We start from the raw sequence: 115,343 nt of genomic DNA on the forward strand, positions 1-115,343 counted from the left end.
GCCAAGGGCTGGCGCTGGCCATAGAGCGGGTTTGAGCAGCTCTGGCCTCATCGCGGGACAAGCCCGCTCCCACGGGAACCACGACTATCCCGTGGGAGCGGGCTTGCCCCGCGATGGGGCTTGTTTGAGCAGTACAAAACCCGACCATGGCCGGGTAGCGGAACGAGAGTGTAACTGGGTATGTCTAGACTCTCAGTGACCCTCCAGGAGTAAAACCACCATGACCTCAACCTATTACACCGGCGAAGAACGCTCCAAGCGCATCTTCGCTATCGTCGGTGCCTCCTCAGGCAACCTGGTGGAATGGTTCGACTTCTACGTCTACGCCTTCTGCGCCATCTATTTCGCCCCGGCGTTCTTTCCCTCCGACAACCCGACCGTGCAATTGCTCAATACCGCAGGCGTATTCGCCGCGGGCTTCTTGATGCGCCCCATCGGTGGCTGGATCTTCGGTCGCCTGGCTGACCGTCATGGGCGCAAGAATTCGCTGATGGTCTCGGTGCTGATGATGTGCTTCGGCTCGCTGATCATCGCCTGCCTGCCGACCTACTCCAGCATCGGTGCCTGGGCGCCGGCGCTGCTGCTGTTGGCGCGCCTGATCCAGGGCCTGTCGGTGGGTGGCGAATACGGCACCACCGCTACCTACATGAGTGAAGTCGCCTTGCGCGGCCAGCGCGGTTTCTTCGCCTCGTTCCAGTACGTCACCCTGATCGGCGGCCAGTTGCTGGCGGTGTTGGTGGTGGTGATCCTGCAGCAGTTGCTCAGCGAAGAAGAACTGCGTGCCTGGGGCTGGCGCATTCCGTTCGTGGTGGGTGCCGTCGCTGCCCTGATCTCGCTGATGCTGCGCCGTTCGCTGAAAGAAACCAGCAGCGCCGAAACCCGCCAGGACAAAGACGCCGGCAGTGTCAGCGGCTTGTTCCGCAACCACGCTGCGGCGTTCATCACCGTCCTGGGCTACACCGCTGGCGGATCGCTGATCTTCTACACCTTCACCACCTACATGCAGAAGTACCTGGTCAACACCGCCGGGATGCCCGCCAAGGACGCCAGTTTCGTCATGACCGGCGCGCTGTTCCTGTTCATGATCCTGCAGCCGTTGTTCGGCATGCTCTCCGACCGCATCGGCCGGCGTAACTCGATGCTCCTGTTCGGCGCTTTGGGCACTGTCTTCACCGTGCCGCTGCTGATGGCGCTGAAGACGGTAACCAGTCCATTCATGGCCTTCGTGCTGATTACCCTGGCGTTGTGTATCGTCAGTTTCTACACCTCCATCAGCGGCCTGGTGAAGGCCGAGATGTTCCCGCCGCAAGTGCGCGCCCTGGGCGTGGGCCTGGCCTATGCCGTGGCTAACGCGGTGTTCGGCGGTTCGGCCGAATATGTCGCATTGGGCTTGAAAACCCTGGGGATGGAGAACACCTTCTACTGGTACGTGACCGCCATGATGGCGGTGGCCTTCCTGTTCAGCCTGCGCCTGCCCAAGCAAGCGGCGTACCTGCACCATGATCACTAAGGACTCGCGATGACCCACCGAGCGGACAACCAGCTGTTCGACGCCTACTTCACTGCACCGGCCATGCGCGAGATTTTCTCCGACCGTGGCCGCCTGCAAGGCATGCTCGACTTCGAAGCCGCCCTGGCGCGGGCTGAAGCGGCTGCCGGGCTGGTGCCGCACACTGCGGTGCCGGCGATCGAGGCGGCGTGCAAGGCCGAGCGCTATGACGCCCGCGCCCTGGCCGATGCCATCGCCACGGCAGGTAACTCGGCGATTCCCCTGGTCAAGGCGCTGGGCAAGGTGGTCGCCAGCGGCGTACCGGACGCCGAGCGCTACGTGCACCTAGGCGCGACCAGCCAGGACGCCATGGACAGCGGGCTGGTGCTGCAACTGCGCGATGCGCTCGAGCTGATCGAAGCCGATCTGGCCAAGTTGGCCGATACCCTGGCCCGCCAGGCCCTGCAACACGCTGACACGCCACTGGTGGGGCGCACCTGGTTGCAGCACGCAACGCCGGTGACCCTGGGGATGAAATTGGCCGGCGTACTCGGCGCCTTGACCCGCCACCGCCAGCGCCTCAAAGAGCTGCGCCCGCGCTTGCTCTGCCTGCAATTCGGCGGTGCCTCCGGCAGCCTCGCGGCGCTTGGCAGCAAGGCGCTGCCAGTGGCCGAGGCGCTGGCCGAGCAGCTCAAGCTGAGCCTGCCTGAGCAACCCTGGCATACCCACCGCGATCGCCTGGTGGAGTTCGCCTCGGTGTTGGGGCTGGTGGCAGGCAGCCTGGGCAAGTTCGGCCGTGACATCAGCTTGCTGATGCAGACCGAAGCGGGGGAGGTGTTCGAGCCTTCTGCGCCGGGCAAGGGCGGCTCTTCGACCATGCCGCACAAGCGCAATCCGGTTGGCGCGGCCGTGTTGATCGGCGCCGCCACGCGGGTGCCGGGCCTGTTGTCGACGCTGTTCGCCGCCATGCCCCAAGAGCACGAGCGCAGCCTCGGCCTGTGGCACGCCGAATGGGAAACCTTGCCGGACATCTGCTGCCTGGTGTCTGGCGCGTTGCGTCAGGCCCAGGTGATCGCCGAGGGGATGCAGGTGGATGCCGAACGCATGCGTCGCAACCTCGACCTGACTCAGGGCCTGGTGTTGGCCGAAGCGGTCAGCATCGTCCTGGCCCAGCGCCTGGGCCGCGACCGCGCCCACCATTTGCTGGAGCAGTGCTGCCAGCGCGCCGTCGCTGAGCAGCGCCACCTGCGCGCTGTGCTCGGTGACGAGGCGCAGGTCACTGCCGAGTTGTCCGCGCAGGAGCTCGACCGCCTGCTCGACCCTGCTCATTACCTCGGCCAGGCCCGCGTCTGGGTGGCGCGCGCCGTGGCTGAACATCAACGTTTGACTGCCTGAAGGAGACCGCTGTGGCGCATTTGCAACTGGCCGATGGCGTACTGAATTACCAACTCGATGGTCCGCAGGATGCCCCGGTGCTGGTCCTGTCCAACTCGCTGGGGACTGACCTTGGCATGTGGGACACGCAGGTAGCGGCCTGGTCCAAGCACTTTCGCGTGCTGCGTTACGACACCCGTGGCCATGGCGGCTCGCTGGTCACCGCCGGCCCGTACAGCATTGCCCAGCTGGGCGCAGACGTGCTGGCGCTGCTGGACGCACTGGACATCGCCAAGGTGCACTTCGTCGGCCTGTCGATGGGCGGCCTGATCGGCCAGTGGCTGGGTATCAACGCGGGGGCACGCCTGCTCAGCCTGACCCTGTGCAACACCGCCGCCAAGATCGGCAGCGATGAGGTGTGGAATACCCGCATCGACACAGTGCTCAAAGGTGGCCGCCAGGCCATGCTCGATTTGCGCGATGCCTCCATTGCCCGCTGGTTCACCCCTGCATTCGCCGAGGCCCATGCCGCCCAGGCCCAGCGCATCACCCAGATGCTGGCGCAAACCTCGCCCGAAGGCTATGCCGCCAACTGTGCGGCGGTGCGCGATGCCGACTACCGCGAGCAACTGAAAGCTATCCAGGTGCCGACCCTGATCGTCGCCGGTACTGCCGATGTGGTCACCACCCCGGAGCATGGACGCTTCATGCAGAACGCGATCGAGGGCGCGCACTACGTAGAATTCCACGCCGCGCACTTGTCCAATGTCGAGATCGGTGAGCCGTTCACGGCGCGGGTCGTCGATTTTTTGCAGGCTCGCTGAGGAGAACAGCATGGACGAAAAACAACGCTACGACGCTGGCATGCAGGTGCGTCGCGCCGTGCTCGGTGACGCCCACGTGGACCGCAGCCTGGAAAAACTCAATGAGTTCAACGGCGAGTTCCAGGAAATGATCACTCGCCACGCCTGGGGGGATATCTGGACCCGCCCTGGGTTGCCACGCCATACCCGCAGCCTGATCACCATTGCCATGCTGATCGGCATGAACCGCAATGACGAGCTCAAGCTGCACCTGCGCGCGGCGGCCAACAATGGCGTGACACGCGAAGAGATCAAGGAAGTGCTGATGCAGAGCGCGATCTATTGCGGGATTCCTGCGGCCAATGCCACTTTTCACCTGGCAGAATCGGTGTGGGATGAGTTGGGGGTCGAGTCGCGTCAGTTACAAGAATAGTTGTTGAGGGTGCTGGCTTCATCGCGGGGCAAGCCCGCTCCCACGCAGTCATCTCAGTGAGGCTGAGGACGTGGGAGCGGGCTTGCCCCGCGATGAGGGCGGAACTTAAACCGCGGCGTTCTTGTGCCTGATCGCCACCGGCCCAGCATTGGCTTCCACGGCTTTTTTCAACTGCGGGCACAACCCGAGCATGAACGCTGCCTCCGCCACCACGAACAACGGCCCGATGATCAACCCGCTCAGGTCATCGACGAACGCAGGTTTACGCCCCTCGTAATAATGCCCGACAAACTGGATGATCCAGCCCAGCACAAAGGCGCCCAGCCCGGTGCTCAGCCATAGGCCGGTGCTCTGCAGCGCCAGCATCTGCCCCAGCCACAGGCACAACCCCAGCAACAGCCCCATCACCAAGCCAAAGCGCAGATCCAGCCGCAGGTAGAACCACACTGAGGCCGCCGCTGCGATCAAGGCCGGTGACAGCCACATCCCGCCGACGTCCCAACCCGGGCGCGACAGCAGAATGGTCACGGCCACAACGATCAGCGGAATGCCGACGAAATGGGTGGCGATGTTGCGTGGGTCACGGTGGTAGGCGGCGTACTGACTCAGGTGTTCGACGAGGCTTTTCATTGTTGTTCCTCCATGGCTGCACCGCTGACAGTGGATCACTGTGTGCAAGCATAGCCCCCCGGTCACAACGCCGGAACCGCGCACGGCTGATGTTTCGTCATCAGCGTGGCGAATGCCCTGCACGCGGCGCGGTGCGTGGCGGCTGCTCGCGCGGCGAAGTGCGCTGATCGAGGCCAATCAAGGTCTCGATCATCGCCCGCGCGGCCGGTGACAGCCGATAGCCACTGCGGCTGACCACGCCACAGCGCACGCTCAGCACTTCCAGGCCCGGTGGCAAATTACGCCAATGCAGGCGCACCAGGCGGCCGCTGCTCAAGTCGTCGGCCACCGATTCTTCGCTGGCGGTGCCGATCGCATCACTGGCCAGCACCACGCTGCGCAGCACGGCCAGGTGCTCGGTCTGCAAGTGGGGGGTGAAGTCACTGCGCCCACTGAGGTTGGCCAGGCGCTTGCGCACGCCAGGGGCGAGCAGGGCGCTGGCCAGCGGGTAGGCGAACAAATCATTGGTCGACAGGCTGTCCTTGGCCAGCAACGGATGGCCCGGCCGGCAGAAGAACAGGCCCGGGCGCGGGTTGAGTGGCTCGGTGTGGAAATTGGGGTCGGCTTCGAACGGGCGGATGTCGTCGACGAAAAATTCGATTTGTTCACGGCGTAGGGCTTGGCCGAGGCGTTCGGCGTTGTCGACCAGCAGCGAGGTGCGGATACCGGGGTGGGCCTCGATGAAGTGCTGCAGGGCATCGGGGACCAGGCGGACGGCCAGCGCCGGGCCGCTGCCAAAATGCAGCTCGCCGGCATCGAGCTTGGTCATCTGCAATACCTCGGTGCTCAATTGCGCAGCACCCTGCACCAGGCGCCGCGCGTGTTGCAGCACCACCAGGCCTTCAGGGGTGGGGTGCAGGGCCTTGCTGGCGCGGTCTATCAGTGAACAACCGAAGGTTTGCTCCAAGCCCTGGATGGCCCGGCTGAAGGCCGGTTGGGTGATGCCCATGGCCTCGGCGGCGCGGACGAAACTGCGGTATTCGGTGAGGGCGATGAAGTAGCGCAGTTGGCGAAGGTCCATGTCGAGCTCTGCGGCGGGCGGAAGTACCGTTTTTAGCTTTTGTTACATATTCCGTCAATGATGGTTTTGTTTTGTTTTTATATGCTTAATTTATAAGCATAGTCTTTGCTGAATTGGCCGGCCTCATCGCAGGGCGAGTCGCAGCGATGAGGCCGCAACCGACTACAGCAGGTTCAGCGGATAGCTGACGATCACCCGGTTTTCATCGAACGAGTTGGTGCTGTAATCCCGGCGCATGGTCGAGTTGCGCCATTTCAGCGACAAGTCCTTGAAGGTGCCCGACTGCACGACATACGCCAGCTCGGTTTCACGCGCCCATTCCTTGCCGTCGTCGACAGTGCTGGTGTGCACGTTGTCACCCTTGATATAGCGGTTCATCAGGGTCAGGCCGGGTACGCCCACCGAGACGAAGTTGAAGTCATGGCGCACCTGCCAGGAGCGCTCCTTGGCGTTGTCGAAGCTTGAGTTGTAGCTGTCGTTGGCCAGGGTTCCGCCGCTGGTGCCGTTGACCCGCATCCAGGCGTCATCGCCGCTGACTTTCTGCAAGCCGACGTAAAAGGTGTGGCCTTTGTAGCGTGCCGAGAGCATGGCTGAGGCGGTGCGGTTATCCAACTCACCTGCGCGTTCGGCGCCGTCTTCCTTGCCGATGAAGTAGCCCAGGTTGGCACCCAGAGTCCATTCGCCGAGCGGCTGGCTGTGGCTGAGGTTCAGATACTGCTGGCGGTAGATGTCCTTGAGGCGGGCATCCCACAGGCCGATCAGGGTGCGTTTGTCGTTGAAGGTGTATTCGCCTCCGGCGAAATTGAAGCGGTCGGAGGTGAACGCACTGCGACCGTTGAGCGACATGTCTTCCATGCTCGCGTCATTACGCGGGCTGTTGGCGCGGAACTGGCCGCCGTACAGGGTCAGGCCGTCAATCTCTTTCGAGGTGATCTGGCCGCCACGGAAGGTTTGCGGCAGCGAGCGGCCGTCGTCCGAGCGCAGGATCGGCAGCACGGGCATCCACTCACCGACTTTCAGTTCGGTCTGCGACAGCTTGGCCTTGAAGGCCACGCCCAGGCGGCCGAAATCATCGGCCGGACGACCGTCATCGTGCACCGGCAGCAGATGGGTGCCGGCGGTACCTTTGCCGCCGTCGAGCTTCACCGAATACAAACCCAGGATGTCCACGCCAAAGCCAACGGTGCCTTGGGTAAACCCGGAGCGCGCGTCGAGGATGAAACTCTGGGTCCATTCTTCGGCCTTGCCCTGGGGGTTGGCCGGGTCGACGAAATTGCGGTTGATGTAGAAGTTGCGCAGGTTGAGAGTGGCCTTGGCGTCCTCCAGGAACCCACCGTCGGCGGCGAAGGCGGGCAGGGCGCAGGACATGGCCAACAGGCCGGGCAGCAGCTGGCGTGCGGGTTGCGAAGTGCTCATCTGTCGTGAATCTCTTGTTTTTATTGGGCGAACCGGTGCACTGCGGGGTGCGGGCCTGCAGTGGCGACAGGGTCTTGTTGGATGAACTTGTGCAACGTTGCGGGGAGGATGGTGCGCGGCATAGCAGGGGCGGGGCAATTCGTCGCAGGCGGTACTGGGCGATAATCGAACAGAATGTTCCAGTCAGTTACTTTTCATTGTTCAGGGTGGCCTCTTCGCGGGGCAAGCCCGCTCCCACGTTGGTCAGACTGAATCCTTCGGGTAGCGTGGGAGCGGGCTTGCTCATGCTTGCCAAGGGATTCTGCTCAGACCAACGTGGGAGCGGGCTTGCCCCGCGATGACGGGGTAACTGACCTCACAAACAAAAAGCCCACCGTGAAGGTGGGCTTGATGCATTACCGATCAATCAGCCTTTGGGCGTTTGCAGCGATGCCTGCTGGTTGGCCTGGCCGGTACGCTCATACCAGCCGCCACCCAGGGCCTTGTACAGATTGACCTCGCTGGTCAGCTGCGACAGGCGATCACTGATCAATGCCTGTTGCGCGCTGAACAGGTTGCGCTGTGCGTCGAGGAAGGTCAGGTTGCTGTCGATACCGATCCGGTAGCGACGCTCAGCCAGGCGGTAGTAGTCCTGGTTGGCCGCGACCAGATCACGCTGCGCCTGCAACTGCTCTTCGAAGGTCTTGCGCGCCGCCAGGCCATCGGAGACTTCCTGGAAGGCGGTCTGGATGGTTTTTTCGTACTTGGCGACGTTGATGTCCTTCTGGATTTTCGAGTAATCCAAGCTCGCGCGCAGGCTGCCGGCGTTGAAGATCGGCAGGTTGATCTGCGGCTGGAACAGCCAGGTCCCCGACCCTCCTTTGAACAGCCCGTCCATGTCCGGGCTCAAGGTGCCGGCATTGGCGGTCAGGCTGATGCTGGGGAAGAACGCTGCGCGGGCCGCGCCGATGTTGGCGTTGGCGGCTTTGAGCAGGTGCTCGGCTTCCTGGATATCCGGGCGACGCGTGAGCAGGTCCGACGGCAGGCCGGCGGGCACTTCGGCCAGTTGGTCGGCATCGAGCTTGAGCGGTGCTGGCAGGTTGGCCGGCACGCCAGTGCCGAGCAGCACGGTCAGGCTGTTGAGGTCCTGGGCGACCAGGCGTTGGTACTGCGACAGCTTGACCCGCGCGCCTTCGACAGCGGTGCGTGCCTGGCTCAGGTCGAGTGCCGAGGCGACCCCCACTTCGTTGCTACGACGGGTCAGGTTGTAGCTTTCCTCGTAGGTCTTGAGGGTGTCTTCGGTCAGCTTGAGCAGGGCTTGGTCAGCCTGCCAGGTGTAGTAGGCGTTGGCCACGCTGGCGACCAGGGCGATCTGCGTGGAGCGACGCGCCTGTTCGCTGGACAGGTAAGTTTCCAGCGCTTGCTCGCTCAGGCTACGCACACGGCCGAACAGATCCAGCTCGTAGGCGCTGACGCCGAGGGTCGCCGAGTACTGGCTGGTGATACCCGATTCGCCCGTCTGCGACATGTTCGCCGGGGTGCGCTGACGGCTGCCGCTACCGGTGGCCGAGACCGCCGGGAACAGGTCAGCGCGCTGGATGCGGTACTGGGCGCGGTAGGCGTCGATGTTCAACGCCGCGACACGCAGGTCGCGGTTGTTGACCAGCGAGGTCTGGATCAGCTGCTGCAGCGCCGGGTCCTGGAAGAACTGGCGCCAGCCTTGTTCAGCGGCGGCGACATCGGCCGATTCGGTTGGCGAATACGCAGGGCCTTGCGGCCACTGCGTTGCCACCGGTGCGTCCGGGGTCTGGTAATCAGGGATCAGCGAGCAGCCGCTGAGGATCAGGGCGGTTACCGCCAGGGACAACAAAGACTTGGTCATTGCCCAGCCTCATAACGTGGAGTTTCAGGGGTGGCGTCGGTTTCTGGCTTTTTGCTGCCGAACAACGACGACACTGCTACGAAGAACAACGGTACCCAGAAGATGGCCAGCACGGTCGCACTGATCATGCCGCCGATCACCCCAGTACCAATGGCATGCTGGCTACCCGAGCCTGCGCCGCTGGCGATGGTCAACGGTACCACGCCGAGGATGAACGCCAGCGAGGTCATGATGATCGGGCGCAGACGCATACGGCACGCTTCGATGGTTGCGTCGTACAGGCTCTTGCCTTGTTCATGCAGCTCCTTGGCGAACTCGACGATCAAGATCGCGTTCTTCGCCGCCAGACCGATGGTGGTCAACAGGCCAACCAGGAAGTACACGTCGTTGGACAGCCCGCGCATGCTGGTGGCAACCAGTGCACCGATGATCCCCAGCGGCACGACCAACACCACCGCGATCGGGATCGACCAGCTTTCGTACAGCGCTGCCAGGCAGAGGAACACGAACAGCAGCGACAGGGCGAACAGTGCCGGCATCTGCGAGCCAGAGAGTTTTTCCTCGTACGACATACCGGTCCACGACATACCGATGCCGGTTGGCAGCTCGCTGGCGATGCGCTCGACCTCGGCCATGGCTTCACCGGTACTGTAGCCCGGCGCCGGAGCACCCAGCACTTCGACCGCTTCTACACCGTTGTAGCGCGACAGCTTCGGCGAGCCGTACGACCATTCGCCGGTGGCGAAGGAGGAGAACGGCACCATCTCACCCTTGGCGTTGCGTACGTACCACTTTTGCAGGTCTTCAGGGTTCATCCGGGCATTGGCATCGCCCTGGATGTAGACCTTCTTGACCCGACCGCGGTCGATGAAGTCGTTGACGTAGCTACCACCCAGGGCAATCGACAGGGTGTTGTTGATGTCGGCGATGGTCACGCCCAAGGCGCTGGCGCGTTCGTCGTCGACGATCAGCTGGTACTGCGGCTCGTCGTTCAGGCCGTTGGGGCGCACTGCAGAGAGAATCTTGCTCTGTGCGGCTTTGGCCAGGAACTGGTTGCGCGCTTCCATCAGTTTCTCGTGACCGAGGCCTGCGCGGTCCTGCAGGAACACGTCGAAACCGGTGGCGTTACCCAACTCCAGTACCGCAGGCGGGGCAAAGGCGAACACCATCGCGTCACGGAAGCCGAAGAAGTGCTGCTGGGCACGGGTCGCCAGGTTGAACACGCTGTTTTCCGCCGAACGCTCATCCCAGGGCTTGAGCATGATGAACGCCATACCCGAGCTCTGGCCGCGACCGGCGAAGTTGAAGCCGTTGACGGTGAACACCGACGACACGGTGTCGGCTTCGTCCTTGAGCAGGTACTCACGCATCTGGTCGACTACCGCCTGGGTGCGCTCGGCACTGGAACCGGCCGGGGTCTGCACCTGGGCGAACAGGACGCCCTGGTCTTCTTCGGGCAGGAACGCAGTAGGGATGCGCATGAACAGCCAGATCATGCCGACCACGATCAGGGCATAGGCCAGCAGGAACGGCAGCTTGTTGCGCAGGATGCCACCGACACTGCGCTCGTAGCCTTGTACGCTGCGGTCGAAGTTGCGGTTGAACCAGCCGAAGAAACCGCCTTTGGCGACGTGGTGCTCACCCTTTTTCAGTGGCTTGAGCATGGTCGCGCACAGGGCCGGGGTGAAGATCAACGCGACCAGCACCGACAGGCCCATGGCCGACACGATGGTGATCGAGAACTGCCGGTAGATTACACCGGTGGAGCCGCCGAAGAACGCCATCGGCAGCAGTACCGCCGACAACACCAGGGCAATACCGACCAGCGCACCCTGGATCTGCTCCATCGAGCGCTTGGTGGCTTCTTTGGGCGGCAGGCCCTCTTCGGACATCACCCGCTCGACGTTCTCCACCACAACGATGGCGTCGTCCACCAACAGACCGATGGCCAGGACCATGGCGAACATGGTCAGGGTGTTGATGCTGAACCCTGCGGCGGCGAGGATACCGAAGGTACCCAGCAACACCACCGGCACCGTCATGGTGGTAATCACCGTGGCGCGGAAGTTCTGCAGGAACAGGTACATCACCAGGAACACCAGCACTACCGCTTCGATCAGGGTGTGGATTACCCCGCTGATCGATTCGGTGACCACGGGCGTGGTGTCATACGGGAACACCGCTTTCATCCCAGGCGGGAAGAACGGCTCCAGGTCGCTGATGGTCTTGCGCAGCGCCGTGGCAGTGTCCAGGGCGTTGGCGCCGGTGGCGAGCTTGACCGCCAGGCCCGAGGCCGGCTTGCCGTTGAACTGCGCGCTGACCGCGTAGTTCTCACCGCCAAGGCCGACCTTGGCAACGTCACCCAGGCGCACCTGCGAGCCATCGCTGTTGACCTTGAGCAGGATCTTCTCGAACTGCTCGGCGGTTTGCAGGCGGGTCTTGCCGATGATGGTGGCGTTGAGCTGGGTACCCGGCAGGGCTGGCAGGCCGCCGAGCTGGCCGCTGGACACCTGGACGTTCTGCGCGGTAACAGCGGTGCGCACGTCAACCGGGGTCAGCTGGAACTTGTTCAGCTTGGCTGGATCGAGCCAGATGCGCATGGCGTACTGGGCGCCGAACACCTGGAAGTCACCGACACCTGCGGTACGCGAGATCGGGTCCTGCATGTTCGAGACGATGTAGTTGGCCAAGTCATCCTTGGTCATGCTGCCGTCTTCGGACACCAGGCCGATCACCATCAGGAAGTTTTTCACTGCCTTGGTGACGCGGATACCCTGCTGCTGCACTTCTTGTGGCAGCAGTGGGGTGGCCAGGTTCAGCTTGTTCTGTACCTGGACCTGCGCCGTATCAGGGTTGGTGCCCTGCTCGAAGGTGGCGGTAATGGTCATGCTGCCGTCGGAGTTACTTTCCGACTGCACATACCGCAGGTTGTCGATGCCGTTGAGCTGTTGCTCGATGACCTGCACCACGGTGTCCTGCACGGTCTGCGCCGAGGCGCCCGGGTAGGTCACGGCGATGGCGATGGCCGGCGGCGCGATGCTTGGGTACTGGTTGATCGGCAGCTTCAGGATCGACAAGGCGCCGACCAGCATGATCACCAGGGCGATCACCCAGGCGAAGATCGGGCGATCGATAAAGAACTTCGACATGGTTTACTCCGCTTTGCCGTCTGCTTTCGCCGCATTGGCCTGAGGATTGCCCGGCTTCTTGACGTTGGTGGCTTCGCCGACTTTGACCTCGACGCCAGGGCGTACGTATTGCAGGCCTTCGGTGATCAGGCGATCGCCTGGGTTGAGGCCTTCCTCGATCAGCCAGTCGCTGCCCAGGGTGCGGCTGGCCTTGAGTTGACGCAGCTCGACCTTGTTCTCCTGGTTGACCACCATCGCCGTTGGCGTGCCTTTCAGATCCCGGGTTACGCCTTGTTGCGGTGCCAGGATGGCGTTGGCGTTGACCCCGGCCTGCAGACGAGCGTGGACGAACATGCCCGGCAGCAGGGTGTGTTCTGGGTTAGGGAACACCGCGCGCAGGGTCACGGAACCGGTGGTCTCGTCGACCGACACTTCGGAGAACTCCAGGCGGCCTTCCTGGGCGAACTTGCTGCCATCTTCCAGGATCAGCTGAACCTTGGCGGCGTTTTCCCCGGCCTTCTGCAATTGGCCGCTTTCCAGGTCGCGGCGCAGCTTGAGCAGTTCGGCCGTGGACTGGGTGACGTCGACGTAGATCGGATCGAGCTGCTGGATAGTGGCCATGGCGTTGGTCTGGCCATTGCTCACCAGGGCGCCTTCGGTCACCGAGGAGCGGCCGATCCGGCCACTGATTGGCGCCAACACCTTGGTGTAGCGCAGGTCGATCTGGGCGCTCTTGAGCGACGCTTCGGCCTGCAATCGTTTGGCATTGGCGTCGTCGTATTCCTGTTTGGATACGGCCTGCTCGTCGATCAGCTGCTTGTAGCGCTCGGCCAACGAACGGGTAGCCTGCAAGTTGGCCTGGGCGTTGGCCAGGTTGGCTTCGTACACAGAGGGGTCGATCTGGTACAGCTGCTGACCTTCCTTGACCTCGCTGCCTTCTTTGAACAGGCGCTTGAGAATGATGCCGTTGACCTGGGGCCGAACTTCGGCAACGCGGAACGCAGTGGTGCGCCCCGGCAGTTCCGAGGTCAGGGTAAAGGCTTGTGGTTGCAGGGTGACGACGCCGACCAGAGGAGCCTGCGGCGCAGGTGCCGCCTCTTCTTTCTTACAGCCACTTAGCAGTGTTGCCAGGGCGACGGCGGAAACCAGGGCGGTGACGGCTGGCTTGAATTGCATGAGGATCCTCGGGTCGCTAGAGCTGGGAGACGCTCAAGAATAATGGAAGAGTCTTGTCAGAAAAATGCTATCGGCTGGATTAATAGCTTACTAACGAATATACTTACATTCATGGCTGTTTGTAAATACCATACGGTAGTGTTCAGTTGCCACACCGAGCCTTCAATTGCCCCGGGAGTCGCCCATGCAGAGGTGCCCCCGGCCTGATTCCCAGCTGCCGCGTGAGCGGCTGGGCCCTGATGAGGTTGTGCTGCCATGGTCCGTCGAACCAAAGAGGAAGCCCAGGAAACTCGCGCCCAGATCATCGAGGCCGCGGAAAAGGCCTTCTATAAGCGCGGGGTTGCGCGAACTACCCTGGCCGACATCGCAGAGCTTGCGGGGGTCACCCGTGGGGCGATCTACTGGCACTTCAACAACAAGGCGGAGTTGGTCCAGGCGCTGCTCGACAGCCTGCACGAAACCCACGACCACCTGGCTCGCGCGAGCGAGAGCGAAGATGAAGTAGACCCGCTCGGCTGCATGCGCAAGCTGTTGCTGCAGGTGTTTACCGAGTTGGTGCTGGACGCCCGAACCCGGCGTATCAATGAAATCCTGCATCACAAGTGCGAGTTCACCGATGAAATGTGTGAAATTCGTCAGCAGCGCCAGGGCGCGATCCTTGATTGCCATGAGGGCATCACCCTCGCGTTGGCCAATGCAGTACGCCGTGAACAGTTACCTGCGGATCTGGATGTGGAGCGTGCCGCCATCGCCCTGTTCGCTTATGTAGACGGGTTGATTGGCCGCTGGTTGTTGCTGCCGGACAGCTTCGACCTGCTGGCCAACGCCGAGCAATGGGTCGATACCGGGCTGGATATGCTGCGCTTGAGCCCTGGCATGCGCAAATGACACTTTGTTAAGGATTGTGAGGAAGTGTTGTCCGGTTGTATTAAGGGACAGTTAATGGATCGGTCGAACTGACGCTATCGCGGGGCAAGCCCGCTCCCACGCTGCTGGCCCCTGCTGGGAAGCGTGGGAGCGGGCTTGCCCCGCGATAGCGTCAGTCCAACCACCTCGTCCTGCAAGGCCAGCTCAATGCCCGCGCAATTGCCGATCCGGCAAACCGATCGCCGCAATCAAGCCCAACACGGCCACTGCGGCGCTGCCGGTCAACAACTGCTTGAACATCTCCAGCAGCCGCGCCTGGGTCGCTGGATCGGCATCGCCCGCCTGCAAACTGCCCAGCAGCGGATTATCCAGCACCGCAAACCCGCCATCGTGCAGCAGTGCCAGCATCAGGCTGGACATGCAGGCAACGCCCATCGCGCCGCCCAGCGAGCGGAACAGATTGGTGGTGCTGGTGGCAACGCCAATGTCCTTGATCTGCACCGAGCTTTGCGTACCCACCAGCGAGGTCGGAAACTGCAAACCGCAGGCAATGCCTACCAGCAGCATGAACACGGCGCTGAGTAACCCCGACTGCGGCGGGGTGAGGGCCATGGCGAAAATCGCCAGCGGCATCAATACCGCGCCGGCAAGAATCTGCGGCTTGTAGCGGCCAGTCAGGCTGGTCAGCCGGCCGCCGCAAAACGCCCCCATCGGCAGCCCCATGGCCAATGGCAGCAGGTGCAGGGCCGCGCTATCAGCGCCCGCGCCGGTAATGCCTTGGTAACGCAGCGGCATCAGCATGCTTAGGGAAATCGACTGGAAGCTGGCGAAGAAGATCACCACCCAGCACAGCACGGCGACCCGATTGCTGAACAGCGAGAGGGGCAGCAGCGGCTCAGGACAACGGCGCTCATGGCCAATGAACAGCAGCAACCCCAGCAGGGCGCAGCCGAACAGCGCCAACACTGGCGTGGACAGCCAGGCATGCCCCTGACCGACCAGGGTAATGCCAAGCAACAGACTGCCCAGGCCAACAATCAGCAGCACCGCTCCGAGGTAATCCACCTGTGCTTCACGGCGCTTGACTGGCATGCCGCGCAGGGCGCGATTGATCACCCAGAGCGCCGCCAGGCCCAGCGGCAGGTTGATCCAGAACACCCAGTGCCAGGACAGGTACTCGGTCAGCCAGCCACCGAACACCGGCCCGGCCACGCTGGCCAGCGCATACATGCTGCTGAAGTAGCCCTGATAGCGGCCACGCTCGCGCGGTGCCACGTAATCGCCGATGATCGCCTGGCTGACCGAGACCATGCCGCCCGCGCCGACCCCTTGCAGCACCCTGGCCAAGACCAGCTGCTCGATGTTCTGCGCCAACGCGCAAAACACCGAGGCCAGGGTGAACAGCGCGGTGCCGGTGAGGATCATCCGCCGACGGCCATAAAGATCGCCAAGTTTGCCGTAGATCGGCACGGCCACGGTCATCGCCACCATGTAGCCAGAAATCACCCAGGCCAGCAGCCCGACATCATTGAACTGCGCCGAGATCGCTGGCAGCGAGACGGCGACGATGGTCTGGTCCAGGGCACCGAGAAAGATCGCCAGCATCAGGGCGCTGAGGACACTGCGCAGGACGGCGGGGGGCAGGGCGGCGGTCACGGTCATACCTTGTAATTGAAAACAGCCGGGTCGCGGGCTGCTCACGCTGGGCAAGTGTAACCTGACTTAGGTAGCTTCCTATGTAGTATGTGCATTCCCTATGCAAGATCGGCATTAGCCCTTTCACCCGGATGTGCATGGCTGCGTGATATCGTGGCCGGGCCGCAGAGGCTGAAATCAGGGGTTTGCACCAGCTTGGTGCATCATTTTGCCGCAGATTTTTCGGTCGCTGTATCCCACGCCTTTTATTCCTCTGCCTGCATGTCGAGCATGACCGCCCAGATGGCGACGGTTGGAACAGGTCAGGTAGACCCAATTTCGGGGTCGGTTGTCAGCCAGTTCAATTTCAACGTTATTGCGGAGTGATCATGCCCAAGGCTTCCCACCAAGATCTGCGTTTTGCCTTCCGTAAACTGCTCGCCTCAGGCTCGTGCTATCACACCGCCTCGGTCTTTGACCCGATGTCCGCACGCATCGCCGCCGACCTCGGTTTTGAGGTGGGCATCCTTGGCGGTTCGGTCGCTTCGCTGCAGGTGCTGGCCGCGCCTGACTTCGCCCTGATCACCCTGAGCGAGTTCGTCGAACAGGCCACCCGCATCGGCCGTGTTGCCCAGTTGCCAGTGATGGCTGACGCCGACCATGGCTATGGCAATGCGCTGAACGTGATGCGCACGGTGATCGAGCTCGAGCGCGCCGGTGTGGCCGCGCTGACCATTGAAGACACCCTGTTGCCAGCACAGTTTGGCCGTAAGTCGACTGACCTGATTTCAGTGGAAGAGGGTGTTGGCAAGGTGCGCGCAGCCATCGAGGCACGGGTCGATTCGTCGCTGTCGATCATCGCCCGCACCAACGCCGGGGTGCTCACCACCGAAGAAATCATCGTGCGCACGCAGAGCTACCAGAAGGCCGGCGCCGATGCGATCTGCATGGTCGGGGTGAAGGACTTCGATCACCTGGAGCAGATTGCCGAGCACTTGAGCGTGCCGCTGATGCTGGTCAGCTACGGCAACCCGAACCTGCGTGACGACGAGCGCCTGGCGCGCCTGGGGGTGCGGATCGTGGTCGATGGGCACGCCGCCTACTTTGCCGCGATCAAGGCGACCTATGATTGCCTGCGCTTGCAGCGTGGCCAGCAGAACAAGTCCGAGAACCTCAGCGCTACCGAGCTTTCGCACACCTACACCCAGCCTGAGGACTACATCCGCTGGGCCAAGGAATACATGAGCGTCGAAGAGTAACGGCGGGCTGCCGTCGGCTTATCTGACGGCGCTCAGGGTCGCGGTGTGGGGAACGCAGTGCTCCTGGGCGCAACTGGCCGCCGAGTTGGGCTGGTTGCGTAGCAGTTCGACTCGCCAGCAGGCCGAGCCATAAAGGCCTGCGACCGCGACCAAGGCGAAGGCCACGGCGCATCTTCTTGTTCTTATGCTCATCGAGCTTACCTCCTTCAACAGCGACAGGTGGTAACTACAAGCATAGGTCAGTCTGATCACTCTGTAGGCAGTGGCGGCCTAAATGGCGCTATCCCACTGCGGCTCATCCTTGAAACGCTGAGCAAGAAAATCGAGCATGCTGCGCAAGGTCGCGGGCATGTGCTTGCGCGAGGTATAGACCGCATTCAGGTTCAGCTCCCGGGGCTTGGCCTGCGGCAGCAAGCGCAGCAGTTCGCCCTTTTTGAGGGCGCAAGCTGCCTGGTAAGTCGGCAGCATGGCGATGCCTGCGCCGGCCAGCGCGGCTTTCTGCAAGGTCATGGCTTCGTTGGCGCTGATATTGCCTTGCACCGGCACGGCGAGCTGGCGGCCATCCACTTCGAAATGCCACAGGCTGTGGCCGAAATACGCATGGGTCAGGCAATTGTGTTGGCTCAACTCCTCGACCCGTTGCGGTACGCCATGGGTTTGCAGGTAAGCGGGGGCGGCGCAGACCACAGAGCGGCAGACCGTCAGGCGCCGGGCGATCAGGTTGGGATCAAGGTCGTTGCTGGTACGAATCGCCAAATCGATGCGCTCATCGACCAGATTGACCGTGCGATCGAGCATCTGCAGCTCGACCTTAACCCCTGGAAACAAGCTCACATACTCCGCTACTGCATCGACCAGTTGCGCTTGGCCAAATGACGTACTGACGCTAATGCGCAGCTCCCCGCGTGGCGCATCGTCCGGCTGGCGCACGGCGCTTTGCAGGTCTCCCGCCAACTCCAGCATTTGCCGGCAGCGCGGCAGCGTCTCCTGGCCCGCGGCGGTCAGGCTGAGTTTGCGCGTAGTGCGCTGCATCAGGCGTGCGCCGACCCAGTCTTCCAGTTCTGCCAGATAGCGCGACACTACTGGCCTGGACATCTGCAGATGATCCGCAGCTGCCGACTGGCTACCCAGGTCGACGACGGTGACAAACACGCGCATGGCGTTGAGACGGTCCATGATCTGCTCGATTTTGGAAACAAACTATGTAGCAGGATCGCATTTTTTGTAATGGATCGGGCAACTAAGCTGTCCTGCATCGACCATTCACAGAATCAGCCAATGTCATTTCTTACCCCCTTGCGCAGCGTGTTGCTGGCGTGCGCAGCACTCGCAGGCCCCGTACTGGCTGCCGAGCCTTTGCAGCTAGAGGTCTATAACCCAGGTCATGAGGCGATCTTTCCCGTCAGTTCGGTGATCGTCAGTGGCGAGCATGAGGCGATTCTGGTCGACGCTCAGTTCGGTAAGGCCCAGGCCGAGCAAGTGGTACAACGCCTGCGGGCCAGCGACAAGCGCTTGACCATGATCTACATCAGTCATGGCGACCCGGACTATTACTTTGGCCTGCAGACCCTGACCGAAGCCTTTCCCAAGGCGCGGGTGGTGGCCTCTGCCGCCACCGTGGCGCATATCCGCAAGACCATGGATGCCAAGCTAGCCTATTGGGGGCCGCAGATGGGTGCTGATCAGCCCAAGCGTCTGCTCGTTCCGCAAGTGCTGCAAGGCGACCGCCTTGAGCTGGAAGGGCAGGCGCTGCAGATCATCGGCCTGGACGGCCCGCAGCCCGATCGCAGTTTCGTCTGGATCCCGTCGATCAAGGCGGTGGTCGGTGGCGTGGTGGTGGCCGAGCATATTCACGTGTGGATGGCCGATACCCAGACCGTGCAATCCCACGCCGACTGGCTGGCGACGCTGCAACGCATCGAGCAGTTGGCTCCGCGCACGGTGATCGCTGGTCACTATCTGGGCAAAAGCAGCCAATCGCTGGACGCGGTCCGCTTCACTGCCAACTACATTCGTGCCTTCGACAGCGAAACCGCGAAGGCCAAGGATGCCAACGCGCTGATCGCAGCCATGAAAGCGCGTTACCCAGACCTTGCCGACGAAAGCTCGTTGGAGCTCAGCGCCAAGGTCGCCAAGGGCGAGATGAAGTGGTAATCCCTTTCAACCTGATGGAGTGTTTCCCATGAGCAAGATCGCAATTATCGGTGCTACCGGACGGGCTGGCAGCCAGTTGCTGGAAGAGGCCCTGCGCCGTGGTCACAGTGTCGTGGCCATCGCCCGTAATCCGTCCACGTTGCAAGGGCGCGAGGGCGTTACCGTAAAGGCCCTGGATGCCAAGGACAGCGCAGCGTTGCAGCAGGCTGTGACCGGGGTTGACGCGGTGCTGAGCGCGGCGCACTTCTCCACCCTCGAACCGCGCGCGATCATCGAGCCGGTCAAGCGTGCCGGGGTCAAGCGCCTGTTGGTGGTGGGTGGGGCAGGTAGCCTGCTGTTGCCGTCGGGGCATCGGGTGATCGATAGCCCGGATTTCCCAGAGGCTTACAAGGCTGAGGCGTCGGCTGGGGTGCGTTTTCTTGAAACGCTGCGTCAGGAGCAGAACCTGGATTGGACGTTCCTGTCGCCGTCGGCGGAGTTTGTCGAAGGTCAGCGCAGTGGGCATTACCAATTGGGCAAGGATCATCTGCTGATCGGGGCGGATGGCAAGAGCTGGATCAGCTTTGCCGACTACGCCATTGCCATGCTTGATGAATTGGAGAAACCGGCGCATTCGCGGCAGCGGTTTACGGTTGGATACTGAGTGCTGGGGCCGCAAAGCGGCCCCATAACGGGCCATCCAGCAGCGCATCATTACCTGGCACGTTGTTCCAGCCAATCCAGCAACTCGATCAACCCCGCAGGGGGGCTCTTGGCTGGGCTTGCCAGGTAATACGCCTTCCCGGTCATCACCTTCAAGCCAAACGGCATGCACAACCTGCCGTTGCGCAAGTCATCTCCAATCAGCGCCCAGTCGCCAATCGCCACGCCAGTGCCCTGCGAGGCCATGGCCATCGCCATGTCCAAGGTCTCGAAGTGCTGGCGCGGGCCGTGCAGATCGAACTCTGCGCCCGCCGCCTGCAACCACAGTCGCCAGTCATGCTCGTCGCGCGAAGGGTGCAGGAGCATGTGCCCAGCCAGATCCTCAAGCCGCGCCAACGGCACTGAAGCATTGCGCAAGGACGGTGCACACACCGGGGTCAACTGCTCATCGAACAGCTTGCGCACCCGCAGCCCATGGTTGGGCGCACTGCCGTAGACCACCGCAGCATCGAATCCCTCATGACGAAAATCCACCCCATGCTGCACGGTAGTGGTCAGCTCCACCGGCACATCCGGACGCAGGGCCTGCCACTCCATCAGGCGCGGCAACAGCCAGCGCATCACACAGGTTGGCGCTTTGAGTTGCAGCGTAGCGCTGCGCCCGCCCACTTCACGCACACCCTGGTCGATCAAGGCAAACACCTGCTGCACTCGCGGCAGCCAGTCCTGGCCTTCGCGGGTCAGGCTCAGGCCGCGCGCCTGGCGTTGGAACAGCGCGTAGCCCAAGTGCTCTTCGAGGCCGGCAATCTGCCGACTGACCGCACCTTGAGTGATGTGCAAGTGCTGCGCCGCACGGGTGAAGTTGCAGTGCTGGGCAGTGACCAAAAACGTGTGCAGTGCGGGCAGGGGAGGGAGGCGTTTCATCGCAGTCAGCCATGATCTGAGGACATGGCTAGTATGTGTTTTTTTGCATTGTGGCGATACCGGCTGCTTGGTTCCAATGACCCCTGATTTCAACAAAAAAGCTGGGTATCGAACGATGGCAACCTGTGGCGAAGTATTGGTCAAACTGCTCGAAGGCTATGGCGTGGACCATGTCTTCGGCATCCCCGGCGTGCATACCGTGGAACTCTATCGCGGGCTTGCCGGCTCATCCATCCGCCATATCACCCCGCGCCACGAGCAGGGCGCAGGGTTCATGGCGGACGGCTATGCGCGCACCCGCGCCAAGCCTGGGGTGTGCTTCATCATCACCGGCCCTGGCATGACCAACATCACCACCGCCATGGGCCAGGCCTATGCCGATTCGATCCCGATGCTGGTGATCTCCAGCGTGCAGTCGCGCGACTCGCTCGGTGGTGGGCGTGGCAAGTTGCACGAGCTGCCTGATCAGTCTGCGCTGGTTGCCGGGGTGGCGGCGTTCTCTCATACCCTGATGTGTGCAGATGACCTGCCGCATGTGCTGGCGCGGGCCTTCGCGGTGTTCGAGGGGGGCCGGCCGCGTCCGGTGCATATCGAGATCCCGCTGGATGTGCTGGTCGAGCCAGCCGATCACTTGCTACCAGGGCGTCCGGTGCGTACCAGCCGCGCCGCTGCATCGCCTGCGACAGTAGCGCTGATGGCCGAACGCCTGGCCAAGGCCCGCCGGCCACTGATCCTCGCTGGCGGTGGCGCACTGGCCGCAGGGGTGGAACTGACCGCCCTCGCCGAACACTTGCAGGCGCCGGTGGCGCTGACCATCAATGCCAAGGGCCTGCTGCCAGCCGCTCACTCGCTGCAGATCGGCTCGACCCAATCGCTGCCTGCCACTCGCGCGTTGGTGGCCGAGGCCGATGTGGTGCTGGCAATCGGCACCGAGCTGGCCGAGACCGATTACGACGTGACCTTCAAGGGCGGCTTCGAGATCCCCGGCAGCCTGCTCCGGATCGACATCGACCCGGACCAGACCGTTCGCAATTACTTGCCTGAGCTGGCGCTGGTGGCCGACGCCCAACAAGCGACAGGGGCGTTGCTCGCTGCATTGCAGGCGCAGCCGCCAGCGGTGCTTGAGGCACAGTGGGGTGTGGCCCGGGTGGGTCAGTTGCGTCAGGCGTTGGCGGCTGGTTGGGATCAGCCGACCCTGAGTCAGACGCGCCTGTTGACGGCGATCCTGCAAACGTTGCCCCGTGCGATTCTGGTCGGCGACTCGACCCAACCGGTGTACACCGGCAATCTGACCCTGGACCTTGATCAGCCGCGCCGCTGGTTCAATGCCTCCACTGGCTACGGGACGCTTGGCTACGCCTTGCCAGCGGCCATGGGTGCTTGGCTCGGTAGCGCCGAGCAGGTCAGCCAGCGCTCGCCTGCCGTGTGCCTGATCGGCGATGGTGGCTTGCAATTCACCCTGCCAGAGCTGGCCAGCGCGGTGGAAGCGCAGGTGCCGCTGATCGTGCTGCTGTGGAATAACCAGGGCTATGAGGAAATCAAGAAGTACATGGTCAATCGGGCGATTGAGCCGGTGGGCGTGGATATTCATACGCCTGACTTTATCGGCGTGGCGCGGGCGTTGGGTGCGGCGGCTGAGGATGTGGCGGATGTGGCGCAATTGCAGGCGGCGTTGGCTAGCGCTGTCGAGCGTAAGGGGCCGACCTTGATCCAGGTGGATCAGGCGCAGTGGCAGCAGGCTGTGCAGGGCTGACGACCGCTGCGAGGGCTGCGCCCTCGTTCGCGGGCAAGCCCGCTCCCACAGGTACAGCGTTGGACCGCAGAGCAGCGTCTGCCTTGAGTGAGTATTTGGGGGAAACAGGTACAGCGCTGCGCCATAGAGCAGCGCGGTCCTTATGGGAGCGGGCTTGCCCGCGAAGAGGCCGCCACCGACGCAAGCAGGACAGTGCTACGCCACCGTTGTCAGTTGGCGCTGGCCCTCAGCCTGGCCACATCCCGGATCGGCGGGGCGCCATACAGGCGGCTGTACTCGCGGCTGAACTGCGACGGGCTCTCGTAGCCCACCCGATAGCCCGCCACCGCTGCTTCAATCCCATCATTGAGCATCAGCCGCCGTGCTTCTTGCAGGCGCAATTGCTTCTGATATTGCAACGGGCTCATTGAGGTCACGGCCTTGAAACGGTGATGCAGGGTCGAGGTGCTCAGGTTGACCTCACGCGCCAGGTCCTCGATGCGCAGCGGTTGCTGGTAATGCTGGTTGAGCCAGGCAATGGCCTGGCATACCCGGTGGGTCTGGCTGTTGGCCAAGGCTATTTCGTACAGGCGATGACCTTGGGGGCCACGTAACACTCGGTACAGCAGCTCGCGACGAACCAATGGCGCAAGCACTGCGATATCTCTCGGCGAGTCGAGTAGCCGCACCAGGCGCAGCAGCGCGTCGAGCAAGGGCACGTCGCTGCGTTCGACGAACAGGCCGCGGCCAGACGCCATGCTGGGCACCAGCATCGGGCCGCTTTGGGCGATGAGCTGGCTAATTTCGGCCGGGTCGATGTCCAGGCGCAGACCCAGGCAGGGGTTCTGTGGGGAGGCATCGAGCATCGCCCCGGTTATTGGCAAGGTCACCGAGACCACCATGTAGTGCAGGGGGTCGTAGGTGTAGCGTTCATCGCCGAGAAACAGCGTCTTGTTACCCTCGGCAAGGATGCACAGGGCTGGCTGCGCCAGGGCAGGCATACCGCGCACATTCTCCTCATAGCGACTCAGGAACAAGCCGTCGATCGCCGATTCAACCCCATTGGTCTCGGCGGTGTGGCGCAGGATCAGCCCGGAGAGCTCCTGGCGCAGGGTCTCCAAAGTCGGTTCGAGGGTCGCTGGCGTGGTCATGACGGGGATCCTGTGTGGTGACCAGCAGGATAGGTTTGGGCAAGCCGCGGCGCTAGTCGATTACTGCACGCCGATTGCCTGATCCTGCAACGTGGCAGGATCAGGCAATCGGCGTGCAGTAATGGCCTAACGGCGCGCGCGGGCCAGGCCCTACGCTGGCCAGCCTGGTGTTTCCGTCCGTCCCGCTTCAAGGAGATCGTTCATGACCCAACGCCAACCGGTCACTCACTTGGCTTTTATCCGTGCCAGCAACGGTCGTTCGGCGGAACTAGGCGTGCGCCTGCGTGACCTGCTCGAGCCGTCGCTGCGCATGCCCGGCTGCCTGAGTTTCAGCGTGCAGCGCTCGCAAGCGGATGACGACCTGTGGCTGCTCAGCGGCAGCTGGCGCGATCAGCAGGCGATGAGTGGCTATTTTGCCTCGCCTAATCTCGATCTGTTTGGTGAGCTGGTGCAGGCGCAGGTGGTCGCCAGCCTCGATCTGCATACCTTCAGTGACCAGGGCTCGGGTTAGAATGCGCACTTTTACCCAGACTGGATTGCACGATGGCACGTAGAGAGTTCCCCCACTTCGAAGCGGTTTCGGCGATGGTCCCCGTAGAAGGTGGTGGCTATAACGCGGCGATTGCCGTGAAAGCATTGAACGGCATGGGCACCCCGCGTTTTCACAAGGTGCTCGATGGCCAACTGTTCAAGGGCGCGATAGCGGCCGATGAGGCCGCCTGCGCCGAGCTCGAACGCCTGCAAGGGGTGAGCGAAGAGGGCGAGCTGATCTGGTGATCAGCCGTTGACCTGGGGCCGGCCCATCTTGAACAGGTTGCCCAGTTCGAAGTAGTCCTGCGGGCCGCCGCCGCGCAGGATCGGCTCGCCGGCAGCGGTGTCGTAGATGCCGTCTTTGAGCAGATGCTCGGCAATATGCACCGCCACTACTTCACCGAGGATCAGCCAACTGGGCACCAGCTCCTGGTCGGCGCGCTTGAGCTGGACGATCTGGCTGACCTTGCATTCGAAGGCGACTGGGCTTTCACCCACACGTGGCACGCCGACCAGCCGTGATGCCGTTGGCGTCAGACCACTCAAAACGAATTCATCGACATCCGCAGCAACTGCCGCGCAGCTTTGGTTCATCTGCTCGGCCAGTGGCCGGGTGGCCAGGTTCCAGACGAATTCGCCGGTCTGCTCGATATTGTTCAGGCTGTCTTTGCGCCCGACACTGCAGAAACCGATGATCGGTGGAATGTAATTGAAGGCGTTGAAGAAGCTGTAGGGCGCCAGGTTCAGCCGGCCTTCGCGATCTTGCGAAGAGATCCAGCCGATGGGCCGAGGGCCGACGATGGCGTTGAACGGGTCGTGGGGCAGGCCGTGGCCTTTGGCGGGTTCGTAGTAGTACATCTGCTCAGGGCCGGGGCCCTTCCTCTGGGATGGACGAGACGCCTAGTGTGCCAAGCCTGAGCCTTGCTGGAAATGATTAAGCCCGGCCAAAGCCGGGCTGGGTGTGAGCATCAGCAATCAGCTGATGCGATGGGCGTTGGTGCGATCGAAGCCATCTTCGGCGAAGCGTGCGCCGCCAGTGCGATCGAAGCCATCTTCGGCGAAGCGTGCGCCGCCGGTGCGATCGAAGCCATCTTCGGCGAAGCGTGCGCCGCCGGTGCGATCGAAGCCATCTTCTGCGTAGGTAGCCGACTGGGTTTGAGCAGTGGCGAAGTTGTGCGCATTGGTGCGATCAAAGCCGTCTTCGGCGAAGGCGCCAGTAGCCAGTACAGAGAAAGCCAGGGACAGGATCAGTTTGTTTTTCATGGTCGTTGCTCCGATGAGTCGTTGGGTTGTTTGTTTCTATGGGTTTAATGTTACGCCTATTAAATTGATTAAAAAGCGCAAATATTAACGGTTACTAATCGATTTATTAGATTGTTTTTGGGGCGTTCTATCCGCTAACACCGATTAGCTTTCAGTAATGAAGGGGTAACGGTTCAAGAGGATGTGTCGCCAGTCGTTCCAGGATGGCGGCTGTGAATTAATGAAAGGTTAAATGGATAGGAAGCGGCTGATGAGTGGCTTTGTCCTGCACCGGTTGTGGATTTATCTGATCCGGCGCTTCGTTTTGAGCGATACATCCGCGGGCTTGGGTGACCACAAAATAAAAAAGGGGCGCACCGTCTGGCGGTGCGCCCCTTGCTGGTTACAGCCCGAACAGGATCAGTCGGTGGTGATCCGCGAGTGGGTCTTGGTGTCTTTCATGGTCGCGTAGACCAGCAGCGAGCAAGCGATGCAGCCGGTGACGTACCAATAGAAACCACTCTCCATGCCGACGCTCTTGAACCACAGCGCCACGTACTCGGCGGTGCCGCCGAAGATCGACACGGTCAGTGCGTACGGCAGGCCCACGCCCAGGGCGCGGATTTCAGTAGGGAACAGTTCGGCTTTTACCACGGCGTTGATCGAGGTGTAGCCGCTGACGATGATCAGTGCCGCCATGATCAGGAAGAACGCGCCCCACCAGGTGGTGATGGTGTGCAGGGTGCTGAGGATCGGTACGGTGAACAGGGTGCCGAGCACGCCGAAGGCGATCAGGATCGGGCGCCGGCCAATCTTGTCGGACAGGCCGCCAATCACCGGTTGCAGGCACATGAACAGGAACAACGTAGCCGCCGAAATGGTGGTCGAGTCACTGATGCTCATGCCCACGGTGTTGACCAGGTACTTCTGCATGTAGGTGGTGTAGGTGTAGAAGGCCAGGGTACCGCCCATGGTCAAGCCGACCACGGTCAGCAGCTCCTTGGGATGGCGCATCAGGGTGCGCATCAGGCTTTCCTTGGACTTCTCTTTCTTGGTGAAGGAAGCAGTCTCTTCCATGCCACGACGCAGGTACAGCGCGACCACTGCGCACAGCGCGCCGATCACGAACGGTACACGCCAGCCCCAGGCGTACAGCTCTTCGGTGGTCAGGGTGTTCTGCAGAATGATCAGCACTGCCAGGGCGATGAGCTGGCCAGAGATCAGCGTCACGTACTGGAAGCTGGAGAAGAAGCCACGACGCTCCTTGCTGGCCATCTCGCTGAGGTAGGTGGCCGAGGTGCCGTATTCACCGCCCACCGACAGTCCTTGCAGCAAGCGCGCAAGTACCAGCAGGATCGGGGCAGCAACGCCGATGGTTTCATAGCCCGGGGTCAGGGCGATTACCAGCGAGCCTGCGCACATCAGCAGGACCGAGGCCATCAGTGCCGCTTTGCGGCCCTTGCGGTCGGCATAAAGGCCCATCAGCCAGCCGCCGATTGGGCGCATCAGGAAGCCCACGGCAAAGATTGCGGCGGTGTTGAGCAGTTGTGCGGTGGTGTCGCCAGCAGGGAAGAAAGCCTTGGCGAAGTACAGCGAGAATGCAGCGTAGACGTACCAGTCGTACCACTCGACCATGTTGCCGATCGAGCCGCTGAAAATCGACTTGAGACGGCTGGCGGTGGTTTTTTCCGCGGCAGGCGCTATGGCCGCCCCGGTTGGCAGGGAGGTGGCGTTATCCATCAGAGGTAACCTTCTCGTTGTTTTTGTGGAGCGCGCTGGGATGCGCTTGCACAGGTATTTGCAGAAGGTGTGCCAGATGGGTGCATGACGATCCATTTGGGGGCGCAGACTGGCGCTGTCTACGTCCCCCCAAAACCTCGGAACCGCGAAACATAGGCCTTGCGCGACGCGATTGTGACTGCGGCTTGTTGTCGCACAAAGCGGGAGCTGCAGCACCACTGCTCAGGTAAATCGGCTTAGGTGAGCGGATATCCGCTCATCCTAATTACGAAATAGGCAAAAATCCGCCTATTCGCGCTCGATAAAATCTTCTCTAACCAACCCATGGCGCTGCATCTTCTCGTTCAACGTCCGCCGTGGCAGTTGCAGGGTTTCCATCACGCCCTTGATCTCACCCTTATGCTGGCGCAGGGCGGCGCGCAGGCATTGCGCCTCGAAGGCTTCCATCTGTTCGACCAACGATGGCCCGCCGTTGCTCTGTTCGGCACTGGACGCCCCCAGCCCCAAGGCGTGGCGTTCTGCAGCATTGGCCAGTTCGCGCACATTGCCCGGCCAATCGTGGGCCAACAATTGCGCCAGCTGTGCGCCGGACAGTGGCGGTGCGCTGCGGTTCAGGCGCTCAGCGGTGATGCGGGCGAAAAACTCGAACAGCAGCGGGATGTCTTCTCGCCGCTCGCGCAGCGGTGCCAGGCGCAGTTCGGCGACGTTCAAGCGATACGCCAGGTCTTCCCGGAAGCGCCCGGCGCGGGCTTCTTCCAGCAGGTCCGGTTTGGTCGCGGCGATAATTCTCAGATCGACAGTGATGCTTTGGTTGGCGCCCAGGCGTTCGAGCTTCTGCTCCTGGATCACCCGCAGCAGCTTGGCCTGTTGGGCCAACGGCATGCTCTCGATTTCGTCGAGAAACACCGTGCCGCCGTGGGCATATTCCAGCTTGCCGATGCGTTTGCCCTGAGCACCGGTGAAGGCGCCGCTTTCATGGCCAAACAGTTCGGCTTCGAACAAAGCCTCCGGAATCGCTGCGCAATTGAGCGCCACGAACGGCTTGTCGGCGCGCGGACCGAAGTCGTGCAGGCAGCGCGCCACGCGCTCTTTGCCGCTGCCGGTTTCCCCCCGAATCAACACGTTGACCGGCAGGCTGGCCAAGTCCAGCACCTGTCGGCGCAGCTGCTGCAGGCCCTGTGACATCCCCAGCAGCGTGCCCTCCAAACGCGCCTTAAGGTCGGCCTGTTCGTGCAGGCGGCGGTTCTCCAGCACCAGCTGGCGCTTTTCCAGGGCGCGGCGCAGGCTGCCCAACAAGTGCTGGGGCGTGAAGGGCTTTTCCAAGAAGTCATAAGCACCGTTGCGCATGGCTTCCACCGCCATCGGTACATCACCGTGACCGGTGAGCAGTATCACTGGCAGGTCGGGGTCTTGGGCGTGCAACTGTTCAAGTAACTGCAAACCGCCCATCCCTGGCATGCGCACATCGCTGATGATCACCCCTGGGAAGTGCGCAGGCAGTTGCGCCAGACACTCCTCGGCACGGGCGAACAACTGCACGCTGAAGCCTGACAGGCTCAGCCACTGTTCGACCGCGGTGCGGATACTGGCTTCATCATCGACGACGATCACTGAATTCAACATACCGGCTCCAGATCGCGAGGCAGGGTCAGGCTAAAGCGTGCGCCGCCAGGCAAGTTCTCGACCTGCAACTGGCCGCCGGCATCATGGACGATGCCGTAGGAGATCGCCAGGCCCAGGCCGAGGCCTTCGCCCACCGGTTTGGTGGTGAAGAACGGATCGAAGACCTTGGCCAGGTCGGTTTCAGCGATACCGCCACCGGAGTCGAGCACGCTCAGGCGCCACTGGCCGTTGTCAATTTCGATGCGGATTTCCAGGCGTTTGTAGCGCTTGTCGGCCATGGCGTCGAGAGCATTGCGCAACAAGTTGATCAGCACCTGCTCCAGGCGGATCGCATCACCGCGCACCCAGGCCGGACGGGCCAGGTACAGCGCCACTTCAACTTCATCGCTGCGGATCCGGGCGTCCAATAGATGCAGCGCCTGGTCGACCACATCGGCCAGGTCCAGGCGTTCGCGCAGCCCGCCCGGGCTATTGCGGGCGAAGGTCTTCAAGTGGCCGGTGAGCGCTGCCATGCGCGCGAGCATTTGCTCCAGCGGCTCCAGGGCTTGGCGCGCTTCATCGAGGCGGCCATGGTCGAGCAGCAGGCGCAGGGTTTCCAGTTGCATGCGTTGGGTGGTCAGCGGCTGGTTGATCTCATGCGCCAGCGCTGCTGACATCTGCCCCAGCGCCGCCAGTTTGGCCGACTGCACCAGCCCCTCTTGGGCGGTGCGCAGTTCACGGGTGCGCTCTTCGACCTGGCGCTTGAGCTCTTCACGGCTACGCTGGCGCAAGCGCGCCAGGCGCAGGCGCTGGCTGACGAACAGCGCGGCGAACACCAGGGTCAGCCAGATCGCGGCGGCGGCCAGGGCGGCGTTGCGCCCGTCCTCGCTGACCTGGGGTTTGCGCAGCAGGTGCAAGGTCCAGCCTTCGCCTTCCAGTGGCAGGCTTTGCCACAGGTATTCAACTGGGCCATCCGGGCGTTGCACACGGCTCAGGTGGCTGTTGCCATCGAAGCGCATCAGCACCTGGTGCTGCAGCGGGACCAGTGGTTGCTTGTCGTACTGACGGGTTTCGGCCAGTTCTGCACGGTCGGCGCCCGTCAGCGGCGCCAGTTCGCGATATCGCCAGCCGTCCTGGTTGGCGATGAAGATGATCCCGCGGGCGTCGCTGACCAACAGAACATCGCTGCCCTGGCGCCATTCGCGCTCAAGTTCGGGGAACTCCAGCTTGACCACCATGGCGCCGAGAAAGCGCCCTTGCTCGTCGTTGACCGCGCTTGAGAGAAAATAACCTGGCACGCCACTGGTCACGCCGACCGCGTAGAAGCGGCCACTGCCCTGGGTGCGGGTCTGTTTGAAGTAGGGTCGAAAGCCATAGTTGGAGCCGACATAGGTGGTCGGCAGGCGCCAGTTGCTGGCGGCGACCGCCAGGCCGGTATGGTCGAGTAACTCCAGGGTAGAGGAATTGGCCGCACCGTTGATGCGTTCGAGCTTGCGGTTGAGTGCATCTTGCACCGGCTCGCTGACCGGGCCACGCAAGGCGGCGATCAGTTCCGGGTCCAGTGCCAGTACCGCCGGCAGGGCGCGGTAGCGTTCGATCAGGGTATGCAGAGAATTGGCGTACAAGCCCAATTGCTGGGCGGCACGGCGGGCGTCGGTTTCCATCGACTGGCGCTTGGCCTGATGCATGGCCCAACCGGCGCTCAGGGCGGTGCCGACCAGAATCAGTAACACGATCAGACCCAGGCGCAGTGCGCGAAACGAAGAAGGCATGGTGCGGGTCCTGGGGCTGTCTCGATCAGTTTAGAGGTGGGTTGAGCACGTCGGCCTCATCGCGGGTCTGCGTGGGAGCGGGCTTGCCCCGCGATGAGGCCGGTGAAGGCACCCCGTCGCAGGCGCCTTGCTCCGGCAGAGGCCTTACAGCAACTCGAAACTCTGCTGCTGCACCGCTTCGGAATCGAGCCCGACCTGCACATTGAACTGGCCCGGCTCAGCCACTCGCTGCAGTTGGCCATTGTAGAACTTCAGGTCTTCTTCACTGATGCTGAAGGTCAAGGTTCGCGACTCGCCGGCCTTGAGCATCAGTTTCTGGAAGTTCTTCAGTTCCTTGACCGGACGGCTCATCGAAGCGCTGACGTCTTGCAGATACAACTGCACCACGGTTTCGCCATCACGCTTGCCGGTGTTCTTCACGGTCACCGTGGCGTGCAAGGTGTCGCCGCGCTTGAGCTGATCGCTGGCAAGCTTCAACCCCGACAGCTCGAAGCTGCTGTAGCTCAGGCCATAACCGAACGGGTACAACGGGCCATTAGGCTCCTCGAAATACTGCGAGGTGTAGTTGCCAGGCTTTCCAGGGGTGAACGGACGGCCGATGCGCAGGTGGTTGTAGTACATCGGGATCTGCCCGACCGAACGCGGGAAAGTGATGGCCAGCTTGCCGGACGGGTTGTAGTCGCCAAACAGCACATCGGCGATGGCGTTGCCGCCTTCGGTGCCGCTGAACCAGGTTTCGAGCAGGGCATCGGCCTGGTCACGTTCCCAGGCGATCGACAGCGGGCGGCCGTTCATCAGCACCAGCACCAGTGGCTTGCCGGTGGCCTTCAGTGCCTTGATCAGCTCGCGTTGCACCGCGGGAATTTCCAGGGTGGTGCGGCTTGACGACTCGTGGGACATGCCGCGCGACTCACCCACCACGGCGACAACCACATCGGCTTGCTTGGCGGCCTTGACCGCCTCGTCGATCAGCACGGCGGCAGGGCGCAGGTCGTCGACGATTTCCGGGGCGTCGAAGTTGAGGAAGTTCAGGTAGTCGAACATAGCCTTGTCGCCCGTGACATTCGAGCCCTTGGCGTAGATCAACTTGGCCTTGTCACCGACTGCGCGGCGCAGCCCTTCGCGTACAGTGACGGAATGCTCGGGGCGGCCATCGGCGGCCCAGCTGCCCATCATGTCGATCGGTGCATCGGCCAGGGGGCCGACCAGGGCGATGGTGCCGGTTTTCTTTAGCGGCAAGGTCTGGTTACGGTTTTCCAGCAACACCAGGCTGCGCCGGGCGACATCGCGGGCGGCCTCGCGGTGCAGTCGGTCATTGGCGTAATAGTCCTTCAGGTCGGTCTCGGCCTTGCCGATGCGCACGTATGGGTTGTCGAACAGGCCCATTTCGTACTTGGCACCCAGAACCTCGCGCACCGCCTGGTCGAGTTCGGCCTGGGTCACTTCACCAGACTTGAGCAGGCCGGGCAGTTCTTCACCATACAGGGTGTCGTTCATGCTCATGTCGATGCCGGCCTTGATCGCCAGCTTGGCCGCTTCGCGCCCGTCCTTGGCCACGCCGTGACGGATCAGCTCCTGGATCGCGCCATGGTCGCTGATGGTCACGCCCTTGAAACCCCACTCCTTGCGCAGCAGGTCGTTCATCAGCCAGGTGTTGGAGGTGGCTGGCACGCCGTTGATCGAGTTGAGCGCGACCATCACGCCGCCGGCACCCGCATCGAGCGCGGCGCGGTAGGGCGGCAGGTAGTCGTTGTACATTTTCGGCAGGCTCATATCGACCGTGTTGTAGTCGCGCCCGCCTTCCACTGCGCCGTATAGGGCGAAGTGCTTGACGATGGCCATGATGCTGTCGGGATTCTTCGCACTCGATCCCTGGAAGCCCTTGACCATCTCCTGGCCGATGCGTGAAGTCAGGTAGGTGTCTTCGCCGAAGCCTTCACTGGTGCGGCCCCAGCGCGGGTCGCGGGCGATGTCGACCATGGGTGCGAAGGTCATGTCCAGGGCATCGGCGGAGGCCTCGATGGCTGAGGTGCGGCCGACCTTGGCAATCGCGTCCATGTCCCAGGTCGCGGCCAGGCCCAGGCTAATCGGGAAGATCGTACGTTCGCCATGGATAGTGTCGTAGGCGAAGAACATCGGGATCTTCAACCGGCTGCGCATGGCGGCGTCCTGCATCGGGCGGTTCTCCGGCGCGGTGCGTGAGTTGAAGGTGCCGCCAATGCGTCCGGCGGCGATTTCCTCGCGGATCTTTTCCTTTGGCATCTCTGGGCCGATGCTGATCAGGCGCAGCTGGCCGATCTTCTCATCGACGGTCATCTGCCCGATCAGGTGGTCGATGAACGCCTGCTTGTCTTGCAGGGGCGGGGCGGTGTTAGCGGCCAGGGCCGCCTGACTGGCAAGGGCCATGGCCAGGCCCAGCAAAGACAGTTTCATCATCAATTCCATTGTCGTGGCCTGGGCCGTATCCACAGGGATACGCGCGCGGCCTAAAGTTGTCGGGCGGCTGTTGTTCTTGGGTAATAGGGCGATCTTTCCGATCATTCCTACAGCAGGATGCAGCGGCAGCGGAGGATTATGCCTGATGTCACGCAGTTGTTGAGATACACTCGCGCCAGCCCCGTGCCGGGACAACAACTATAAGAACGTTAGAGACCGATGGCATGACCGTTTTCGACCAATACGAGCAACGCCAGATTGCCGAGGCCATTGCCCGCGCCGAGCGACGCACCGACGCCGAACTGGTGACGGTGCTGGCGCGCCGCGCCGACGACTATGCCTACCTGCCGCTGTTCTGGGCGGCGCTGCTGGCGCTGGCGATTCCTGCGGTGCTGCATCTACTGATCAATTGGCCGAGCTTGCGCGCGTTGCTGGTGGCCCAGGTGGTGCTGTTCATAGGCCTGTGTCTGCTGCTGCGCAATGCCCGCCTGGCCAGCCTGGTAACCCCGCGTCTGCTGCGTCATCGGCGTGCCTCGGGCCTGGCGCGCCAGCAGTTTCGCGAGTTGAACCTGCAACGCACCGCTGGCGCTACTGGTGTACTGATCTTCGTCAGCGAGGCCGAACACTATGTGGCGATCCTGGCTGACAAAGGCATCGAACAGCACCTCGATGCCCAGGCCCGGGCCGTGCTGGTCGCCCGTTTCACCGAGCAGGTGCGCCAGGGTCGGACCTTGCAGGGCTTCGTCGAATGCATCGATGCTTGCGGTGAGCTGCTCAGCCGCCAGCTGCCGGCCACCCATAGACGCAACGAATTGCCCAACCGCCTGGTGATCCTCGACTGAGCCACGCCCATCGAGAAAACCTTCGCGCAAGGCTGCCAGCGACGTAGAATGCCCGCCATTGCGCGCAGCGCTCCCGGCAATTCGAGGCACCCCGTTCCCATGTCCGCCAACCCTTCCGCTTCCACCGCGCCGGATGCGCGTAGCCAATTTCTGCGCCTGCTGGCCGATGCCCTGGAGCAAGGCAGCCTGAGCAAGCTAGTGCTCGCTCGTCACGTTGGCGCCGACCAGAGCCTGCAACGGATCATCGCCAAGCCGCTGTTGGTCAAGGGCCAGCCCAGCCTGTCGCTGGTCTATCGCCATCAAACCCGCGACATCACCCGCAACGTGCCAGTCGAGCAAGCACAAGCGCTGGTCGCCGAGCTGTTGCCGGACAGCTTTCGCAATGCCCACCTGTTCACTACTGAAGGCGAAGTGCAGCTGGGCTTCAGCAAAAAAGGCAAGCCGATGCTTCAGCGCCATGTGGCGCAGGCTCCGCGCGAAGCCGCGCCTGCGGCTGGGCATGATCGCGAGAAGAAACGCTACCTGGAACTTTCCAGGCCGTTCCTGCGCGATCTGGGTGTGACCGATGGCCAGGGCGCACTGATCCCGTCGATGTCGCGCAAGTGGAAGCAGATCAACAAGTTCATCGAAGTATTCGACCATGCCCTGGCCAGTGCCCCGCTGGCGGCGGCGCAGCCATTGCGGGTCGCCGACTTCGGTTCGGGCAAGGGCTACCTGACCTTCGCCATGCATGATTACCTGCGCAACTCCCTGGGTCGGGAGGCGCAGGTCACTGGCGTCGAATTGCGCCAAGACATGGTCGACTTGTGCAACACCGCCGCCGCGCGTCTTGAGCATCCAGGCCTGGTATTCGAGTGCGGCGATGTGCGCAGCGTGGTGCCTGAGGCCATCGAAGTGATGATCGCCCTGCACGCGTGTGACATCGCCACCGACTACGCCATCCACACCGGTATCCGTTGCAACGCGGCGATCATCATGTGCTCGCCGTGCTGTCACAAACAGGTACGCCCGCAGTTGCAGAGCCCAGGCTTGTTGCAGCCAATGTTGCAGTACGGCCTGCACCTGGGGCAACAGGCCGAAATGCTCACCGACAGCCTGCGCGCGCTGTACCTTGAGGCCTGTGGCTACGAAACCAAGGTGTTCGAGTTCATCTCGCTGGAGCACACCAACAAGAACAAGATGATTCTTGCGGTCAAGCGCAAGCAGCCGGTGGATGCGACTGCCCTTTTGCAGAAGATTGCCGAGCTCAAGGCGTTCTATGGCGTCAGTGAGCATTGTCTGGAGACGTTGTTACGGGCGGATGGCTTGATCGCTATCTGACTGCGCGTTGGCCTTTTCGCGGGCAAGCCCGCTCCCACAGGTAACGCGATACCTTCGAAAGCAGCGCTATCCCTGTGGGAGCGGGCTTGCCCGCGAAAAGGGCGCCGCGAAGTATCAGATGTTTCAGAAGAACCGGGTCACACTGACCTTGGCATTACGCCCGATGGTGTAGGCATTTTCCCCAGACAATTCCGGCCGCACCGACACATTGAACAGGTTGTCCACCGTCAGGTTGACCTCAGTACCTTTCAGGTAAGGCTGCTGCGGTTTCCAGTTGGCGAACAGGCCGTGGATCTGATAGCGCTCGTTGCCGAAGTTGTCGTAGTAGCGGTCGCCCAATGCGCTGGCCGGGCCTTCGAAGTACTTGTCGCTGGGCAGATGGTGAGTCTTGCTGACGAACTCGGCAGTCCAGCCGACGCGGGCATCCCAGGCCGGGATCTTCACGCCCAGGGTAGCGATCCACTTGGGCGCTGGCACGTCCTTGGCCCACACATTCGGCCCCCATGGGTTGGTGTAGGCGCCTTCGTGGCGGCCTTCCATCCAGGCGTACGACAGGGCACCGAACAAGTAGGTGGCGTCGTAGAAGGTCTCCACCTCATAGCCCTGATACACCGTGTCGCCAATGTTGCGGTAGTTGCTCATCAACCCGCCGCCGCACGTCTGGGCGATGGTGCCGCCGGTGACCATTTGCTGCTGGCAACCAATACCCGTGGCTTTGAAAATCTCGTCTTTGACATGGTTGCGGAACAGCGTAGTGCGAATCTGTGCGCTGTCGCCCTGCACGAGCACGTTCGAGAAATTGCTGATGCTGCCCAGGCGAATGCCGGTAATGCGCTCGGGGTCGAGGTTACGGCTGGTGGCCGTGCGGCTGCCCACGCCTTGCACTTCGTACTGCTCGTCCAGCACCGGGGCACGCCAGGTCTTGCTGTAGTTGGCGAACAGCGCGTGCTGGTCGTTGAGCTTGTAGAACAGTGCCAGGCGCGGCGACCAGCCGCTGTAGGTCTTGGCGCTGTAGTCGTGACCAGCTACAGGGTTGTTGTAGTAGGGCGCCTGGTTTGGCTCGCCCTCGTTGGTCACGTGGTCGTAACGCAGCGATGGGGTGATGGTCAGGTCACCAATGGTGATCGCATCCTGCAGGTAGTAGCCCTGGCTCTCGACCTTGCCACGCGGCATGAAGTACGGCTGGAAATGGCCGTAGTTGTACTTGGGCACATCGTACATCTTGCCCGGCATCCACATCTGCGTATCCCGCTCATGCTAGCGCACTTGCAGCCCTGCGGTCAGCGCATGTTCGAGCGGGCCGGTGGTGAACAGGCTGGTGTTCTTCACATCGAGCATGCGGTCCTTGTACTTGGTGTCCATCTTGCGCCCGCCCGTGGCGGCCTGGAAGAACGCCGTGGCATTGCGTTGGTCAGTCTGGTCGGTGTCTGACTCGGAGTATTTGATCTGCAAATCGACCCAAGGGTTTTCGATCGGCTGGTAGTTATAGGTGGCCGACCAGGTGGTGTCGACCGTGTTGCGCAGGGCAAGGAAGCGTTTGATTGCGTTCTCGTAGCCATAGCGATCGATGTTGGCCTGGGTCGGCGGCGTCGGGTAGGCGGTGGACGAGAAGGCCGTCCAGCGCTCGGTCTGCGGGCGCGACCAGGACAGGCCCAGGCTGTGCTCGTCGGTAAAGTGGATGTTGCTCTTGAGCAAAGCGCCTTCCAGGTCCAAGGCGCTGTTGGGCAGGCGCTTGGGGTTGATTGGGTAGCGGTTTTCCGGATCGGGCAGGCGGTCGGCCATCTTCATGTCGCCGCCGTCGCGCTTGGTCAGGTAGACCAAACCGTCGATGCGGCCATCGTCGCTGCGGCCGAACAGCGCCGAGCTGTAGATCTGCTGGTGGTTGTTGCTGGCGTAGCCGTACTTGACCATCGCGCCGCTGTTGCGGCCCTCTTGCAGCAGGTCGCTGGCGTCCTTGGTCTGCATGTTGACGCTGCCACCAAAGCCGCCGTTGCCGGTCTTGACCGAGTGCGGGCCTTTTTCCACCTCGATGAACTTGATCAGTTCTGGCTCGATGAAGATGGTGCCCTGCTGGTAGCGCTCGAAACCGCTCTTGGTGGCGCCGTCGACGGTCATCGGCACATCTTCGGCGTCGCCCATGCCCCAGATGTTGATGGTCTGCCCGCCAGGTTTGGCCGAACCGCCCATGTTCACCCCAGGCAGGGTGGCCAAGACGCTGGGGATGTTGCTGGGCTGGTAGCGGTCGATCTGCTCCTGGTCCAGGGTCGAGCGGCCGACGTTGTCGGGCGTGACCTGCTGGCCATCGCCGACGATGCTCAGGGCGCCGAGCTGGATGCTGTTGTCGGCGTTGGGTTCGTCCTCGCGCAGGCGCACGACGTAGGTTTCACCCATGCGCAGTACGCTGAAGCGGCTGCCGGCCAGCAGGCGGGAGATCGCCTCGTGCGCCTCGAAGGCGCCGTTGAGCGCGGGGGCCTGGGCATCGCGCAGCACCGCCTCATCGAACAGCAGCTGCACCTTGGCCTGCTGCGCCAGTTGGCTGAGCGAGCGGGCCAGCGCCTGGGCCGGCAGGTCGAGCTTTACAGGCGCGGCCTCGGCGGCCAGGCTCACAGCCAGGCACAGCGCCAGCAGGGATGGACGAAAAGGCAAGGATCGCAACGGACGCAACGCGGACAACATGAATTCCCCCAAACGGCAAAAGGCCGGAAAAAGCCTGCCAATTGCGCGACAGGCGGGGAGGAAGACGTGGCGTTGAGAAAAGTCCTCACCTGCGAATGATAAAAATTCTTAAAAAATCAGCGGCGGTCGATGCGCAGGCGTCCGTCGGCCAGCAAGGTGGTTTTCACCGGCAGCAGAGCGGGCAGGGCGTTGAGCAGGGCGTCCGGGTCGTGTACGTCGAGATTACCTGAGACTTTGTATTGCCCAAGCGACGGATCGGCGAGCAGCACCGGTTGCTCGCGGTACAGGCGGAGTTCGTCAATCAGGCTGGCCAGTTCGCGGTTGCGAAAGCTCACATGACCGTCGCGCCAGTCGGCTACCGGCTGGTCGTTCAATGCCTGTTGGGTGACGGTGCCTCGCGTGGTGTCGTAGGTGGCCCGTTGACCTGCGCCAAGCAACAGTGCCGGATTAGTTTCGCCCGGCGTGTCGAAGGCTACCTGGCCGTGGGCGACAGTGACCACCAGCTCCTTTTCACCGCGGCGCACATCCAAGCCTGTGCCCACCACCCGTACTTGTCCTCTGCCCGCGTCGATGAACAGTGGCCGCTCCTTGTCCGGTGCCACGTCGATGTACAGCTGGCCTTGCTCGAGGTGGATCAGCCGGCGCTCGGCGCTGAAGTCCAGGCGCAGCCGGGTCTGGGCGTTGACCACCAGCTGGCTGCCGTCGGGCAGGCGCAGGCTGCGCAGGTCGTGCTGGGCGCTCAGACGCTGTTGGTAGGCGCTGCTGCCAGCGCCGAGATTGCCGGCCAGCAGCGCACACAGCAGTGCAGCGGCGGCGGCCAAAGCCGGGCGCCAGCGCGGCGCCCGGCGTACTTCCAGCGGCACCGGGCGATTGGCTTGCTTGAGCGCTTCGAGGTCATCCCATAGTTGCTCGAACTGGCGATAGGCGCGAGCGTTCTGCGGGTCTTGCAACCACTGGACAAAGGCCTTGCGTGCCTCACGCGAGGGGGCATTGCGGTTGCGGCTGAACCAGCTGGCGGCCTGGGCGTCGATCGAGTGGGCGTCGAGATCGTCATGAGGGGTCATTCTGCGTGCTCCCTGCCGTTATCGCTGTCCAGGCGTTGCTTGCACTGCAGCAGGGCGGCGGCGATGTGCTTTTCGACCATGCTTACGGAAATATTCATGCGTTGTGCGATCTGCGCCTGGGTCAGTCCTTCGAAGCGATGCAGCATAAGGGCTTCGCGGCGCCGCGGCGAGAGTTGCGCGAGCACCTGGCGCAGATGTTCCAGGCGTTGCTGGCGCTGGGCGTGGTCGAGCGGGTCGTTGGCCGGCTCGCTGTGCAGCACTTCGGCCTGCTCTTCGCCCAGCGCGCTGTGGCGCACCTTCTGCCGGCGCCAATGGTCGCTAAGCAGGTTGCGCGCCATCTGGAACAGGAAGGCCCGCGGCTGCTCGACCTTGGCCCGGTCGCGATACCCCAGCCATTGGGTGAACACGTCCTGGGTCATGTCTGCCGCATCGCTGGCATTGTCCATGCGCTTGCGCAGGAAGTGCAGGATGTCGGCATAGAAACCCCGGCAGGATTCCTGGGCGGCGGGGTCGGGTTTGAGGCGCTGCATGCACGCTTTCCGGGCTGGCCTGGAGAAAGGGTGCGGATCTTATCGATAATTATTTACATTTGCCAATGTTTTACTGATTGCTCCTTCAGCGCCGCCGGGAAAAATCAGCCGGGACTTCGATGGCCAGTTCGGCGCCGCCTAAGGGGTGGGTGCTGGAATCGAAAAAATGCAGAGAACTACCTGCAATGTCGGCAAACCGCTGGATGAAATGCTGTTTTTGGTTGATAACCGAAGCCTCGCTCAGCGGCCTGATGGCGATCGCCAGGTGTGCCGGTCGCGCCTGGCGAATGGCGTCGAGCAGATGTTGATCGCTGCCATCCAGATGCTGTCCGAACAGGCACACCCCCTGGCTTTCACCGGCGAGTTGGCCCAGGCACCAGGACAGGTAATCGGAATTACGAATAGCCCGCAGTTTGTGTTCACTGCGGTCCTCGTTGATGAACAACGGCACTTCACCGGGAATGTTCACGGCAAAGCCATCGAGCAATTCGGCATTATTGGCGCTGCGCTGGCGGGTGCTGCCGTCGGGCAGCTTGAGCAAGTGCAGCCCGCCATGCAGGTGCATCACCCGCGTGCCTTCGCTGCGCGTGTTGCGCACATCGAAAAAGCCTTCGTCATCGAACAGCGAGGCAAACCCCTGCGGTGCATGGCGCATCGCCCAGGGCAAGAGCAGGTCGTAGTTGCTGGTATAGACACGGCGATAGCCGCGCAGGGCCTGGGCGATCGAGTCGAGGGTAGCGCTTGGCATCAGTGGCCAGGGCATATGCACCGCGCGCACGGCATGGATCAGCGCCTCTTTGAGCGAGTAGTAGCGGTTCAGCGGCGCGGTGGAATTGATCGCCAGTGCAGCGTTGGCCCGGACCGTGGTGTTCAAGGTACTCAGCACCGGCTCGAACAACTCTGTGCCCAACGCCTTGAACAACGCCTGGTCACTGACACCCAAGGCCTTGTGCCGCACGCGCTGGGCCTGTTCGAACAGCGAGAAATAGCCGAACGGTTTCCACAGCGCACGACTGGCACCATTGCCCAGCAGCAAGGCATCGCAGGGATGGCTGGCATTGAGCGTTGGCCAGGCGATCAGGTGGGCGTCTAGTGCAGGCATGCGAGGGTCCAGGGGTAGAGGCGGAAATCGCGGGGACTTTAGCATGTCATGCAAGCTGTGCGAGGCTGTCTGGCCATGGATCGATACGCAGGAGAGCCAAGATGCACACGCAGATCGTACGGGCACTGGGCCTTGCAACACTGTTGGCGGGCGCGGCGCAAGCCAGCGATGGGCGCAGCTTGGCGGCTGCCCAGGGTATTGCACATCCGGCAGTGATCGCCCATCGCGGCGCGTCTTTCGATGCGCCCGAGTCCACCCGGCCGGCTTACCTACTGGCCCGCGAACTGGGCGCCGACTATCTGGAGCTGGACCTGCAACGCACCCGCGATGGTGTGTTGGTGGTGGTGCACGACGATGTGCTGTCGCGTACCAGCGATGTCGCCGAGCGCTTCCCCACGCGCCGTGACAGCCCGGTCAGCGCTTTTACCCTGGCGGAGCTTAAATCGCTGGACGCTGGCAGTTGGTTCAACCAGGCGTATCCGGATCGCGCCCGGGCTTCGTTCAAGCAGCTACCGATCCTGACCCTGGATGAGGTGATCGACATCGCAGAAGACAGCCCGCAGCAGCGGCCTGGGTTGTATATCGAGACCAAGATGCCGGGGCAGTTTCCTGGCATCGAGCGTGATCTGGCCGAGCGGCTCAAGGCGCGGGGCTGGCTGGACAAGCCCGGGCGGGTGGTACTGCAGACCTTTGATCGCAACAGCCTGCGACTGCTGCATGAGGCCATGCCACAGGTGCCCAAGGTGCTGTTGCTGTGGGTGGGCAAGGGCAGTATCGAGCCGGCCTCGGGGCAGTCGTTTGCCGAATCGGGTGAGCGCGACAAGGCGGCGTTCTACGCCCGCCAGCAGCCTCGTGATCGGGCTGAGTTCGAGCGTTGGCTTGAGTTTGCCAAGGCGGGCGGCGCGATCGGCACAGGGCCGTCGGCGCGGCGCAGTCAGTTGGGCGAGCAGAGCTATGCCGATTTGATTGAGCCGTGGATGAACCAGCTCAGCCATCAACAGGGGCTGCTGGTGCACGTGTATACCCTTGATGAGCCGGTGGACTTCGACAAGGCGATGAAGGCCGGGGTGGATGGGATTTTTACCAATCGGACCGGGGCGCTGATGCGCTTTTATGGACGGGCGGATGCGCTGGAGGAGGGACAGGTATTGCGCAGGCTCGGGTACTGATCGAAGAGCAAGCCCTTAGTGGCCTCACGCAAAGCCTTAATCGTTCGTCGTCTCCTTACGCGCCCGATTGCGCCAAACCCGATAAGCCCGTATCCCCGCCCGCACCGAGCCGAACAGCAGCTTGTCTTCCATCTCTCGCGCCATCCCCGAGCGCACCAGCATGCGCAGGAAGGTGCCGCGGGCGCGGGCGATGGCGAAGTGAATCCCTTGTGCTGCGAGGGTGTCGCGCACCTCGCGCAGGGCGGCGATGCCGCTGACGTCGATGCTGGTCACCGCCTCGGCATCGAACAGCACTGCCTGGGGCTTGTCCTCGCCTTGCACGGCGTCGAGCAAGCGCATTTTGAAATAGTCGGCATTGAAGAACAGGATCGCATCATCGAAGCGGTACACCACCAAACCTGGCACCGTGCGCGCGTCGGGGTGATGGCGTACATCGACCTGGCCTTCGATGCCTGGCGCCCAGCCGAGCACCGCATCGGTAGGTTGGTAGATGCTGTAGAGCAGACGCAGGATGGCCAAGGTCACGGCGAACACGATCCCCGGTAATACGCCCAGGCCAAGCACGCCGACGGTGGTCAGCAGGCACAGCCAGAACTCGAAGCGGCTCAGGCGATAGATTTTGCCCAACGACTGCACATCGATCAGCCCCCAGCCAGCCATCAGCAGCACAGCTCCGAGCGCAGCCTGGGGAATCCAGGCCATCGGGGCGGTGAAGAACAGCAGGATCAAGGCAATCACCAGCGCGGCAATGATGCCCACCAGTTGGCTCCTGCCGCCGACCATGTCGTTGACTGCGGTACGTGAGTCGGCGCCACTGATGGCGAAACCTTGCGACAGCCCGGCAGCCAGGTTACTCACCCCCAAAGCGACGAACTCGTGGTTGGCGTTGATCGCATAGCCATGCCGGGCGGCGAAGCTGCGGGCGGTGAGCATGGCGCTGCAAAAACTGACCGTGGCGATACCCAGGGCATCGCGCAGCAGGCTCTTGGTCTCGGCCAGATTGCTTTGCGGCCAAGCCAGCTCGGGCATGCCGCCTGGTACTGGGCCGAGGATGGCGACGCCAAAATGGTCGAGCCCGAATAGTCCGACCAGCAAGGTGAACAGCACCACGGTGACCAACGCCGCTGGCAGGCGCGGATAACGCCGTGGCAGCCAGATCAGCAAGCCGAGCCCGGCAACGCCGATCAGCAGGGTCAGCCAGTGGATCTCGCCCAGGCGTTGAACAAAGTTGATCAGGCTGAGGATGAACCCGTCGCCCTCGATCTTGAAGCCCACCACCTTGCTCAATTGCCCGGCGATCAGGCTCAGGCCGATGCCGTTGAGGTAGCCAATCAGGATCGGTCGCGAGAAGAAGCTGGCAATGAATCCAGCTCGCGCCACACCGGCGGCAATCAGCATCACCCCCACCAGCACGGTGACGATCACCGACAGCTCGGCGATGCGCTGCGGATCACCCATCGCCAACGGCGCCACGGCTCCGGCGATCATCGCGCAGGTCGCCGCATCTGGCCCCACCATCAACTGCCGCGAACTGCCGATCAAGGCATAGACCATCATCGGCAGTACGCAGGCGTACAGCCCGTACTGCGGCGGTAGGCCGACGATCTGGGCGTAGGCGATGGCGATCGGGATCTGAATCGCTGCCACCGACAGGCCCGCCTGCAGGTCAGCGTGGAACCACTCGCGGCGGTAGTGCAGCAGGTTGGCCAGGCCCGGTAGCCAGCGTGAGAGAAACATGCGCAGTCCTTTCGAAATGTTTCACAGTGCAGGTGAGCATATGCGCTCACGGCGAGCTCCGTGCAAGCGGATTTTCGCGCTGGGCATTCAAGCGGATTGGGCAGGTACAGGCCATGGGCCAGATCAAGCAAAAGGCAGAAACGAAAAAAGGAAGCCTCGGCTTCCTTTTGACAGGCGATGACGTTATGGCAACGTCATGCGGAACTACTTGAATCGGTGCAGCAAGAAGTGGAGCGGGTAGAGGGAATCGAACCCTCGTCGGAAGCTTGGGAAGCTACTGTTCTACCATTAAACTATACCCGCTTGACGCCTTTACTAAGCGGCTTGCGCTTCGCAGCTCGACTTTGTACCAGAACCCTCCAGCGATGAAAAGCCCAGGCTTGAAAAAGAACAGTCGGCGGCCCGTAGCCTGCGGGTAGTCAAAGGGCTACAGGACGCCGATGCGCTCAGATGGCCAGTGCATGGTGCCCCTGTACATAGTGGTTGCGTTGACGGGGCTCACGCGTTGTCGGCTTGAGGAAGCCCAGCATGACGTTACGCAGCGCTTCGCTGGCGGTCTTGTGCTCCATATCGAGGAAGTGCCCGGCACCCTTGATCACGCTGAAGTGGCTCTGGTCCACATGCTTGCCGAACTGGCGGGCATCCTCGGCGGTGGTGTATTCGTCACGATCACCGTTGATGAACATCACCGGGATATTGATGTTCGCCGCGCCCTTGAGCGCCCGCTCCAGATCGTGCTGCAACACCTGATTGATGTGGAACAGCATCTGCGCGTACTCATGGCTGTCCAGGCTGCTGACATGCCGGTAGTTGAAGCGCTTGAACAGCGACGGCAGGTGCTTGCCAATGGTGTCGTTGACCAAGTTGCCGACCTGGTAGCGATCGCAAGCGGCCAGGTATTGGCAACCGCGCTCCAGGTAGTCGCGCATTGGTTCGTTGATCACTGGCGAGAACGAGCTGACGATGGCCTTTTTCACCAACCGTGGCTGGTGCGCCAGCGCCAGCAGGGTGCAGGCACCGCCCCAGGAGAACGACATCACGTGGTCGGCCTGGAAGTGCTCGATCAGCTCAAGGAGGATATGCGCCTCGGTCTCCTTGGTCAGCAGACGCTCCTGGCGGTTGTGGGGCTTGGACTTGCCGGCATACGGCTGGTCGTACAGCACCACGTTGAATTGCGGGTGCAGGCTGCGCACCGTCTGGGCAAACGAGGCAGTGGTCGCCAGCGATCCGTTGATCAGAATGATCGTCTTCTCGGCGCCGTGCGCGCGATGGAACTCCGTGTAAACCCGATACTGACCTTGGATATCAAGTACAGCGATTTCTGGCCTCATGTCATCGACTCCTGGCGCAAAAAGGGTATTCGCGTCACCTAGGGTGCACGTTGTTTATGACAGGTAGGCACATGCCTTGAAGAGTTTTACCGGGCCCTGTGTCGATCCTTGGCACATGTGTCGACGGTATTGTTTTTGGCGGGCAATTCACCGTGCCCCGGGGTATCGAGACCCTGGGTGGCCGGCAAAAAGGCGTCTTGGACTGCGGCCGTGACTGGCAAGTCACATGCAGACTGACGATTTCGATTCAAGCAGTAGGTTGGCGATCCCGCAAGTGCCGTTCGGGTAATCGTGTAGGAAAAACCGCTGGGCGGTTGTGGCTGCGCTGGTATGGGGCGTAACTCAGGTCAGGCCCTATCGCGGGGAATGACCGCAGGTCTCAGACCGCCGCGATCTCTTGCCGGGTCAGCGCGCGGAACTCACCTGGCGCCAGGGCAGGGTCCAGGACAATGCTGCCCATGCTTTCCCGGTGCAGCCCGATCACCTTGTTCTGAAAGTGGCCGAACATCCGCTTGACCTGGTGATAACGCCCTTCGACGATTTCCAGCCGGGCCTGATGCGTACCCAGGATCTGCAGCCGGGCGGGCAGGGTGGTCAGGTCCTCGAAAGCAAAATAGAACCCCTGGCGAAACTTGGCGGGGTAGTGCTCGCCAATCTCATCCTCGGTCTGCACCTGATAGACCTTCGGCAGTTTGGTGCTCGGTTGCGTCAAACGCCGCGACCACTGGCCATCGTTGGTCAGGATCAGCAACCCGGTGGTGTTGAAGTCCAGCCGCCCGGCAATGTGCAAATCCTCACGCAGTTCAGCCGGCAACAGCTCAAGCACAGTGCGATGTTGCCGATCGTGAGTAGCACTGACGCAGCCCGCAGGCTTGTGCAGCATCAGGTAGCGCGCAGGCCGGCCAGCCTGGTGCAGCTGCTCATCGACCTCGACGCGGCTGAACTCACGCACTTCATGCAGCGGATCGACAACTATCTCGCCATCCACGCGCACGCGCCGCTGCACCAACAGCAAGCGCACCTGCTGGCGGTTGTAGCAAGGGAGGTTGGCGAGGAAACGGTCGAGACGCATGATTGCAACTGAGGTCGGAATAAGGCGCGCAGTCTACCCAATTGCTGGCGGATTCGCTGCTTCCCCGCGATAGTATCAGCAGCCTCAATTAGGGGAGGGCTGATCTGACGCTATCGCGGGGCAAGCCCGCTTCCACGGGGCGGTATTTTGAGCTGCTCATCGACCGCCGCACAGCGTGGGCACAGGCAGGCTTGGTTACGCAGTTCGGCGGGCAGGGCTTGGAGCACCGCCGGGTCGATGGTCACGGCAAAGCACCAGCAACCCTGGGTAGCGCTGCGTGGGTCGGCCAGGCCGCATTGATTGAGGGCGCCGCAGGCGGGGCAACGCTGGCTGTCGGTCATGAGGCTGTCTCGCTACAGACGCGGTTGCGTCCGCCCTGTTTGGCACGATAGAGGGCATGGTCGGCGCGGGTCAGCAGCGTGTGCAGGGTGTCGTCACGTTGCAGGCTGCTCAGGCCGATGCTGGTGGTCAGGCGTAGCGGCTGGTCGTTGTAGCTGAAAGTCAGCTGCTCGGTGCGCCGGCGGATTTTTTCCGCCACATCGAACGCTTGTCGACCATCGGCTTCACGCAACAGCACGATGAACTCCTCACCACCCCAGCGGCAAAGTATATCCGACTGGCGCAAGCTGCCCTGCAGGACGTTGGCGAACTGGCGCAGCACTTCGTCGCCAGCCAGGTGGCCGTGGGTGTCGTTGAGCACCTTGAAGTGATCCAGATCGATCAGCAGCGCCACTAAGGACGTGTTGTCGCGTTGGGCTTCTTGCAACGCTTGCCCGGCCAGCAGATCGAAGCTGCGCCGGTTAGGCAGGCCGGTGAGGGTGTCGAGGGTGGCCAGCGCTTCCATGCTGTCTTGATGGCGCTTGACCATGGCATGCAGCAGTGAGAGCACCACGAGGGTGATCATCGCGCAGATCGCCAGATTCAAGTACAGCGACTGGCGCACCCGCTCTAGCGCGCCGGTCTCGCGTTTGTCTACCAGCAGGTACCAGTCAAGTTCGGGGATCTGCCGCACATTGAGGAAGTGGCTGTGGCCTTCGCTGTCGAGGTACTCATGGCTGCCAGCGCCGGGGATGGGCATGCGCGGCAGCAGTTGTTCGAACTCGCGGCTCTCGGCCAGTTGCTGGCCAACCCGCAGGCCGTGTGCAGCGCCCTCCGAGCCGGTCAGCAAGACCTTGCCGCTGGCATCGGTGAAAAACACCGAGCGCTGGTAGCGCCGCTGGTAGTCGTCGATCAGCTTGACGACCGACTCCACGCTCAGGCCCACCCCGGCAGCGCCAATGAACTGGCCCTGATAGTCGAGCACCCGGTAGTTGATGAACACCGTGAGCTTGTCCTGGTTGGCCATGTCCAGGTCGACGTTTATCTCGTAGGGCTCGTTCAGCTCGCGCAGGCGGTAATACCAGGCATCGCGCCAGGTGCCAGGCTTGATCTGCTTGAGCACGCCCTTGGCCTGGTAATAGGTGAGCGTGCGCTCGGAGACGAAGAAGGCGGTGCAGGTGTCCTGATTGCCCATCACCTCGCCCAGATAGCGGGTGATGCGCTCGGCGTCCTGTTCGCCGGCCAGCACCCAGTCACGCAGGAAGGTGTCCTGGGCCATCATCGAGGAGATCAGCACCGGGCGGATCAGGTCTTTCTGGATCTCCGAATAGACCGTGTCGGAGGTCAGGGGCAACTCGGTATTGACGATGCCATCGCGAATGGCGCTACGCGAGGCGAAATAGCCGAGCAGGGAAGTGGCCAGAAAACCACACGCCAGCAACAGCAGCAGGGTCAGGATGAGCGAGCGCTGTGAGAACAAGGCGGAACGTGACGGCATGATCTTCCCGTGATGTGTGCCAGTGGCGCCATTCTAGTGAGATGACCGGAAAATGACTGCATGTTTTTTGGGGGTATCCGACTTGTTTCAATTTGTTGCGCAAATGGCACTGGACCTTGGCGCAACTGTCTTAATCAGTGTCGATCAACGCATGCCGATCGACGCTCGCCAGCGCCGCTGTGCCGGGCACTCCAGCGGTCCAGGAGGCCGCCATGTCCCCACGAATCTTGCTGATCGCCCTGCTGGCGCTGCTGACCAGCGCCTGCGCCCCTTATTACGGAAACGGCGGCTACTATCGTACCGAGTACTACAGCGCCGATCGCTACTCCTATCCCGGCTATCAACGCTATGACCGCGGCTATTACGTTGCGCCGCAGCCGCGCTACTACTATCAAGCCGCACCGCGCTATTACCAACCGGCACCGCGTTACTATCGGCCTGCGCCGGTGCCGCATTACCGGCCTTATCCGCAGCCTGGGGTGAGGCAGTGGCACGGCAATCCGCGCAATGACTACGGCAACCGCCAGCGCTATGACTATGGTCGCGACCGTGATCGGCATGACTACCGCAACGACAACCGCCGCTACCAGGATGGTCGCTGGCATTCCAACGGCCGGGGTGATCGCAATCGCCGCCCGGATGGGCCGCGGGGTGAGCGCAACTGGCATCGCTAAGCGGTAGCGGCGTAGCTCGGCTCTCATACCACCCTACAGATCGGCCAAGGGGTGGCGCCCTTCCCAGACTTTGGCGAAATGCGCTGCCACCACCGCTGTGGGCACCTGTGCCACATCCGGCCAGTGCCAGCGCGATTGGTTGTCCTTGTCGATCAGTCGCGCGCGCACGCCTTCGCTGAACTCCGGGTGCCGGCAGCAGTTAAGGCTCATTGCATATTCCATCTGGAACACTTGCGCCAATGACAGGTGCCGGGCCCGCTGAATCTGCTCCCAGACCAGGTGCGCAGTGAGCGGGCAGCCTTCATGTAGGCGCTGTCCAGCTGCCGCCAGTAATGGATCGGTATGTTTTCGCAGGCCTGCCACGGCTTTCCAGGCTGCAACCGGGTCGGCGACATCGAGCAATTCGTCGATGACAGCCCGACGCGGTAGCCATTGGGCTTGCGGCAGTTCGGCGCAGGCGCGGTGCTGTTCACACTTGAGCAGGCTGCTCAGTTGCAGGCTGGTTTGCTCCTGCCAGTTCAACTGCAGCAATTCATTGATCAATGCTTCCTGTTGGTGCTCACCAAAGAAACGATCCGCCAAGCCCAGATCGAGCGCATCACGCGCGTTGATCGGCGCCCCGGTCAGCCCCAGAAACAACCCCAGCTTGCCGGGCAAGCGGCTGAGGAACCAGCTGGCGCCCACGTCGGGGTACAAGCCAATGCTGATTTCCGGCATCGCCAAGCGGCTGCTGGGAGTGACGATACGCACCCCGGCGCCTTGCAGCAGCCCCATGCCACCGCCGAGGACATGCCCATGGCCCCAGCACAATAGCGGTTTAGGGTAGGTGTGCAGGCGATAATCCAGGCGGTATTCAGCGGCAAAGAAGGTCGCCGCCAGCGGCGGTACGCTACCGGGATGCTCACGGCACGCATCGACCAGCGCGCGCACGTCGCCGCCGGCACAGAAGGCCTTGCTGCCATTGCCACGCAGCAGCACGCAGACGATCCCCGAGTCACTGGCCCAGCTACGCAGTTGCTCGTCGAGTATCTCGATCATCGGCAGGCTCAAGGCGTTGAGCGCCTCGGGTGCATCCAGGGTGGCAATACCGATTCGGGCGCCATCGGCGCCGGTGAGTACCTGGCATGTAATGGACATGGACTACCTCGCACAAATCATCCGCCAAGTATGGCCTGCTGAGCAGATCGCGCCGGTCGTCGGTCGGATCGATTGACAAGCCAGGGCAGCTTTCCTAGTGTCGCGCCACTTTGCTTTTGGATAGCCCCATGACCGACGACGACCGCATCAAGCTCGAACCCAGCTGGAAGGAGGCGCTACGCGCTGAATTCGACCAGCCCTACATGCACCAGCTGCGCGAATTCCTGCGTCAGGAGTATGCCGCTGGCAAGGAGATCTATCCGCCGGGTCCGCTGATTTTCAATGCGCTGAATTCGACGCCGCTGAACCAGGTCAAAGTGGTCATTCTCGGCCAGGACCCGTACCACGGCCCGGGCCAGGCCCATGGCTTGTGCTTCTCGGTGCAGCCAGGCATTGCTACGCCACCTTCGCTGGTCAATATCTACAAAGAGCTGCAGCGTGATTTGAACCTGCCCATTCCCAACCATGGCTATCTGCAGAGCTGGGCCGATCAGGGCGTGTTGTTGCTCAACACCACCATGACCGTAGAGCGCGCCAATGCCGCTTCGCATGCGAAAAAAGGCTGGGAGCTGTTTACTGATCGAATCATTCAGCTGGTCAGCGAGCAGTGCCCCAACGTGGTGTTTCTGCTGTGGGGCGCCCATGCCCAGAGCAAGCAAAAGCTGATCGACGGCACCAAGCACCTGGTGCTCAAGTCGGTGCATCCATCGCCGCTGTCGGCCTATCGTGGGTTTTTTGGCTGTGGCCATTTCAGTCGGGCCAATGGCTTTTTGCAGCAGCATGGCATGAGCCCGATCGATTGGGCGCTGCGGCCGCTTTGAAGGTAACTACCTAGTATTTTTGTCAGTTTCGCCCTGGCTGCGTTGCGCGCTAGATTTCACCCAGCAAATCCGCAAGCCGAACTTTGCAGGCCTGCACCAGAGGGGTGTTTCATGACGCAGCCGCTACCAAGTACCAGGGCCGGCACCACCGATCTTCCTGAACCGAACCTGCCCGCAGTGCTTGCATTACTTGCCGATGAAAACGGTGCCTTCACCGTACCGCTCACCGCGCAGGGCGCTGCGTTGGAGATGCAAGTGCTCGGTTGGGCAGATTACGAAGCTAGCTATGCACAGTTGGTGAGTGAGGGTTACACCGATCTGCAGATGATCTTTCGTTGCTTGTGGGAAGGCGCGGCAGTCGCAGAGTTTCCAGTAAAAATGGAGCCCCGCGCGGTAGATTTCTTTCCGGTGCAGTTGCAGATGCCCGCACACTTGCTCAACCGTGAAGGCGTGTGGTCGGTTGGCTACTCGGCCGAAGTGGAGGTCATCGGCAATCCGAGCACGTCTTCTTCCATACAGATTCGTATTGATCGTACAGCACCCAACTTCGGCAATCCTGCACCCTTGCGTAACGATAACGTGAGGCTGGTTGACCCTACCTATCTCGCCAACAATGCTCAGCAAGCGATCTTCTTCCTCGATCGCTGGGTCGATATACGCTTGGGCGACCGTGCCTTGTTATTTGTTATCCCTCAAGGGCAAGCGGCGACACCCGAAACGCCTACCGTGGAAGTCGAAGTCACGCCTGAGAACATCAATCTGCAGCCGTTTCCTATCGCTGTCCCGGCCGGGTTATTAGGTGATGGGCAGTTCCGAGTGGTCAGCAAGTTGCTTGACCGTTCGGGCAACGTCGGTCGTGAATCGACCTCGCGGGACGTCGAGATACGTTTGACTGTCGGCCCAGTGCTGCCTGCTCCAGTCGTACCGTTAGCTAGCGATGGTTTGATCGACCTGCAGGAGGCGCGTGGGTTGGTAACTGTTGAAGTCCCGCAAATCACCCAGGCGCTTGCCGGCGATAGCATTCAGGTCTATTGGAATGATCGCCCGCTGGCGCTATGGCCAGTACCTGCAACCCCGCAGTGGCCTGCCACTGTGATCGTGCCTTGGGCGACGATCACAGCCGATGGTTTCGTTGGCCCAGTGCTGCGGTCAGTGCGCTATGAGCTGGTGCAAAATGCGGGAAGGCAGGCTTCACCTGTCATCCAGGTGAACGTCGACTTGCGCGTGGCAGGGCCTGATCCGCAGGGGCCCGGAGAGGTCAACCCACAGCTTGCTCCCGTGGTGGTGAGGGGGCGCACGGCGGATAACGTCCTCGGGCTTGCGGATGTCGGTGTGGCGGTCATGGTCGATGTTGAGCTTTACCCAAGCCCCCGCGCCGGTGAGGTGCTTGAGCTGCATTGGGGGAACTTGCCACAGGTGGTTGCGACTTACCAGGTGACCGGTAATGAACCGCCGCGACAGAGGGTTACCTTTTCCCCGGTGCCTTACGAGGTGATCAGGCAAGGCGGTGATGGCCCTGCCGTGCAGGTGTTCTACCGAACGGCGATAGGCGGCAACCGACAACGAGCCAACCCGACGTCGGTCAGAGTCGACACGGCACAACTGACTCGATTGACGGTGACCAGACCACGACTGACGCCTTTCCAACCCATTCTCAACTGTGCCACGCAACCCTGGCTAGGCATAACGATGACCGTTGCGCAGCACGCGGACATTCAGGTGAATGACCGTCTGGAGCTGCGTTGGCAGTTGTTCCGCACGCAGAGCGATGGAGTGGCTTCCCAGCCGCTTATGCCAGCCCCCGAATATCTTGCGCCAATAGTGGTCACCCAGGCGGGTGCGCAGACCTTGCAGATGAACGAGTTCAATAGGCTGATCTTTGATGTGTTCGCCGCAGCCGGGAGGGTTTACACGGGCTACGCGAGGATCGGCTATCGGTTGACCAAGCCAGATGGCCGAACCGTTGAAGCGCCACTGTCCTGGGTGCCCATCGATCTCCAGCGAGCAAGCTTTGTGGTCTGTACCCCAACGGGTGATGTGAGGGTTTAACACTGCTTGGCAGTTAGCAATTTAGTGTTGATCTAAGTTACAGACGTTTCATGACATGCAGTAGCACCTATCGATATCTGCCCAGACCAGCAGAGAAGGGCGCATGGCCATGTCAGAAAGATAATTACAGTGTTCAAAGAAGATGAGTAGTTGTAGTAGAGCGTTCAGTGGTAGGGATAATTACACTCCGGCTAGCAGATTAGGGATAGAGACAATGACTATTCAAGAGAAAGACTCCACCGATAATGGCGCACTGGTGATCATTGAATCTGGCGATTTTGTTGCGCCGATCGGACAGGTGCAGAAGGATCTGTCGCTCAGTGTGAATGAGCGTACTCTGGAAGAGCAGCGACTAGAAGCTGAAGAAATGTCAGCGCTTCGAGGAGAAGCAAATGAAAAACTATTGAAGCCGGGTGCAAAACCTAAAGCGCGGACTCGGCTCGCAGCCAATATGGGTGCGCCAGAGGACGTTTCTATCCTTGCGGCGGCGAGTTTTACCATAAGTAATACCTTGCCAGATGTTGATGATGCGCGGCCCAATACCGTTCCCGCTGCGGCTTGGGAAGATGCTGATAGTAGCGGAAATAGTTTGATTTCTATTACCGTGCCGCGTTGGGCATCGACGGTGCCGGATACGGAAGCTGCGGATTATGCCGGCACTAATGACGTTATTATCTTCGGGCGGCAGGATCGAAATAATCCGGCCAACAATATTCTCTACGGCGATTTTTTGTTCAGCACGCCGTTTGAAACCACTACGGCTACCAGTCCTACCGAGTACACGTTCACGCTTACTCCAGAGTTCATCCGCTGGCTTGACCCGGATCGGACTAACAACATTTTCTACATCGTCACTAACGAAAGTGTTGACAACCAAGCGATGTCGCCCCTGCAGCCGTTGTTCGTAGATGCGACTCCGCCGTCCTTTCGCTCAACACCGGGTCCGCTAGGTATCCCGACCACACCTGCCGGTATCACCGCCCCGGTCGTGTTGACCAGGGCGCTGCTTGAGAGTAATCCGCTCATTGAGTTTCCGGTACCGCTGGCCACTGGCGCGTGGCCTGGTGATCGAATTGTGGTCAGGGCCGGTGGGGTTATCGTGCATGAGGCCGTGATGTGGCCAATTGATGACCAGGCTCAACCCCTGCCCCTTCCTGCCCTTGCTCCCAACGCTACTGTGGCCATTCCCTCCACTGCGCTTCTTGCGCTGGGAGAGGGGCCAAAGGAATTGGAATATGAGTTGATCGATCGTGCCGGTTGGGGATCGGGTCGCTCCCAGTCTCTTCAGGTCACCCTACGGCTGGATGCTGTACCAGGGGTATTGCCTGCGCCAGTCATTACCGCTGCGCGCGTGGATCGCGTGATTGCCCGCGCTGGGCTGCCTATCCGGGTGCCGGATATTACCAATGCACAGCCCGGCGACCTGATCGAAATGCGCCTGATCCGTCCCATTGCTGCCAACCCCCCAGGAGATACCGGTAATGTCGTGACGCTGCCGGCGTTCACATACGGTAGTAACCCTCGCACCGTCATCGCCAGTTGGGATGATCTGGCAGTGCCTAGATTTGGCGGTCAGTCCTTCTATGATCTGAATGTGGAATATACCTTGCGCCGAGGGACCGCCGATCTCGGTATCTCGCCTCGCGCCATCGTGCCTTTGGATCTGCGCACGGTGGGTCCAGTACCGATTGACGAAGGCCCTGTGAATACAGCGCTTACGCCGGTTGTCGTACGGGGTCCTGCTTCACAGACCGACAACTTGATCGATAGTCGTGATACAGGCCAGGATGGCGTCATCACGTTCACCTACTATCAAGGACTGGCTGCCGGTCATGTGGTCAGGTTCTTCTACGATGGTGGCACGGCAGCTGATCAAGTCGCTGAACTTGTACTGGTTGGCAACGAGACTGCAGGAACCACGGTTACCGTGCCGTTGCCGGAAGCTGTGATCACGGCGCGCGGCAATGGGCGCAAGCCTATCTACTATGAAGTGTATGCAGATGACACAGCGGCCAACGCGAATAACTTCCAGCGTTCGCCGACGACTGATGTCAGGGTTCAATTCGTTACCTTGGCGCTAACGTCGTTCGTTAGATATACCGCTGTGGCCGACACTCGCGTAGCTAACGGGCAGGTCATACAGCAGCAGAACCGTCGCCCAGGTGCACCCGTTAAGCAAACCGGTATCATCAACTGCGGGGCGCAGCCGTGGCTTGGTATCAATCTTGAAATTATCGAGCCCACTTTAGTTGTCGGTGACATCGTTACGATTACCCTGACCTACTCCAGTAATGCCCTGGGTACTGCCTTGGTCAATCAACACTACACCTTCGATCATGATGTCACTCAAGCTGACGTGAATAATCGCCGCCTGCTTCACAGCGTGCCGTATAGCCAGATCATGTTCTACAACGTCGGCAGTGGGCCAACGCCGGCACTTGCCAGCGGTAGTTTCGTCAGCAGTTTCACCGTGACGAAAGCTGACGGAGGCTTCGGTAGTACCGCTGACTGCCTTGTTCGGTACAGCAGGCTGCAGACCGATACAGTCTGTGGGCCTGCCCTGTAAGTGTTGAAACTGCCGCGGTGGTTGTGATAGCCACCGCGGCGCTAGTTTTCGTGATTAGAGACAATTCTTGTAGGAAAGAACTCATGCGGCTGTTGAGTTTTCCTACAGAAAAGGGCCATCCAAAAGAATAAATTGCCGGCGCTTATTCATTGGAGCGCGCGACAGTCGCGCCTTCTGTACATCTCATGCCCGAATTGGAGCTCGAAGATGCGAAACTGCCGAACTCGCCCGGAAAAACAAATTGCCTTGTCCCTCGCTGGTGTTATCAGTTTACTGACATTGGCTGCCAGCCCCCTGCATGCACGGGATCTAACTGGGCAGAGCCTGACTATTGATGCGACCACTCCTCTGGATACCTACAGCTTGAATGCCGCTTCGGTATTGACGGTCGATGGTGCGCAGACAGGGGCAATACAATCCTCTCAATCTACATTGAACATTCTTAGCGGCACGACGACGGCGCCGACTTCTAACGCTATCAGACTCGTGGACAGTCAAGCGACTATTGGCAACGCTAACATCACGTCGGCCACTCAGACGGGGCTTTTATTGGGGCGCTTGACCGTCGGCTCCATCGCCCGCATAAGCGACAGTCAAATCAGTGGCGGTTTTGCCGGCGCACAAGCGTCTAACCGCAGTCAGTTAATCATTCAGCGCTCACAGATCACGGCAACCAGACCCAACGGGGTGGGGCTGCGACTGCTCGCAGGCAGCGCCAATGTCACTGATAACAGTGTCATCACTGGCCAAACTGCAGGCATCCGCATGGCGCAAGAGAGTCCGACAGTCAACGTGCCAGCACTGACGCTGGATAATTCCCACGTGGTAGGCGTAAATGGCCCGGCAATCGCGGTGGGAGGGGGCACCGAGGCCACCCTGCAAGTGAGCAATGGCTCGACGTTGACCGGTAACAATGGCGTCGCACTTGACCTGGAGCGTACCAGTAACCTTGCCGCTGTAGTGGAAGACTCTCGGCTGGTAGGCGGCGTCACGGTTGCTGAGCAAGCCCTCGGCGACCTGCTTTTCGACAATTCACAGATCGATGGCCATCTTCAGATTGCGGGGACGCTCGATGCGTCACTCGATCAGTCGACGCTCAACGGCAATCTGAATGTCAGAGAACTGGGCGATGCCTCCGCTAGGTTCACTGACACCGCGGCCATGAACGGCAACATTGATTCTGCCGGTGCTGCAGTGGTGAGTTTCGAACAGTCGAACATGACCGGTAACGCTGTGGTTACCGATACCGGTACGCTGAATTTGTCATTCAGCGAAGGCAGTATGACCGGCAATATCGAGTCTGCTGGCAATGCCACGGCCACCTTCAATCAATCGACCCTGACCGGCGATGCCGTTGCTGCTACCGGTGGTACGCTCAACCTGACCATGACCGATGGGCGCATGGATGGCAACATCGACTCCGCTGGTAGCGCAACGGTTGACCTCGCGCGAACTGCGTTGATGGGCAACGCCACAGTCGCCAACGGCGGCACGCTTGGCATGACTGTGAGCGGTGGCAGCATGACTGGCGATATCGAGTCTGCCGGCACGGCCTCGGCTACGTTCAATCAAGCGACGCTGAGCGGCAATGCCCTTGCCGCTACCGGTGGTACGCTCAATATGACCATGACTGATGGGCGCATGGACGGCAACATCGACTCCGCTGGCAGTGCAACGGTCGACCTCACGCGAACGGCCTTGACCGGTAATGCCACGGTCGTCAACGGCGGCACGCTTGGCTTGAGCTTGAACGGCGGCAGCATGGCTGGCGATATCGAGTCTGCCGGCACTGCCACAGCTACCTTCAATCAAGCGACGCTTACCGGCGATGCCGTGGCCGCTACCGGCGGTACGCTCAACCTGAACATGACTGATGGACGCATGAACGGCAACATCGAGTCTGCCGGTACTGTCACAGCGAACCTCAGCCAATCAGCACTGACCGGCAACGCGATCGTCACTGACACCGGCACCCTTGATCTGACCCTCAATGGCGGCAGCATGGCCGGCGATATTCAGTCGGCAGGCGCTGCTACGAGCACCTTCAGTCAAGCGACGTTGACCGGTAATGCCGTGGTCGCCGATGCAGGCAAGCTCAATCTGTCCTTCAACGGCGGCGCCATGCAGGGCAACATCGATTCGGCCGGCACCACTACTGCGTCCTTCAACCAGGCGGCGTTGACGGGCAATGCCACGGTTACCAACACCGGCTCGCTCAGCCTTGCACTGGACCAGGGCCAGATGACCGGTAACGTCACCGCCGCCTCCGACGCAATTGCTGACGTCAGCTTGGTCAATAACTCGACCTTGCTGGGTACGCTGAACAACGTGCGCAACGCTAACGTTGCCAGCGGCTCGAACTGGACCCTGAACGGAAACAGCAGCGTCGGTGACCTGGCCTTGAACGGCGGCCAAGTGACGTTCGGCGATACCTCAAGTTTCCATGAACTGACGGTGAACAACCTGTCCGGCAACGGCACGTTCGTCATGGGCAGTGATTTTATCAGCGGTGAAACCGATCAACTGATCGTTACCGGCAGCTCCAGCGGCAATCATGGCTTGCTGGTCGCCAGCAGCGGCAATGAGGCCACTGTGGAGTCGATGCGCCTGGTGCAAACGCAAGATGGCACAGCTCAGTTCCACCTGCTCAACGACCGCGACCGAGTGGATGTAGGCGCCTACTCCTATGAAATGACCAAGGATGAAAACAACGACTGGGTACTCAACCGCGAGACCCGCACCATCTCGCCGATGACCCGTTCGGTGATGGCCCTGTTCAATACCCCGATCACGGTGGCCTATGGTGAACTGAGCTCGCTGCGCAGCCGCATGGGTGAGCTGCGCTACAGCGAAGGCCGCGATGCCGGCTTGTGGATGCGCGCCTATGGCAACAAGTACAACGTCAGCGGCGCGTCATCGGGTGCTGGCTATCAGCAAAACCAACATGGCCTGAGCCTGGGCGCCGACATGCAGGTGGCCGAGACCGACTGGCTGGTGGGTGTGCTGGGTGGTACCAGCCGCTCGGACCTGAACCTCGACTATGGCACCTCCGGCCGGGTCGACAGCTACTACCTGGGCGGTTACGCCACCTGGCTGGACCGTGAGACCGGTTACTACGTCGATACCGTGGTCAAGTACAACCGCTACCAGAACAACGCCAAGGTCGGCCTGAGCGACTCGACCCGGACCAAGGGCGACTATGACACCCACGGCCTGAGTGGCTCGGTTGAGGCCGGTAAGCACATCAAGCTCAACGATGGCTACTTCATCGAGCCGTTCGCCCAGGTGGCCACAGCCGTGGTAGCTGGCAAGGACTACAGCTTCGACAACGGTCTGCGCGCCGAAGGTGATACTGCCAGGTCGCTGCTGGGCAAGGTCGGCACCACTGTCGGCAAGACCATCCCGCTCGATGGCGGCGGCATGCTCCAGCCTTACGTCAAGGCCGCTTTCGCCCACGAGTTCGTCAAGCGCAACGAAGTACAGGTGAACAATAACGTGTTCAACAATGACTTGTCCGGTTCTCGTGCTGAGCTGGGGGCGGGGGTGTCGCTGGCGCTGTCCAAGCAGTTGCGTGTGCATGCGGATGTGGAGTACAGCAATGGTAAGCACATCGAGCAGCCTTACGGGGTGAACCTGGGTGTGCGCTACGATTTCTGATGAGCGCGGTTAGAGAAAAGGAAGCTTCGGCTTCCTTTTTTATGGGGTGTCAATTCTTGGGATTAGCTTGGGCTGAAGCACTACCTAGCAGTTCTGCCAGTTTCGCACTGGTGGCGATTCGCGCAAAATTCATCGATTGCGGTATTGCCGCTAGCAACCCAGTCGTCTCCCCTGAGGATGTCATTCACAGTTTGCCCCAGATGCACCAGCGCCCGTTGCGTAAAACAAGCGAGTACGCCAATGCCAAGGATATGTCGCAGCAAGGCCGCGTCTTCCATTGAGGTCATACCCCTTGCCTTAGGCGTACCGGTCGGCTTTGTAGAGCCGCTTGTCCTGACCCGCGCTGATCTGGAACGGCCACAAGATCCGCAGCCGGTTATCAGGTTTGCTGTACCCCTGGCCAGCAGCGCCTTGCCAGGCGATATCCTGGTGATCCTGGTCGGAGCAAACGTACTTTATTCGGTGGTGTTCTGGCCAATTGACAACCTAGGTCGGCCCGGGCCCCGGCCGAATGACGTGGGTATACCCGCAGAACGACTGCTCAGCTTGGGCACCGGCCTATGGGATCTGCAGTATCAGTTGGTGCGTAGAGGTGCCTGGCGATCAACGCTCTCCAGGCCACGTAGGGTCGAGCTGCGCTTGGCTCCTGGGGGAGGCTTGCTCGCGCCCATAATTGCTGTGGCTAGGGTGGACCGGGTAATAGCCCGTAATGGGCTGGAGATCCGAGTACCGGATATTGCAGGTGCACAGGCAACTGATCGTATAGAGGTGCGCCTGCTCCGTCTCATCGATCCCGCATCTGCCGGCGACATGGGCAATGTGGTAACCCTCACGGTGCTCTACGCAGCCGATCCACGTAGCGTAACGGCGCAGTGGGAAGATCTGGCGGTACCCCTGCTTTTCGGCCAGTCCGCATACACGCTGCATGTTGAATACGTATGGTATCGAGACGGTACGCCACGTGGGACTTCACCGCGTGCGGTCGTGCCACTGGATCTTCGCACAGTGGGCCCAGTACCCGTTGATCGAGGACCGGTCAACCCCAGCCTTACCCCAGTTTCAGTTCGAGGTCGTATTTCGCCAACGGTTAATGAAATTACCGAGCGCGATGTGGCTGGCGGTGCAAATGCTGATATTACTTTCACCTTCTACCAAGGGCTGGCGGCCGGTCACTTCGTAAGGTTCTTCTACGACGGGGTGGAGTTGCTCGCGGCACAAGTGCGTACACTGGTTGGCACTGAAACCCCAGGCGGCACTGCTGTCGTGACGCTGCCCAATGCAATTTTGCTTGCGCAAGGTAATGGGCAGAAGCAGATTTTTTATGAAATCTATCCTGATGCCACTGCGACCCATGCAGGCAACTTTCAACGCTCACCCCCCACCACGATCAGGGTCAACATCGCTGCGTTCGTCAGGTACGTTGCTATTCTCAACAATCAACTACAAAACCAACGACCGGGTACTGCTGTGGCACGAACGGGTGTCCTTAACTGCATTACCAGGCCTTGGGATGGCATTAGGCTCGAAATCATCGAGCCCAGGCTGGCCGAGAACGACAGGGTTACCATCATTTTTCAGTACTCTGCCGGTAGCCTGGGTACAGCGTTGGTCGATCAGCAGTATTGTGCCCCTCATACAGTGACGACAAGCGAGGCCAGTGCGGGCCGGTTTTTCCATACTGTCGACTACAACCAGATCATGTTTTACAACAGGGCCCAGCAACCCACTCCTGCCGTGCCGTTGCCTAGCGGCAGCTTTGTCAGCAGCTTTATCGTCACCCAAGGAAATGGAGCGGTGATCCGCTCCGAGCCCTGCCTTGTAAGGTACAGCCGGGTGGTGCGAGAAGGCGTTATATGTTCCTGAGTATTGAGCTCGTTACTTTTGGCGGCTGGCACTCCAACGCTGAAACAACGGCTCCGCCAAAAACAGCACGAACAGCAAACGCATGACCTGCATCGCTGTCACCAGCGGCACCGACAGTTGCAAGGTCTCGGCCGTCAGGCTCATTTCGGCGATGCCGCCAGGCATCATGCCCAGCGTCAGTGAGCGCAAGTCCAGATGGGTAAGGCTGCTCAACGCCCAGGCGGCGCTGGCGGCAATCAGCATGCTCAATGCGGTGGCAACCAAAGTACGACCCAAAAACGAGGGGGCACGGCGAAAGAACGCCCGGTTGAAATGGCAGGCCAGGCCGCTGCCGATCAACCACTGGCCAATCTGGCTGGCGCCATTGGGCAGGGCGATTTGCAGGTTGCCGGCAAGGCTCACGCAGGCCGCCACCAACAATGGCCCGAACAACCAGGGGTTGGGCTGGCGCAGGCGCTGCCAACCCAGCGCCACCAGCACGGCCAGCGGTGCGATCAACGCCAGCCAGCCCCAGCTAACACTGCTGGCGTGATTCAGCGGCACGCCATCGCCCACTAGAAATTTGAACAGCGCCGGCACGCACAACACCACCGCCAGCACCCGCAGGCTTTGCGCCGCAGCTACTTGGCTGAGTACCGCGCCATTGCGCGCGCCGAGGTTGACCATCTCGCCCGAACCGCCTGGCATGCTGGCGAAAAACGCCGTTGCGCGGTCCTCGCCAGTGCGCCGCAGCAGCCACACGCCGATCACGCTCGACACTGTAGTGAACAGCGCGCCAAACACGATCAACGTGAAATGCCCGGCCACCTGCTCGATCACCGCCGGGGTGAAGTGCAGGCCAATGCCGACGCCAATGATCCATTGGCCGCATTTGCGCCCGTTGGGGATCTCCGTCAGCTGCCAGGGCGTCAGGCAGCGCACCAGGATGATCGCCAGTAACGAGCCGACCATCCATGGCAAAGGCCAGCCGACCAGGCTGGCGAGATACCCGCCCGCCAGCCCGACCAGCCCGGTGGCCCAGAACAGCGGCAACGACCGATCAGGCATCCGCCACGGCCCGACGTTGCAGGCTGCGGCGGCGCCAGATGCGCAGCAGCGGCAGGCTCAGCATGCAAATGGTCAGCACCCACACGCCCATGCTGATCGGGCTCGACCAGAGAATACCCAGCTCACCGTTGGAGATCGACAGGGCGCGACGCAGGTTCTGCTCCATCAAACCACCGAGAATGAAGCCGAGCAGGATCGGCGACAGCGGGAAATCCAGCTTGCGCAGGATATAGCCCATGATGCCGATGCCGACCATCAGGAACAGGTCGAAGGTAGTGGCATGCACGGCGTATACGCCGATCGCGGTGATGATGGCGATCACTGGCACCAGCGCCCAGTTCGGCACGGCAAGGATGCGGGTGAAGATGCGGATCATCGGGATGTTGAGGATCACCAGCATGATGTTGGCGATGAACAACGACGCGATCAGGCCCCAGACGATGTCCGGCTGCTGTTCGAACAGCATCGGGCCTGGGGTGATGTTGTACAGGGTCAGCGCGCCGATCATCACCGCTGTGGTGCCCGAGCCGGGCACCCCGAGGGTCAGCATGGGTACCAGGGCGCCGCAGCAGGAGGCGCCGATGGCGGTTTCCGGGGCCGCCAGGCCTCGGGCATCGCCCTTGCCGAAATTACCCTTGGCGCCAGCGATCTTTTTCTCGGTCATGTAGGCAACCGCGCTGGCCAGGGTCGCGCCGGCACCCGGCAACACACCCATGATGAAGCCAAGCAGGCCGCAGCGGATGTTGACCACGAACACCGAAGCCGCTTCCTTGAAGTTGAACAGCATGCGCCCGGTGGCCTTGACCGCTTGGTGGCCATGGTGGGTTTTTTCCAGCAGCAGAAGGATTTCGCTGATGGAGAACAAGCCAAGCACCAAGACCACGAACTGAATGCCGTCGGCCAGGTGCACGCTGTCACCGGTGAAGCGGTACACGCCGCTGTTGGCGTCGATGCCGACCGCCGACAGGAACAGGCCGATCAGTGCGGCGATAAAGGTCTTCAGCGGTTTGTCGCCGGCCATGCCGCCGAGGGCGACGATGGCAAATACCATCAACACGAAGTATTCGGCCGGGCCGAAAGCGATCGCCCATTTCGCCAGCAGCGGCGCGAACAGGACCATGCCACAGGTGGCGATGAAAGCGCCGATGAACGAACTCCAGGCCGACAGCGACAAGGCCACCCCAGCCAGGCCTTGGCGGGCCATCGGGTAGCCGTCGAGGGTGGTCATCACGGTTGAGGCTTCACCGGGGATGTTCAGCAGGATCGAGCTGATGCGTCCGCCGTATTCGCAGCCCAGGTACACCGCCGCCAGCAGGATCAGCGCCGACTCCGGTGGCAGGCCGAGGGCAAAGGCAATCGGGATCAGCAACGCCACGCCATTGATTGGCCCCAGGCCCGGCAGCAGGCCGACCACGGTGCCGATCAGGGTGCCGGTCAGGGCGGTAACCAGGTTGTACGGGCTCAGGGCGACGCCGAAGCCCTGGCCGAGGTAGCTCAAGGTATCCATGTGTCAGTTCTCCAGAACGTCAAGCAGGCCAAGGGGCAGGGGCACGTCCATCACGCGGTCGAACAGCCAGTAGAGGAACAGGCTCATGCCCACCACGACGATCGCGCTGTGCAGCCAGCGGCCGCCGTACAGGCGGGCCATCGGCACGCCGACCAGGATTGCGCTGAGCACGAAGCCCAGGGCCTCGAAGGTGCTGGCGAAGACGATCAGCAGGCCCACGCAGGCGGTGATCTTGAGCAGGGTTTCGCGGTCCAGTGGGGGCTCGTCGTCCTTGTGCACGATGGGCGTGGGGCGAAAGGCCAGGTACAGCAGGCCCAGGCTCATCAGGCCGAGCATCAGCAAGGGATAGGCGCGTGGGCCTACCGGTTCATAGGAAAACGCGGCCTGGTAAGGCCAGGCCATCACTGCCAGAGCGGCGCAGAGCGCCAGCAGAATCAGGGCGAACAGGCGTTGCAGGATCATCAAGGAATCCTCGATACGGGTATTGGGGCACGGTGCCGGGCTTTAGGGCGGGTTGCTGCTGAGGTTCTGGAGCCGCTGTGCGGCTCTTCGCGGGCAAGCCCGCTCCCACAGGGACCGCGTCGGTCTGAAGAACTGTGGGAGCGAGCTTGCCCGCGAAGGGCTGCATAGCAGCCCGAAAGCGGCTAATACCGGTCTTAAGCAAAGGCACCCAGCAGGTTCATTTACTGGATCAACCCAAATTCCCGGGCCAGTGCTTTGTAGTCAGCAACCTGCTTCTTCACATAGCCATCGAGCTCTTCACCGGTCATGGCGAACGGGAACAGTTCACGCTGGTCACGCAGCTTGGCGAACTCTTCGGACTTGAGCAGCGTGTCGAACGAGGCTTTCCACCAGGCGTAGTCTTCATCGCTGACCTTTGGCCCCAGGTAGAAGCCGCGTACTACCGGCCAGACAATGTCGTAGCCCTGTTCCTTGGCGGTGGGGATGTTCTTCATTTCGGGCTCGTCCAGGCGGTTCTCGGAGAACACCGCAAGGATGCGCATGTTGCCGCTCTGGATGTGCGGCATCGAGTCGGAAATGTCGGTGGAGCCGACCTGAATGTGCCCGCCGAGTAGTGCGGTGGCGATTTCGCCGCCGCCTTCCAGGGCTACGTAGCGCAGGTCGCGCGGGTTGATCCCGGCGGCCTTGGCGATCAGCGCGGTTTGCATCCAGTCCTGGCTGCCGACGGTGCCGCCGGAGCCGATCACCACTTTGCTCGGATCTTTCTTCAACGCCGCGACCAAATCGTCGAGGTTCTTGTAGGGCGAATCGTTTTTCACCGCGATGGCGCCATAGCTGGTGCCCACCGCCGCCAGCCATTTCACCGCGTTCTCGTCGAAGCGGCCAAACTTGCCTTGGGCCAGGTTGAGCAACGAGCCACTGGACCAGGCCACCAGGGTGCCGGCATCGCCCGGGCGCTGGGCGACTACGGCGTTGTAGGCCACCGCACCGACACCGCCAGGCATGTAGGTGACGCGCATGGGTTTACTGAGGATCTTCTCGTTGACCAAGGCGCTTTGCACCAGCTTGCAGGTCAGGTCGAAGCCGCCGCCAGGGGAGGCCGGGGCGATACATTCGGGGCGTTTCGGTTCAGCGGCCAGGGCGTTGCCAGCGAGTAGCAGGCAGCCAGTGGCGAGGACGAGGCGGCGCAGTGAAAAGGTCATCGTCTATCTCCGTGAGCATTGTTGTTATTGGGTTACCACAGCGCCACGCTGTAGCTCACCAGCAGCCGCACTTCGTCGGCGTCGCGGGCAAAGTTGGAGCGGAAGGTGGCGTTTCGCAGGCGCACGGCGACGTTTTTCAACGGGCCGCTTTGTACCACGTACTTGAACTCGGTGTTGCGTTCCCACTCCTTGCCCTCGCTGCCATCGGCGCGGCTGACGTTGTCGCCGCTGATGTAACGGGTCATGAAGGTCAGGCCGGGAATGCCTAAGGAGGCGAAGTTGTAGTCGTAGCGCAGTTGCCAGGAGTGCTCGTCAGCCCCGGCGAAGTCGTTGATCTGGACGAAGTTGACCAGGTACGGGTCGGCGCCATCGACATAGGGGAAGGCGCTGTCGCCGGACAGGTGCTGGTAGGCGCCACTGACCTTGTGCCCGCCCAGGGCGTAGCTGAGCATGCCGTTGGCAGTGGTGTTGTCGATCTTGCCGGCGCGGGCCTGGCCTTGGTCGTCGCTGATCGCCAGGCGCAGGTCGGCGCCGAAGGTGCCTGGGCCCCAAGGCTGGGTGGCGACCATGCCGACGAAGTGCTGGCGATAGATATCGTCGAGTTGGGCGACGTGGTAGCTGCCGGTGATGCGCTCGCTGAACTTGTAGTCAAGGCCGGCCAGGTCGTAGTTGTCGGCGGCGAAGGTGCCACCGAAACGGCCGTTCTTGTTGTTGAGGGCGATGTCTTCCCAGTTGGTGTCGTTGCGGTCCTTGGCTTTTTCCAGACGTCCACCGGTGATGGTCAGGTTGCTGATTTCGTTGGAAGTCAGCAGGCCGCCCTGGAAGGTTTGCGGCAGGATGCGGCCATCGTTGGGCTGCAGGGTCGGCAGTTCCGGGATCAGCGAGCCGACCTTCAGCTCGGTCTTCGACACCTTGACCTTGCCGGTCAGGCCCAGCTTGGAATACTCATCGGCAGCCTTGCCGTCATCATGGGTCGGCAGCAGGCCGGTGTCGGTGCGGTCTTTACTGGAGTCGAGCTTGATGCCGACCATGCCCAGCGCGTCCAGGCCAAAGCCGACGGTACCTTCGGTGTAGCCGGACTCGAAGTTGAGCATGAAGCCCTGGGCCCACTCGTCGCGCTTGGACTGCTGGCTGCTGGTGCCGTCACGGAAGTCGCGATTGAAGTACATGTTGCGGGTTTCGAAGGTGGCGCTGCTGTCTTCGAAGAATGCGGCCTGGCTGACAGGTGCGACACCGGCAAGCGCAAAGGCGCTGGCGAGGGCAGACGGACGGGTGCGAAGGGAACGGGTGGGCGCGAACGCCTGCGGCTGTGCTTGCAGCATCGAGGATAACTCCGTTTATTGTTCTTATCGGTTTGCACCTTGCTGGTGCTTATAGTCGGCGCATGGAGCGACCGTGGTGCGATGCTAGGTAACCAACCTTTCGCTAACCTTTCAGGGTGAAAGGAAACGCTCGGGGGCTTCACAGTCTCGATGACGGCGGTACACTCCGCGCCACCCGACCTAACCAAGCAGGGAGAAAACCGATGCGAGTGCTGCTGGTCGAAGACCACCTGCAACTGGCCGAAAGCGTGGCCCAGGCGCTCAAGAGCCATGGGCTGACCGTGGACGTGCTGCACGACGGCATCGCCGCCGACCTGGCCTTGGCCAGCGAGGAGTACGCGGTGGCTGTGCTCGACGTCGGCTTGCCGCGCATGGACGGCTTCGAGGTGCTGGCCCGCTTGCGTGCGCGCGGCAAAACCCTGCCGGTGCTGATGCTCACCGCGCGCAGTGACGTCAAGGATCGGGTCCATGGGCTGAACCTGGGCGCTGACGACTACCTGGCCAAGCCGTTCGAGCTCACCGAGCTTGAGGCGCGGGTCAAGGCGCTACTGCGCCGCAGTGTGTTGGGCGGCGAGCGCCAACAACGTTGCGGCCCGCTGGTGTACGACCTGGATACCCGCCGCTTCAGCTTGGGTGAAGAGCACCTGGCGCTGACGTCGCGTGAGCAGGGTGTGCTCGAAGCGCTGATCGCCCGGCCGGGCCGGGTGATGAGCAAAGAACAGGTGGCCGCCCAAGTGTTCGGTCTGGATGAGGACGCCAGCCCCGACGCCATCGAAATCTACATCCACCGCCTGCGCAAGAAGCTCGATGGCCATCCGGTGGCGATCGTGACCTTCCGTGGCCTTGGCTATCTGCTCGAGCACCGCGATGCGTGACAGCACCAGCCTGCGCGGGCGCCTGCTGGCCAACCTGGCGTTGCTGCTGGTGGTACTGATGCTGGCCAGCGGCCTGAGCGCCTACTGGAACGGTCGTGAAGCCGCCGACACCGCCTATGACCGAACCTTGCTGGCTTCGGCGCGCACTATCGCTGCGGGCCTGTCGCAGCGTGACGGCACCTTGAGCGCCGATGTGCCTTACGTGGCTCTGGACACCTTTGCCTATGACAGCGCCGGACGCATCTACTACCAAGTGTTGGATATTCACCAGCGGCTGATCTCCGGCTACGAGAACCTGCCGCCACCGCCCCCCGGCACCCCACGCACGGACGACTATCCAGCCCTGGCGCGCTTCTACAACGCCACCTACCTCGGCCAGGACGTGCGCGTGGTCAGCCTGCTCAAGCCGGTCAGCGAGCCGAACATGAATGGCATGGCCGAGATTCGGGTGGCCGAGACCGAAGAGGCGCGGGTGAGTATGGCGCGCGGGTTGATGGCCGACACCCTGCTGCGCTTGGGGATGCTGGCGTTGGGCGCATTGGTGATGGTCTGGTTTGCCATCAGCGCCGCGCTGCGCCCGCTGGAGCGCTTGCGCACGGCGGTGGAAGAGCGTCAGCCTGATGACCTGCGGGCGTTGCCGGTGGTTCAGGTGCAGCGCGAGCTAGGTCCGTTGGTGCGAGCGCTCAATCACTTTACCGAGCGTCTGCGCGGCCAGTTCGAGCGTCAGGCACAATTTATCGCCGATGCCGCCCATGAGTTGCGCACGCCGTTGGCGGCGCTCAAGGCGCGGGTCGAATTGGGGCTGCGTTCGCACGAGCCGCAGGAATGGCGCCAGACCCTGGAGTCTGCCGCACAAGGCACTGACCGGCTGACCCACTTGGCCAACCAGCTGTTATCCCTGGCGCGGGTGGAGAATGGCGCGCGGGCGATTGCCGAGGGCGGTGCCCAGCGCTTGGACCTGAGTCAGTTGGCGCGCGACTTGGGTATGGCCATGGCGCCGCTGGCCCATGCACGGGGTGTGTCGCTAGCGCTGGAGGCCGAGTCGCCTGTGTGGCTCAAGGGGGAGCCAACCCTGCTCAACGAACTGTTGAGCAATCTGGTCGACAACGCCCTGGCTCATACACCTGCAGGTGGCAACGTGATCCTGCGGGTGCTGGCGCCGGCGGTTCTGGAAGTCGAGGACGATGGCCCGGGGATACCCGAGGACGAGCGCGAGCGAGTGTTCGAGCGCTTCTATCGGCGCAGCGCGCAGGGCAGTGGCCTGGGCTTGGCGATCGTTGGCGAGATCTGTCGTGCACATTTGGCCCAGATCAGTTTGCACGATGGCGAGAATGGCGGCTTGAAGGTGCGGGTGAGCTTCATTGCCGACTAGATGCGACACGGTCTCGTGGGAGCGGGCTTGCCCCGCGATAGCCATAATGGGCCTCCACATGGCCTTGCCGAGCACTATCGCGGGGCAAGCCCGCTCCCACGAGCCAATTCTGCGGCGTTAGCGCAACATACTCCGCGCCTCAAGCAGATCCGCCACATCCAACTCAGTCCCATAAGGCAGCCCCAGGTGCCGATAAGCGGGCAGGGCGGCCAGGGGGCGGCTGCGGCCGCGTTGGCTCAGGCAGCGGGCGATCTGCACGATGTCGATGTAGTCGACCTTGTCCGTGCGCCGGTCCAGGTCCTGAACTTCGCTCGGCAGCTTGACCAGCTGCTCGGGAAACTCCCAGGCGCTGAGAATCTTGTCGCCCAAGACTGGTTGAATCTGCTCGATCACGTAATGCAGGCAGACCGGATCAGACAACAGCTCATTGTGCTCTTCGGCGTAGATCAACACCGGCAATGCGCCGATCTGATGCACTAAGCCGCCAAGGGTGGCCTGGTCAGGCTTGAGCTGGGTGTAGCGCCGACTCAGCTCATAGCTGATGCCTGCCACTTCCAGGCTATTGGCCCAGATATCACGCAGCTTCTGTTCCACCGCCGGTGAGCGGGCATGGAAGATCTGCTCGATCACCAGGCCAATGGCCAGGTTGCAGCTGTAGTTGATGCCCAGGCGAGTAATCGCGGTGTGCAGGTCGGTGACCTCGACGGCGGCGCGCAACAGGGGGCTGTTGACCACCTTGATCAGGCGCGCCGACAGCGCGGCGTCGCGGCCGATCACCTTGCTCAACGCGGCCACGCTGATTTCGCTGTCCTCGGCGGCCTCGCGGATGCTCAGGGCGACTTCCGGCAGGGTCGGCAAGACCAGGTCATCGTTGTCGATGGCTGCGAGCAACTGCGCTTGAACCATCTCGGCCAGCTTGTTCATGGATTTCTCTACCGCAATGGGGCGGCCCCGCGGGTAGGCGGGGCGGGCTGGTCAGCGTTGGATTTCCCGGTCGCGGTCCAGTTCGTAAGGCAGGCTCAGCAGGCTCAGACGCGGGCCTTCTGGGCTGCCCAGGTGCAGGTTGTCGTCCTCGACCGAGTCGGCGGTCAGCACGGCCAGCAGTTCGCAGCCCGCGTGGGCATGCGCGGCGATCACCACTTCGCCGACCGAGGAGCTGTGAGTGGGCGAAAACACTTCGGTGCCGGGCGCTGGGATCTCGTCCTGGGCCAGGGCCAGGCGATACTGGCGGCGCTTGAGCTTGCCCAGGTACTGCATGCGGGCGACGATTTCCTGGCCGGTGTAGCAGCCTTTCTTGAAGCTCACGCCGCCGACAGCCTGCAGGTTGATCATCTGCGGGATGAACAGCTCGCGGGTCTGCTCCATGACCTGGCCGATACCGGCGCGGATCTGGCCCAGCAGCCAATCGTTGAGAGTGCCTTCGGGCAAGCTGGCGGCGAGTCGTTCGCCCACGGCGGCGGCTTGTTCGGCAGGTGCCCAGAGCTCCACGCGTCCAGGCGAGACAGCAATAGCGATCAAGCCCTCATGACGAACGGTAGCGCCAGCATCGCCAGGCACTGCCAGCCCCAAGGCTTGCAGGGCCGCGTCGCCATGTTCAAGACCAAAGCGAACCCAGGCCGCGCTTTCGTCGTTCAGGCTGGCCTTGGAGAACACCGCGTACTTTTTCAAGTCAGCAAGCTGCGCCTCGAGCAGGCCGCTGGCCATCGCCAGCAAAAAGCCGTTGCCCTCGGGCAGGATGCGGAAGCTCGATTGCATGCGGCCTTTGACCATGCACCGAGCGCCAAGGCTCGATTGCTCCTGGCTCAGGTAGTTGAGGTTGCAGGTCAATTGGCCTTGCAGGAATTTGCCCGCGTCGGAGCCGCGGACGGCGAGAATGCCCTCGTGGGACAGGGGGCAGAAGAAAGCAGAGTCGGCCATGGGTCATCGCGGTTACTAAAGACTGGCGGCCATCATAGAACGCCGGTAACAAAATAGGTAGGTGACTAGACCAACGCCTTGTGCCGCTGGCTTCGCCGCGCTGTATACTGGCCGACCATTCGAGGAGGGCCCCATGGTCGAACAAACTGAACTCAACCGGCTTTTCTGGCACAGCCGCCGCGGCATGCTGGAACTGGACGTGCTGCTGGTGCCATTCACCCAGGAGGTCTATCCCACGCTGAGCGAAGTGGACCGCGAGCTCTATGTTCGCCTGCTCTCCTGCGAAGATCAGGACATGTTCGGCTGGTTCATGGAGCGCACCGAATCGGAAGATCCAGAGCTGCAGCGCATGGTTCGCATCATCCTGGACCGTGTCCAGCCCAAGTGAACACTTCGAATGCCGTTGGCAGGGCTCGCGCCTGTTGCTGACGGCGTTTCTGGCCTGCCAGGCGCTGGCGCTCATGGCCCTCTGGCTCAGTGCGCTGCCCTGGTGGCTGGCAATCGTGGTTTTGTTGATCGGCATGGCCCACGCCAGTTGGGCCATTCCCCGCCGAATTCTTCTGACGCACCCCGAGGCTATCACCGGTCTACGCCGCGATCCGCAGGGTTGGCGGCTGTTCAGCCGTGCTCATGGCTGGCAACCGGTGCGGTTATTGCCCGACAGTATTGCCCTGCCGCGTCTGGTGGTGTTGCGTTTCGTGCGCGAAGGACGGCGTATCGGTGAAAGTCAGTGCATCCCCAAAGACGCGCTGGGGGCGGATCAGCATCGGCGCTTGCGTCTGCGGCTGAAGTTCAGCCGCAGACGGTGGGCGCCGATAGCCAGCAGATAACGTTGCGTGTCTTTCTTCAGCGTGGGTCCAGAACAGTGTCACGCGCCTCGGGCAGCATTCCTGGATAGTCCAGGGTGTAGTGCAATCCCCGGCTTTCCTTGCGCTGCATGGCCGAACGAATCATCAGCTCCGCGACTTGTGCCAGGTTACGCAACTCGATCAAATCGCGACTGACCTTGTAGTTGCTGTAGAACTCATCGATCTCATCGAGCAGCAACCGCACCCGGTGCTCCGCCCGCTGCAGGCGCTTGTTGGTGCGCACGATCCCCACATAGTCCCACATGAACCGGCGCAGCTCGTCCCAGTTGTGGGCAATGATCACATCCTCGTCCGAGTCGGTGACCTGGCTGGCATCCCAGCAGGGCAGGGCAGTTGGCATGCTGATCTGCTCAAGATGCGCCTCGATGTCGGCCGCAGCCGAGCGGCCATAGACAAAGCACTCCAACAGCGAGTTGCTGGCCATGCGGTTGGCGCCGTGCAGGCCGGTAAAGCTGGTCTCGCCAATGGCGTACAGGCCCGGCACATCGGTATGACCACGGTCATCGACCATGACCCCGCCGCAGGTGTAGTGGGCGGCCGGCACCACTGGGATGGGCTGGCGGGTAATGTCGATGCCGAAGGTCAGGCAGCGCTCATAGACTGTGGGGAAGTGGCTCTTGATGAAATCAGCCGGCTTGTGGGTGATGTCCAGATAGACGCAATCCACGCCCAGGCGCTTCATCTCGTGGTCGATCGCGCGGGCGACGATATCGCGTGGGGCCAGCTCTTCACGCGGGTCGAAGCGCGGCATGAAGCGTTCGCCATTGGGCAGTCGCAGCAGGGCGCCTTCGCCGCGCAGGGCCTCGGTTACCAGGAAGCTCTTGGCTTGCGGATGATACAGGCAGGTCGGATGAAACTGGTTGAATTCAAGGTTGGCCACCCGACAGCCGGCGCGCCAGGCCATGGCGATGCCATCGCCACAAGCACCGTCGGGATTGCTGGTATACAGATAGACCTTGGCCGCGCCGCCCGTGGCCAGCACCGTGAAGCGTGCGCCAAAGGTGTCGACCTCGCCGGTATTGCGGTCAAGCACGTAGGCGCCCAGGCAGCGTTGGCCATCCAGGCCCAGGCGTCGTTCGGTGATCAGGTCGACCGCCACCCGCTGTTCCAGCAAGGCAATGTTCGGGCGCTTGCGGGCTTGTTCCAGCAGGGTGGTGAAGATCGCCGCGCCAGTGGCGTCGGCGGCATGGATGATGCGTCGGTGGCTATGACCGCCTTCGCGGGTCAGGTGAAACTCGAAACCGCCGTCGTCGACGCTGGCATGCTCGTCGCGGGTAAAAGGCACGCCTTGCTCGATCAGCCACTCGATGGCCTCGCGGCTATGCTCGACGGTGAAGCGCACGGCGTCTTCGTTGCACAGGCCGCCGCCGGCATTGAGCGTGTCCTCGACATGCGATTGCACGGTATCGGTGTCGTCCAGCACCGCCGCGACGCCGCCCTGCGCCCAGAACGTCGAGCCATTGGCCAGGTCGCCCTTGCTCAAAATGGCAATACGCAGGTGGCTGGGGAGGTTGAGGGCCAGGCTCAGGCCAGCTGCACCACTGCCGATCACCAGGACATCATGTTGGAATTGTTGGCTCATGTCGGGACACTAGTAATCTGGGGTAGGGGAACGGCACAATAGTCATGCGCAGATGGCATTGTGAAACTATCGTGAAACATAGCCGGGATGCCTTTATAGCAGCCCCAGGCGCCTGATTTCCAATGGCGCTTGCGTAGCGATGGTGATCTTCGTGGGAACTTTCCGACATGCCGGGAAATCCTATGAAGGCTGCCCATACGCCACAAATGCCAAGGCGACGCAGGGCGGTAGCTCGATCCGGGCTGACACCTGCGTATTCGAGACCCGATTATCGACGCAGCCGGCCGTGACCGCGCTGTGTGTTTTTCGTGCGAGCCGACCAGAGGCCGCAGGAAACTTGCTTGGAGGGGAGAACTTTTGCGCAAAGCCCGAGTCTATGGTTGCAAGCCTGAACGATGGCTGTGGCAACGCTCCTTCGAGTTCACTGAGGAGTGTTCATGCTAACCCAGGAAGAGGATCAGCAGCTTGTTGAGCGCGTACAGCGCGGCGACAGGCGAGCGTTCGATCTGTTGGTGCTGAAGTATCAGCACAAGATTCTCGGGTTGATCGTGCGTTTCGTACACGACACCCATGAAGCCCAGGATGTGGCGCAGGAAGCCTTTATCAAGGCGTACCGAGCGCTTGGAAATTTTCGCGGAGACAGTGCGTTTTATACCTGGCTGTACCGCATCGCCATCAACACGGCGAAAAACTATCTGGTGTCCCGTGGTAGACGGCCCCCAGACAGCGATGTGAGCTCCGAGGATGCGGAGTTTTACGACGGCGATCATGGTCTCAAGGATCTCGAGTCCCCAGAGCGCTCGTTGTTGCGGGATGAAATCGAAGGCACCGTCCATCGCACCATCCAGCAACTGCCAGAAGATCTACGCACTGCACTAACTTTGCGTGAATTTGATGGTCTGAGTTACGAGGACATTGCGAGCGTCATGCAATGTCCGGTGGGTACCGTGCGCTCTCGAATCTTCCGCGCTCGGGAGGCCATTGATAAAGCCCTGCAGCCGTTGTTGCAGGAATCCTGAGACAGCGGCGACAGCCAAGAGAGGAACCGCCATGAGTCGTGAAGCTTTGCAGGAATCGCTGTCCGCGGTGATGGATAACGAAGCGGACGAATTGGAATTGCGTCGGGTGCTCAGCGCCGTCGATGACGCAGACACCCGTGCCACCTGGTCGCGTTATCAGGTTGCCCGCGCAGCGATGCACAAGGAACTGCTGCTGCCGAAGCTGGATATCGCCTCGGCGGTATCTGCAGCACTGGCCGATGAAGCCGTGCCGGCCAAGGTCAAGCAAGGTCCATGGCGTAGCATTGGCCGTCTGGCCGTGGCTGCCTCGGTGACCGTTGCGGTGCTGGCAGGTGTACGCCTGTACAACCAAGACGAAATCACCGGTAGCGAGTTGGCTTCCCAGCAACCGGCACAGCAAGGTCTGAGCATGCCGCAAACACAAGGCCCGGCTGTATTGGCAGGCTATAGTGAAAGCAGTGAGCAACCGACCGGGCCAATGGCCAACGGTGTGCTGCAGAATCAGGCTGGCTGGGATCAGCGTCTGCCAGGCTACCTGCGCCAGCACGCCCAGGAATCTGCGCTCAAGGGCACTGAAACCGCCCTGCCATACGCCCGCGCTGCCAGCCTGGAAAACCGCTAGTAAGGAGGATCATGCGCGCGCTACCTCTCCTGTCGCTGCTACTAGGCAGCTGCATGACGGTGCCAGCGTTGGCAGCCAACTCCTCGCCTGAGGCGAGTGAGTGGTTGAACAAGCTGGCACGAGCCGAGCAAGTACAGAGTTACCAGGGTTCCTTCGTTTACGAACGTAACGGCAGCTTCTCTTCCCACGATATCTGGCACCGTGTGCACAATGGCAGGGTCAGCGAGCGGCTATTGCAGCTCGATGGCGCGGCCCAGGAAATCGTGCGTGTCGATGGCAAGGTGCAGTGCGTTAGTGGAGCTCTGGCCAGCGGGGTGGCAGCGCCACCTGACTCTGCGCCGCGCATGCTCGATCCGCTCAAGCTGATGAGTTGGTACGACTTGAGGCTTGCGGGTGAATCCCGGGTCGCTGATCGCGATGCGGTAATCGTCACACTCACTCCACGCGACCAGCATCGTTACGCCTTCGAATTACATCTGGACCGTGAGACTGGATTGCCCCTGCGCTCGTTGATGCTCAACGACAAGGGCCAGTTGCTCGAGCGCTTCCAGATGACCCGTTTGGATACCACCGCCCCAAGCGATCAAGAGCTACATGCCAGTGCCTCGTGCAAGCCTGTCCAGCCGGTTGCCTCGGCGCCTGGCGGATCCAAGGTGGCCTGGCGCTCGGACTGGTTGCCGCCAGGCTTCGAACTGATCAACAGCTCCAGTCGCCGCGACGCTTCGCGCAACAGTACGGTCAGCAGCTTGATGTATGACGACGGTCTGGCGCGCTTCTCAGTGTTCCTGGAACCGGTCAAGGGTAGCTCGGGCAACGATATCCGAACCCAGCTAGGCCCAACCGTGGCCGTTTCGCGCCAACTCAATACGCCCAATGGCAAAGTCATGGTGACCGTGGTTGGAGAGATTCCTTTGGGTACCGCCGAACGTGTGGCATTGTCCATGCGGGCGCAGGATGCTCAGGCGCGTCAGTAATGACCTTAAGCGCCCTTTCATCAGCCCCGAAATCACGGGGCTGAAATGAAATTAAAGCATTGTCATTTGCAATCCCCTCGTAAATTTTCTATAGGTCAGACTTCTTGAGGGTCTGGCCTTGCCTGCGTCAGCAGGGGTCTTACTGCTAACTACGCTCGTTGTGACGGGAGCCGTATGTCAATACCACGCTTGAAATCCTATCTGTCGATGTTCGCCGCCGTGCTCATGCTCGGTCAGGTGCTCAGCGCTCAGGCCGAAGAAGCCCTGCCGGACTTCACTACCCTGGTGGAGCAGGCCTCACCGGCCGTGGTCAACATCAGTACCAAACAGAAGCTGCCAGACCGCCTCGCTGCCGGGACCATGCCCGACCTCGAAGGCCTGCCACCGATGTTCCGCGAGTTCTTCGAACGCAATATGCCGCAACAGCCGCGTTCGCCGCGTGGCGACCGCCAGCGTGAAGCACAGTCGCTCGGCTCGGGCTTCATCATTTCCAGCGATGGCTACGTGCTGACCAATAACCATGTCGTGGCCGACGCCGACGAAATCATCGTGCGCCTGTCCGATCGCAGCGAGCTGCAGGCCAAGCTGGTCGGCACCGACCCGCGTACTGACGTGGCCCTGCTCAAGGTCGAAGGCAAAAACCTGCCAACGGTAAAACTGGGCGACTCCGAGAAGCTCAAGGTCGGGGAGTGGGTGCTGGCCATCGGTTCGCCGTTTGGCTTCGATCATTCGGTGACCAAAGGGATCGTCAGCGCCAAGGGTCGTACCCTGCCTAACGACACCTATGTGCCGTTCATCCAGACGGACGTGGCGATCAACCCGGGTAACTCCGGTGGCCCGCTGTTCAACATGAAAGGTGAAGTCGTCGGCATCAACTCGCAGATCTTCACCCGCTCCGGTGGCTTCATGGGCCTGTCTTTCGCTATCCCGATCGACGTGGCGCTGGATGTCTCCAACCAGTTGAAAAAGGACGGCAAGGTCAACCGCGGCTGGCTCGGCGTGGTGATCCAGGAGGTCAACAAAGACCTGGCTGAATCGTTCGGCCTCGACAAGCCTGCCGGTGCCTTGGTCGCTCAGGTTCTGGAAGACGGCCCGGCTGCCAAAGGTGGCCTGCAGGTCGGTGATGTGATCCTCAGCATGAATGGTCAGCCCATCGTCATGTCGGCCGATCTGCCGCACCTGGTCGGCAGCCTCAAGGACGGCGCCAAGGCCAAGCTTGAGATTATCCGCAACGGCAAGCGGCAGAACCTTGATGTCACCGTCGGCGCACTGCCGGAAGATGATGCCGATATCGCTACCGGTGCCCAAGGCGGCGCCGAGCGCAGCAGCAACCGTCTGGGTGTCTCGGTGACTGACCTGACCGCCGAGCAGAAAAAATCGCTTGAGCTCAAGGGTGGTGTGGTCATCAAGGAAGTCCAGGATGGCCCTGCGGCGCTGATCGGCCTGCGTCCGGGTGACGTCATCAGTCACTTGAACAACCAGGCGATCAGCAACGCCAAGGAGTTCACCGAGATTGCCAAGGGCCTGCCGAAGAACCGTTCGGTGTCGATGCGCGTTCTGCGTCAGGGGCGCGCCAGCTTCATCACCTTCAAACTGGCTGAATAATCCGGTAACAAGGTAGGAAAGGGCAGCTTCGGCTGCCCTTTTTCGTCACTGATTGAAAGTTTCATGCACCGTGGGAGCGGGCTTGCCCGGGGATTGCGAGCGACCAAGCCCCCCTATCTACTTGATCAGCCAGCAATCGCGGGGGGCAAGCCCGCTCCCACGCCTCAGCACGTAGATGCCATGACTGCCGATCAGGAATCTCCCATAAGCCATCGGCTTAAGGTACAATTCCCGGCTATTTTTCGGCGGGCGTCCGGCTCGCAGCCTTTTCCGAGTGTTGACCCGTGAGTGATTTGAGTCATATCCGCAATTTCTCCATCATCGCCCACATCGACCATGGCAAGTCGACGCTGGCCGACCGTTTCATCCAGATGTGCGGTGGCCTGTCGGCGCGCGAAATGGAAGCCCAGGTCCTGGATTCCATGGACCTGGAGCGCGAGCGCGGTATTACCATCAAGGCCCACAGCGTCACGCTGCATTACAAGGCCCAGGACGGCAAGACCTACCAGCTGAACTTCATCGACACCCCCGGCCACGTCGACTTCACCTACGAAGTCAGCCGTTCGCTGGCCGCCTGTGAGGGCGCGCTGCTGGTGGTGGACGCCGGTCAAGGTGTCGAAGCGCAGTCGGTCGCCAACTGCTACACCGCCATCGAGCAAGGCCTGGAAGTCATGCCAGTGCTGAACAAGATGGACCTGCCCCAAGCCGACCCGGACCGCGTCAAGGACGAGATCGAGAAGATCATCGGCATCGACGCTACCGATGCCGTGGCTTGCAGCGCCAAGAGCGGCATGGGCGTCGACGAAGTGCTCGAGCGCCTGGTACAGACCATTCCCGCACCCGAAGGCGATATCGACGCGCCCCTGCAGGCGCTGATCATCGACTCCTGGTTCGACAACTACCTTGGGGTCGTGTCGCTGGTGCGTGTGCGCCATGGCCGGGTGAAGAAGGGCGACAAGATTCTGGTCAAGTCCACCGGCAAGGTGCACCTGGTCGACAGCGTCGGTGTATTCACCCCCAAGCACACCCAGACCGCAGACCTCAAGGCCGGCGAAGTAGGCTTCATCATCGCCAGCATCAAAGACATTCATGGTGCACCGGTCGGTGACACCCTGACCCTGTCCTCGACCCCTGAGGTCGAAGTGCTGCCAGGCTTCAAGAAGATCCAACCACAGGTATATGCCGGCCTGTTCCCGGTCAGTTCCGACGATTTCGAGGATTTCCGCGACGCGTTGCAGAAACTGACCCTGAACGACTCGTCGCTGCAATACCTGCCGGAAAGCTCCGACGCACTGGGCTTCGGCTTCCGTTGCGGCTTCCTCGGCATGCTGCACATGGAAATCATCCAGGAGCGCCTGGAGCGCGAATACGACCTTGACCTGATCACCACCGCGCCAAGCGTAATCTTCGAGGTCAAGCTCAAGACCGGCGAAACCATCTACGTCGACAACCCGTCCAAGCTGCCGGACGTGTCGTCGGTCGAAGATTTCCGCGAGCCGATCGTGCAGGCCAACATCCTCGTGCCGCAAGAGCACCTGGGTAACGTCATCACCCTGTGCATCGAGAAGCGTGGCGTGCAGCGCGACATGCAGTTCCTCGGCTCGCAGGTGCAGGTGCGTTATGACCTGCCGATGAACGAGGTGGTGCTGGACTTCTTCGACCGCCTGAAGTCGACCAGCCGCGGTTATGCCTCGCTGGACTATCATTTCGATCGCTACCAGTCGGCCAACCTGGTCAAACTGGACGTGCTGATCAACGGCGACAAGGTCGACGCCCTGGCACTGATCGTGCACCGCGATAACGCGCACTACAAAGGTCGTGCGTTGACCGAGAAGATGAAGGAACTGATTCCTCGGCAGATGTTCGACGTTGCGATCCAGGCCGCCATTGGCGGGCAGATCGTTGCGCGTACCACTGTCAAGGCGCTCAGAAAGAACGTACTGGCCAAGTGTTACGGTGGTGACGTTAGCCGTAAACGCAAGCTGCTGGAGAAGCAGAAGGCCGGTAAGAAACGCATGAAACAGGTGGGCAATGTGGAGATTCCACAAGAGGCCTTCCTCGCCGTGCTCAGGTTGGATAGCTAGGTCCTATGTCGCTAAATTTCCCGCTGTTGCTCGTCATCGCCGTCGCAGTCTGTGGCTTGTTGGGTCTGATCGACCTGCTGTTCCTGGCCCCGCGCCGGCGCGCAGCGATCGCCAACTACCAGGGCAGCGTCACTCAGCCCGAAATGGCTGTGGTCGAGAAGCTGAACAAGGAGCCGTTGCTGGTCGAGTACGGCAAGTCGTTCTTCCCGGTGCTGTTCATCGTGCTGGTACTGCGCTCGTTTCTGGTCGAGCCGTTCCAGATCCCTTCCGGGTCGATGAAACCGACCCTGGAAGTCGGCGACTTCATCCTGGTGAACAAGTTCTCCTACGGCATTCGGCTGCCGGTGATCGATAAAAAGGTCATCGATGTGGGTGATCCGCAGCGCGGGGACGTGATGGTGTTCCGCTATCCAAGCGACCCGAACGTCAACTACATCAAGCGGGTGGTCGGCCTGCCGGGCGACCAGATCCGCTATACCAGCGACAAGCGTTTGTATGTCAACGGTCAGCCGGTCGCCGAGCAGTTGGTCGGTACCGAGCCAGGCACCTTGGGCAGCGCTGAGCTGTACAAGGAGAAGCTGGGCGAGACTGAGCACCTGATCCGCAAGGAGATGAGCCGCTATCGCATGCCGCCGGACCAGCAATGGACCGTGCCGGCTGGCCATTACTTCATGATGGGCGACAACCGCGACAACTCCAACGACAGCCGTTACTGGGATGACCCGAACATCCCTAAAGAACTGCACGGCATGGTCCCGGACCGCAACATCGTCGGCAAGGCTTTCGCGGTCTGGATGAGCTGGCCAGAGCCCAAGCTCAGCCATATGCCCAACCTGTCGCGGGTCGGCCTGATCCATTGATACCCATCGGCGTTGTCTGACAGACAGCGCCGAATGCTTTTCTGACATAGGCTGTGTTCTCAGGGATCGGGAGATTTCGCCACCTGAACAGGGGCGATCCACAGCAAAACAGTCTTTCAGGATGTTGATTTGAACAACGCGTTGAATAACCCACGGGTGGCCGCATGAGTGCTCCCCTTGAACGCCTGGAGCGCAAGCTCGGCTACACCTTCAAGAACAAGGACCAGATGCTCCTGGCCCTGAGCCATCGCAGCTACGCCGGGCGCAATAACGAGCGTCTGGAGTTCCTCGGCGATGCCATTCTCAACTTCGTCGCTGGCGAAGCGCTGTTCGAGCGCTTCCCCCAAGCGCGCGAAGGCCAGCTGTCGCGCCTGCGCGCACGCCTGGTCAAGGGCGAAACCCTGGCGCGTCTGGCCCGTGGCTTTGACCTGGGTGAATACTTGCGCCTGGGTTCGGGCGAGCTCAAGAGCGGCGGTTTTCGCCGCGAATCGATCCTCGCCGATGCCCTCGAAGCGCTGATCGGCGCCATTTATCTGGACGCCGACATGGAGACTGCGCGCGAGCGCATCCTGGCCTGGCTGACCGATGAATTCGAGAGCCTGACGCTGGTCGACACCAACAAAGACCCCAAGACCCGCCTGCAGGAGTTCCTGCAGTCGCGGGCCTGTGAGTTGCCACGTTACGAAGTGGTCGACATCCAGGGCGAACCTCACTGCCGCACCTTCTTCGTCGAATGCGAAGTGGTGCTGCTGAACAACAAGAGCCGTGGCCAGGGCGTTAGCCGGCGTATCGCCGAGCAAGTCGCCGCGGCTTCTGCATTGATCGCCCTGGGCGTGGAGAATGGCAATGACTGAGAACAACCCAACCCGCTGCGGTTACGTAGCCATCGTGGGTCGCCCCAACGTGGGCAAGTCGACCTTGCTCAACCACATCCTCGGGCAAAAGCTGGCGATCACCTCGCGCAAGCCGCAGACCACCCGGCACAACATGCTCGGGATCAAGACCGAAGGTGATGTGCAGGCGATCTACGTCGACACCCCCGGCATGCACAAGGCCAACGACAAAGCGCTCAACCGCTACATGAACCGCACCGCTTCGGCCGCCCTCAAGGACGTCGACGTGGTGATCTTCGTGGTCGACCGTACCCGCTGGACCGAAGAAGACCAGCTGGTGCTCGAGCGGGTGCAGTACGTGACCGGCCCGCTCATCCTGGCCGTCAACAAGACCGACCGGATGGACGAGAAGGCCGAGCTGATCCCGCACCTGAAATGGCTGCAGGAGCAGTTGCCGAACGCCGAGATCGTGCCAATCTCCGCGCAGCAGGGGCACAACCTCGAATCGCTCGAGGCGCTGATCGCCAAGCACCTGCCGGAAAACGAGCACTTCTTCCCGGAAGACCAGATCACCGACCGCAGCAGCCGCTTCCTCGCCGCGGAGCTGGTGCGCGAGAAGATCATGCGCCAGCTCGGTGCCGAGCTGCCGTACCAGATCACCGTCGAGATCGAAGAGTTCAAGCAGCAGGGCCATGTGCTGCACATCCATGCATTGATCCTGGTCGAGCGAGATGGCCAGAAGAAGATCATCATTGGCGACAAGGGCGAGCGCATCAAGCGCATCGGCTCTGACGCGCGCAAGGACATGGAAACCCTGTTCGACGCCAAGGTCATGCTCAACCTGTGGGTCAAGGTCAAAGGCGGCTGGTCCGATGACGAACGCGCCCTGCGTTCGCTGGGCTACGGCGACCTGTAAGCCTTACGCTCCGCCTTTGCTCCTGTGGGAGCGGGCTTGCCCCGCGATGGCGATCGTAGGGCAAGCCCGCTCCCACAGTTATTTCTGACATCGAGTGCTCTGTGATGGAACAACCCGCCGCCCAGCCGGCCTTCGTGCTCCACAGCCGCGCCTACAAGGAAACCAGTGCGCTGGTGGACTTGCTCACCCCCCAGGGGCGGGTGCGAGCGGTGCTGCGCCGGGCGCGGGGCAAGGGTGGCAGCCTGGTGCGCTGTTTCGTGCCGCTTGAAGTCGAGCTGCGCGGGCGCGGCGAGCTGAAGAACGTCGGCCGTCTGGACAGCGTGGGGATTGCCGCCTGGCTGCATGGCGACGCCTTGTTCAGCGGTTTGTACCTCAATGAGTTGCTGATGCGCCTGCTGCCTGCTGAAGCGCCTCATCCGGCGCTATTCGAGCATTACGCATTGACCTTGCAGGCGCTCGGCGAAGGCCGGCCCTTGGAGCCGCTGCTGCGCGCCTTCGAATGGCGCCTGCTCGACGAGCTGGGCTACGCCTTTGCGCTGGATCACGACATCAACGACATCCCGATTGCCGTCGAAGGCCTGTATCGCTTGCAAGTGGACGCAGGCCTTGAGCGCGTCGAGCTGCTGCAGCCCGGATTATTCAAGGGTGACGAGCTGCTGGCCCTGGCGCAAGCGAACTGGGAAGCCCCCGGCGCACTGCTGGCCGCCAAGCGCTTGATGCGCCAGGCGCTGGCGGTCCACCTGGGGCCAAAGCCGCTGGTCAGTCGGGAACTGTTTCGCAAGCGCTAAGCACGTCGTATGCTGTGTGGCTAAATCTTCAGGAGAGCCTTTCGTGACTCACAGCAACCGCATGCTTCTTGGCGTCAACATCGACCACGTGGCGACCCTGCGCCAGGCCCGCGGCACCCGCTACCCAGACCCGGTCAAGGCTGCCCTGGATGCCGAGGAGGCAGGTGCCGACGGCATCACCGTACACCTGCGCGAAGACCGCCGGCATATCCAGGAGCGCGATGTGCTGGTACTCAAGGACGTGCTGCAAACGCGCATGAACTTCGAGATGGGCGTCACTGAAGAGATGATGCTGTTCGCCGAAAAAATCCGCCCGGCGCATATCTGCCTGGTCCCCGAAACCCGTCAGGAACTGACCACTGAAGGTGGCCTGGACGTGGCTGGGCAAGAAGCGCGGATCAAGGCAGCAGTTGAGCGCCTGTCGCGTACTGGCGCTGAAGTCTCGCTGTTCATCGACGCCGATGAGCGCCAGATCGAAGCCTCGCGTCGTGTCGGCGCGCCTGCGATCGAGTTGCACACCGGCCGCTATGCTGACGCCCAAACCCCGACCGAAGTGGCTGAAGAGCTCAAGCGCATCGTCGATGGCGTGGCCTTTGGCGTGGGCAAGGGCCTGATCGTCAACGCCGGTCACGGCCTGCATTACCACAACGTTGAAGCGGTGGCGGCGATCAAGGGCATCAACGAGTTGAACATTGGTCATGCGCTGGTCGCACATGCGCTGTTCGTTGGCTTCAAGGCGGCGGTAGCGGAGATGAAAGCGCTGATTGTCCAGGCATCGCGCTAAGCAAGCCTAGGCGCGATCGCCTTAGCTGATCGCGGGGCCCGCCCCGCGATTCATTCTGCGCGAAACAGCAAAGTAAACCGGGTTGGCCCTTCCGGCCGGCTACTCACCTCGACCCTGCCGCCGTGCAAGTGCATGATCGACTGCACGATCGCCAGCCCCAGTCCGGTACCACCTTCGAGCCGCGAACGCCCGCATCCAGCCCTGTAGAAGCGTTCGAACAGCTGTGGCTGGTGTGCCTGGGCGATCCCTGGTCCCTGGTTCTCCACCCACACCCAGGCATGCTCAGCATGCCGGCCAATGCCTACCGTCACGCGCTGCCCTTCAGGGCTATGCCTGATGGCATTGCTCAACAGATTCGACAGCGCCCGCTGGAACATCAACCGGTCGGCCAGCGCCGTGCCCCAACCTTGCAGCTTCAGCTCGATATCCTTGAGCTCAGCGCTGAACGCGAACAGCTCGCCGACCCGCTCGGCCTCTTCGGCCAATGCCAAGGGTTTGAGCACGACCTGCGCCTGCGGTTGGCTGACTTGGGCGAGGAACAGCATGTCGTTGATGATGCGGTTGAGCCGGGTCAGCTCCTCGATACTGTCTTCCAGGACCTCGCGATAGTTCTCGCTGTCACGCTCACGAGCCAGGGTGACCTGGGCCTTGCCCATCAGGTTGCTCAAGGGCGTGCGCAGCTCATGGGCGAGGTCATCGGAGAACTGCGACAGCTGCCGCACGCCTTGATCCAGGCGATCGAGCATCACGTTGATGGCACCGGCAAGCTCCGCCAGTTCAAACGGCAAGCCGCTGTCGGGCAGGCGGTGAGTGAGGTCCTGAGCCGACACCTGACCGGCCACCCGCCGAAAGTGACGCAGCGGCTTGAGGCCGCGTTGCACCAGCTTCCAGGCGCCAATGCCGATCAGCACCAGCAGCAAGGGCAGGGCCAGCAGTGTCGAGTGCAGGTAGGCTTGCAGCAGGCTGTTATCGTCGTCGCGGTTGAGCGACATCATCACCCGCACCGGCGTGTCATCGCGCAGGCGCATCAAGCGGGTGGCAGTGAGGATCTGGTTGCCGGCGCTGTCTTGCCACTGCGCGAAGGCCAGCGTCGCGCCGGTCTGCAGTTCGCGGAGCGCCTGTGACTCCAGCGCTGGGCCAAGGCTGAGCAGCGGCGGGTGCCGGCCGTTGAGTGCCAGGACATTGAGGCTGAGGTTGTCATGGCCCATGACCAGATCGAGCAGCGGATGGGCGCGAGTGGCCAAGTCACCGCTGCGCAGATCGACCCGCAAGTTGTGCTCGACCTGGAGCATCTTGCGCGCCAGGTCCTTGCGGGCACGGCTATCGAGTTCATGATCGAGGGCGAACACTGCCAGGCAGGCCAGCAGCAGGACCAGGGTGGCGCCCATCAGGGTTACGCTCAGGCCCAGCCGTAGCGACAGGCTGGCAGGCTTCAAGGACGCGCCTCGAGCACGTAGCCAACGCCGCGCAAGGTATGGATCAGCTTGTCTTCGAACGGATCGTCGATCTTCGCCCGCAAGCGGCGGATGGAGACCTCGACCACGTTGGTATCGCAATCGAAGTTCATGTCCCACACCAACGAGATGATCTGCGTGCGCGACAGCACTTCGCCGCTTTGACGCATCAACAGGTGCAGCAGGGCGAATTCCTTGGCGGTCAGGTCGATGCGCTTGCCGCCGCGCCAGGCACGATGACGGCCTGGGTCGAGCTCCAGGTCAGCGACGCGCAGGGTGCTCGGTTGTAGCTGTTGGTCGTTGCGCCGCAGCAGGCTGCGGATTCGCGCCAGTAGCTCGGGGAATTCGAACGGCTTGAGCAGGTAGTCGTCGGCACCCAGGTCCAGGCCTTTGACCCGGTCGGCCAGGCGACCATGGGCGGTGAGCATCATGATTCGCGTGGCTGAGTCGGCGCGCAGGCGCTGCAATACGCTCCAGCCGTCCAGCTCGGGCAGGTTGACGTCGAGGATCACCAGGTCATATGCCTGCTGGCGGGCCAGGTGCAGGCCGTCGATGCCGGTGTGGGCGCAGTCGACCACGTAGCCGTTCTCGCGCAGGCCTTGCTGCAGGTAGTCGGCGGTGCGCAGTTCGTCTTCGATGATCAGTAGACGCATGATCGGGCTCGGTCAGGTGAAGGGCGGCGATTCTCGACCCTGAAGTGGGATGAGGGTCAAGCGGGGCAATGTTACGGCATGCGAAGCGGTGTTTTGCCTGGATTACAGATTTGTAATGTGCCAGCCATTTCCCTGACAGTCAGGGCCCAAACGTGGCACAAACCCGCGCTTACAGACGCGATAGGGTGAACCAACCGCCCCGCAAGCCAGCCTTGCAAGACTGTAATGTGCGCCTCACCTTGGCGTTAGCTGCCGCCCTCTAGGATGGCCTCATCTGAACCCTTATGAGGCAAATCACCATGAACCTGACCAAGTACCTGTTTCTGGCACTGCTCACTCTGGGCAGCACCACGGCCTTGGCCGAAGGCGGCGCGGAGCGTTCGCGGCAGTTCTGGGAGGCATTCCGCCAAGACCAGGAGCGCTTGCATGGCAAGCAGGACCAGGCCGTGGCCGAGCGTGAGCGTAAGCAAGCGGAAAAGGCCCGTGAAGTAGCCAAGGACTAGTTTCACCCAGCCGCCTGGCGTTGCTCCTGCCAGGCGGTGTCGTTAGGCGCCCCTTGCCGGGCGCCTGTTTTATTTGCGCGCCAGGATGGTCGCGCGGCGAGGTGCCGGCAGGCCTTCGATGGTCTTGCTGTGGTCGTCCGGGTCGAGGAAGTCGCCCAGCGATTGGTAGCGCATCCAGTCGGTGCTGCGTTGCTCTTCGACGCTGGTGACGCTGACGTCGACGCAGCGTACGTCACTGAAGCCTGCGCGGCGCAACCAACGTTCCAATGCCGGCACCGAAGGCAGGAACCAGACGTTACGCATCTGCGCATAGCGATCTTCCGGGACCAGCACCTGATGCTCGTCACCTTCGATCACCAAGGTTTCCAGCACCAGTTCGCCGCCCTTGACCAGGCAGTCCTTGAGCGCCAGCAGGTGCTCGATCGGCGAGCGCCGGTGATAGAACACGCCCATCGAGAACACGGTGTCGAAGCCTTCGAGGTTGGCTGGCAACTCTTCCAGGGCGAACGGCAAGTGCCAGGCTGGCAGCTCTGGCAGGTACTTTTGCACCGCCTGGAACTGGCAGAAGAACAACCAGTTGGGGTCGACGCCGATGACCATGTCAGCGCCGGCACCGAGCATGCGCCACTGGTAGTAGCCATTGCCACAGCCGACATCCAGTACGCGCTTGCCGTTCAGGTCCAGGTGCGGAGCGACCCGCGACCATTTCCAGTCCGAGTGCCATTCGGTGTCGACATGCACGCCGAACAGATCGAACGGCCCTTTGCGCCAAGGCGACAAGCCCATCAGCGCCTGGCGCATCTGCGCGCGGCTGGCCTCATCGCAGTCGCTGTCCAGGCGCAGGCCATTGACCAGATCGATCTGGCTCGGTTGCAGGTCGGGCAAGGTGTCCAAGGCGCCGCGCCAGCGTTCGAGGTCACCGTGGCCTTTTTCCAGTTTGCTTTGCAGCTGCGCTTGCAGGCCTTGCGACCAGTTAGCCAGGGGGGTGCCCGCCAGGCGGCGGACGAGGGGAGACAGATCGATCATGGCAGGGCTATCAGTGAGGCAAAGTTAAGGCATTGGAACCACGGCACCACCTTGGAGAAACCGGCAGCGCGCAGGCGCTGTTCATGGGTTTCAAGCGTGTCGGGGCGCATGACGTTTTCGATGGCGCTGCGCTTCTGGGCAATTTCCAGTTCGCTGTAGCCATTGGCGCGCTTGAAGTCCACATGCAGCTCGGCAAGCAACGCCTGCTCCTGCTCATCGGCGAAGCACAGCTTTTCCGAGAGGATCAGCGCACCGCCCGGCAGCAACGCCTGGCGGATGCGTGTGAGCAGCTCGAGGCGTTGCTCGGGGGCGATGAATTGCAGGGTGAAGTTCATCGCCACTACCGAGGCTGGCTCGAAGGGCAGGGCAAGAATGTCCGCCTCCAGCACCTGTACCGGCAGCAGCTCCTGGAACATCGAGTCTTGTGCGGTGAGGTACTGGCGGCAACGCTCGACCATCGCTGCGGAGTTGTCCACCGCGATCACCCGGCAACCGTCACTGCGCACATGACGGCGCAAGGATTGCGTCACCGCGCCGAGCGAGGCGCCCAGGTCATACAGCGCGGTATTGGGCTGGGCGAAGCGTGCGGCCAGCACGCCAAGGTTCTCGACGATGGTCGGGTAACCTGGCACCGAGCGCTTGATCATGTCCGGGAACACCCGCACCACGTCTTCGTTGAACACGAAGTCGGGTACCTGCTCAAGAGGCTCGGCGAATAGGCGGTCGGGTTGTTTGCTCACGTAAGGTCCAGGGTGCTGGCTGGGTAAAGGGCCAGCATTTTAGCCAAACTGCGCCAAGGATGCATGAATGGCTGACCAGCGCTGCGTGTTTAATTCACCTTGATCTCGCAATCGAAGGTCTGTACCGGGCGCACCTCCGGAGCCCAGGGCTGCTGGTAGACCAGGATCAGGTGGCCATCGCCGGGGGCTTTGGCCTGGAAACGCCAGGTCGAGACGCCTGCACTACCGACCAGCCCGGCCTGCTCGGGTTGGGTGTAGACCTCTGCGCCGATCGGCCGAAGGATGTTGGTGGCCGGGTTTTGCACCAGCCAGCGGTAGCCGGTGGTGGGGTTGCTTGGCAGGCTCAGGGTCAGGTTCTGGCCTGTTTGCAGGCGTATCGGGCATTCGTTTTCTGCGCCCAGCTCGACGGTTTGGCGCGACTGGTGGCTACAGGCGGCAAGCAGGGTGAGGCTCAGGGGAACGAGCAGACGGAGTGCAGTCATGTTGGCTCCAAAGGGCTGGCGATGCCTGAGGATAACCGAAGCGGTGAGAATTTTGTGTTGGCTGTTCTGGCCCTATCGCGGGCAAGCCCGCTCCTACAGGGTTTACCACAGTCCTGTAGGGGCGGGATTGCCCGGCGCTAGGGCCCCCTGTCTAGAACAACACCTTCGCTACATCGGCAAAGCGCTTGGCAAAGTGCACGGTCAGCCCTTCGCGCAGGTAATCGGGCAGTTCCTCGAAATCACCGCGGTTGGCCTCCGGCAGGATCAGCTCGAAGATCTTCTGCCGCTTGGCCGCAATGACTTTCTCGCGCACACCGCCGATCGGCAGGACCTGGCCGGTCAGGGTCAGCTCGCCGGTCATCGCCACGCCTTTCTTCGGCACCTGGTCGCGAGCCAGCGACAGCAGCGCGCTGGCCATGGTCACACCGGCACTTGGGCCGTCCTTGGGCGTGGCGCCTTCCGGTACATGCAGATGAATGAAGGCTTCGTTGAAGAACCCAGGATCGCCACCAAACTGCTTGAGGTTGGAACTGACGTAGCTGTAGGCGATTTCGGCCGACTCTTTCATAACATCGCCAAGCTTGCCGGTCAGCTTGAATCCGCGGTTAAGGGTATGGATGCGCGTCGCCTCGATCGGCAGGGTCGCGCCGCCCATGCTGGTCCAGGCAAGGCCGGTGATCACGCCTTTGCCCGCCAACACCTGCTCGCTGCGAAACACCGGCATGCCCAGGGCGGCTTCCAGGTCTTTCGGGGCGATCTTCAGTTTCGCCGTAGGGTCGTCCAGCAGCTTGACCACTGACTTGCGCACCAGCTTGCCCAGCTGCTTTTCCAGCTGGCGAACCCCGGCTTCACGGGCATAGCCCTCGATGACCGTGCGCAGGGCGCTGTCACTGATGCTCAGGCTGGTCTTGGCCACACCGGCTTTTTCCAATTGCTTGGGCCACAGGTGGCGCTTGGCGATCGCCATTTTCTCTTCGGTGATGTAGCCGGACAGGCGAATCACTTCCATGCGGTCGAGCAACGGCCCGGGGATCGAGTCGAGGGTGTTGGCGGTGCACACGAACAGCACCTTGGACAGGTCCAGGCGCAGGTCCAGGTAATGGTCGAGGAAGTCGACGTTCTGCTCCGGATCGAGGGTTTCCAGCAGCGCCGAAGCCGGATCGCCCTGGTAGCTCTGGCCCATCTTGTCGATCTCGTCGAGCATGATCACCGGGTTCATCACCTCGACCTCTTTGAGCGCCTGCACCAGCTTGCCCGGCTGGGCGCCGATGTAGGTGCGGCGGTGGCCCTTGATCTCGGCCTCGTCGCGCATACCGCCGACGCTGAAGCGGTAGAACGGCCGGCCAAGTGATACGGCAATCGATTTACCGATACTGGTCTTGCCGACCCCAGGCGGGCCGACCAACAGCACGATAGAGCCACTGATCTCGCCCTTCCAGGCGCCCACGGCGAGGAACTCAAGGATGCGCTCCTTGATGTCATCGAGGCCGGCATGATGCTGGTCGAGCACTTTGCGCGCATGCTTGAGGTCGAGCTTGTCCTTGCCATACACGCCCCAAGGCAGGGCGCTGGCCCATTCCAGGTAATTGCGGGTGACGGCGTATTCGGGTGAGCCGGTCTCCAGAATCGCCAGCTTGCCCATCTCTTCGTCGATGCGTTTTTGGGCGGCAGCAGGCAAGGTCTTGCCTTCCAGGCGTTGCTTGAACTGCTCAAGGTCGGCACTGCGATCGTCCTTGGTCAGGCCCAGTTCCTGCTGAATGACCTTGAGCTGCTCCTTGAGGAAGAACTCGCGCTGGTGCTCGCCGATCTGCCGATTGACCTCGGCGGAGATCTCGTTCTGCAAACGGGCGACCTCGACCTCCTTGCGCAGCATCGGCAAGACCTTCTCCATGCGCTTGAGGATCGGCACGCAGTCGAGCACTTCCTGTAACTGGTTGCCGGTCGCCGAGGTCAGCGCAGCGGCAAAGTCGGTCAGTGGCGAAGGATCGTTGGGGCTGAAGCGGTTGAGGTAGTTCTTCAACTCTTCGCTGTACAGCGGGTTGAGTGGCAGCAGCTCTTTGATCGCGTTGATCAGGGCCATGCCGTAGGCCTTGACCTCATCGGTTGGCTCGGTCGACTGGCGCGGGTATTCGACTTCCACCAGATAAGGCGGGCGGTGGTGCTTGAGCCAGGTGCGGATGCGCACGCGGGTCAGGCCTTGGGCGACGAACTGCAACTTGCCGTTTTCGCGGCTGGCGTGGTGCACCTTGACCAAGGTGCCGTACTCCGGCAGCGCCGAGGTGTCGAAGTGGCGGTGGTCCTCGGGCGGCGTGTCCATGAAGAACAGCGCCAGCGAGTGATGATCGGTCTTGGCTACCAGGTCGAGGGTTTCTGCCCAGGGTTCTTCATTGACGATGACCGGCAGCACTTGGGCCGGGAAGAATGGGCGATTGTGGATTGGGATCACATAGACCTTGTCCGGCAGCTGTTGGCCGGGCAGGGCGAGGGAGTGGCCTGGGGTGGAGGCCGCTTCGAGGTGTTCGACTTCGCTGTGTTCGTCGGGATGTTCCGGAAGATCCTGCTGGTCGCTCATGGGGCACCTGCGTGAATGACTATGGTGCTTAGATGGGGCGGGGGCGGACAGGTTTCAATGGTAGACGAAAGGGGGGCTGGCAAACGCATCGCGGGGCAAGCCCGCTCCCACGCGTCCGATACTGGCAGCGTGGGAGCAGGCTTGCCCCGCGATGGCGTCATCACTGACGCCGGGCAATCGCTTACTCGGCGAGTTTGTAAGCGATGATGTAGTCACCCATCTTGGTGCCCAGCGAGCCGTGGCCGCCAGCCGTCACAAGGACGTACTGCTTGCCATCCTTGCCGGTGTAGGTCATCGGCGTGGCCTGGCCGCCTGCCGGCAGACGGGCTTTCCACAGCTCTTCGCCGTTGTGCACGTCATAGGCGCGCAGGTATTGGTCCAGGGTGCCGCTCAGGAAGCCAACGCCACCGGCGGTGACGATCGAGCCGCCCATGCTTGGTACGCCGACCGGCATGCCGATTGGCACTGGGGTGCTGTCGCGGGTGGTGCCGTTCTTGTGCTTCCACACGACCTTGTTGGTGAACAGGTCGATGGCTGCCACGTAGCCCCAGGCCGGTGCTTGGCACGGCACGCCCAGTGGCGACATGAACGGATGCATGATCACCGCATACGGCGCGCCGGTATTGGGCTGCACGCCACTGGTTTCGCTCTCGCGCTTGCTGCCCGCGGCGACTTGCTCGCGTGGAACCATTTTCGAGACGAAGGCCATGTAGTTGGGCGAGGTGAACATCAGCTGACGCACCGGGTCGACCGAGACGCTGCCCCAGTTGAACACACCGACGTTGCCTGGGTAGATCAGGCTGCCTTGCTCGGACGGCGGGGTGTACTGGCCTTCGTAGCGCAGGCTGCGGAACTGGATCCGGCAGAGCATCTGGTCGAACGGGGTAGCGCCCCACATCGCCTGTTCGGTCAGGTCCGGGCCGAGCAAATTGAGGTCCGAACGGGCCTGGGTCGGTGCGGTGTGATCACCCTTGACCGCGCCTTGCGGCGTCGGGATCTCGCGGATCGGCACGATCGGCGTGCCGTCGCGGCGGTCCAGTACGTACAGGCTGCCCTGCTTGGTCGGAACGATCACCGCAGGCTTGACGCCATCGTCGGTCTTCAGGTGGATCAGGGTTGGCTGACTGCCGACGTCCATGTCCCACAGGTCGTGGTGGGTGAACTGGTAGTTCCAGCGCACCTTACCGCTGGCAAGGTCGAGGGCGACGATACCGGCGCTGTACTTCTCGGCACCTGGGGTGCGGTCAGCGCCCCACTGGTCGGGCGTCTGGTTACCCAGTGGCAGGTAGATCATGCCCAGGTCTTCATCGACGCTGGCGATCGACCACATGTTGGCCGAGTTGCGGCTGTACATCTTGCCGGGAGGCAGAGGCTTGGTGTCGTCTGGGTTGTTGCTGTCCCAGTTCCACACCAGGTGACCGTCGTGCACGTCGTAGGCACGGATCACGCCCGACGGCTCGTTGGTCGACTCGTTATCGGTGACATGGCCGCCGATGATCACCAGATCACGGGTGATCGCCGCAGGCGAGGTGGAGTAGTAGCCACCTGTAGTGAACGGGCCGATGCCGGTGGTCAGGTCGATCACGCCCTGGTTGGCGAAGCCTTCGCAGACCTTGCCGTTGTCGGCGTTGATGGCGATCAGGCGGGCATCGGCGGTCGGTAGGTACAGGCGGCGCGGGCAGGCCTGGGCAACCACTTGGCCGGCGTTGGAGATTTTCGGCACTGGGCTGCCGTCACGGCTGACGTAGCGATTTTCGTCGTAGTACGAGACGCCCCGGCACGTCATGTGGGCGAAGCCCTTGAAGGTGCCAGTCGGGCTCTTGACCTGTGGGTCGAAGCGCCAGATTTCCGCACCGGTATCCGGGTCCAGGGCCAGCAGCTTGCTGTGCGCGGTGCAGGCGTAGAGCATGCCGTTGACCTTCAACGGGGTGTTCTGGTTGGTCAGTTCCACCGGGTCGTTGTCGGTTGGCAGGTCGCCGGTGCGGATGCGCCAGGCTTCTTCCAGGCGATAGGCGTTCTGCGGGGTGATCTGGCGCAGCGGCGAGTAGCGGTCGCCATGCTCGGTACGCCCGTAGGCCTGCCATTCACCGTCCGGCATGGCCGGTGCGGCGCTGCCCATCTCGCTGCTGTCGCGGTTCAGCTCGCCACGGATTTCGCCTGGGTGAGTGAACTGGCTGGCCACGGCGGTGGCGCCGGAAGCGACCACGGCCACGCTGAGCAGGGCGGTGTTGATCTTCGTGGCTGGGCCGATCAGCGGGCGGCGCGCCCATGGCAGCAGCAACAGCACGCCGATGGCGAACCAGATGGCCAGGCGCGGCACCAGTTGCCACCAGTCCAGGCCCACTTCCCACAAGGCCCAGACGGTACTGCCGAGCAGCACCAGGCCGTACAGGCCCAGAGCGATGTGGCGCTTGGCCAGCAGCAGGGCGCCAGACACGGCAAAGCCAAGGCCGGCGATCAGGTAGTAGAGGGATCCGCCCAGCTGGCTCAGCTTGATGCCGCCAGCCAGCAGGGCCAGGCCCATCAGCAATAGCAGCACGCCCAGAAGGCGCGGGAGCCAGCGGGTTCCATTCTTGGCACTGTCAGTGCTCATCAATAGGTACTCCGTTAGGTCAAAGGGTGGGTTCAGAAACTGCTTTGGATCTTCAGGCCGCCGATCAGCGCATCATCGACCTGCGACACCCCGCCCGGATGGCGGATGTACTGCAGGTTGGGACGCACGGTGAGCCAGTCGGCCAGATGGATGCCGTAATAGAGTTCGGCGCTGTATTCGGTGTCCTGCACGGGCAGGAAGCCTGGATTGTCGTAGTCATCGAGACCCGCCACCTGGTTGGCCAGGCGGGCATTCTTGCGATAGCCGGGATTGACGTGCACGCGAGCGAGGGCGAAACCGATGTCGTCCTTGGCGCGGGCATCGAACGGCCCTTTGTAAACCACACCAGCCTGAACATAGTTGTCGATGGCATTGGTCTTCTTGTCGTGCACGGTGGCATTGGCGAACAGGCTCAGGCCGCGCGACTGGTCGGATGCCAGCGAGGTGACCTGCTGCTGGACGCCAAGCCACAAGCCATGTTTGCTGGAGCTGCTGCGGTAGGCCGCGCCGCTGATCGCGGCCGGCTGACCGTTGCTGTCCTTCAATACGTCCTGAGCCTTGGCATTACTGTAGTAGTAGCCGGCGCGATATTCCCCTTTAAGGCCATTGACCCGTGGGCTCCAGACCAGTTCGATCGGCATCACCGCGCCTTGGGTGCCGCTGCCGCTGAGCTTGAAGCCGTTGCCCGACTCAAGGTTGGACGGGTTCTGTTCGAACACCCCGACCTGGGCGTACAGCGAGTCGTTGAGGTTGTAACGCACACGCAGTGCCCACTGGCTGACGGGCCAGTTGTACCAGATGCCGCCGACCCAGTTGCCCACCTGCGAGCCGCAGAACGCCAGGTTCTGGAAGTCGCAGGGAAAGCTGTTGAAGTCCTCGCCTTCACCGAAACGGCCGAATTTCACATCCAGGGCGCCGTCGAAGTATTTCTGCTTGATCCACATCTGGGTCAGCCGCCAGGTCTGGCCGCGGCCCCAGACTTCCTGGGCCGAGGTAAAACCGCCGACGCGTGGGTCGTTGATGCGGTCATTGCTGATGTTCTGGCCATGGCGCTCGGTGATGGTCAGCTGCACCTCGGTATCGTGCCAGCCGAGGATCTTTTCCAGGTCCAGGTGGCTGCCAAAGGTGAACTGGTCGCTGTAGCGCGCCGTGCGGTCGTGGTCATGGCCGCCGTGCAGGTTGCTGCCCATCTCGCCGGTGTAGCCGAGGGTGAAGTCGTAGCCTTGTTCCAGCAGTTCAGTACGGGTGCCGCCCCAGTCGCCGAGCATCCACGGCGAGTCGCTGGCAAACAATTCGCTGGCGCTAGCGGTGGTCGACAGGCCGCTGAGAAGGGTGGCCAGGGCAAGGCCGGAGTATCGAGTTTTAGGCAGCTGGAGCATGAGATAGCGCTATCTTTTGATTATTGAAAAATACGCAAGCGCATCGAAGAGCGGGCTCTTCAATGGAAAAGGCATCGGATGGTACGGATGAAGCGATTCAGCTTGCGGCGGGGAGGATATAGGGGAAGTTGTAAGAAAAAAAGACAAATTGTCGCAGGGAATTATTGCCGAGGGGGTAATAATGGCTTTGTTGGGCCATTTCTTAGGTCAATGATCACAGTGTCTGTGCCGGCCTCTTCGCGGGCAAGCCCGCTCCCACAGGGACCGCGCAGCTCCCAAGAGCCGTGGTGTACCAGTAGGAGCGGGCTTGCACCCAGACGCGAGCTGGCAGAGCGAACAGTTGCCCAGGGACCGCGCAGTTCCGAAGAGCCGCGCTGTACCTGTGGGAGCGGGCTTGCCCGCGAAGCGGTCGACGCAGAAACTACGTTCGAATCTCCCGCGTCAGCATCAGAAACTGGTCCGCAAGCCCACCTCGACACTGCGTCCGGGCGCTGGAGCGATGTCGCGCAGAATCGAGCTGGCATAGCGCACCGTCTGATCGGTCAGGTTCTCGCCGCGCACGAAGGCCAGCCACTGGCTCTGACCGATATCGAAGCGATAACCCACGCTGGCCCCTAGGGTGGTATAGCCGTCAGTGTGGGTTTCATTGGACGGCTTGCGATGCTGCGAGGCGGCATGCTGCACGTCGACCCGAGCCTGCCAGCGATCCCGCTCCCAGACCAAGCCGCTGTTCAAGCGCAGCGGCGCGATACGCGGCAGAGGCTCACCGCTGTCCAGGTTCTTGGCGCGGGTGTAGTCACCCGACAATTCCAGGGCAAAGCTGCCATAACGGTTCTCGGTCAACTGCCAGCGGTCTTGCGCCTCGATGCCGTAGAAGCGTGCGCGCACGCCCTGGTAGAGGTACTCGGGGATGTCGCCGTGATCGTGGTCATGATCGTGGTCGTGTTCTTCATGGCCGTGATCGTGGCCTTCGCGCAGGTTGCCGCTGCCGATCAGGCCGATGTAGTTACGAAAGTGGCTGTAGAACACGCCGACGCTGCCCTTGTGGGTGCCGTTGTCAAACCGCAGCGCCAGGTCGCCGGAGATGGCTTTTTCCTTGTTCAGGTTCGGATCGCCCACCTCATACGCGCCAGTGGCGACGTGCGCGCCGTTGGCATACAGCTCGTAGAAGGTCGGGGCGCGCTCGGTATAGCCGAGGTTGGCCGCCAGCGACCAGACCGGATCGAGTTGGTACACCGCACCGGACGACAGGCTCACTGCGTTGAAGCTGCTGGCGCTGTCGGCCCCGACGAAGTCTTCATTGCCCTTGGCATCGGGATCTACCCGGGTGTGCTCCAGGCGCGCCCCGAAGCTCAGGTTCAGACGCTCGCTGGCCTGCCACTGCTCAAGCAGGAACAGCGCCAGGCTGTCGGTATCGGTATGCGGGACGAAGGCTTCTTCGCCCAGGGCAGAAAACTCGTTGCGACTGAGCTGGGCGCCGATTACCCCTTCGAGCGGCCCGAGCGGCTGGTGCCGCGCCTCGATACGCGCCTCGTAGCCCTTGTTCTTGAAGGTGGTGTGAACCTCGCCAGATTCGATCTCGCGGTGCTGATAGTCGGTGTAGCCGGCGTCGACCTTGACCGAGCTGAACGGCCCTTCGAGATCGCGCAGCTCCGAGGCGAAACCGTAGTGATCCTGCTGCATGTCCAGGCGTACGCCAGGCTCGGCCACCGAGCCGTAGTTGCTGTCATAGCGGCTGTAGGACAGACCGGTGTAACCGTGATCCCAATGGTAGGAACCGCCAATGGCGCCGCCGTCCTGGCGACCGTCGCTGTTTTCCAGGCGGTGCTTGCTGCCAGGTTCCTCGGCGTTGCGCGCGTTCGAGCTGCGCGCGTAGCCGGGAATGCGCAGGTCATTGAACTGACGGCTGTTGGCATCCAGGTGCAGGGCGAAGGCGCCGTTGCCGGCCTCAAGCTTGCCGGCGCTGCTGCGGGTGGTGTCGGCGCCGCCGTAGCGCAGCTCGCCCGCACCATGAATTCCCTCGATGGGTGCATCGGGGATGCGGTTATCGAAGGTGTTGACCACGCCGCCGATGGCATTGCCGCCGTAGAGCAGGGCGGCGGGGCCGCGGACGATCTCGACCCGCTCGACCGTGACCGGGTCGAGCGGCACCGCATGGTCATAGGACAGCGACGAGGCATCCAGGGCGCCGACGCCATTGCGCAGGATGCGGATGCGATCGCCATCCAGGCCGCGAATCACTGGACGACTGGCCCCAGGGCCGAACCAGGTGGAGGCGACCCCGGGCTGCTTGTTGAGGGTTTCGCCGAGGCTCGAATGCTGCTGTTGCAGCAGGTCGTTGCCTTCCAGGACAGTGCTGGGCGCGGCCAGCTGGGTATTGCCGAGCGGGTTGGCGGTGATGACCTGGGGTTCTAGTTCGACTGCCTGGCTGGGCGTGGAGGCGAGCCATAGCGCGGCGGCGAGGGGGGAGAGGCGCAATGAGGAGCACAGCATGGGAAAAGACGATCCTTGGCAGGTATTAGTATGGTTACAATATAACATTACTATTTCAGCACAGGGAATCTCGGTCTGGCCAGAGGATCTTCTGTGTTGCTGCCGGCCCTTTCGCGGCGCAAGTCGCAGGGGGGGGATAGGGCCGGTATGCCGGGTACAGCGCTCGAATACCGCCACCGCCCACTACACTCGTGTAATGTGCGCATCTTTTCTTCGCGGGAGCACTGGCATGAGCACGGCCAACCACAACGCGCTGCACGGCAAGACCTTGGAGCAGATCCTTACCGAGCTGGTCGCGCACTACCAATGGCAGGGCCTGGCCGAGCGCATCGACATTCGCTGCTTCAAGAGCGATCCGACCATCAAGTCGAGCCTGACCTTCTTGCGCAAGACGCCGTGGGCGCGGGAAAAAGTCGAGCACCTGTACATCAAGCTGCAGCGCAAAGGCTGAATGCCTCGTCATCCCTGGTTGAGCCTGGCCGCAATCCTCGGCTGGAGCGGCCTGAGCGTGCAGGTCTACCTGGTGCTGCTGGCGCGCTGGCACGAGCAGGCCAGCCTGATCGGCGGGTTGATCAATGTCTTCGGGTTTTTCACGGTACTGACCAACACCTTGGTTGCCAGCGTGCTCAGTTATGCAGCCTTCGGCCACCCGTCTGCCGCCAAGCGTTGGTTTCTGTCGCCCGCCGTCAGCTCAGGGATTGCCGCCAGCATCGCCTTGGTGGCCTTGGCCTATAGCCTGTTGCTGCGCCACTTGTGGCACCCGCAGGGGTGGCAATGGCTGGCCGATGAACTGCTGCACGACGTGATGCCGCTGCTGTTCGTGGTGTATTGGTGGCGGGTGGTGCCCAAGGGCAGCCTGCGCGTCTGGCACCTGGGGCTGTGGAGCCTGTATCCGGCGTTGTACTTTGCCTTTGCCTTGTGGCGCGGGCATGAGATCGGGGTGTACCCGTATCCGTTCATCGATGTTGCCGAGCTTGGCTATGCGCAAGTGCTGGTCAATGCTCTGGCGGTATTGGCGGGGTTCTGGGGGATAGGCCTGCTGATCCTGGGCCTGGACCGTTGGCAAGGCAGGCGCCTGGCCGAAGCCAGGGCGCATTCGCGCTGAGCGATCACTCGTCGTCAGCGCTGGCATCTGCACGCCAATAAGCGGCGGCCTTCAGTGCGTCTTCCTGTGCGCCCTTGGCCAGCAGCAACGCTTTGGCCTGGCGGGTGAGGGTTTTTTCCAGGGCGACCCAGCTGTACAGCTTGCCTTGCGGCAGCGCCAGGTTCTCCAGCAATGCCAGCAGGTCTTCGTCATGGCGGCGCACCCAGATCACCTCGACCTGAGCCTTGCTCGGCAGCGGCTGACGCTCCTGTTCGTCCTCGATCTGGATCACGGCCAACACCTGACGGCCAGCGGGCAGTTCATCCAGGCGGCGGGCAATGGCCGGGATTGCAGTCTCGTCTCCGATCAGCAGGTAGCTGTCGAAAATGTCCGGGACCACCATCGACGCCCGTGGCCCGGCGATGTTCAGCTCATGCCCAGGCACAGCCTGCGCAGCCCAGGTCGAGGCAGGGCCATCGCCGTGCAGGACGAAGTCGATGTCCAGTTCTCCCGCCGCCAGGTCGACCCGCCGTGGGGTGTATTCGCGCATGGTTGGCCGGGCACCGCCGTCACGTCCAAGGTTGCGCGCTTCGATGGCGGCTTGCTCTTGTGCACTCATGGCGAACAACAGCTTGACGTGGTCGTCGCTACCGAGGCTGATGAACCCTTGCAGCTCTGGGCCGCCGAGGGTAATCCGGCGCATGCGTGGGGTCAGTTCGGTGACCCGCAGAACCTGCAAACGGCGCTGTTTGATTTCATGGTTGACGCGGTGAATGGTGTCGCTCATGGGGTGTTCTCCGTAATGGAATCGGCCGGGCCGGCGGCGATGGCCTTGGCGGTGTCGTTGAGCAGGTTGCGCACCCGCTCGATCTCTTCAGGCGTCCAACGGCCGCTGTGCATGTGCAAGGCATGGCGCAGGTTGCCGACCGCTTCATGGATTTCTGGCGGGCGGTCGTGGCCACGCAGGGCGCGTTTGCTGACTTCGATGCGCATGCGCACGCCATCGAGGGCGACGGCTTGCTCGATCAGGGCGGTGCGACCGGTGTCGGTGATGACGTACAGACGTTTACTGCCCTGGATTTGGCCAGTGATCAGCTCTGCTTCTTCAAGGAAGTTGAGGGTGGGGTAGATCACCCCTGGGCTTGGGCTGTAGCTGCCGTCGAACAGGGTTTCGATCTGGCGGATCAGGTCATAGCCATGGCCAGGTTGCTCGGCAAGCATCGCCAGCAGTAGCAATTTGAGGTCGCCCGGGGCGAATACCCGAGGGCCGCGTTCGCCACGGCCGGGGCGACGTTCGAAAGGATCATGGTCACGCATGGGAGGGTTCTCGTCTTTGCGATATATCGTTAGATATTACGTAAGATATATCGCAAGACAAGCCCTAGAGGCTGATGATTCTCATCTAATTTTCCGATGAGTACTTATCTAGGGGGCATTTGCACGCATAGCCATTTGCGGTGCTTTGCACTCGGTTGCGCTGCCCGGCTCCAGGTATGGCATGAGAATCGGTGCCATGCCCTTGAGTACCTGCACCGGCAATGCCGAGGTGAAGGTGAAGGCTTCTGCCGTGCGACCTGGGACGAACGCGGTGAGGGTGCCGAAGTGGTTGTCGCCCAGGTAGAACACGAAGGTGGCGGTGCGGTTGAGCGAGCGCGAGCCGATCAGCCGGCCGCCGGCGCCGAAGCTTTCGATGCGGTTGTCACCGGTCCCGGTCTTGCCGCCCATCACCAGCGGGGTGCCGTCATGCAGCTTGAAGCTGCCGGAGATACGCCGCGCGGTACCGGCATCGACCACCTGCGACAGGGCGCCTTTGAGCGCCCGGGCAACTTCCACTGGGAGGATTCGCTGGCCGCGGTCCGGGTCGCTGATCAGCTTGGTTTCATAGGGGGTGTCGGCGGCGAAGTGCAGGGTGTCGATGCGCAAGGTGGGCAGGCGCACGCCATCGTTCTGGATGATCCCGACCAGTTCTGAGAGTGCCGCAGGGCGGTCGCCCGAGCTGCCGATGGCAGTGGCCAGCGAGGGCACCAGGTGATCGAACGGGTAGCCGACGCGTTTCCAGCGCTGGTGAATGTCGAGAAACGCCTCGATCTCGACCATGGTGCGGATACGGCTGTCGCGCGCGCCCTGGTGGCGGCTTTTGAACAGCCAGCTGTACACCTCCTGACGCTCGAAGCGGCTGGCATTGACCATCTCGGTCAGGGTCGCCCCGGGGTTTTTCAGCAGGTATCCAAGCAGCCACAGGTCGAGGGGGTGAACCTTGGCGATGTAGCCCTGGTCGGGCAGGTCGTATTTGCCAGGGCCATAGGCGTCGTACATCTCTGACAGGCGCCCGTCGGTGAGCTTGGCCAGGGCCTTCTTGTCTTCTTTGCTATGGGCGCGCACGAAGGCGTTGAACGTCTCCTGGCCGGCTTCGGGGAACAGGTAGCGGTGCACCGCAGCCAGACGCTGCGGGGTCACGCGCATGCTGTCGAGGAAGGTGTCCAGGCGCTGCTGGGAGGTTTTACGCTGGTACTTCTTCCAGAACCGCATCAGGTAGTTGGTGCCTTCGCGGTCGGCGAAGCGCGCCAGGTATTCCTGGCGACGCGGGTCGGAGTCGTCCTTGAGCAGCGGTGCCCGGTTGAACGGCTGCTGGTAGGTCACGTAGCGGACGATATCGCGCATCAGGCGGATGAACGGCAGGTTGATCGATTCGCGCAGCGCGTCCTTGAGAGTGGGATTGCGGCTGTTGTCTTCCTTGCGGAAGTTGTTGAACACATGCATGCCGCCACCGGTGAAGAACGCTTCACCGGTATTGGCCGAGTACTTGCGCTCAAGGGCGGCGTCGAGCATGGCGTCCAGGCTCTGGTTCTTGCTGTTCTGGATCAGCCATTCCAGTGACCATTGGGTGATCCGGTCGAGCTCGGCGACAGGTTCTTTCTTCAAGTCGGCGACGGGTTTGCCCGCGTATTTGCCGTGCAACTCGGCGATGATTTCCAGGTAGGTAGTCAGTACCCGCAGCTTGGCGGTCGAGCCCAGTTCCAGTTTGCTGCCTTCGTTGATGTCGAACGGTTGGTCGGTGCTGTCGGTCTGCACGCGTACCCGCGAGCCATCGGCGGTGCGCTCGAACAGGGTGAAGCTGTAGCGCACCTGGTCGGTGGTCTTGGTAGTCAGCAAGCGTTCGCCGATCAGCCCGATCTGCGCGGCGAAGGCCGGGTCGGAAAGGTTTTTCAGGTATTGGCTGACTTGCGTCTGCAGGTCGGCCTGCAGGGTACTGGTGGCCGACAGATCGAGGCGGTCGAGGTCATACAGCGGGCGATTGAGCATCGCTGCCAGGCGGTTGCGGGCCAGGCTGATGCCCTTGTTGGTGACGATCGGCACGATGGTCGGCTGGGCCACCCAGTCGCGATACACCGCCTTGCTGGCCAGCGCCGCATCAGCCAGTGGTCGCTCGATGACATTGGCGGCCGCGAGCACGCGAATATGCGAATCAGTCAGTTCAGCCAGTTCGATGCGGCCTTTGGTCAGGTAATGCGAAGGTCGGCGCTGGGCGATCATCAGCGATAACACCTGGCGCAGGGCCAGGCCACGTTGGGCCATGCTGGCCTCGTCGGTGGCGGTGGACGCCAGCGCTTGGTTTACCTGGTCGAAATCAGCGCCGTACCAGACCCGCAAACCCTCAGCCATGCCATGCACTTCGCCATGCCCAGGCACTGCCGAGAGTGGCACGCTGTTGAGGTAGTCACGCACGATGCGCTGGCGTGCTTCGGTGGTGTCCGGCCCGCCCTGGTAGGCGCGCACGCTGGCCGAGAACATTTGGCGGATTTTCTCGGCGCCCGACACGGTCAGGCCATCTGGCGAATGGCGGTATTTTTCCAGCTGCGTAGCCAGGGTGCTGCCGCCCGCCGATTGACCCGGCAAGGCGAGGTACTTGGCCACCTGGCTGTAGGCCGCCTTGGCGAAGCGCGGCCAGTCGACGGCCGGGTTGTTGCGCGGGTCGTGCGGGTCGAGCAGGTCGCGGTTCTCGATGAACAGCAGGCTGTTGACGATCACTGGCGGAATCGCGGCAAAGTTCGGATACAGGTGCTGTGGGTAGTTGTACTGGTACAGCGTGTCGCCCCGGCAGTCGGTAATCGACAGGCCTGCCTGGATCTTTTCCACGTAAGGCACGAACAGGCCGTGGTCGACGTAGTTCATCAGGGCTGGGGAGAACTGCACCTGCTCGCTGATCAGGTAGTCGCGCTTGAGCAGGCGCGGCAAGAATTCGCCCAGCGCGCTGTAACCCAAGCGTTTGTCGAACGGACCTTCGCCGGGGTAGACGATGGCATCGCTTGGGCCAGGCTCCAGCGAGTAGGTGAGGGTGCTGGCCAGCCGGCTGAATTCGCGTGACTGCAAGTTCGAGGTCTGCACCTCGTCATAGGCGGCAAAGCCGATGGCGACGATGGCCACCAGCACGATCAGCAAAATCAACCGCCACCACAGCCGGCGCTGGCGAGGGGTCTTTGGCGCCGGAGCTTCAGCCAGATTTGCTTCAGGTGCGTCCGTTCTGGTTGGTTCCGATTGCCACAGTGCGCCCATAGTCTTCAATCCGGCCAGGTAATTTCGTCTTACTTGTCTGAAGCTTAGACGTTGGCCGGAATTGGTGAAAATTTTGTAAGAAGTGGCCGAATCTGCGGTGGGAATATAAGGCTTTGGTGCGGCTTCCAATTTGCGTGGAAGTTGTTAGGGTGGCTGCACCATTTTGGGGCTGCTGCGATGAGCACTGCAGCAGCGGCAAAAACACACTAGGTAAAGGGGAAATTTGCCGAGAATTCTCGCCAAATTTCCCTGTTTATATAGTGAAAAGCCCTACAGTTGGCTTCCTATACTGCTCGACCCCTTCGCCCTGCCCGCGCCTCTGGTGCGGGTGGACGGATCAACCCACGAGGTTGGCCCGGCAAGACGACGCCCCGCTCATCGGTGAGGCTGGTGCTGCACGAAGGTCATATCCAATAACAAAATGAGGTTGTATTGCTATGCCAGTCGGCAACCACCCTGCCCATGGTGAGACCGCTCAAGGCGGCCCACTCAAGCGTGAACTGGGCGAACGGCACATCCGTCTGATGGCCCTCGGCGCCTGTATCGGTGTCGGCCTGTTCCTCGGATCGGCCAAAGCTATCGAAATGGCCGGTCCGGCCATCATGATTTCCTACATCATTGGCGGCCTTGCGATCCTGGTGATCATGCGCGCGCTCGGCGAAATGGCCGTGCACAATCCGGTCGCTGGCTCCTTCAGCCGCTACGCCCAAGACTACCTCGGCCCCCTGGCGGGCTTTCTGACCGGCTGGAACTACTGGTTCCTGTGGCTGGTGACCTGCGTTGCCGAGATCACGGCGGTGGCCATCTACATGGGCATCTGGTTCCCCGATGTGCCGCGCTGGATCTGGGCCCTGGCGGCGCTGGGCAGCATGGGAGCGATCAACCTGATCGCGGTCAAGGCCTTTGGTGAGTTCGAGTTCTGGTTCGCCCTGATCAAGATCGTCACCATCATTGCCATGGTCCTCGGCGGCATCGGCATCATCGCCTTTGGCCTGGGCAATGACGGCGTGGCCATGGGCATCTCCAACCTGTGGAGCAACGGCGGCTTCATGCCCAATGGCGTGACCGGTGTGCTGATGTCGCTGCAGATGGTCATGTTCGCCTACCTGGGTGTGGAGATGATCGGCCTCACAGCAGGTGAAGCACGCAACCCACAGAAGACCATCCCCCAAGCGATCGGCTCGGTGTTCTGGCGCATTCTGCTGTTCTACGTCGGCGCGCTGTTCGTGATCCTGTCGATCTACCCGTGGAACGAAATCGGCAGCCAGGGGAGCCCGTTCGTGATGACCTTCGAGCGGCTGGGCATCAAGACTGCGGCTGGCATCATCAACTTCGTGGTGATCACTGCCGCGCTGTCGTCGTGCAACGGCGGTATCTTCAGCACCGGGCGCATGCTCTACAGCCTGGCACAGAACGGCCAGGCGCCGGCGACCTTCGCCCGTACCTCGAAAAATGGCGTGCCGCGCAATGCGCTGCTGCTGTCGATTGCCGCCTTGCTGTTGGGCGTGTTGGCCAACTACCTGGTGCCGGAGAAAGTCTTCGTCTGGGTGACTTCGATCGCCACCTTCGGTGCGATCTGGACCTGGGTGATGATTCTGTTGGCCCAGCTCAAGTTCCGCGCAGGCCTTAGCAGCGCTGAGCGCAAGGCGCTTAAGTACCGCATGTGGCTGTGGCCGCTGAGCTCGTACCTGGCGCTGGCGTTCCTGGTGCTGGTGGTGGGCTTGATGGCGTACTTCGAGGAGACTCGCGTGGCCTTGTACATTGGCCCGGCGTTCCTGGTGTTGCTGACGGGGTTGTACTACGCGTTCCGTCTGGCGCCCAAAGAGGTACAAGGGGTGGTGAGTACCGCTTCTTGAGGTAAACAATTTTGGGGCTGCTCTGCAGCCCATCGCAGCCAAGGCAGCTCCTACAAAGAAGTGCATCCTGTAGGAGCTGCCTTGGCTGCGATGGGCCGCAAAGCGGCCCCAAACTCCCTAAGCCGCTACCTCACTGTGCGGCTCGAAGCTGTCCGCCCTGGCCAGCTGCCACATACGCGAATAGAACTGACCATTGACCTCACCGGTAAGCAACTCGCCCGGTTTGAGGAACACATGCATCTGCGAGAACAACTTGATCTCGGTCGCCGAAATGCGCCGCACCAGGTGCTTGGCCTCCAGTTGCGCAGGATGATCCAGGCCTGCGGCAGCGAGCATTTCGGCCAAGGCGCGCAGGGTGTTGTGATGGAAGTTGAGCACCCGGTTGGCTTTGTCCGGCACCACCAGCGCCCGTTGGCGCAAGGCGTCTTGCGTGGCCACCCCGGTCGGGCATTTGTTGGTGTGGCAGCTCTGCGACTGGATGCAGCCAATGGCGAACATGAAGCCGCGCGCCGAGTTGGCCCAGTCGGCACCAATCGCCAATACGCTGGCGATATCGAAAGCACTGACGATCTTGCCGCTGGCACCGAGCTTGATCTTGTCGCGCAGGTTCAAGCCAACCAGCGTGTTGTGCACGAACAGCAGGCCTTCGCGCAACGGTACGCCGATATGGTCGGTGAACTCCACTGGCGCCGCGCCGGTGCCACCTTCCTTGCCATCGACGACGATGAAGTCGGGCAGGATGCCGGTCTCCAGCATGGCCTTGGCGATGCCCATGAACTCCCACGGATGGCCCAGGCAGAACTTGAAGCCGACCGGCTTGCCGCCGGACAACTTACGCAGTTGGGCAATGAACTGCATCATCTCGATCGGGGTGGAGAAGGCGCTGTGGCGTGACGGCGAGATGCAGTCCTCGCCCATCAGGATGCCGCGCGTCTCGGCAATCTCCTGGGTCACCTTGTGCTTGGGCAAGATGCCGCCGTGGCCGGGCTTGGCACCCTGGCTCATCTTGATCTCGATCATCCGCACTTGTGGATTGCGCGCCTGTTCGGCGAAGCGCTCGGGGTCGAAGCGCCCATCGGCAGTACGACAACCGAAGTAGCCACTGCCCAGCTCCCATGTCAGGTCGCCGCCGTGCTCGCGGTGATAAGGGCTGATGCTGCCCTCGCCGGTGTCATGGGCGAAGTTGCCCAGTTTGGCGCCTTGGTTGAGGGCACGAATGGCATTGGCGCTGAGCGAGCCGAAGCTCATCGCCGAGATGTTGAAGATCGACGCTGAATAAGGCTGGCGACATTGCGGGCCACCAATGATCACCCGGAAACTGGCAGGGTCGGCCAGCGGCGCCGGGCGCATGGAATGGCCGATGAATTCAAAGCCCGACTCGTAGACATCGATCAGGGTGCCGAACGGTTTGTCCGATGCCTCGTTTTTCGCGCGGGCATAGACCAGCGAGCGCTGGGCGCGGGAGAAGGGCAGGGCATCGCTGTCGGCCTCCAGCAGGTACTGGCGGATCTCCGGGCGAATGGCTTCGACCAGGTAACGGATATTGCCCAGGATCGGGTAGTTGCGGCGCACCGCATGGCGCTTTTGCAGCAGGTCGAACAGGCCGATCAAGCTGAGGACGGCGGTGGTCAGGGTGAACGGCCACAGCCATTCATGATGCAGCAGCGGCAGACTGGCCAGGGTGAACAGCACACACCCGGCGAAGAAGGCATAGCGACTGAGAAGTGACAGGCTCATACGTAATCCTTGCGATGGCTCGGTCAGGCTCAGGGCCTGGGTCAAACCCCGACCATAGCCCTTTAACCAAGCCAATGGCCAGCCTTGCCGGCAGCGGAAAAAATGAAAATTGCAGTATCAAAAATCATTCGCCTTTAGTATGTTATAAAGTATCACTTAGCGATTGAGGTCATTTGCCATGAAGCCTGATATCCACCCAGCCTATCGTCCAGTGCTGTTTCATGACACCGCTGCCGACGTGTATTTCCTGATCGGCTCAACCGTTGATACTGATCGTACCCACCAGCACAGTGATGGCCAGCGCTATCCGTACGTGGCCCTGGATGTGTCGAGCGTTTCGCATCCGGTGTATACCGGCCAGCAGCGCAAGACCACCGTCGAAGGGCGAGTGGCTGGGTTCAACAAGCGCTTTGCTGGGTTCACTGCGCGCTAGTCGACAATGGCCGAGGGCCCTATCGCGGGGCAAGTCGGGGCGCCGCGATGAGGCCCTCAGCCACGCAGCAACTTCAGCCGCCAGGCCTCCTGCTCGGCAGGCGCCTCAAGCAAAAACACATACTTGCCCGCCACCCGCGCAGCCACCGGCAGGCCATCGCGATAGAGCAGCCGATTGCCACTCACCGCAGGCACCTTGTTCCCAGGCAATAATGTGCCAATCAAATTCAGCGGATCACTGGCACTGACCATCACCAGCTCGCCATCCAGCGCCCGCCGCCTGATCTGGCGCAGCAGCCCGACCGCGTCGGGCAAGGCAAACTGTTCCCCCGCCAACCCCGCGATGAAGCGCCCGCCACGAATCTCGCCGCGCGCTTCCAGCCGGTGATAACAGCGCAGCAACTCTCGCCACGGCGGCAGCGCATCGCTTTCGCGCTCCAGCAAGCGCCAGCAGATCACCCCATAGCGGCGCAACAGCGCCCGGGCAATGTGCTCCAGGCGTTGATCGTGATCGGGCTCGGCGCTATTGCGCCTGAGCAATGCCCAGCGTCCGGCGTGGGCCATGCTGCTGGACATCGGCGGATGGCCACGGCGGCTAATGCGCGATGAGCGCTTGGCGGCGGGTGTGATCAGGCTGCGCAAGCCGGTAAAGCTATCGGCGCCGACCAGACCCGAGCCAACCAGTTCCTGCAAGGCGGACTCCAACTTGCTCGGCAGCAGGTGGGCCTCGTGGCTCAATTCATCGAAGAACAACGCCCCGTTGCTGTGCAACGCCTCATGCACCCGCTGCGCACGTGGCCCCAGCTCACTCACCTCAGGCGCGCTGGCCAAGCTGCGCCACAGCCCCAAGTGCTCACGCGGCAGCAGCACCAGTGGCGTGCTCGACAGGGTACTGCTCGACGCCGTCGCCGCCAGCCGGCTCCACGCCCACTGCCCGCTACGACAGGCATCGTCCAGCCAATGTGGGCTGTAGTCCTTGATCCGCGCTGGCAGCAGGTCCGCCTCCCAGGCACCGGCAGCACTCGGGAATCCTTGCAACTGCCCCAGCACTTCACTGATCGCCTCAGGCCCGCGCAAGCGATCCTGGCTGGCCAGGTGCTGCCAATCGAACAGAAAGCGCATGAAGTCCTGCAGGCTGACCGGCTCGATCTCTCGGCGCAGACGTTTGACGGTATAGCGATGAATTCGCGCCAGCAGGTGGCGCTCACACCATTGCAGCGCCTGGCTGGTTGGGCTGAAGTGACCGCGCAACACATAGCCTTGCTGCTCCAGGCGTGCCAGGGCCTGCTCGATGTCCGACTCCGCCAAGCCCAGCGGGGCGGCGATCTGCGAGAGCGTCAGAGGGCCAAAGCCGCTGAGGCGGGCGCGCAGCAGTTCGGTGAGTGCGGTATCGGGATCTATGGCTTGGTCGAACCCAGCAAGCAGGTCCACAGAGGGTTCAAGCCGAGCACCCGGATACAGCGCCGTGAACAGGTTCAAGCGCTCGCGGGCCAGCCACAGTGGCTGGCCGGGCGTATGCAGGCAGGTGCTGCGTCCGGCCTTGGCCAAGGTGCGCAGCAGTGCCTGCCAACCAGGGTTACCTTCAACTTCAGCCTGGCTGATGGCGCCCAGGCTCATCAGTGCCTCATGCATCTCGTCGCTGCCGGTCGGTTGCGGCCAGGCTTCATCCTGCACTGCGGCAATCGCCTCGGCATCCAGTGCGCCAAGCTCGTCGCTGCTGTGCACCTCGTTCCAGCGCCGATTGAGCACCGCCTGGGTGCGCCGCTCTTCGAGCGGGGCATCATCGAGAAAGGCGTAGGGACGCGCATTGAGAATGGCCGCCGCCAAGGGCGATGGCGCCGGCAAGTCACGGCTGAGCAGGTGCACTTGGCCATTTTCCATGCGCCTGAGCAGGGCCAGCCAGCCCTCGCTGTCCATCGCTTCGTGCAGGCAATCATCGAGGGTCTGTTCGACCAGCGGGTGATCGGGGATCTGCCGTTCGCCGGCGATGTTTTCCAGGCAGGCGATCTGGTCAGGGAACACGGCTGCCACCAGGTCCTCGCTCTTCATTCGCTGGATCTGCGGCGCCACCTTGCGCCCGCCGACGAAACGCGGCAGGGCCAGGGCTACCGCGGCGTTCCAGCGCCAGCGCACGCCAAACAGCGGGGCGTCGAGCACGGCCTGGATCAGGATCGGCTCGGCGCTCTTGCTCGACAGGTAGCGCCACACTTCGTCGAGCTCGAAACTGTGGCTGGTCGACAGCGAGAGTACGATCGCGTCTTCGCTCGCCGCAGCTTGCAGCTCGAAATTGAAGGTGCGGCAGAAACGCTTGCGCAGGGCCAGCCCCCAGGCGCGGTTGATCCGGCTGCCATAGGGTGAGTGGATGATCAGCTGGGTACCGCCAGACTCGTCGAAGAAACGCTCCATCACCAGCGTCTGCTGCGAGGGCAGGGCGCCGAGCACCTGCCAGGTACGCTGGAGATAATCGAGCAGTTGGGTGGCGGTGTCCTGGTGCAGTTCATAGCTGTCCTGCAGCCACTGGCGGACCGGCTCAGGTTGGCCGCCGCTGAGTTGCAGCTGCTCATCGATACGGGCTTGCAGCCGGGCAACTGCGGTCGATAGCTCGTCGCTGCGCCCAGGCGCCTCGCCGAGCCAGAACGGAATGGTCGGCGGCAGCCCATGGGCGTCCTCGACCCTGACCCGGCCGGGCTCGACGCGCAGGATGCGGTACGACGCGTTGCCCAGCTGGAAGATATCGCCGGCGATGCTTTCGACTGCGAAGTCTTCGTTGACGCTGCCGATGTTCAACGCCTGGGGTTCGAGCAGCACGGCATAGTCAGCAGTTTCCGGGATGGTGCCGCCGCTGGTCAGCGCGGTCAGCTGGCTGCCCCGGCGCCCGCGCAACATGCCGCTGACCGCATCGCGGTGGACATAGGCGGCGCGCACGCCCTGGCGGCCGTTGTAGCCCTCGGCCAGCAGGCGCAGCAGTGACTGGTAATGGCGCAGGTCCAGCTCGGCAAAAGGTTGGGCCTGGCGTAGGCAGTCGAACAAGGCCTGTTCGGACCACGGCTGGTTACTGACTTCGGCAACGATCTGCTGGGCCACCACATCCAGCGGCGCCTTGGGTGTGTGCAACTCATCGAGTTCACCCCGGCGCACGCAATCGAGCAAGGCCACGCATTCGATCAAGTCATCGCGAGAGGTCGGGAACAGCCGACCCTTGGGTACGCCATCGACTTGGTGCCCTGAGCGTCCGACCCGCTGCAAGAAGCCCGCGATCGAGCCGGGCGAGGCGATCTGGCAGACCAACTCGACCTCGCCGATGTCGATGCCCAGTTCCAGCGACGCCGTGGCGACCAGTACTTGCAGCTCGCCGGCCTTCAGCCGTTGCTCGGCAATCAGCCGGTGTTCCTTGGCCAGGCTGCCGTGGTGAGCGGCGACCCGCGCATTGCCCAGGCGCTCGCCCAGATGACGGGTCAGGCGCTCAGCCAGGCGCCGGGTGTTGACGAAGATCAGCGTGGTGCGGTGTTCGCGGGCCAGTACGGCGAGGCGGTCGTAGACCAGGTTCCACACATCGGTAGCCATTACCGCCCCTAGCGGCACCGGCGGTACTTCGATGGCCAGATCACGCTGGCGCGCATGGCCGACATCGATGATGGCGCAGGGCCGTTGATGGCCGACCAGAAACTGCGCCACGCGCTCTACGGGCGTTGCGTGGCCGACAGGCCGATACGCCGCAGCGGCCGGCCACACAGGGCTTGCAGGCGCTCCAAGGTCAACGCCAGGTGACAGCCGCGCTTGTTCCCGGCCACCGCATGAATCTCATCGACGATCACCGTGTGCACCTGCGCAAGGCCGGCACGGCCGGACCCCGAGCCGAGCAGCACGTAGAGCGATTCCGGGGTGGTCACCAGGATGTGCGGCGCCAGTTTGCGCATGGCCGCGCGGTCTTTTTGCGGAGTATCGCCGGTGCGCACCGCCGTGGTGATCCGCGGCGCCTTCAGGCCCTGGGCTTCGAGGGCCTGGCTGATGCCCTCGAGGGGGACCTGCAGGTTGAGGCGAATGTCGTTGGACAGTGCCTTGAGCGGTGAGACATACACCACCTGGGTTTGCCCAGGCAGTTCACCGCCGTGCTCCAGGCCTTGGCGAAACAGCTCATCGAGTACCGCGAGAAAGGCGCTCAAGGTCTTGCCCGAACCGGTGGGGGCGGCGAGCAGTATCGATTGGCCACTGTGAATCAGCGGCCAGGCACGCGCCTGGGCGTCGGTGACCGTGGCGAAGCGCTGGCGGAACCAGCGGCCAACGGCGGGGTGGAACAGATCCAGGACCGGGTGATGCAGGGCAGGGAGGTTCATGCATTGGTTATGCAGGGCATGGCGCGGGTTGGCAAGGGGCCGTTCGTCTGCCTGTAACAACGCTATCGCGGGGCAAGCCCGCTCCCACGCCAGTCGATTTTGCCCACCTGGGAGCCGCTTCCACCCGACCGACACCCTCACAGACTGGCGTGGGAGCGGGCTCGCCCCGCGATAGGGCCACTACAGCCACCCCAGATCAGTAATCTTTGGTCGCTGTCTTAGCCTGCGCCCCCCTTCCATGACCACCACCATAATCGACTGGCGTGGGAGCGGGCTTGCCCCGCGATAGGGCCGCTACAGACACCCCAGATCAGTTATCCTCGGCCGCTGTCTTAGCCTGCGAGCCCTTCCATGACCAACATCATCCGCATCGCCGCCGCCCTGCTGATCGACCCCCAGGGCCGCACCCTGCTGGTGCGCAAACGCGGCACCCAGGCCTTCATGCAACCTGGCGGCAAGATCGATGCCGGGGAAACCCCACAGCAAGCCCTGGTGCGCGAACTCCATGAAGAACTCGGTCTGCGCATCGACCCCGAACACGCCGAGTACCTGGGCCTATTCAGCGCCCCAGCGGCCAACGAGCCAGGCTTTGAGGTGCAGGCCGAACTGTTTCGCGTACACAGCGCCGAGGCTGTGGCCCCGGCTGCGGAAATCGAAGAAGTGCTATGGCTGGCAGCCGAGCAGACGCCAACGTTCGAGCTGGCGCCGCTGACCCGCGACCTGATCCTGCCGCTCTACCGACAGGGCCTCAACGTACCGCGCTGACCCCATCGAGGGTGGCGAACGAAGTGTCTTTAGCCGTCAGCAAAAAGTCGCGCATGTACGGCGCATCGAGCATGTCGGTGCGCACCGCCGCGTAAAGCGTGGCAAACAGGCCTTTCTCCCCCAAACGCTTGCCCTTCACATAGCCGCGCGAGCTGTACTCATGCAGCGCCCAGTGCGGCATGCCGCACACGCCCCGGCCACTGGCGACCAACTGCATCATCATCACGGTCAGCTCCGAGGTGCGTACCGCCGCCGGCTCGATGTCGGCCGGCTCCAGGAAACGGGTGAAGATATCCAGGCGGTCGCGCTCGACCGGGTAGGTGATCAACGTCTGGTCGAGCAGGTCCTGCGGCACGATGTAGGGTTTGCTGGCCAAGGCGTGTTGATTGGCCACCGCCAGCATCGCCTCGTAGGTGAACAGCGGCACGTAGGTGATACCCGACAGGTCCAGCGGGTCGGAGGTCACCACCAGGTCCAGATCGCCGCGGGCCAACGCTGGCAGTGGCGCGAAGGCAAAGCCTGAAGCCAGGTCCAGCTCGACTTCCGGCCAGGCATCGCGGAACTGGTCGATGGTCGGCATCAGCCATTGGAAACAGCTATGGCATTCAATCGCCATGTGCAGACGACCAGCAGTGCCACCGGCCAGACGGGCGATGTCGCGTTCGGCGCTACGCAGCAGCGGCAAGGTGGCGTCGGCCAGTTGCAGCAGGCGCAGGCCGGCACTGGTGAAGCGGATCGGCTTGGTCTTGCGCACGAAGATGGGCAGGCCAAGGCGCTCTTCGAGTTCCTTGAACTGGTGGGACAGCGCCGATTGCGTCAGGTGCAGGCGTTCGGCGGCCTCGACCAGGCTATCGACCTCGCGCAGGGCATGCAGGGTTTTCAGGTGGCGGATCTCAAGCACAACGACTTCTCATGAGCGATATTGCAGCGGATGGGAAAGTCGTTGAGTTTGGCTCAAGTTGCGATGTCTGTCGATCACTTGGCAAGGCAGGGCAGGCCCTGCCAAGTGCTTGCTAGGCGAGTGAGGCGAAGTGCTGGTTGGCTATGCTGCGTGATAGCGGCCCGCGCCAGATGTTGCTGGGTTCGGCCTGAGCTGCCTGCCATTGCGGGCCGAGGAAGCGGTCCTCGGCGCGCTTGAGATGCGCTGCGCTGAACTTATCGAATGGGGTATCGGCGCTACGGTAGTGGAAGTGTGCATACCAAAGTACCGCAGGGTCATGGCTGGCGAGGTCGACGATCTGGTATTCCTGAAGATAATCGCGCGCGCTGAGCATCTGCCGCTGGCCTGCGCGACGCAATTCAACCTGGCGCTGCTCGATCAGGTAACTCAATTGGCCCTCGCTGGGTTGCGTGCTTTGCTTGACCTGGGCAATGCGCATGGACCGCCCCTCGGCACGTAGCGCTTGGGCTTGAGTGCGGAGTCTGGCGGGCTCGGGGGCTGATGGGTCGAGTTGCTGTAGACGATCGGCATAACGTTGCAGGTCATCGGCCTTGATCACCATCATGTGTTCGACGTCTACTGCCAGCATGCCTTGGCGCTGATACGTCTGAATGCGTTTGCGATAGCTAGGCAGGTGAGCCATGGCTTGGTTGGCGACTTGTTTAAGGTCGCGCAATTCATGTGCTCGCGTGGGCCTGTCGGCTGCCCGTTGACGCCAGCGCTCACCATCGGCCTCGTAGCGCTTGAGCACCGAGCCATCATCCTTATGCATGACCATCTGGGCAGGCCGATTCGTAGTGGCTGGCTGATAATCGCCGACCAGCCAATGACCATCCGTGTCCAGGAACAACCTGGGGCTACGCGAGGGCGCCCCGCCCAGACGCTGGCGCTGCGGCAGGCGCCTGAGCTGAGTGTCTGACATGGTGATCAGGGTATCGAGATTGCTGTACAGGCGCGTGAGGTAGGATTCATCGAACAGCTCTGGAAAACTGGCATAAGTGCTTTGCAGCCGTCGCTGGTACTGACTGTAAACGCTGCGCGCCTGTTCATAGATCAGGCGTCTTTGCGCGGCATTGACCTGCACCTCGCGCAGGTCCATGACGGTAACGCGCGTTCGGTGAATTTCTTCTTCGAACTCTGCGAGCCGCTGCACAAGAAATTCGGCCACCACTGAGGAATTGTTATGGCGCAAGGTCGCAGGCATCAGGTGCAGGGTGTCGAAGTAGGCTTTGAACTCGCCGTTCAAATGCTGCTGGTAGCGCTGGTAGGAGGCGTGTAGCTGAGGGTCACGCTCGGCTCGTTGGAACCAAGTAGTCAAATCTTCCATGCCCTGGAAAATCTCGTCGCGCTCTTTCAGGTGCTCAATCGCTTTCTGTCGCCATTGCCGCAGCAAGGGTAGTTGCTCGGCAAATCCATCCACACCTAGCACGCGCATCTGCAGGTGCGCCATCTCGATGAGGCGGCCGCGACCTCGATTAGCCAGCAGTTCGATCAAGTTGAGCAGGCGCTCGCAGATCAGCTTAGCGGCACGCGCTTTCTGCGTCATCGGTGTTTGCTGGTTCCTGCGAGCGCTGATCTGCAGCACTTCGTCCCAGGATTGGTAAGTTTGCTTGCCCCGCGTGATGTCGTCGAGGAAGCTCGCCTGCAACTCCGTGCCCGGCGCATTGCGCTGCGCTAGCGCATTACTGCGCTCGATAGAAGCGATCAAGCTGATCTCATCGGCAAAGGCTTTGGACGTTACCCTGCGTTGTCGCCGGTAGTGCTGGTCGACCAGAAAACGCGGCAGTTGCTCGCGTATGGCTGCTGGCCAGAAGGGATCTAGCTGCTCGGCCAGGCGCCCAATAACCTGGCCGCCACCTGCGCCTGCACCGAGCAGATGAACGCCATGCAGAGCGAAGTGGGTATCCCAGTGTCCGTACTCATCCAAGCTGATTGCTCGTTTCCAGCCTTTGTGGATTGTGCCCTGCAGACGCCAGGTGTGCGCGGCAGCGTCCCATTGCACCTGGTAGAACTGCTGTTCGATCTGGATGAAGTCGCCTTCGGGATGTCGATAAATGCCCCGATAGCGTCCGTGCGCCCCGGCGGACACCCCGTTCATGGAGAGGGCTTGTTGATATTCATAGCCAGCGAAGCGCTTGACTCGTGAGAGTGCGCGGGCATCCATGCGCAGTTGCGCAGATTTCATGCTGCGCAGGGTACGAAGCTGACGCTGGCGCGTGAGTTGGCGCACGGTCAGCAGATTGACGCCGATTCCAGTGGCCACATCCATCGCCGTGTCGATCACCGCGAGAAATACATCGTTGAGCGCTTCGAGCCCCTCGATAATCTTGCTTTGGGTAAACGCGTTGACCGCACGCGCTGCCGATTCGAACAAGTCGTAGATGCCAATGGCTGTGCCGAACAGTGGCAATAGACCTATCGCAAGCTTTAGATAGGTAAAGACCATGTTGCTTTGATGGGTGAAATTCTCCATCCAGAGTTGGTCGTTGGAGCGGGTACTGGCCCGATGAGCCACGATCGCACGGCCCATCTGTGCATTAAGCAGATGCTCGGCCAGTGAAGTGGTCGCAGGCCATTGCGCGCCCACGCCGATCACACCTGAGAAATCATGCAGATGAGCCTG

89 protein-coding genes, 1 tRNA gene and 2 pseudogenes (1 of these 92 running past the window's edge) are annotated in these 115,343 nt (G+C 62.0%); 41 read left to right on the forward strand and 51 right to left on the reverse strand.

All coding sequences use genetic code 11. The features are described from left to right. Nucleotides 1–220: 220 nt before the first annotated feature. The 4 genes from OIU19_RS18510 to pcaC are packed head-to-tail and all read left to right on the forward strand — an operon-like array spanning nt 221 to nt 4,099. Nucleotides 221–1,510, forward strand: coding sequence for an MFS family transporter (locus OIU19_RS18510; RefSeq protein WP_186553943.1), 1,290 nt, complete (start codon nt 221–223; stop codon nt 1,508–1,510). A 9-nt stretch (nt 1,511–1,519) separates the two neighbouring features. After that, nucleotides 1,520–2,884 carry a 3-carboxy-cis,cis-muconate cycloisomerase gene (locus tag OIU19_RS18515; protein ID WP_264236234.1) on the forward strand — a complete coding sequence of 455 codons (1,365 nt, stop codon included), beginning with the start codon at nt 1,520–1,522 and terminating at the stop codon, nt 2,882–2,884. A gap of 11 nt (nt 2,885–2,895) precedes the next feature. Continuing rightward, nucleotides 2,896–3,687: a 3-oxoadipate enol-lactonase gene (gene pcaD / locus OIU19_RS18520; RefSeq protein WP_264236236.1), complete on the forward strand. Its 792-nt coding sequence runs from the start codon at nt 2,896–2,898 to the stop codon at nt 3,685–3,687. A gap of 10 nt (nt 3,688–3,697) precedes the next feature. Beyond that, complete coding sequence (pcaC, locus tag OIU19_RS18525; protein ID WP_264236237.1) at nt 3,698–4,099, forward strand: 4-carboxymuconolactone decarboxylase; 402 nt, start codon at nt 3,698–3,700, stop codon at nt 4,097–4,099. 105 nt (nt 4,100–4,204) lie between these two features. On the opposite strand, the gene OIU19_RS18530 is transcribed toward pcaC, so the two are convergent. The 6 genes from OIU19_RS18530 to OIU19_RS18555 all read right to left on the reverse strand — a co-directional run bounded on the left by OIU19_RS18530 (nt 4,205) and on the right by OIU19_RS18555 (nt 13,370). After that, nucleotides 4,205–4,729 carry a DUF962 domain-containing protein gene (locus OIU19_RS18530; RefSeq protein ID WP_264236238.1) on the reverse strand — a complete coding sequence of 175 codons (525 nt, stop codon included), beginning with the start codon at nt 4,727–4,729 and terminating at the stop codon, nt 4,205–4,207. A gap of 100 nt (nt 4,730–4,829) precedes the next feature. Continuing rightward, on the reverse strand, nt 4,830–5,789 hold the full coding sequence (locus OIU19_RS18535) for a LysR family transcriptional regulator (RefSeq protein WP_264236239.1): 960 nt from the start codon (nt 5,787–5,789) through the stop codon (nt 4,830–4,832). A gap of 162 nt (nt 5,790–5,951) precedes the next feature. Then, nucleotides 5,952–7,205, reverse strand: a complete 1,254-nt coding sequence (locus OIU19_RS18540; RefSeq protein WP_264236240.1) for an OprD family porin — start codon at nt 7,203–7,205, stop codon at nt 5,952–5,954. Nucleotides 7,206–7,611: 406 nt separating this feature from the next. Beyond that, the gene (locus OIU19_RS18545) at nt 7,612–9,066 is read right to left on the reverse strand and encodes an AdeC/AdeK/OprM family multidrug efflux complex outer membrane factor (RefSeq protein WP_264236241.1); all 1,455 of its coding nucleotides are present in this window, start codon (nt 9,064–9,066) and stop codon (nt 7,612–7,614) included. Continuing rightward, a complete protein-coding gene (gene ttgB / locus OIU19_RS18550; RefSeq protein ID WP_264236242.1) occupies nt 9,063–12,215 on the reverse strand; it encodes a multidrug efflux RND transporter permease subunit TtgB in 3,153 nt (1,050 codons plus the stop codon). The genes OIU19_RS18545 and ttgB overlap by 4 nt, the downstream gene beginning before the upstream one ends. A 3-nt stretch (nt 12,216–12,218) precedes the next feature. Then, the gene (locus OIU19_RS18555) at nt 12,219–13,370 is read right to left on the reverse strand and encodes an efflux RND transporter periplasmic adaptor subunit (protein ID WP_264236243.1); all 1,152 of its coding nucleotides are present in this window, start codon (nt 13,368–13,370) and stop codon (nt 12,219–12,221) included. A 255-nt stretch (nt 13,371–13,625) separates the two neighbouring features. Here OIU19_RS18555 and OIU19_RS18560 point away from each other — a divergent pair, with 255 nt between their 5' ends. Continuing rightward, nucleotides 13,626–14,258 (forward strand): TetR family transcriptional regulator, encoded by a 633-nt coding sequence (locus OIU19_RS18560; RefSeq protein ID WP_186553953.1) that lies wholly within the window; start codon nt 13,626–13,628, stop codon nt 14,256–14,258. Between the two features lie 183 nt (nt 14,259–14,441). Here the strand turns inward: OIU19_RS18560 and OIU19_RS18565 are convergent, their stop codons facing one another. Continuing rightward, nucleotides 14,442–15,893, reverse strand: coding sequence for an MDR family MFS transporter (locus tag OIU19_RS18565; protein WP_264236244.1), 1,452 nt, complete (start codon nt 15,891–15,893; stop codon nt 14,442–14,444). A gap of 368 nt (nt 15,894–16,261) precedes the next feature. On the opposite strand from OIU19_RS18565, the gene OIU19_RS18570 reads away from it, so the two are divergent. After that, a complete protein-coding gene (locus OIU19_RS18570; RefSeq protein WP_186553955.1) occupies nt 16,262–17,131 on the forward strand; it encodes an oxaloacetate decarboxylase in 870 nt (289 codons plus the stop codon). Nucleotides 17,132–17,401: 270 nt separating this feature from the next. Here OIU19_RS18570 and OIU19_RS18575 read toward each other — a convergent pair whose 3' ends face one another. After that, nucleotides 17,402–18,307, reverse strand: a complete 906-nt coding sequence (locus OIU19_RS18575) for a LysR family transcriptional regulator (protein WP_264236245.1) — start codon at nt 18,305–18,307, stop codon at nt 17,402–17,404. A gap of 102 nt (nt 18,308–18,409) precedes the next feature. Here OIU19_RS18575 and OIU19_RS18580 point away from each other — a divergent pair, with 102 nt between their 5' ends. Beyond that, a complete protein-coding gene (locus tag OIU19_RS18580; RefSeq protein WP_264236246.1) occupies nt 18,410–19,285 on the forward strand; it encodes an MBL fold metallo-hydrolase in 876 nt (291 codons plus the stop codon). A 28-nt stretch (nt 19,286–19,313) separates the two neighbouring features. Next, complete coding sequence (locus tag OIU19_RS18585) at nt 19,314–19,928, forward strand: NAD(P)-dependent oxidoreductase (RefSeq protein ID WP_264236247.1); 615 nt, start codon at nt 19,314–19,316, stop codon at nt 19,926–19,928. A 50-nt stretch (nt 19,929–19,978) separates the two neighbouring features. On the opposite strand, the gene OIU19_RS18590 is transcribed toward OIU19_RS18585, so the two are convergent. Beyond that, a complete protein-coding gene (locus OIU19_RS18590) occupies nt 19,979–20,851 on the reverse strand; it encodes a LysR substrate-binding domain-containing protein (protein WP_264236248.1) in 873 nt (290 codons plus the stop codon). A gap of 115 nt (nt 20,852–20,966) precedes the next feature. Between OIU19_RS18590 and OIU19_RS18595 the strand changes: the two genes are divergently transcribed. Further along, on the forward strand, nt 20,967–22,604 hold the full coding sequence (locus tag OIU19_RS18595) for a 5-guanidino-2-oxopentanoate decarboxylase (RefSeq protein ID WP_264236249.1): 1,638 nt from the start codon (nt 20,967–20,969) through the stop codon (nt 22,602–22,604). Between the two features lie 209 nt (nt 22,605–22,813). On the opposite strand, the gene OIU19_RS18600 is transcribed toward OIU19_RS18595, so the two are convergent. Beyond that, a complete protein-coding gene (locus OIU19_RS18600) occupies nt 22,814–23,734 on the reverse strand; it encodes an AraC family transcriptional regulator (protein WP_264236250.1) in 921 nt (306 codons plus the stop codon). Between the two features lie 202 nt (nt 23,735–23,936). Here OIU19_RS18600 and OIU19_RS18605 point away from each other — a divergent pair, with 202 nt between their 5' ends. Both OIU19_RS18605 and OIU19_RS18610 read left to right on the forward strand, forming a co-directional pair. Continuing rightward, the gene (locus OIU19_RS18605; RefSeq protein WP_264236251.1) at nt 23,937–24,245 is read left to right on the forward strand and encodes an antibiotic biosynthesis monooxygenase family protein; all 309 of its coding nucleotides are present in this window, start codon (nt 23,937–23,939) and stop codon (nt 24,243–24,245) included. Nucleotides 24,246–24,277: 32 nt separating this feature from the next. Beyond that, the gene (locus OIU19_RS18610; RefSeq protein WP_264236252.1) at nt 24,278–24,511 is read left to right on the forward strand and encodes a hypothetical protein; all 234 of its coding nucleotides are present in this window, start codon (nt 24,278–24,280) and stop codon (nt 24,509–24,511) included. On the opposite strand, the gene OIU19_RS18615 is transcribed toward OIU19_RS18610, so the two are convergent. The 6 genes from OIU19_RS18615 to bglX all read right to left on the reverse strand — a co-directional run bounded on the left by OIU19_RS18615 (nt 24,512) and on the right by bglX (nt 33,057). After that, on the reverse strand, nt 24,512–25,123 hold the full coding sequence (locus OIU19_RS18615; protein WP_264236253.1) for a flavin reductase family protein: 612 nt from the start codon (nt 25,121–25,123) through the stop codon (nt 24,512–24,514). A gap of 117 nt (nt 25,124–25,240) precedes the next feature. Then, entirely contained in the window at nt 25,241–25,528 is a 288-nt protein-coding gene (locus tag OIU19_RS18620; RefSeq protein ID WP_264236254.1) for a hypothetical protein, read from the reverse strand. Nucleotides 25,529–25,927: 399 nt separating this feature from the next. Next, nucleotides 25,928–27,247 (reverse strand): MFS transporter, encoded by a 1,320-nt coding sequence (locus OIU19_RS18625; protein WP_186553966.1) that lies wholly within the window; start codon nt 27,245–27,247, stop codon nt 25,928–25,930. Nucleotides 27,248–27,535: 288 nt separating this feature from the next. Next, a complete protein-coding gene (locus tag OIU19_RS18630) occupies nt 27,536–28,870 on the reverse strand; it encodes a sigma-54 dependent transcriptional regulator (RefSeq protein WP_264236255.1) in 1,335 nt (444 codons plus the stop codon). Continuing rightward, nucleotides 28,864–30,621, reverse strand: a complete 1,758-nt coding sequence (locus OIU19_RS18635) for an ATP-binding protein (protein WP_264236256.1) — start codon at nt 30,619–30,621, stop codon at nt 28,864–28,866. Before OIU19_RS18635 ends, OIU19_RS18630 begins: the two co-directional genes overlap by 7 nt. Before the next feature lie 144 nt (nt 30,622–30,765). After that, complete coding sequence (bglX, locus tag OIU19_RS18640) at nt 30,766–33,057, reverse strand: beta-glucosidase BglX (protein WP_264236257.1); 2,292 nt, start codon at nt 33,055–33,057, stop codon at nt 30,766–30,768. A 224-nt stretch (nt 33,058–33,281) separates the two neighbouring features. On the opposite strand from bglX, the gene OIU19_RS18645 reads away from it, so the two are divergent. Next, nucleotides 33,282–33,899, forward strand: a complete 618-nt coding sequence (locus OIU19_RS18645; RefSeq protein WP_264236258.1) for a TPM domain-containing protein — start codon at nt 33,282–33,284, stop codon at nt 33,897–33,899. 99 nt (nt 33,900–33,998) lie between these two features. Further along, complete coding sequence (locus OIU19_RS18650) at nt 33,999–35,219, forward strand: SAM-dependent methyltransferase (RefSeq protein WP_264236259.1); 1,221 nt, start codon at nt 33,999–34,001, stop codon at nt 35,217–35,219. A gap of 123 nt (nt 35,220–35,342) precedes the next feature. Here OIU19_RS18650 and OIU19_RS18655 read toward each other — a convergent pair. From OIU19_RS18655 to OIU19_RS18670, 4 genes and pseudogenes are all read right to left on the reverse strand, one after another. Further along, nucleotides 35,343–37,895: pseudogene (locus OIU19_RS18655) on the reverse strand (TonB-dependent hemoglobin/transferrin/lactoferrin family receptor). A gap of 116 nt (nt 37,896–38,011) precedes the next feature. Next, nucleotides 38,012–38,959 (reverse strand): FecR domain-containing protein, encoded by a 948-nt coding sequence (locus OIU19_RS18660; RefSeq protein ID WP_264236260.1) that lies wholly within the window; start codon nt 38,957–38,959, stop codon nt 38,012–38,014. Next, complete coding sequence (locus tag OIU19_RS18665) at nt 38,956–39,489, reverse strand: RNA polymerase sigma factor (RefSeq protein ID WP_186553974.1); 534 nt, start codon at nt 39,487–39,489, stop codon at nt 38,956–38,958. The genes OIU19_RS18660 and OIU19_RS18665 overlap by 4 nt, the downstream gene beginning before the upstream one ends. Nucleotides 39,490–39,574: 85 nt before the next feature. Next, nucleotides 39,575–40,591 (reverse strand): DUF4917 family protein, encoded by a 1,017-nt coding sequence (locus tag OIU19_RS18670; protein WP_264236261.1) that lies wholly within the window; start codon nt 40,589–40,591, stop codon nt 39,575–39,577. 101 nt (nt 40,592–40,692) lie between these two features. Between OIU19_RS18670 and OIU19_RS18675 the strand changes: the two genes are divergently transcribed. Continuing rightward, on the forward strand, nt 40,693–41,760 hold the full coding sequence (locus OIU19_RS18675) for a glycerophosphodiester phosphodiesterase family protein (protein WP_264236262.1): 1,068 nt from the start codon (nt 40,693–40,695) through the stop codon (nt 41,758–41,760). Nucleotides 41,761–41,796: 36 nt separating this feature from the next. Here OIU19_RS18675 and OIU19_RS18680 read toward each other — a convergent pair whose 3' ends face one another. From OIU19_RS18680 to OIU19_RS18705, 6 genes are all read right to left on the reverse strand, one after another. Next, the gene (locus OIU19_RS18680) at nt 41,797–43,497 is read right to left on the reverse strand and encodes a SulP family inorganic anion transporter (protein ID WP_264236263.1); all 1,701 of its coding nucleotides are present in this window, start codon (nt 43,495–43,497) and stop codon (nt 41,797–41,799) included. A gap of 229 nt (nt 43,498–43,726) precedes the next feature. Further along, nucleotides 43,727–43,800, reverse strand: a tRNA-Gly gene (locus tag OIU19_RS18685). Between the two features lie 143 nt (nt 43,801–43,943). Next, a complete protein-coding gene (locus OIU19_RS18690; protein WP_264236264.1) occupies nt 43,944–44,828 on the reverse strand; it encodes an alpha/beta fold hydrolase in 885 nt (294 codons plus the stop codon). 379 nt (nt 44,829–45,207) lie between these two features. Continuing rightward, nucleotides 45,208–45,900: a pseudouridine synthase gene (locus OIU19_RS18695; RefSeq protein WP_264236265.1), complete on the reverse strand. Its 693-nt coding sequence runs from the start codon at nt 45,898–45,900 to the stop codon at nt 45,208–45,210. Nucleotides 45,901–46,010: 110 nt separating this feature from the next. Next, the gene (locus OIU19_RS18700) at nt 46,011–46,241 is read right to left on the reverse strand and encodes a cysteine-rich CWC family protein (RefSeq protein WP_264236266.1); all 231 of its coding nucleotides are present in this window, start codon (nt 46,239–46,241) and stop codon (nt 46,011–46,013) included. Next, nucleotides 46,238–47,716 (reverse strand): sensor domain-containing diguanylate cyclase, encoded by a 1,479-nt coding sequence (locus tag OIU19_RS18705; protein WP_264236267.1) that lies wholly within the window; start codon nt 47,714–47,716, stop codon nt 46,238–46,240. Before OIU19_RS18705 ends, OIU19_RS18700 begins: the two co-directional genes overlap by 4 nt. 212 nt (nt 47,717–47,928) lie before the next feature. Here OIU19_RS18705 and OIU19_RS18710 point away from each other — a divergent pair, with 212 nt between their 5' ends. Beyond that, on the forward strand, nt 47,929–48,390 hold the full coding sequence (locus OIU19_RS18710) for a hypothetical protein (protein WP_264236269.1): 462 nt from the start codon (nt 47,929–47,931) through the stop codon (nt 48,388–48,390). Between the two features lie 33 nt (nt 48,391–48,423). Here the strand turns inward: OIU19_RS18710 and OIU19_RS18715 are convergent, their stop codons facing one another. Continuing rightward, entirely contained in the window at nt 48,424–49,527 is a 1,104-nt protein-coding gene (locus OIU19_RS18715) for an enoyl-CoA hydratase/isomerase family protein (protein WP_264236270.1), read from the reverse strand. Between the two features lie 128 nt (nt 49,528–49,655). Here OIU19_RS18715 and ung point away from each other — a divergent pair, with 128 nt between their 5' ends. The 6 genes from ung (at nt 49,656) to OIU19_RS18745 (ending at nt 60,483) form a co-directional block, all read left to right on the forward strand. Next, complete coding sequence (ung, locus tag OIU19_RS18720) at nt 49,656–50,348, forward strand: uracil-DNA glycosylase (RefSeq protein ID WP_186553984.1); 693 nt, start codon at nt 49,656–49,658, stop codon at nt 50,346–50,348. 111 nt (nt 50,349–50,459) lie between these two features. Next, complete coding sequence (locus OIU19_RS18725; protein WP_264236272.1) at nt 50,460–52,397, forward strand: hypothetical protein; 1,938 nt, start codon at nt 50,460–50,462, stop codon at nt 52,395–52,397. A gap of 214 nt (nt 52,398–52,611) precedes the next feature. Next, a complete protein-coding gene (locus OIU19_RS18730; RefSeq protein WP_264236273.1) occupies nt 52,612–54,963 on the forward strand; it encodes a hypothetical protein in 2,352 nt (783 codons plus the stop codon). Between the two features lie 765 nt (nt 54,964–55,728). Continuing rightward, nucleotides 55,729–58,620, forward strand: a complete 2,892-nt coding sequence (locus tag OIU19_RS18735) for an autotransporter outer membrane beta-barrel domain-containing protein (protein ID WP_264236274.1) — start codon at nt 55,729–55,731, stop codon at nt 58,618–58,620. After that, on the forward strand, nt 58,620–58,901 hold the full coding sequence (locus OIU19_RS18740) for a hypothetical protein (RefSeq protein ID WP_264236276.1): 282 nt from the start codon (nt 58,620–58,622) through the stop codon (nt 58,899–58,901). The genes OIU19_RS18735 and OIU19_RS18740 overlap by 1 nt, the downstream gene beginning before the upstream one ends. Before the next feature lie 376 nt (nt 58,902–59,277). Continuing rightward, a complete protein-coding gene (locus OIU19_RS18745; RefSeq protein ID WP_264236277.1) occupies nt 59,278–60,483 on the forward strand; it encodes a hypothetical protein in 1,206 nt (401 codons plus the stop codon). A 12-nt stretch (nt 60,484–60,495) separates the two neighbouring features. On the opposite strand, the gene OIU19_RS18750 is transcribed toward OIU19_RS18745, so the two are convergent. From OIU19_RS18750 to OIU19_RS18770, 5 genes are all read right to left on the reverse strand, one after another. Then, nucleotides 60,496–61,530, reverse strand: a complete 1,035-nt coding sequence (locus OIU19_RS18750) for an AbrB family transcriptional regulator (protein WP_264236278.1) — start codon at nt 61,528–61,530, stop codon at nt 60,496–60,498. Continuing rightward, on the reverse strand, nt 61,523–63,037 hold the full coding sequence (locus tag OIU19_RS18755; protein ID WP_186556150.1) for a tripartite tricarboxylate transporter permease: 1,515 nt from the start codon (nt 63,035–63,037) through the stop codon (nt 61,523–61,525). Before OIU19_RS18755 ends, OIU19_RS18750 begins: the two co-directional genes overlap by 8 nt. 3 nt (nt 63,038–63,040) lie before the next feature. Then, nucleotides 63,041–63,499, reverse strand: coding sequence for a tripartite tricarboxylate transporter TctB family protein (locus tag OIU19_RS18760; protein WP_264236279.1), 459 nt, complete (start codon nt 63,497–63,499; stop codon nt 63,041–63,043). A 221-nt stretch (nt 63,500–63,720) separates the two neighbouring features. Next, entirely contained in the window at nt 63,721–64,701 is a 981-nt protein-coding gene (locus OIU19_RS18765; protein WP_264236280.1) for a tripartite tricarboxylate transporter substrate binding protein, read from the reverse strand. A gap of 32 nt (nt 64,702–64,733) precedes the next feature. Further along, nucleotides 64,734–66,023: an OprD family porin gene (locus OIU19_RS18770; protein WP_264236281.1), complete on the reverse strand. Its 1,290-nt coding sequence runs from the start codon at nt 66,021–66,023 to the stop codon at nt 64,734–64,736. Nucleotides 66,024–66,226: 203 nt separating this feature from the next. Here OIU19_RS18770 and OIU19_RS18775 point away from each other — a divergent pair, with 203 nt between their 5' ends. Both OIU19_RS18775 and OIU19_RS18780 read left to right on the forward strand, forming a co-directional pair. Next, nucleotides 66,227–66,898, forward strand: coding sequence for a response regulator (locus OIU19_RS18775; protein WP_186556154.1), 672 nt, complete (start codon nt 66,227–66,229; stop codon nt 66,896–66,898). Continuing rightward, nucleotides 66,891–68,270, forward strand: coding sequence for a sensor histidine kinase (locus tag OIU19_RS18780; RefSeq protein WP_264236282.1), 1,380 nt, complete (start codon nt 66,891–66,893; stop codon nt 68,268–68,270). The genes OIU19_RS18775 and OIU19_RS18780 overlap by 8 nt, the downstream gene beginning before the upstream one ends. 117 nt (nt 68,271–68,387) lie before the next feature. Here the strand turns inward: OIU19_RS18780 and OIU19_RS18785 are convergent, their stop codons facing one another. Further along, nucleotides 68,388–69,194: an HDOD domain-containing protein gene (locus tag OIU19_RS18785; RefSeq protein ID WP_264236283.1), complete on the reverse strand. Its 807-nt coding sequence runs from the start codon at nt 69,192–69,194 to the stop codon at nt 68,388–68,390. A 51-nt stretch (nt 69,195–69,245) separates the two neighbouring features. Further along, entirely contained in the window at nt 69,246–70,187 is a 942-nt protein-coding gene (locus OIU19_RS18790; protein WP_264236284.1) for a folate-binding protein YgfZ, read from the reverse strand. Between the two features lie 133 nt (nt 70,188–70,320). Between OIU19_RS18790 and OIU19_RS18795 the strand changes: the two genes are divergently transcribed. After that, nucleotides 70,321–70,575, forward strand: coding sequence for a succinate dehydrogenase assembly factor 2 (locus OIU19_RS18795; RefSeq protein WP_186556158.1), 255 nt, complete (start codon nt 70,321–70,323; stop codon nt 70,573–70,575). Further along, nucleotides 70,559–71,017, forward strand: coding sequence for a protein YgfX (locus tag OIU19_RS18800; RefSeq protein WP_264236285.1), 459 nt, complete (start codon nt 70,559–70,561; stop codon nt 71,015–71,017). The genes OIU19_RS18795 and OIU19_RS18800 overlap by 17 nt, the downstream gene beginning before the upstream one ends. Nucleotides 71,018–71,033: 16 nt before the next feature. Here the strand turns inward: OIU19_RS18800 and nadB are convergent, their stop codons facing one another. After that, a complete protein-coding gene (gene nadB, locus OIU19_RS18805) occupies nt 71,034–72,638 on the reverse strand; it encodes an L-aspartate oxidase (protein ID WP_264236287.1) in 1,605 nt (534 codons plus the stop codon). Between the two features lie 437 nt (nt 72,639–73,075). On the opposite strand from nadB, the gene rpoE reads away from it, so the two are divergent. From rpoE to pdxJ, 10 genes are all read left to right on the forward strand, one after another. Next, complete coding sequence (gene rpoE / locus OIU19_RS18810; protein WP_011535354.1) at nt 73,076–73,657, forward strand: RNA polymerase sigma factor RpoE; 582 nt, start codon at nt 73,076–73,078, stop codon at nt 73,655–73,657. Between the two features lie 31 nt (nt 73,658–73,688). Beyond that, on the forward strand, nt 73,689–74,279 hold the full coding sequence (locus OIU19_RS18815; protein WP_264236289.1) for a sigma-E factor negative regulatory protein: 591 nt from the start codon (nt 73,689–73,691) through the stop codon (nt 74,277–74,279). 11 nt (nt 74,280–74,290) lie between these two features. Next, a complete protein-coding gene (locus tag OIU19_RS18820) occupies nt 74,291–75,253 on the forward strand; it encodes a MucB/RseB C-terminal domain-containing protein (protein WP_264236290.1) in 963 nt (320 codons plus the stop codon). A gap of 207 nt (nt 75,254–75,460) precedes the next feature. After that, on the forward strand, nt 75,461–76,858 hold the full coding sequence (locus tag OIU19_RS18825; RefSeq protein WP_372353332.1) for a DegQ family serine endoprotease: 1,398 nt from the start codon (nt 75,461–75,463) through the stop codon (nt 76,856–76,858). Nucleotides 76,859–77,142: 284 nt separating this feature from the next. Beyond that, on the forward strand, nt 77,143–78,942 hold the full coding sequence (gene lepA / locus OIU19_RS18830; RefSeq protein WP_264236292.1) for a translation elongation factor 4: 1,800 nt from the start codon (nt 77,143–77,145) through the stop codon (nt 78,940–78,942). A 5-nt stretch (nt 78,943–78,947) separates the two neighbouring features. Then, the gene (gene lepB / locus OIU19_RS18835) at nt 78,948–79,802 is read left to right on the forward strand and encodes a signal peptidase I (RefSeq protein WP_186556165.1); all 855 of its coding nucleotides are present in this window, start codon (nt 78,948–78,950) and stop codon (nt 79,800–79,802) included. Between the two features lie 164 nt (nt 79,803–79,966). Further along, on the forward strand, nt 79,967–80,656 hold the full coding sequence (gene rnc, locus OIU19_RS18840) for a ribonuclease III (RefSeq protein ID WP_186556166.1): 690 nt from the start codon (nt 79,967–79,969) through the stop codon (nt 80,654–80,656). Continuing rightward, entirely contained in the window at nt 80,649–81,551 is a 903-nt protein-coding gene (gene era, locus OIU19_RS18845; protein WP_264236294.1) for a GTPase Era, read from the forward strand. The genes rnc and era overlap by 8 nt, the downstream gene beginning before the upstream one ends. Nucleotides 81,552–81,655: 104 nt before the next feature. Continuing rightward, the gene (recO, locus tag OIU19_RS18850) at nt 81,656–82,339 is read left to right on the forward strand and encodes a DNA repair protein RecO (RefSeq protein WP_264236295.1); all 684 of its coding nucleotides are present in this window, start codon (nt 81,656–81,658) and stop codon (nt 82,337–82,339) included. 61 nt (nt 82,340–82,400) lie between these two features. Beyond that, the gene (pdxJ, locus tag OIU19_RS18855) at nt 82,401–83,123 is read left to right on the forward strand and encodes a pyridoxine 5'-phosphate synthase (protein ID WP_372353333.1); all 723 of its coding nucleotides are present in this window, start codon (nt 82,401–82,403) and stop codon (nt 83,121–83,123) included. Between the two features lie 50 nt (nt 83,124–83,173). Here the strand turns inward: pdxJ and OIU19_RS18860 are convergent, their stop codons facing one another. After that, complete coding sequence (locus tag OIU19_RS18860) at nt 83,174–84,559, reverse strand: heavy metal sensor histidine kinase (RefSeq protein ID WP_264236297.1); 1,386 nt, start codon at nt 84,557–84,559, stop codon at nt 83,174–83,176. Next, nucleotides 84,556–85,230, reverse strand: a complete 675-nt coding sequence (locus OIU19_RS18865) for a heavy metal response regulator transcription factor (RefSeq protein WP_264236298.1) — start codon at nt 85,228–85,230, stop codon at nt 84,556–84,558. Before OIU19_RS18865 ends, OIU19_RS18860 begins: the two co-directional genes overlap by 4 nt. A gap of 299 nt (nt 85,231–85,529) precedes the next feature. On the opposite strand from OIU19_RS18865, the gene OIU19_RS18870 reads away from it, so the two are divergent. Next, the gene (locus tag OIU19_RS18870; protein WP_264236299.1) at nt 85,530–85,733 is read left to right on the forward strand and encodes a hypothetical protein; all 204 of its coding nucleotides are present in this window, start codon (nt 85,530–85,532) and stop codon (nt 85,731–85,733) included. Between the two features lie 69 nt (nt 85,734–85,802). Here OIU19_RS18870 and cmoB read toward each other — a convergent pair whose 3' ends face one another. The 7 genes from cmoB to OIU19_RS18905 form a co-directional block, all read right to left on the reverse strand. Continuing rightward, nucleotides 85,803–86,759: a tRNA 5-methoxyuridine(34)/uridine 5-oxyacetic acid(34) synthase CmoB gene (cmoB, locus tag OIU19_RS18875; RefSeq protein ID WP_264236300.1), complete on the reverse strand. Its 957-nt coding sequence runs from the start codon at nt 86,757–86,759 to the stop codon at nt 85,803–85,805. Beyond that, nucleotides 86,756–87,499: a carboxy-S-adenosyl-L-methionine synthase CmoA gene (cmoA, locus tag OIU19_RS18880; RefSeq protein WP_264236301.1), complete on the reverse strand. Its 744-nt coding sequence runs from the start codon at nt 87,497–87,499 to the stop codon at nt 86,756–86,758. Before cmoA ends, cmoB begins: the two co-directional genes overlap by 4 nt. 89 nt (nt 87,500–87,588) lie before the next feature. After that, nucleotides 87,589–87,981 carry a protease inhibitor I42 family protein gene (locus tag OIU19_RS18885; protein WP_264236302.1) on the reverse strand — a complete coding sequence of 131 codons (393 nt, stop codon included), beginning with the start codon at nt 87,979–87,981 and terminating at the stop codon, nt 87,589–87,591. Between the two features lie 151 nt (nt 87,982–88,132). Further along, nucleotides 88,133–90,553 (reverse strand): endopeptidase La, encoded by a 2,421-nt coding sequence (gene lon / locus OIU19_RS18890; RefSeq protein WP_264236303.1) that lies wholly within the window; start codon nt 90,551–90,553, stop codon nt 88,133–88,135. 181 nt (nt 90,554–90,734) lie between these two features. Continuing rightward, entirely contained in the window at nt 90,735–93,146 is a 2,412-nt protein-coding gene (locus OIU19_RS18895) for a glucose/quinate/shikimate family membrane-bound PQQ-dependent dehydrogenase (protein ID WP_264236304.1), read from the reverse strand. A gap of 32 nt (nt 93,147–93,178) precedes the next feature. After that, a complete protein-coding gene (locus OIU19_RS18900) occupies nt 93,179–94,525 on the reverse strand; it encodes a carbohydrate porin (protein ID WP_264236305.1) in 1,347 nt (448 codons plus the stop codon). Nucleotides 94,526–94,972: 447 nt separating this feature from the next. Further along, nucleotides 94,973–97,018, reverse strand: a complete 2,046-nt coding sequence (locus tag OIU19_RS18905; protein ID WP_264236306.1) for a TonB-dependent receptor — start codon at nt 97,016–97,018, stop codon at nt 94,973–94,975. 229 nt (nt 97,019–97,247) lie between these two features. Between OIU19_RS18905 and OIU19_RS18910 the strand changes: the two genes are divergently transcribed. Both OIU19_RS18910 and OIU19_RS18915 read left to right on the forward strand, forming a co-directional pair. Continuing rightward, nucleotides 97,248–97,469, forward strand: a complete 222-nt coding sequence (locus tag OIU19_RS18910; RefSeq protein ID WP_186556180.1) for a VF530 family DNA-binding protein — start codon at nt 97,248–97,250, stop codon at nt 97,467–97,469. Continuing rightward, a complete protein-coding gene (locus OIU19_RS18915) occupies nt 97,470–98,123 on the forward strand; it encodes a Pr6Pr family membrane protein (protein ID WP_264236307.1) in 654 nt (217 codons plus the stop codon). Nucleotides 98,124–98,127: 4 nt separating this feature from the next. Here the strand turns inward: OIU19_RS18915 and OIU19_RS18920 are convergent, their stop codons facing one another. The 3 genes from OIU19_RS18920 to OIU19_RS18930 all read right to left on the reverse strand — a co-directional run bounded on the left by OIU19_RS18920 (nt 98,128) and on the right by OIU19_RS18930 (nt 102,656). Beyond that, a complete protein-coding gene (locus tag OIU19_RS18920; protein WP_264236308.1) occupies nt 98,128–98,889 on the reverse strand; it encodes a siderophore-interacting protein in 762 nt (253 codons plus the stop codon). Further along, nucleotides 98,886–99,419: a PadR family transcriptional regulator gene (locus OIU19_RS18925; RefSeq protein WP_264236309.1), complete on the reverse strand. Its 534-nt coding sequence runs from the start codon at nt 99,417–99,419 to the stop codon at nt 98,886–98,888. Before OIU19_RS18925 ends, OIU19_RS18920 begins: the two co-directional genes overlap by 4 nt. Nucleotides 99,420–99,527: 108 nt before the next feature. Further along, nucleotides 99,528–102,656 (reverse strand): transglycosylase domain-containing protein, encoded by a 3,129-nt coding sequence (locus OIU19_RS18930; RefSeq protein WP_264236310.1) that lies wholly within the window; start codon nt 102,654–102,656, stop codon nt 99,528–99,530. 437 nt (nt 102,657–103,093) lie between these two features. On the opposite strand from OIU19_RS18930, the gene OIU19_RS18935 reads away from it, so the two are divergent. Continuing rightward, nucleotides 103,094–104,512 carry an amino acid permease gene (locus tag OIU19_RS18935; RefSeq protein WP_186556184.1) on the forward strand — a complete coding sequence of 473 codons (1,419 nt, stop codon included), beginning with the start codon at nt 103,094–103,096 and terminating at the stop codon, nt 104,510–104,512. A gap of 117 nt (nt 104,513–104,629) precedes the next feature. Here OIU19_RS18935 and OIU19_RS18940 read toward each other — a convergent pair whose 3' ends face one another. Continuing rightward, nucleotides 104,630–106,249: an FMN-binding glutamate synthase family protein gene (locus OIU19_RS18940; RefSeq protein ID WP_264236311.1), complete on the reverse strand. Its 1,620-nt coding sequence runs from the start codon at nt 106,247–106,249 to the stop codon at nt 104,630–104,632. Between the two features lie 178 nt (nt 106,250–106,427). Between OIU19_RS18940 and OIU19_RS18945 the strand changes: the two genes are divergently transcribed. Further along, nucleotides 106,428–106,682, forward strand: coding sequence for a type B 50S ribosomal protein L31 (locus OIU19_RS18945; protein ID WP_264236312.1), 255 nt, complete (start codon nt 106,428–106,430; stop codon nt 106,680–106,682). A gap of 56 nt (nt 106,683–106,738) precedes the next feature. Here OIU19_RS18945 and OIU19_RS18950 read toward each other — a convergent pair. After that, nucleotides 106,739–111,015: pseudogene (locus OIU19_RS18950) on the reverse strand (DEAD/DEAH box helicase). A 351-nt stretch (nt 111,016–111,366) separates the two neighbouring features. Here OIU19_RS18950 and OIU19_RS18955 point away from each other — a divergent pair. After that, a complete protein-coding gene (locus tag OIU19_RS18955) occupies nt 111,367–111,780 on the forward strand; it encodes an NUDIX domain-containing protein (protein ID WP_264236313.1) in 414 nt (137 codons plus the stop codon). Here OIU19_RS18955 and metR read toward each other — a convergent pair. Together metR and OIU19_RS18965 are read right to left on the reverse strand one after the other, a co-directional pair. Next, nucleotides 111,764–112,681, reverse strand: coding sequence for a transcriptional regulator MetR (metR, locus tag OIU19_RS18960; RefSeq protein ID WP_264236314.1), 918 nt, complete (start codon nt 112,679–112,681; stop codon nt 111,764–111,766). The two genes, OIU19_RS18955 and metR, sit on opposite strands and share 17 nt — an antisense overlap. 112 nt (nt 112,682–112,793) lie before the next feature. Next, nucleotides 112,794–115,343: the 3' portion of a dermonecrotic toxin domain-containing protein gene (locus tag OIU19_RS18965; RefSeq protein WP_264236315.1), read on the reverse strand. Its footprint extends 1,740 nt past the window's final position; only the last 2,550 of its 4,290 coding nucleotides appear in the window; its start codon lies off the right edge, out of view; it ends in the stop codon at nt 112,794–112,796.

Origin of the sequence: Pseudomonas sp. BT-42-2 (genome assembly GCF_025847435.2) — a bacterium.
GTDB lineage: Bacteria > Pseudomonadota > Gammaproteobacteria > Pseudomonadales > Pseudomonadaceae > Aquipseudomonas > Aquipseudomonas urmiensis.

What these genes read in the sequence shown, in the direction of transcription:
- OIU19_RS18925 (WP_264236309.1), bottom strand. Translation starts at nt 99,419, where the DNA reads ATGCGTGACCATGATCCTTTCGAACGTCGCCCCGGCCGTGGCGAACGC.
- OIU19_RS18900 (WP_264236305.1), bottom strand. Translation starts at nt 94,525, where the DNA reads ATGCTCCAGCTGCCTAAAACTCGATACTCCGGCCTTGCCCTGGCCACC.
- OIU19_RS18715 (WP_264236270.1), bottom strand. Translation starts at nt 49,527, where the DNA reads ATGTCCATTACATGCCAGGTACTCACCGGCGCCGATGGCGCCCGAATC.
- OIU19_RS18915 (WP_264236307.1), top strand. Translation starts at nt 97,470, where the DNA reads ATGCCTCGTCATCCCTGGTTGAGCCTGGCCGCAATCCTCGGCTGGAGC.
- OIU19_RS18675 (WP_264236262.1), top strand. Translation starts at nt 40,693, where the DNA reads ATGCACACGCAGATCGTACGGGCACTGGGCCTTGCAACACTGTTGGCG.
- recO (WP_264236295.1), top strand. Translation starts at nt 81,656, where the DNA reads ATGGAACAACCCGCCGCCCAGCCGGCCTTCGTGCTCCACAGCCGCGCC.
- OIU19_RS18740 (WP_264236276.1), top strand. Translation starts at nt 58,620, where the DNA reads ATGAGCGCGGTTAGAGAAAAGGAAGCTTCGGCTTCCTTTTTTATGGGG.
- OIU19_RS18695 (WP_264236265.1), bottom strand. Translation starts at nt 45,900, where the DNA reads ATGCGTCTCGACCGTTTCCTCGCCAACCTCCCTTGCTACAACCGCCAG.
- OIU19_RS18770 (WP_264236281.1), bottom strand. Translation starts at nt 66,023, where the DNA reads ATGCTGCAAGCACAGCCGCAGGCGTTCGCGCCCACCCGTTCCCTTCGC.
- OIU19_RS18530 (WP_264236238.1), bottom strand. Translation starts at nt 4,729, where the DNA reads ATGAAAAGCCTCGTCGAACACCTGAGTCAGTACGCCGCCTACCACCGT.
- OIU19_RS18610 (WP_264236252.1), top strand. Translation starts at nt 24,278, where the DNA reads ATGGCACGTAGAGAGTTCCCCCACTTCGAAGCGGTTTCGGCGATGGTC.
- OIU19_RS18765 (WP_264236280.1), bottom strand. Translation starts at nt 64,701, where the DNA reads ATGACCTTTTCACTGCGCCGCCTCGTCCTCGCCACTGGCTGCCTGCTA.
- OIU19_RS18920 (WP_264236308.1), bottom strand. Translation starts at nt 98,889, where the DNA reads ATGAGCGACACCATTCACCGCGTCAACCATGAAATCAAACAGCGCCGT.
- OIU19_RS18670 (WP_264236261.1), bottom strand. Translation starts at nt 40,591, where the DNA reads ATGCCTGCACTAGACGCCCACCTGATCGCCTGGCCAACGCTCAATGCC.
- OIU19_RS18535 (WP_264236239.1), bottom strand. Translation starts at nt 5,789, where the DNA reads ATGGACCTTCGCCAACTGCGCTACTTCATCGCCCTCACCGAATACCGC.
- OIU19_RS18515 (WP_264236234.1), top strand. Translation starts at nt 1,520, where the DNA reads ATGACCCACCGAGCGGACAACCAGCTGTTCGACGCCTACTTCACTGCA.
- OIU19_RS18735 (WP_264236274.1), top strand. Translation starts at nt 55,729, where the DNA reads ATGGCGCAAGAGAGTCCGACAGTCAACGTGCCAGCACTGACGCTGGAT.
- ung (WP_186553984.1), top strand. Translation starts at nt 49,656, where the DNA reads ATGACCGACGACGACCGCATCAAGCTCGAACCCAGCTGGAAGGAGGCG.
- OIU19_RS18555 (WP_264236243.1), bottom strand. Translation starts at nt 13,370, where the DNA reads ATGCAATTCAAGCCAGCCGTCACCGCCCTGGTTTCCGCCGTCGCCCTG.
- OIU19_RS18910 (WP_186556180.1), top strand. Translation starts at nt 97,248, where the DNA reads ATGAGCACGGCCAACCACAACGCGCTGCACGGCAAGACCTTGGAGCAG.
- OIU19_RS18930 (WP_264236310.1), bottom strand. Translation starts at nt 102,656, where the DNA reads ATGGGCGCACTGTGGCAATCGGAACCAACCAGAACGGACGCACCTGAA.
- OIU19_RS18755 (WP_186556150.1), bottom strand. Translation starts at nt 63,037, where the DNA reads ATGGATACCTTGAGCTACCTCGGCCAGGGCTTCGGCGTCGCCCTGAGC.
- OIU19_RS18885 (WP_264236302.1), bottom strand. Translation starts at nt 87,981, where the DNA reads ATGACTGCACTCCGTCTGCTCGTTCCCCTGAGCCTCACCCTGCTTGCC.
- lon (WP_264236303.1), bottom strand. Translation starts at nt 90,553, where the DNA reads ATGAGCGACCAGCAGGATCTTCCGGAACATCCCGACGAACACAGCGAA.
- OIU19_RS18585 (WP_264236247.1), top strand. Translation starts at nt 19,314, where the DNA reads ATGAGCAAGATCGCAATTATCGGTGCTACCGGACGGGCTGGCAGCCAG.
- OIU19_RS18570 (WP_186553955.1), top strand. Translation starts at nt 16,262, where the DNA reads ATGCCCAAGGCTTCCCACCAAGATCTGCGTTTTGCCTTCCGTAAACTG.
- OIU19_RS18600 (WP_264236250.1), bottom strand. Translation starts at nt 23,734, where the DNA reads ATGACCACGCCAGCGACCCTCGAACCGACTTTGGAGACCCTGCGCCAG.
- OIU19_RS18790 (WP_264236284.1), bottom strand. Translation starts at nt 70,187, where the DNA reads ATGGCCGACTCTGCTTTCTTCTGCCCCCTGTCCCACGAGGGCATTCTC.
- OIU19_RS18540 (WP_264236240.1), bottom strand. Translation starts at nt 7,205, where the DNA reads ATGAGCACTTCGCAACCCGCACGCCAGCTGCTGCCCGGCCTGTTGGCC.
- OIU19_RS18650 (WP_264236259.1), top strand. Translation starts at nt 33,999, where the DNA reads ATGTCCGCCAACCCTTCCGCTTCCACCGCGCCGGATGCGCGTAGCCAA.
- OIU19_RS18795 (WP_186556158.1), top strand. Translation starts at nt 70,321, where the DNA reads ATGGTCGAACAAACTGAACTCAACCGGCTTTTCTGGCACAGCCGCCGC.
- OIU19_RS18625 (WP_186553966.1), bottom strand. Translation starts at nt 27,247, where the DNA reads ATGGATAACGCCACCTCCCTGCCAACCGGGGCGGCCATAGCGCCTGCC.
- OIU19_RS18605 (WP_264236251.1), top strand. Translation starts at nt 23,937, where the DNA reads ATGACCCAACGCCAACCGGTCACTCACTTGGCTTTTATCCGTGCCAGC.
- OIU19_RS18870 (WP_264236299.1), top strand. Translation starts at nt 85,530, where the DNA reads ATGAACCTGACCAAGTACCTGTTTCTGGCACTGCTCACTCTGGGCAGC.
- OIU19_RS18690 (WP_264236264.1), bottom strand. Translation starts at nt 44,828, where the DNA reads ATGAGGCCAGAAATCGCTGTACTTGATATCCAAGGTCAGTATCGGGTT.
- OIU19_RS18575 (WP_264236245.1), bottom strand. Translation starts at nt 18,307, where the DNA reads ATGGACCGTCTCAACGCCATGCGCGTGTTTGTCACCGTCGTCGACCTG.
- OIU19_RS18615 (WP_264236253.1), bottom strand. Translation starts at nt 25,123, where the DNA reads ATGTACTACTACGAACCCGCCAAAGGCCACGGCCTGCCCCACGACCCG.
- OIU19_RS18710 (WP_264236269.1), top strand. Translation starts at nt 47,929, where the DNA reads ATGTCCCCACGAATCTTGCTGATCGCCCTGCTGGCGCTGCTGACCAGC.
- OIU19_RS18780 (WP_264236282.1), top strand. Translation starts at nt 66,891, where the DNA reads ATGCGTGACAGCACCAGCCTGCGCGGGCGCCTGCTGGCCAACCTGGCG.
- cmoB (WP_264236300.1), bottom strand. Translation starts at nt 86,759, where the DNA reads ATGATCGATCTGTCTCCCCTCGTCCGCCGCCTGGCGGGCACCCCCCTG.
- lepB (WP_186556165.1), top strand. Translation starts at nt 78,948, where the DNA reads ATGTCGCTAAATTTCCCGCTGTTGCTCGTCATCGCCGTCGCAGTCTGT.
- rnc (WP_186556166.1), top strand. Translation starts at nt 79,967, where the DNA reads ATGAGTGCTCCCCTTGAACGCCTGGAGCGCAAGCTCGGCTACACCTTC.
- OIU19_RS18820 (WP_264236290.1), top strand. Translation starts at nt 74,291, where the DNA reads ATGCGCGCGCTACCTCTCCTGTCGCTGCTACTAGGCAGCTGCATGACG.
- OIU19_RS18645 (WP_264236258.1), top strand. Translation starts at nt 33,282, where the DNA reads ATGACCGTTTTCGACCAATACGAGCAACGCCAGATTGCCGAGGCCATT.
- OIU19_RS18630 (WP_264236255.1), bottom strand. Translation starts at nt 28,870, where the DNA reads ATGTTGAATTCAGTGATCGTCGTCGATGATGAAGCCAGTATCCGCACC.
- OIU19_RS18865 (WP_264236298.1), bottom strand. Translation starts at nt 85,230, where the DNA reads ATGCGTCTACTGATCATCGAAGACGAACTGCGCACCGCCGACTACCTG.
- OIU19_RS18580 (WP_264236246.1), top strand. Translation starts at nt 18,410, where the DNA reads ATGTCATTTCTTACCCCCTTGCGCAGCGTGTTGCTGGCGTGCGCAGCA.
- OIU19_RS18750 (WP_264236278.1), bottom strand. Translation starts at nt 61,530, where the DNA reads ATGCCTGATCGGTCGTTGCCGCTGTTCTGGGCCACCGGGCTGGTCGGG.
- OIU19_RS18935 (WP_186556184.1), top strand. Translation starts at nt 103,094, where the DNA reads ATGCCAGTCGGCAACCACCCTGCCCATGGTGAGACCGCTCAAGGCGGC.
- OIU19_RS18635 (WP_264236256.1), bottom strand. Translation starts at nt 30,621, where the DNA reads ATGCCTTCTTCGTTTCGCGCACTGCGCCTGGGTCTGATCGTGTTACTG.
- OIU19_RS18665 (WP_186553974.1), bottom strand. Translation starts at nt 39,489, where the DNA reads ATGCAGCGCCTCAAACCCGACCCCGCCGCCCAGGAATCCTGCCGGGGT.
- OIU19_RS18660 (WP_264236260.1), bottom strand. Translation starts at nt 38,959, where the DNA reads ATGACCCCTCATGACGATCTCGACGCCCACTCGATCGACGCCCAGGCC.
- OIU19_RS18680 (WP_264236263.1), bottom strand. Translation starts at nt 43,497, where the DNA reads ATGTTTCTCTCACGCTGGCTACCGGGCCTGGCCAACCTGCTGCACTAC.
- OIU19_RS18940 (WP_264236311.1), bottom strand. Translation starts at nt 106,249, where the DNA reads ATGAGCCTGTCACTTCTCAGTCGCTATGCCTTCTTCGCCGGGTGTGTG.
- OIU19_RS18760 (WP_264236279.1), bottom strand. Translation starts at nt 63,499, where the DNA reads ATGATCCTGCAACGCCTGTTCGCCCTGATTCTGCTGGCGCTCTGCGCC.
- era (WP_264236294.1), top strand. Translation starts at nt 80,649, where the DNA reads ATGACTGAGAACAACCCAACCCGCTGCGGTTACGTAGCCATCGTGGGT.
- OIU19_RS18700 (WP_264236266.1), bottom strand. Translation starts at nt 46,241, where the DNA reads ATGACCGACAGCCAGCGTTGCCCCGCCTGCGGCGCCCTCAATCAATGC.
- OIU19_RS18955 (WP_264236313.1), top strand. Translation starts at nt 111,367, where the DNA reads ATGACCAACATCATCCGCATCGCCGCCGCCCTGCTGATCGACCCCCAG.
- OIU19_RS18895 (WP_264236304.1), bottom strand. Translation starts at nt 93,146, where the DNA reads ATGAGCACTGACAGTGCCAAGAATGGAACCCGCTGGCTCCCGCGCCTT.
- OIU19_RS18620 (WP_264236254.1), bottom strand. Translation starts at nt 25,528, where the DNA reads ATGAAAAACAAACTGATCCTGTCCCTGGCTTTCTCTGTACTGGCTACT.
- OIU19_RS18595 (WP_264236249.1), top strand. Translation starts at nt 20,967, where the DNA reads ATGGCAACCTGTGGCGAAGTATTGGTCAAACTGCTCGAAGGCTATGGC.
- OIU19_RS18775 (WP_186556154.1), top strand. Translation starts at nt 66,227, where the DNA reads ATGCGAGTGCTGCTGGTCGAAGACCACCTGCAACTGGCCGAAAGCGTG.
- OIU19_RS18825 (WP_372353332.1), top strand. Translation starts at nt 75,461, where the DNA reads ATGTTCGCCGCCGTGCTCATGCTCGGTCAGGTGCTCAGCGCTCAGGCC.
- OIU19_RS18510 (WP_186553943.1), top strand. Translation starts at nt 221, where the DNA reads ATGACCTCAACCTATTACACCGGCGAAGAACGCTCCAAGCGCATCTTC.
- OIU19_RS18785 (WP_264236283.1), bottom strand. Translation starts at nt 69,194, where the DNA reads ATGAACAAGCTGGCCGAGATGGTTCAAGCGCAGTTGCTCGCAGCCATC.
- OIU19_RS18590 (WP_264236248.1), bottom strand. Translation starts at nt 20,851, where the DNA reads ATGAAACGCCTCCCTCCCCTGCCCGCACTGCACACGTTTTTGGTCACT.
- nadB (WP_264236287.1), bottom strand. Translation starts at nt 72,638, where the DNA reads ATGAGCCAACAATTCCAACATGATGTCCTGGTGATCGGCAGTGGTGCA.
- OIU19_RS18560 (WP_186553953.1), top strand. Translation starts at nt 13,626, where the DNA reads ATGGTCCGTCGAACCAAAGAGGAAGCCCAGGAAACTCGCGCCCAGATC.
- pcaC (WP_264236237.1), top strand. Translation starts at nt 3,698, where the DNA reads ATGGACGAAAAACAACGCTACGACGCTGGCATGCAGGTGCGTCGCGCC.
- OIU19_RS18730 (WP_264236273.1), top strand. Translation starts at nt 52,612, where the DNA reads ATGACTATTCAAGAGAAAGACTCCACCGATAATGGCGCACTGGTGATC.
- ttgB (WP_264236242.1), bottom strand. Translation starts at nt 12,215, where the DNA reads ATGTCGAAGTTCTTTATCGATCGCCCGATCTTCGCCTGGGTGATCGCC.
- OIU19_RS18945 (WP_264236312.1), top strand. Translation starts at nt 106,428, where the DNA reads ATGAAGCCTGATATCCACCCAGCCTATCGTCCAGTGCTGTTTCATGAC.
- OIU19_RS18725 (WP_264236272.1), top strand. Translation starts at nt 50,460, where the DNA reads ATGACGCAGCCGCTACCAAGTACCAGGGCCGGCACCACCGATCTTCCT.
- OIU19_RS18705 (WP_264236267.1), bottom strand. Translation starts at nt 47,716, where the DNA reads ATGCCGTCACGTTCCGCCTTGTTCTCACAGCGCTCGCTCATCCTGACC.
- rpoE (WP_011535354.1), top strand. Translation starts at nt 73,076, where the DNA reads ATGCTAACCCAGGAAGAGGATCAGCAGCTTGTTGAGCGCGTACAGCGC.
- bglX (WP_264236257.1), bottom strand. Translation starts at nt 33,057, where the DNA reads ATGATGAAACTGTCTTTGCTGGGCCTGGCCATGGCCCTTGCCAGTCAG.
- OIU19_RS18815 (WP_264236289.1), top strand. Translation starts at nt 73,689, where the DNA reads ATGAGTCGTGAAGCTTTGCAGGAATCGCTGTCCGCGGTGATGGATAAC.
- OIU19_RS18905 (WP_264236306.1), bottom strand. Translation starts at nt 97,018, where the DNA reads ATGCTGTGCTCCTCATTGCGCCTCTCCCCCCTCGCCGCCGCGCTATGG.
- OIU19_RS18545 (WP_264236241.1), bottom strand. Translation starts at nt 9,066, where the DNA reads ATGACCAAGTCTTTGTTGTCCCTGGCGGTAACCGCCCTGATCCTCAGC.
- pdxJ (WP_372353333.1), top strand. Translation starts at nt 82,401, where the DNA reads ATGCTTCTTGGCGTCAACATCGACCACGTGGCGACCCTGCGCCAGGCC.